Annotated in this window: 106 protein-coding genes, 1 tRNA gene and 2 pseudogenes (1 of these 109 running past the window's edge); 76 read left to right on the forward strand and 33 right to left on the reverse strand. The window is 29.4% G+C overall.

The features are described 5' to 3' along the window. The 9 genes and pseudogenes from QZ306_RS10645 to QZ306_RS02680 form a co-directional block, all read left to right on the forward strand. Nucleotides 1–162, forward strand: a pseudogene (locus QZ306_RS10645) (aerotolerance protein); the annotation flags it as partial. Next, a complete protein-coding gene (locus QZ306_RS02645) occupies nt 146–1,849 on the forward strand; it encodes a BatD family protein (RefSeq protein WP_295160676.1) in 1,704 nt (567 codons plus the stop codon). The pseudogene QZ306_RS10645 and the gene QZ306_RS02645, both read left to right, overlap by 17 nt. Before the next feature lie 24 nt (nt 1,850–1,873). After that, entirely contained in the window at nt 1,874–2,551 is a 678-nt protein-coding gene (locus QZ306_RS02650; protein ID WP_295160678.1) for an SH3 domain-containing protein, read from the forward strand. Nucleotides 2,552–2,625: 74 nt separating this feature from the next. Then, nucleotides 2,626–3,684, forward strand: a complete 1,059-nt coding sequence (gene mnmA / locus QZ306_RS02655) for a tRNA 2-thiouridine(34) synthase MnmA (RefSeq protein ID WP_295160679.1) — start codon at nt 2,626–2,628, stop codon at nt 3,682–3,684. 87 nt (nt 3,685–3,771) lie between these two features. Next, complete coding sequence (locus QZ306_RS02660) at nt 3,772–4,599, forward strand: thioredoxin fold domain-containing protein (protein WP_295160681.1); 828 nt, start codon at nt 3,772–3,774, stop codon at nt 4,597–4,599. Between the two features lie 25 nt (nt 4,600–4,624). Next, on the forward strand, nt 4,625–5,623 hold the full coding sequence (locus tag QZ306_RS02665; protein ID WP_295160683.1) for a glycosyltransferase family 2 protein: 999 nt from the start codon (nt 4,625–4,627) through the stop codon (nt 5,621–5,623). 72 nt (nt 5,624–5,695) lie between these two features. Continuing rightward, nucleotides 5,696–6,826, forward strand: a complete 1,131-nt coding sequence (locus QZ306_RS02670) for a DUF362 domain-containing protein (protein ID WP_295160686.1) — start codon at nt 5,696–5,698, stop codon at nt 6,824–6,826. Nucleotides 6,827–6,955: 129 nt separating this feature from the next. Further along, entirely contained in the window at nt 6,956–9,157 is a 2,202-nt protein-coding gene (gene fliD, locus QZ306_RS02675) for a flagellar filament capping protein FliD (RefSeq protein ID WP_295160688.1), read from the forward strand. Nucleotides 9,158–9,361: 204 nt separating this feature from the next. Continuing rightward, complete coding sequence (locus tag QZ306_RS02680) at nt 9,362–10,348, forward strand: LacI family DNA-binding transcriptional regulator (protein WP_295160691.1); 987 nt, start codon at nt 9,362–9,364, stop codon at nt 10,346–10,348. Nucleotides 10,349–10,365: 17 nt separating this feature from the next. Here QZ306_RS02680 and fucO read toward each other — a convergent pair whose 3' ends face one another. The 3 genes from fucO to QZ306_RS02695 are packed head-to-tail and all read right to left on the reverse strand — an operon-like array spanning nt 10,366 to nt 13,709. Continuing rightward, nucleotides 10,366–11,514: a lactaldehyde reductase gene (gene fucO / locus QZ306_RS02685; protein ID WP_295160694.1), complete on the reverse strand. Its 1,149-nt coding sequence runs from the start codon at nt 11,512–11,514 to the stop codon at nt 10,366–10,368. 59 nt (nt 11,515–11,573) lie between these two features. Further along, complete coding sequence (locus QZ306_RS02690) at nt 11,574–12,236, reverse strand: L-fuculose-phosphate aldolase (RefSeq protein ID WP_295160697.1); 663 nt, start codon at nt 12,234–12,236, stop codon at nt 11,574–11,576. A 60-nt stretch (nt 12,237–12,296) separates the two neighbouring features. Continuing rightward, nucleotides 12,297–13,709 (reverse strand): rhamnulokinase family protein, encoded by a 1,413-nt coding sequence (locus tag QZ306_RS02695; protein WP_295160700.1) that lies wholly within the window; start codon nt 13,707–13,709, stop codon nt 12,297–12,299. Nucleotides 13,710–13,947: 238 nt separating this feature from the next. On the opposite strand from QZ306_RS02695, the gene QZ306_RS02700 reads away from it, so the two are divergent. The 5 genes from QZ306_RS02700 (at nt 13,948) to QZ306_RS02720 (ending at nt 20,113) form a co-directional block, all read left to right on the forward strand. Further along, a complete protein-coding gene (locus tag QZ306_RS02700) occupies nt 13,948–15,444 on the forward strand; it encodes a sugar ABC transporter ATP-binding protein (protein WP_295160703.1) in 1,497 nt (498 codons plus the stop codon). Nucleotides 15,445–15,517: 73 nt separating this feature from the next. Further along, nucleotides 15,518–16,735 carry an ABC transporter permease gene (locus QZ306_RS02705; RefSeq protein ID WP_295160706.1) on the forward strand — a complete coding sequence of 406 codons (1,218 nt, stop codon included), beginning with the start codon at nt 15,518–15,520 and terminating at the stop codon, nt 16,733–16,735. 22 nt (nt 16,736–16,757) lie between these two features. Continuing rightward, on the forward strand, nt 16,758–17,780 hold the full coding sequence (locus tag QZ306_RS02710; RefSeq protein WP_295160708.1) for an ABC transporter substrate-binding protein: 1,023 nt from the start codon (nt 16,758–16,760) through the stop codon (nt 17,778–17,780). A gap of 33 nt (nt 17,781–17,813) precedes the next feature. Then, nucleotides 17,814–19,595, forward strand: coding sequence for an L-fucose isomerase (locus tag QZ306_RS02715; RefSeq protein ID WP_295160711.1), 1,782 nt, complete (start codon nt 17,814–17,816; stop codon nt 19,593–19,595). An 80-nt stretch (nt 19,596–19,675) separates the two neighbouring features. After that, nucleotides 19,676–20,113: an RbsD/FucU domain-containing protein gene (locus QZ306_RS02720; RefSeq protein WP_295160714.1), complete on the forward strand. Its 438-nt coding sequence runs from the start codon at nt 19,676–19,678 to the stop codon at nt 20,111–20,113. A gap of 30 nt (nt 20,114–20,143) precedes the next feature. On the opposite strand, the gene QZ306_RS02725 is transcribed toward QZ306_RS02720, so the two are convergent. Together QZ306_RS02725 and QZ306_RS02730 are read right to left on the reverse strand one after the other, a co-directional pair. After that, nucleotides 20,144–20,815 carry a suppressor of fused domain protein gene (locus QZ306_RS02725; protein ID WP_295160717.1) on the reverse strand — a complete coding sequence of 224 codons (672 nt, stop codon included), beginning with the start codon at nt 20,813–20,815 and terminating at the stop codon, nt 20,144–20,146. A gap of 28 nt (nt 20,816–20,843) precedes the next feature. After that, a complete protein-coding gene (locus QZ306_RS02730) occupies nt 20,844–22,094 on the reverse strand; it encodes a MiaB/RimO family radical SAM methylthiotransferase (RefSeq protein ID WP_295160720.1) in 1,251 nt (416 codons plus the stop codon). Between the two features lie 278 nt (nt 22,095–22,372). Here QZ306_RS02730 and ftsZ point away from each other — a divergent pair, with 278 nt between their 5' ends. Genes ftsZ through QZ306_RS02750 form a run of 4 tightly spaced genes read left to right on the forward strand, consistent with a single transcriptional unit; the run spans nt 22,373 to nt 27,417 of the window. Beyond that, nucleotides 22,373–24,109: a cell division protein FtsZ gene (gene ftsZ, locus QZ306_RS02735; protein ID WP_295160722.1), complete on the forward strand. Its 1,737-nt coding sequence runs from the start codon at nt 22,373–22,375 to the stop codon at nt 24,107–24,109. Between the two features lie 16 nt (nt 24,110–24,125). After that, entirely contained in the window at nt 24,126–26,045 is a 1,920-nt protein-coding gene (locus QZ306_RS02740; RefSeq protein ID WP_295160725.1) for a CDC27 family protein, read from the forward strand. Nucleotides 26,046–26,051: 6 nt separating this feature from the next. Continuing rightward, nucleotides 26,052–26,672, forward strand: a complete 621-nt coding sequence (coaE, locus tag QZ306_RS02745; protein WP_295160728.1) for a dephospho-CoA kinase — start codon at nt 26,052–26,054, stop codon at nt 26,670–26,672. Beyond that, nucleotides 26,623–27,417 (forward strand): SPOR domain-containing protein, encoded by a 795-nt coding sequence (locus QZ306_RS02750; RefSeq protein WP_295160731.1) that lies wholly within the window; start codon nt 26,623–26,625, stop codon nt 27,415–27,417. Before coaE ends, QZ306_RS02750 begins: the two co-directional genes overlap by 50 nt. A 64-nt stretch (nt 27,418–27,481) precedes the next feature. Here QZ306_RS02750 and QZ306_RS02755 read toward each other — a convergent pair whose 3' ends face one another. Next, nucleotides 27,482–28,540 carry a thiamine biosynthesis protein gene (locus QZ306_RS02755; protein ID WP_295160734.1) on the reverse strand — a complete coding sequence of 353 codons (1,059 nt, stop codon included), beginning with the start codon at nt 28,538–28,540 and terminating at the stop codon, nt 27,482–27,484. A gap of 562 nt (nt 28,541–29,102) precedes the next feature. Next, a tRNA-Leu gene (locus QZ306_RS02760) sits at nt 29,103–29,184 on the reverse strand. A 128-nt stretch (nt 29,185–29,312) separates the two neighbouring features. Here QZ306_RS02760 and QZ306_RS02765 point away from each other — a divergent pair. The 9 genes from QZ306_RS02765 to QZ306_RS02805 all read left to right on the forward strand — a co-directional run bounded on the left by QZ306_RS02765 (nt 29,313) and on the right by QZ306_RS02805 (nt 40,378). After that, entirely contained in the window at nt 29,313–30,137 is an 825-nt protein-coding gene (locus QZ306_RS02765; protein WP_366142546.1) for a histidinol-phosphatase, read from the forward strand. Between the two features lie 63 nt (nt 30,138–30,200). Then, on the forward strand, nt 30,201–31,238 hold the full coding sequence (locus tag QZ306_RS02770; protein ID WP_295160738.1) for a mechanosensitive ion channel family protein: 1,038 nt from the start codon (nt 30,201–30,203) through the stop codon (nt 31,236–31,238). Between the two features lie 253 nt (nt 31,239–31,491). Further along, on the forward strand, nt 31,492–32,466 hold the full coding sequence (gene galT / locus QZ306_RS02775; protein ID WP_295160741.1) for a galactose-1-phosphate uridylyltransferase: 975 nt from the start codon (nt 31,492–31,494) through the stop codon (nt 32,464–32,466). Then, complete coding sequence (locus QZ306_RS02780; protein WP_295160744.1) at nt 32,467–33,462, forward strand: glycosyltransferase; 996 nt, start codon at nt 32,467–32,469, stop codon at nt 33,460–33,462. A 190-nt stretch (nt 33,463–33,652) separates the two neighbouring features. Next, nucleotides 33,653–34,321 (forward strand): (d)CMP kinase, encoded by a 669-nt coding sequence (gene cmk, locus QZ306_RS02785; protein ID WP_295160747.1) that lies wholly within the window; start codon nt 33,653–33,655, stop codon nt 34,319–34,321. 54 nt (nt 34,322–34,375) lie between these two features. Next, nucleotides 34,376–36,040: a S1 RNA-binding domain-containing protein gene (locus QZ306_RS02790; protein ID WP_295160750.1), complete on the forward strand. Its 1,665-nt coding sequence runs from the start codon at nt 34,376–34,378 to the stop codon at nt 36,038–36,040. Between the two features lie 143 nt (nt 36,041–36,183). Beyond that, a complete protein-coding gene (locus QZ306_RS02795; protein ID WP_295160753.1) occupies nt 36,184–37,305 on the forward strand; it encodes a galactosyldiacylglycerol synthase in 1,122 nt (373 codons plus the stop codon). Between the two features lie 39 nt (nt 37,306–37,344). Next, nucleotides 37,345–37,815 (forward strand): hypothetical protein, encoded by a 471-nt coding sequence (locus QZ306_RS02800; protein ID WP_295160755.1) that lies wholly within the window; start codon nt 37,345–37,347, stop codon nt 37,813–37,815. Between the two features lie 304 nt (nt 37,816–38,119). Next, nucleotides 38,120–40,378 carry a methyl-accepting chemotaxis protein gene (locus tag QZ306_RS02805; RefSeq protein ID WP_295160757.1) on the forward strand — a complete coding sequence of 753 codons (2,259 nt, stop codon included), beginning with the start codon at nt 38,120–38,122 and terminating at the stop codon, nt 40,376–40,378. Between the two features lie 4 nt (nt 40,379–40,382). Here QZ306_RS02805 and QZ306_RS02810 read toward each other — a convergent pair whose 3' ends face one another. After that, nucleotides 40,383–40,937 (reverse strand): DUF4416 family protein, encoded by a 555-nt coding sequence (locus QZ306_RS02810; RefSeq protein ID WP_295160760.1) that lies wholly within the window; start codon nt 40,935–40,937, stop codon nt 40,383–40,385. Between the two features lie 103 nt (nt 40,938–41,040). Between QZ306_RS02810 and deoD the strand changes: the two genes are divergently transcribed. Then, complete coding sequence (gene deoD / locus QZ306_RS02815) at nt 41,041–41,739, forward strand: purine-nucleoside phosphorylase (protein WP_295160763.1); 699 nt, start codon at nt 41,041–41,043, stop codon at nt 41,737–41,739. A 144-nt stretch (nt 41,740–41,883) separates the two neighbouring features. Here the strand turns inward: deoD and QZ306_RS02820 are convergent, their stop codons facing one another. Beyond that, a complete protein-coding gene (locus tag QZ306_RS02820; protein ID WP_295160765.1) occupies nt 41,884–42,951 on the reverse strand; it encodes a M42 family metallopeptidase in 1,068 nt (355 codons plus the stop codon). Nucleotides 42,952–43,208: 257 nt separating this feature from the next. Here QZ306_RS02820 and QZ306_RS02825 point away from each other — a divergent pair, with 257 nt between their 5' ends. From QZ306_RS02825 to QZ306_RS02855, 7 genes are all read left to right on the forward strand, one after another. After that, nucleotides 43,209–43,688 carry a chemotaxis protein CheW gene (locus QZ306_RS02825; protein WP_295160768.1) on the forward strand — a complete coding sequence of 160 codons (480 nt, stop codon included), beginning with the start codon at nt 43,209–43,211 and terminating at the stop codon, nt 43,686–43,688. 12 nt (nt 43,689–43,700) lie between these two features. Next, nucleotides 43,701–44,069, forward strand: a complete 369-nt coding sequence (gene rbfA, locus QZ306_RS02830) for a 30S ribosome-binding factor RbfA (RefSeq protein ID WP_295160769.1) — start codon at nt 43,701–43,703, stop codon at nt 44,067–44,069. Between the two features lie 36 nt (nt 44,070–44,105). Further along, a complete protein-coding gene (locus tag QZ306_RS02835) occupies nt 44,106–45,107 on the forward strand; it encodes a bifunctional oligoribonuclease/PAP phosphatase NrnA (RefSeq protein ID WP_295160771.1) in 1,002 nt (333 codons plus the stop codon). Further along, entirely contained in the window at nt 45,104–45,595 is a 492-nt protein-coding gene (rnhA, locus tag QZ306_RS02840; protein WP_295160772.1) for a ribonuclease HI, read from the forward strand. The genes QZ306_RS02835 and rnhA overlap by 4 nt, the downstream gene beginning before the upstream one ends. A 114-nt stretch (nt 45,596–45,709) precedes the next feature. Next, nucleotides 45,710–46,750 (forward strand): ABC transporter permease, encoded by a 1,041-nt coding sequence (locus QZ306_RS02845; protein WP_295160775.1) that lies wholly within the window; start codon nt 45,710–45,712, stop codon nt 46,748–46,750. Beyond that, a complete protein-coding gene (locus tag QZ306_RS02850) occupies nt 46,750–48,165 on the forward strand; it encodes an ABC transporter permease (protein ID WP_295160778.1) in 1,416 nt (471 codons plus the stop codon). Before QZ306_RS02845 ends, QZ306_RS02850 begins: the two co-directional genes overlap by 1 nt. Nucleotides 48,166–48,167: 2 nt before the next feature. Further along, complete coding sequence (locus QZ306_RS02855; protein WP_295160781.1) at nt 48,168–48,605, forward strand: hypothetical protein; 438 nt, start codon at nt 48,168–48,170, stop codon at nt 48,603–48,605. A gap of 24 nt (nt 48,606–48,629) precedes the next feature. Here QZ306_RS02855 and QZ306_RS02860 read toward each other — a convergent pair whose 3' ends face one another. Both QZ306_RS02860 and ilvD read right to left on the reverse strand, forming a co-directional pair. Then, nucleotides 48,630–49,568, reverse strand: a complete 939-nt coding sequence (locus QZ306_RS02860; RefSeq protein ID WP_295160783.1) for a bile acid:sodium symporter family protein — start codon at nt 49,566–49,568, stop codon at nt 48,630–48,632. 223 nt (nt 49,569–49,791) lie between these two features. Beyond that, complete coding sequence (ilvD, locus tag QZ306_RS02865; RefSeq protein ID WP_295160786.1) at nt 49,792–51,474, reverse strand: dihydroxy-acid dehydratase; 1,683 nt, start codon at nt 51,472–51,474, stop codon at nt 49,792–49,794. A gap of 204 nt (nt 51,475–51,678) precedes the next feature. On the opposite strand from ilvD, the gene QZ306_RS02870 reads away from it, so the two are divergent. Both QZ306_RS02870 and lptB read left to right on the forward strand, forming a co-directional pair. Further along, a complete protein-coding gene (locus QZ306_RS02870) occupies nt 51,679–52,206 on the forward strand; it encodes a ferritin (protein ID WP_295160789.1) in 528 nt (175 codons plus the stop codon). Nucleotides 52,207–52,240: 34 nt separating this feature from the next. Then, on the forward strand, nt 52,241–53,071 hold the full coding sequence (gene lptB, locus QZ306_RS02875) for an LPS export ABC transporter ATP-binding protein (RefSeq protein ID WP_295160790.1): 831 nt from the start codon (nt 52,241–52,243) through the stop codon (nt 53,069–53,071). 32 nt (nt 53,072–53,103) lie between these two features. Here the strand turns inward: lptB and QZ306_RS02880 are convergent, their stop codons facing one another. The 4 genes from QZ306_RS02880 to QZ306_RS02895 form a co-directional block, all read right to left on the reverse strand. Beyond that, a complete protein-coding gene (locus tag QZ306_RS02880) occupies nt 53,104–54,021 on the reverse strand; it encodes a DUF4340 domain-containing protein (protein WP_295160792.1) in 918 nt (305 codons plus the stop codon). Between the two features lie 68 nt (nt 54,022–54,089). Next, entirely contained in the window at nt 54,090–54,503 is a 414-nt protein-coding gene (gene ruvX, locus QZ306_RS02885; protein ID WP_295161188.1) for a Holliday junction resolvase RuvX, read from the reverse strand. A gap of 22 nt (nt 54,504–54,525) precedes the next feature. Next, entirely contained in the window at nt 54,526–54,699 is a 174-nt protein-coding gene (locus QZ306_RS02890) for a hypothetical protein (protein ID WP_295160795.1), read from the reverse strand. 18 nt (nt 54,700–54,717) lie between these two features. Beyond that, nucleotides 54,718–55,950, reverse strand: coding sequence for a peptidase U32 family protein (locus QZ306_RS02895; RefSeq protein WP_295160797.1), 1,233 nt, complete (start codon nt 55,948–55,950; stop codon nt 54,718–54,720). Between the two features lie 124 nt (nt 55,951–56,074). Here QZ306_RS02895 and QZ306_RS02900 point away from each other — a divergent pair, with 124 nt between their 5' ends. From QZ306_RS02900 to QZ306_RS02915, 4 genes are all read left to right on the forward strand, one after another. After that, nucleotides 56,075–56,530: a hypothetical protein gene (locus QZ306_RS02900; protein WP_295160799.1), complete on the forward strand. Its 456-nt coding sequence runs from the start codon at nt 56,075–56,077 to the stop codon at nt 56,528–56,530. A 245-nt stretch (nt 56,531–56,775) separates the two neighbouring features. Continuing rightward, a complete protein-coding gene (proC, locus tag QZ306_RS02905) occupies nt 56,776–57,570 on the forward strand; it encodes a pyrroline-5-carboxylate reductase (RefSeq protein WP_295160802.1) in 795 nt (264 codons plus the stop codon). A 117-nt stretch (nt 57,571–57,687) separates the two neighbouring features. Beyond that, complete coding sequence (locus QZ306_RS02910) at nt 57,688–58,050, forward strand: response regulator (protein WP_295160804.1); 363 nt, start codon at nt 57,688–57,690, stop codon at nt 58,048–58,050. A 6-nt stretch (nt 58,051–58,056) separates the two neighbouring features. Next, a complete protein-coding gene (locus QZ306_RS02915; RefSeq protein ID WP_295160807.1) occupies nt 58,057–59,058 on the forward strand; it encodes a DUF4921 family protein in 1,002 nt (333 codons plus the stop codon). Here QZ306_RS02915 and proB read toward each other — a convergent pair. Next, on the reverse strand, nt 59,053–60,198 hold the full coding sequence (gene proB / locus QZ306_RS02920) for a glutamate 5-kinase (RefSeq protein WP_295160810.1): 1,146 nt from the start codon (nt 60,196–60,198) through the stop codon (nt 59,053–59,055). The two genes, QZ306_RS02915 and proB, sit on opposite strands and share 6 nt — an antisense overlap. A gap of 76 nt (nt 60,199–60,274) precedes the next feature. Beyond that, nucleotides 60,275–61,528 (reverse strand): hypothetical protein, encoded by a 1,254-nt coding sequence (locus QZ306_RS02925; RefSeq protein ID WP_295160813.1) that lies wholly within the window; start codon nt 61,526–61,528, stop codon nt 60,275–60,277. 209 nt (nt 61,529–61,737) lie between these two features. Here QZ306_RS02925 and QZ306_RS02930 point away from each other — a divergent pair, with 209 nt between their 5' ends. The 5 genes from QZ306_RS02930 to pyrF all read left to right on the forward strand — a co-directional run bounded on the left by QZ306_RS02930 (nt 61,738) and on the right by pyrF (nt 66,867). Beyond that, entirely contained in the window at nt 61,738–62,601 is an 864-nt protein-coding gene (locus tag QZ306_RS02930) for an ankyrin repeat domain-containing protein (protein ID WP_295160816.1), read from the forward strand. Between the two features lie 5 nt (nt 62,602–62,606). After that, a complete protein-coding gene (locus tag QZ306_RS02935; protein WP_295160818.1) occupies nt 62,607–63,437 on the forward strand; it encodes a PD-(D/E)XK nuclease family protein in 831 nt (276 codons plus the stop codon). A gap of 340 nt (nt 63,438–63,777) precedes the next feature. After that, on the forward strand, nt 63,778–64,548 hold the full coding sequence (locus QZ306_RS02940) for a dihydroorotate dehydrogenase electron transfer subunit (RefSeq protein WP_295160820.1): 771 nt from the start codon (nt 63,778–63,780) through the stop codon (nt 64,546–64,548). A gap of 11 nt (nt 64,549–64,559) precedes the next feature. Then, complete coding sequence (locus tag QZ306_RS02945; RefSeq protein ID WP_295160823.1) at nt 64,560–65,474, forward strand: dihydroorotate dehydrogenase; 915 nt, start codon at nt 64,560–64,562, stop codon at nt 65,472–65,474. A gap of 37 nt (nt 65,475–65,511) precedes the next feature. Continuing rightward, nucleotides 65,512–66,867: an orotidine-5'-phosphate decarboxylase gene (pyrF, locus tag QZ306_RS02950; protein ID WP_295160826.1), complete on the forward strand. Its 1,356-nt coding sequence runs from the start codon at nt 65,512–65,514 to the stop codon at nt 66,865–66,867. Between the two features lie 10 nt (nt 66,868–66,877). On the opposite strand, the gene QZ306_RS02955 is transcribed toward pyrF, so the two are convergent. Next, nucleotides 66,878–67,483, reverse strand: a complete 606-nt coding sequence (locus tag QZ306_RS02955) for a metal-sensing transcriptional repressor (RefSeq protein WP_295160829.1) — start codon at nt 67,481–67,483, stop codon at nt 66,878–66,880. Nucleotides 67,484–67,649: 166 nt separating this feature from the next. Here QZ306_RS02955 and QZ306_RS02960 point away from each other — a divergent pair, with 166 nt between their 5' ends. Further along, nucleotides 67,650–68,195: a hypothetical protein gene (locus tag QZ306_RS02960; protein ID WP_295160831.1), complete on the forward strand. Its 546-nt coding sequence runs from the start codon at nt 67,650–67,652 to the stop codon at nt 68,193–68,195. Nucleotides 68,196–68,258: 63 nt separating this feature from the next. Here the strand turns inward: QZ306_RS02960 and QZ306_RS02965 are convergent, their stop codons facing one another. After that, nucleotides 68,259–69,947: an FAD-dependent oxidoreductase gene (locus QZ306_RS02965; RefSeq protein WP_295160834.1), complete on the reverse strand. Its 1,689-nt coding sequence runs from the start codon at nt 69,945–69,947 to the stop codon at nt 68,259–68,261. A gap of 159 nt (nt 69,948–70,106) precedes the next feature. Here QZ306_RS02965 and QZ306_RS02970 point away from each other — a divergent pair, with 159 nt between their 5' ends. The 3 genes and pseudogenes from QZ306_RS02970 to QZ306_RS02980 all read left to right on the forward strand — a co-directional run bounded on the left by QZ306_RS02970 (nt 70,107) and on the right by QZ306_RS02980 (nt 71,243). Next, nucleotides 70,107–70,292, forward strand: a complete 186-nt coding sequence (locus QZ306_RS02970) for a hypothetical protein (RefSeq protein WP_295160836.1) — start codon at nt 70,107–70,109, stop codon at nt 70,290–70,292. A 229-nt stretch (nt 70,293–70,521) separates the two neighbouring features. Continuing rightward, nucleotides 70,522–70,698 (forward strand): putative motility protein, encoded by a 177-nt coding sequence (locus QZ306_RS02975; protein WP_295160839.1) that lies wholly within the window; start codon nt 70,522–70,524, stop codon nt 70,696–70,698. 183 nt (nt 70,699–70,881) lie between these two features. Continuing rightward, nucleotides 70,882–71,243 (forward strand): annotated as a pseudogene (locus QZ306_RS02980) (helix-turn-helix transcriptional regulator). An 11-nt stretch (nt 71,244–71,254) separates the two neighbouring features. On the opposite strand, the gene QZ306_RS02985 reads toward QZ306_RS02980, so the two are convergent. Together QZ306_RS02985 and QZ306_RS02990 are read right to left on the reverse strand one after the other, a co-directional pair. Continuing rightward, nucleotides 71,255–71,797, reverse strand: coding sequence for an epoxyqueuosine reductase QueH (locus tag QZ306_RS02985; RefSeq protein ID WP_295160841.1), 543 nt, complete (start codon nt 71,795–71,797; stop codon nt 71,255–71,257). 19 nt (nt 71,798–71,816) lie between these two features. Further along, nucleotides 71,817–73,055 (reverse strand): hypothetical protein, encoded by a 1,239-nt coding sequence (locus tag QZ306_RS02990; protein WP_295160844.1) that lies wholly within the window; start codon nt 73,053–73,055, stop codon nt 71,817–71,819. Nucleotides 73,056–73,480: 425 nt separating this feature from the next. Between QZ306_RS02990 and QZ306_RS02995 the strand changes: the two genes are divergently transcribed. From QZ306_RS02995 to QZ306_RS03015, 5 genes are all read left to right on the forward strand, one after another. Then, entirely contained in the window at nt 73,481–74,251 is a 771-nt protein-coding gene (locus QZ306_RS02995; RefSeq protein ID WP_295160847.1) for a hypothetical protein, read from the forward strand. A 179-nt stretch (nt 74,252–74,430) separates the two neighbouring features. After that, nucleotides 74,431–75,051, forward strand: a complete 621-nt coding sequence (locus QZ306_RS03000; RefSeq protein WP_295160850.1) for a MotA/TolQ/ExbB proton channel family protein — start codon at nt 74,431–74,433, stop codon at nt 75,049–75,051. 165 nt (nt 75,052–75,216) lie between these two features. After that, the gene (locus tag QZ306_RS03005; protein ID WP_295160852.1) at nt 75,217–76,158 is read left to right on the forward strand and encodes an ABC transporter substrate-binding protein; all 942 of its coding nucleotides are present in this window, start codon (nt 75,217–75,219) and stop codon (nt 76,156–76,158) included. 9 nt (nt 76,159–76,167) lie between these two features. Next, nucleotides 76,168–77,175, forward strand: a complete 1,008-nt coding sequence (locus QZ306_RS03010; protein ID WP_295160855.1) for an iron ABC transporter permease — start codon at nt 76,168–76,170, stop codon at nt 77,173–77,175. A gap of 23 nt (nt 77,176–77,198) precedes the next feature. Further along, nucleotides 77,199–77,972 (forward strand): ABC transporter ATP-binding protein, encoded by a 774-nt coding sequence (locus tag QZ306_RS03015; protein WP_295160858.1) that lies wholly within the window; start codon nt 77,199–77,201, stop codon nt 77,970–77,972. A gap of 171 nt (nt 77,973–78,143) precedes the next feature. Here QZ306_RS03015 and QZ306_RS03020 read toward each other — a convergent pair whose 3' ends face one another. Genes QZ306_RS03020 through QZ306_RS03035 form a run of 4 tightly spaced genes read right to left on the reverse strand, consistent with a single transcriptional unit; the run spans nt 78,144 to nt 81,266 of the window. Next, nucleotides 78,144–78,317 (reverse strand): ethanolamine ammonia-lyase reactivating factor EutA, encoded by a 174-nt coding sequence (locus QZ306_RS03020; RefSeq protein ID WP_295160860.1) that lies wholly within the window; start codon nt 78,315–78,317, stop codon nt 78,144–78,146. Nucleotides 78,318–78,353: 36 nt separating this feature from the next. Then, entirely contained in the window at nt 78,354–80,303 is a 1,950-nt protein-coding gene (locus QZ306_RS03025; RefSeq protein ID WP_295160863.1) for a TonB-dependent receptor plug domain-containing protein, read from the reverse strand. Between the two features lie 4 nt (nt 80,304–80,307). Next, nucleotides 80,308–80,820, reverse strand: coding sequence for a hypothetical protein (locus QZ306_RS03030; protein ID WP_295160866.1), 513 nt, complete (start codon nt 80,818–80,820; stop codon nt 80,308–80,310). 2 nt (nt 80,821–80,822) lie between these two features. Further along, a complete protein-coding gene (locus tag QZ306_RS03035) occupies nt 80,823–81,266 on the reverse strand; it encodes a hypothetical protein (RefSeq protein WP_295160869.1) in 444 nt (147 codons plus the stop codon). A 371-nt stretch (nt 81,267–81,637) separates the two neighbouring features. On the opposite strand from QZ306_RS03035, the gene QZ306_RS03040 reads away from it, so the two are divergent. From QZ306_RS03040 to QZ306_RS03050, 3 genes are read left to right on the forward strand one after another with little or no spacing between them, the layout of a single operon-like run. Then, nucleotides 81,638–82,600, forward strand: a complete 963-nt coding sequence (locus tag QZ306_RS03040) for an ABC transporter substrate-binding protein (protein WP_295160872.1) — start codon at nt 81,638–81,640, stop codon at nt 82,598–82,600. Between the two features lie 25 nt (nt 82,601–82,625). Next, nucleotides 82,626–83,537, forward strand: a complete 912-nt coding sequence (locus tag QZ306_RS03045) for an ABC transporter permease (RefSeq protein ID WP_295160875.1) — start codon at nt 82,626–82,628, stop codon at nt 83,535–83,537. A 15-nt stretch (nt 83,538–83,552) separates the two neighbouring features. Beyond that, on the forward strand, nt 83,553–84,341 hold the full coding sequence (locus QZ306_RS03050; RefSeq protein WP_295160878.1) for an ATP-binding cassette domain-containing protein: 789 nt from the start codon (nt 83,553–83,555) through the stop codon (nt 84,339–84,341). Nucleotides 84,342–84,366: 25 nt separating this feature from the next. On the opposite strand, the gene QZ306_RS03055 is transcribed toward QZ306_RS03050, so the two are convergent. Together QZ306_RS03055 and QZ306_RS03060 are read right to left on the reverse strand one after the other, a co-directional pair. Then, a complete protein-coding gene (locus QZ306_RS03055) occupies nt 84,367–86,685 on the reverse strand; it encodes a ribonucleoside-diphosphate reductase subunit alpha (protein ID WP_295160881.1) in 2,319 nt (772 codons plus the stop codon). 32 nt (nt 86,686–86,717) lie between these two features. Beyond that, on the reverse strand, nt 86,718–87,791 hold the full coding sequence (locus QZ306_RS03060; protein ID WP_295160884.1) for a ribonucleotide-diphosphate reductase subunit beta: 1,074 nt from the start codon (nt 87,789–87,791) through the stop codon (nt 86,718–86,720). A gap of 290 nt (nt 87,792–88,081) precedes the next feature. On the opposite strand from QZ306_RS03060, the gene QZ306_RS03065 reads away from it, so the two are divergent. The 10 genes from QZ306_RS03065 to QZ306_RS03110 all read left to right on the forward strand — a co-directional run bounded on the left by QZ306_RS03065 (nt 88,082) and on the right by QZ306_RS03110 (nt 99,747). Then, entirely contained in the window at nt 88,082–89,521 is a 1,440-nt protein-coding gene (locus QZ306_RS03065) for an aminoacyl-histidine dipeptidase (protein WP_295160887.1), read from the forward strand. Between the two features lie 67 nt (nt 89,522–89,588). Further along, nucleotides 89,589–90,515, forward strand: coding sequence for a PLP-dependent cysteine synthase family protein (locus tag QZ306_RS03070; RefSeq protein ID WP_295160889.1), 927 nt, complete (start codon nt 89,589–89,591; stop codon nt 90,513–90,515). Between the two features lie 12 nt (nt 90,516–90,527). Next, complete coding sequence (gene epsC, locus QZ306_RS03075; protein WP_295160892.1) at nt 90,528–91,238, forward strand: serine O-acetyltransferase EpsC; 711 nt, start codon at nt 90,528–90,530, stop codon at nt 91,236–91,238. Between the two features lie 140 nt (nt 91,239–91,378). Continuing rightward, the gene (locus QZ306_RS03080; RefSeq protein ID WP_295160895.1) at nt 91,379–92,401 is read left to right on the forward strand and encodes a sugar kinase; all 1,023 of its coding nucleotides are present in this window, start codon (nt 91,379–91,381) and stop codon (nt 92,399–92,401) included. Between the two features lie 138 nt (nt 92,402–92,539). Next, entirely contained in the window at nt 92,540–93,496 is a 957-nt protein-coding gene (locus tag QZ306_RS03085) for an ROK family protein (RefSeq protein WP_295160897.1), read from the forward strand. 128 nt (nt 93,497–93,624) lie between these two features. Continuing rightward, nucleotides 93,625–95,397 carry a SpoIIE family protein phosphatase gene (locus tag QZ306_RS03090; RefSeq protein ID WP_295160899.1) on the forward strand — a complete coding sequence of 591 codons (1,773 nt, stop codon included), beginning with the start codon at nt 93,625–93,627 and terminating at the stop codon, nt 95,395–95,397. A 46-nt stretch (nt 95,398–95,443) separates the two neighbouring features. After that, nucleotides 95,444–96,913 carry a hypothetical protein gene (locus QZ306_RS03095; protein ID WP_295160902.1) on the forward strand — a complete coding sequence of 490 codons (1,470 nt, stop codon included), beginning with the start codon at nt 95,444–95,446 and terminating at the stop codon, nt 96,911–96,913. Nucleotides 96,914–97,042: 129 nt separating this feature from the next. Further along, the gene (locus tag QZ306_RS03100) at nt 97,043–97,531 is read left to right on the forward strand and encodes a hypothetical protein (RefSeq protein ID WP_295160904.1); all 489 of its coding nucleotides are present in this window, start codon (nt 97,043–97,045) and stop codon (nt 97,529–97,531) included. Between the two features lie 216 nt (nt 97,532–97,747). Next, nucleotides 97,748–98,683: a glycoside hydrolase family 3 N-terminal domain-containing protein gene (locus tag QZ306_RS03105; protein WP_295160905.1), complete on the forward strand. Its 936-nt coding sequence runs from the start codon at nt 97,748–97,750 to the stop codon at nt 98,681–98,683. After that, nucleotides 98,647–99,747, forward strand: coding sequence for a glycoside hydrolase family 3 N-terminal domain-containing protein (locus QZ306_RS03110; RefSeq protein ID WP_295160907.1), 1,101 nt, complete (start codon nt 98,647–98,649; stop codon nt 99,745–99,747). The genes QZ306_RS03105 and QZ306_RS03110 overlap by 37 nt, the downstream gene beginning before the upstream one ends. 34 nt (nt 99,748–99,781) lie before the next feature. On the opposite strand, the gene QZ306_RS03115 is transcribed toward QZ306_RS03110, so the two are convergent. The 3 genes from QZ306_RS03115 to QZ306_RS03125 all read right to left on the reverse strand — a co-directional run bounded on the left by QZ306_RS03115 (nt 99,782) and on the right by QZ306_RS03125 (nt 102,162). Continuing rightward, the gene (locus tag QZ306_RS03115) at nt 99,782–100,129 is read right to left on the reverse strand and encodes an ankyrin repeat domain-containing protein (protein WP_295160909.1); all 348 of its coding nucleotides are present in this window, start codon (nt 100,127–100,129) and stop codon (nt 99,782–99,784) included. Nucleotides 100,130–100,143: 14 nt separating this feature from the next. Further along, nucleotides 100,144–101,427, reverse strand: coding sequence for an ankyrin repeat domain-containing protein (locus QZ306_RS03120; protein ID WP_295160912.1), 1,284 nt, complete (start codon nt 101,425–101,427; stop codon nt 100,144–100,146). Between the two features lie 90 nt (nt 101,428–101,517). Next, a complete protein-coding gene (locus QZ306_RS03125) occupies nt 101,518–102,162 on the reverse strand; it encodes a cyclodeaminase/cyclohydrolase family protein (RefSeq protein WP_295160914.1) in 645 nt (214 codons plus the stop codon). A 272-nt stretch (nt 102,163–102,434) separates the two neighbouring features. On the opposite strand from QZ306_RS03125, the gene QZ306_RS03130 reads away from it, so the two are divergent. The 6 genes from QZ306_RS03130 (at nt 102,435) to mltG (ending at nt 109,782) form a co-directional block, all read left to right on the forward strand. Beyond that, nucleotides 102,435–103,688 (forward strand): homoserine dehydrogenase, encoded by a 1,254-nt coding sequence (locus QZ306_RS03130; protein ID WP_295160917.1) that lies wholly within the window; start codon nt 102,435–102,437, stop codon nt 103,686–103,688. A 51-nt stretch (nt 103,689–103,739) separates the two neighbouring features. Next, the gene (nadD, locus tag QZ306_RS03135; RefSeq protein WP_295160919.1) at nt 103,740–104,324 is read left to right on the forward strand and encodes a nicotinate (nicotinamide) nucleotide adenylyltransferase; all 585 of its coding nucleotides are present in this window, start codon (nt 103,740–103,742) and stop codon (nt 104,322–104,324) included. A 19-nt stretch (nt 104,325–104,343) separates the two neighbouring features. Beyond that, a complete protein-coding gene (locus QZ306_RS03140) occupies nt 104,344–105,243 on the forward strand; it encodes a PhnD/SsuA/transferrin family substrate-binding protein (RefSeq protein WP_295160921.1) in 900 nt (299 codons plus the stop codon). A 135-nt stretch (nt 105,244–105,378) separates the two neighbouring features. Then, nucleotides 105,379–107,424 carry a hypothetical protein gene (locus QZ306_RS03145; protein WP_295160925.1) on the forward strand — a complete coding sequence of 682 codons (2,046 nt, stop codon included), beginning with the start codon at nt 105,379–105,381 and terminating at the stop codon, nt 107,422–107,424. A 30-nt stretch (nt 107,425–107,454) separates the two neighbouring features. Continuing rightward, nucleotides 107,455–108,708: a histidine--tRNA ligase gene (gene hisS / locus QZ306_RS03150; protein WP_295160928.1), complete on the forward strand. Its 1,254-nt coding sequence runs from the start codon at nt 107,455–107,457 to the stop codon at nt 108,706–108,708. Between the two features lie 66 nt (nt 108,709–108,774). Then, nucleotides 108,775–109,782, forward strand: coding sequence for an endolytic transglycosylase MltG (gene mltG / locus QZ306_RS03155; protein ID WP_295160931.1), 1,008 nt, complete (start codon nt 108,775–108,777; stop codon nt 109,780–109,782). Between the two features lie 31 nt (nt 109,783–109,813). On the opposite strand, the gene QZ306_RS03160 is transcribed toward mltG, so the two are convergent. The 3 genes from QZ306_RS03160 to QZ306_RS03170 all read right to left on the reverse strand — a co-directional run bounded on the left by QZ306_RS03160 (nt 109,814) and on the right by QZ306_RS03170 (nt 112,504). Next, the gene (locus tag QZ306_RS03160; protein WP_295160934.1) at nt 109,814–110,407 is read right to left on the reverse strand and encodes an HNH endonuclease family protein; all 594 of its coding nucleotides are present in this window, start codon (nt 110,405–110,407) and stop codon (nt 109,814–109,816) included. Between the two features lie 13 nt (nt 110,408–110,420). Next, on the reverse strand, nt 110,421–111,326 hold the full coding sequence (locus tag QZ306_RS03165; protein ID WP_295160937.1) for an S-adenosyl-l-methionine hydroxide adenosyltransferase family protein: 906 nt from the start codon (nt 111,324–111,326) through the stop codon (nt 110,421–110,423). Between the two features lie 215 nt (nt 111,327–111,541). Continuing rightward, nucleotides 111,542–112,504, reverse strand: coding sequence for a class II fructose-bisphosphate aldolase (locus QZ306_RS03170; RefSeq protein ID WP_295160940.1), 963 nt, complete (start codon nt 112,502–112,504; stop codon nt 111,542–111,544). A gap of 745 nt (nt 112,505–113,249) precedes the next feature. On the opposite strand from QZ306_RS03170, the gene thrS reads away from it, so the two are divergent. Both thrS and infC read left to right on the forward strand, forming a co-directional pair. Then, nucleotides 113,250–115,181, forward strand: coding sequence for a threonine--tRNA ligase (thrS, locus tag QZ306_RS03175; RefSeq protein ID WP_295160943.1), 1,932 nt, complete (start codon nt 113,250–113,252; stop codon nt 115,179–115,181). Between the two features lie 12 nt (nt 115,182–115,193). Then, on the forward strand, nt 115,194–115,343 hold the start of the coding sequence (gene infC, locus QZ306_RS03180) for a translation initiation factor IF-3 (RefSeq protein ID WP_295160946.1). It continues 429 nt past the right edge of the window; 150 of the gene's 579 nt are visible here — the first part of the coding sequence; it begins with the start codon at nt 115,194–115,196; the stop codon falls past the right edge of the window.

Here is a 115,343-nt window from a genome sequence, read left to right on the forward strand (position 1 = left end):
AATCAAAATAATCAGGATAATCAAAATAATCAGGATAATCAAAATAATCAGGATAGTAAATCCGATATAGACAGACTCTTAGAATCCTTAAGACAGATGAGAAAAGATAAGGATAACGGAGATCAATATTACGGCGGAGGCAGAATTGATAAGGATTGGTAGTATATTTATAAAGACTGTATATGTAATATTATTTATTACCTATTCATCTTTATTTCCGCAGGCAAATATTAATTCAAAAATATCGGACAGTAAAATAGGAGTAGGTGAAATATTTACTTTATCGGTAACAATAGATGATAGTTCTGCAAGTGTTTTAATAGATGATATTGACGGGCTTGTTCTTAGAGGAACATCTCAGAGTATGAATATGATGTATTCTTCAGGAACATTTAAATCTATAAAGACATATAATTTTACTTATGCAGCCAATAAAGAAGGAGTTTATAAATTTGATAATATAAAAGTTAAAGTAAATAACAGAACATATATATCAGATCCTGTGCAAATAGAAGTGACGGACTATCCTATCAGAAACAGAAATGATAATTATACTCCCAGCGGAAATAGATTTGATGATTTTCTGAATTATGCGGACGATATATATGTTGATAATAATATAAATAAAAAAGAAGTATATTTATATGAGCCAGTATATATAACACAGAAGGCATATACTCATATACCAGTTTCGGTTCTTGGATTTTCTAAAATACAGGATAGAACCGATTTTATTTCTTATTCTGATTCGTCTGAATATAATTCTTTTACCGAAATAATAGACGGAAAAAGATTAAATGTTATATCATTAAAAAAAGAAGTTTTATATCCTGTAAAAATAGGGGTAAAAACTATATTAACCACTCCTTTTATATTTGAAAAAAATGGTACTATTTATGACAGAGTGCAGTACGGAGAAGAGAGAATTGAGATAAATGTTCTGCCGCTGCCTGATAAAAAAGGTTTTGATAATTTTTCAGGAGGAGTAGGAAATTTTGTTTTTAATGTTAAGTCTGATAAAACAAATGTTTCCGTAGGAGAGAATGTTTTGATAACAATAGAGGTGTTCGGAGAAGGAAATACATCTGTAATAACAATGCCTGAAATTAATAATGATATTATAAATTATTTTTCCGTATATCAGCCTAAAATCTATGAAACAAATTGGTTTGATGATAATAAAATAATCAGTAAAAAAATAAAAGAGTATATTTTAGTCGCTAAAAATGAGGGAAGCGCTTCAATTTCAAATATTAATTTCTGTTATTTTTCCGTAAATGATAGGGCATATACTAATATATATTCTGCGTCTATTAATTTAAAAGTATTGGGAAATAAAATAGATGCTGATTCATTTGCGGATAATAACGGCGATGTAATTAATGCTGTATCAATAAGAAATAATTTAAGCGAAAATAAAAATTTTAAAATACTCAGTATTAATATAATATATTTTTACATAGCATTATTGATTATTGTATCTTTATTGATTTATAATGCTGAAAAAATTAATAATATAAAATTATTATTTTCATCAAAAAATGATAAAGATAATAATTTTAAAAGCATACTGCAGTTATATAATTTAAATGACAGAAAAGAGTATTGCAAATCTGTAGAAAATATTTTATTAACAGCAGTAAAAAATAAATTTAACTTAAAAGATGATAATGCTCTGTATGAGAGATTAAGCGGTTATATTGATAATGAAAAAACTGAAAAAATTAAAGATATAATTAATAAATGCAATTTTGAATTATATTCAGGAAAATCATTTGAAAATGAAGATTATCATACCGATGCTTTTGAGCTTGTCAAATATATAAAAGAATTAAAAATAAAAAAATAAATTAATATAGGCTTAATAAATTTAATGAAAAAAATAATTATAATATTTTTACTCTTTCAATCGTATTTTCTATACGGCTTTGAAAATACGGATTTGAATTATCTGAACACTTTATTTGAAAATGCTAATAATCTTTATAATGACGGAAAATATTTAGATGCTAATTATATGTATAGGGATATTGTATCTTCCAATTTAATTTCAAAGAGTTTATATTATAATTTAGCTTCTTCCTATGCGGCTATAGGAAGCAACGGTTATGCTGTTCTTTATTATGAAAAGGCTTTGAATATATCTCCTTTTGATAAAGAAATAAAGGCTATGATAAAATCATTAACAGGAAATAATAATTATAATTCTCAGATTATTGTTATTATGTATATTTTTTTAATATTATTTTTAGTATTTTTTACTTTGCTTATAGTTTTTATAATAAAGAATAGGAAAATCAGCAGACTTTTATTAGTATTATCTTTAATATTTTTTATTCTTTATTTTATTTTTTATAATAATTTAAACTCTGACTATGTAGTAACTGTAAATAATGTTAATCTCTATAAGGGAAGCAGTACAAAATCAGATATAATTTCTCAAATATCCGAAGGCGAGAAATTGTTAGTTGCTGAAGAATATGAAAATTGGTATTATGTTAAAGGGAATTTTAAAGGCTGGATAAATAAAAAATATGCTGAAAAAATATAGAAGAGTAAATTATTAATATTTTTATTTATCTGCAATTTTATTAAATTAAGACATTTTATTATAAGGAAAATGGTATGCAGAAAATAGCGGTTGGAATGAGTGCGGGAGTGGATTCTACTACTGCGGCAAAGCTTTTAAAAGAGCAGGGCAATAAAGTTTTCGGAGTCAGCATGCTTCTTTGGAACGGCGACAACAGAGCTCCTTTAAAAGGTTCCTGTTATAGTCCTTCTCAGTTAAATATGGCGGAAGAATGTAAAAGGTATGCTGAGGCTATAGGCATAGATTATTATGCATTTGATATAAGCGATATTTTTCAGAAAAAAGTTATAGATTATGTTTCAGAATCTTATAAAAAAGGACTTACTCCAAACCCATGTATTATGTGTAATAGTCAGATTAAGTTTATGGCTTTATTTGAAGCTATAGAAAAGCAAGGCTTGGAATTTGATAAATTTGCAACAGGGCATTATGCAGGTATTAAATATGATGAAAAAACTAAAAGATATCTTTTATTAAGAGGAAAAAATTTAATAAAAGATCAGTCATATTTTTTATACAGACTTACTCAAAATCAATTGTCAAAAATAATTTTTCCTATGTATGAAAATACAAAAGAAGATACCAGAAATATGGCAAGAAAATACAATTTAGAAGTATCTGAGAAAAGCGAAAGTCAGGATTTTTTTGCAGGCGAGTATCATAGATTGTTTGATGAGGATAAAGAAGGCTTTATAATAAATATAGATACTAATGAAATATTGGGAAAGCATAAAGGAATATGGCATTATACGGTAGGGCAGAGAAAGGGACTCGGTATAGCATATAAAGAACCGTTGTTTATAATATCATTAGACAGTGCAACAAATACAGTTTATGTCGGAAATAAGAGTCATACTTTTGTTGATGAAGTTACAATATATGATTCTAATTGGATAGCTGAGCCTGTACAAAAAGAATTTGAAGCTTTAGTAAAAACAAGAAGTGCCCATAAAGGCAGTATGGCAAGGGTAATACCTATAGAAGAAAATATAATCAGAATAAAATTTTTTGAGCCTGCTGGAATAGTTGCTAAAGGTCAGTCATGCGTATGTTATGATGAAGATATAGTCTTATGCGGAGGAATAGTTTATTAAATTTACTTTTGCATATTTTGACGGTTATATTTTTATTGTTTTATTATAAAAATATTTTATAATAGTGTATAATTAAGGAGAGCATTTATGAATAGAAATATATTAATGATTTTAATAATATTATTCGTATCTATTGTATCTTGCAGTAATGCCAATGCTGAAATAAAATGGGAAAAAGATTTATCCGCTGCAATGAAAAAAGCCAAAGATAAAAATCTGCCTATAATGATAGATGTTTATACCGATTGGTGTACTTGGTGTAAGGAATTAGATAAAAGCACTTATACAAATAAAGATGTTATAAGTATTGCAAATAAAATGGTTTGCATAAAGCTTAATCCTGAAACATCAAAAGAAGGTTCAGAGATAGCTAAAAAATATGGTGTTCAGGGTTATCCTACAATACTTTTTATAAATGCGGACGGTTTAATATTGGAAAATGTGGGAGGATATGTTGAAGCTGATAAATTTATGCCTTATATGAAAAATGCTTTAGAAAAATTAAATAAAATTAATATTGTTTTAGCAAGCAAAGGTCCTAGTTTGGAAAAATTAGATTTATATATGGAATCTGGAAATGAAGAAGAATCAAAAAAAATATATGATGCCTTGATTGAAAATAATGCGGTATCTAAAGAAAGAATGCCTAAATATCTTCTAGGATTTGGCCTAATGAGAGCTCAAAAAAATGATTATAAAAAAGCCAATGAATATTTTGATTCTATTATAAAAGACTATCCTAAATCCGAAGAAGTGTATATGGCGCATTATTATAAGGCTGTTACTATGGTGCTTGCAGGAGAGAAAGACGAGCCTAAAAAATATTTAGAAGAATTAATTGATGATGTTAAAACTCCTGACAATATGAAGGCTCAGTACGAAATTTTATTATCATATATAAATGAAAGCAATTAATTATTTTAAATGCAGTTAAAAAGATATGATTAGCATAATAATACCAGTTTATAATGTATCTGAATATTTAAGAGCCTGTTTAAATAGCGTAATCAATCAAACATATAAAGAGTTGGAAATAATATGCATCAATGACGGATCTTCAGATGATTCTCTTGATATATTAAAAGAATATGCCTGTAAAGAAAAGAGAATAATAGTAATAGATAAGAAAAATGAGGGAGTATCCGCCGCCAGAAATGACGGTATAGAAAAAGCAAGAGGCGAATATATATTTTGCATAGACAGTGATGATTATATTGATAATGATTTTATTGAGGTTTTTTATAATAATGCTGAAAAAAATAACAGCGATTTGGTAGTATTAAGCAATTTTTGGAGTTTAGATAAAAGAGTAAATAAAGATTATCATTCAGCACTTCCTACATGTTCAATGTTTATAAGAAAATCATTATTGGATAATTATAAATATCTGAGATATCCTTTAAATATTCAGCCCGGAGAAGACGGCATATTTTCTCATAAACTTTTAATGTATGCAAAAAATGTTAGTTTTGAATATAATACAAATTATCATTATGTTAAAAGAGAGAATCAGGATTCAAAACGCGCAGTAAAAGAGCCTAAAATACTATTAAATGCTATACCTAAATGGCTTGAATTATTGGAAGATTTTTACAGTAAATATGATTTTTGGGAAAGCAGATCTTTATCATTTGCAAAGTATATTGAAGGCGAGGCATTTTTAGCTTTCAGAACAAAAAATTTTAATGCGGAAGATGAGAGAAAAGTTTTTAATATTATAAAAAATACTTTAAATAAAGCTTTAAAAAATATTAATAAAGAGTATTATAAATATTTTTCTGAAGATTTTATTATTTTTATAGAATCTGAGACAATCAAAGAGTATTACAGCAAAATAAAATACAGGTATAATTATATAAGATTAAAAATATTTAATAAAGATATATCAATACGCTACAAAGAAAACAGATATAATTATTATAAAAATGATAATTTATGATAATTCTGCATATTTACAATTATATTAATTTTTTATATAATATTAATACATTTTTAATTTAAAGGTAATATTATGAGCAAAGTTGCTGTAATAAAATGCGAGAATTATAATTTTGAAGAAGTTAAAGCTTCTATAAAAAGAGCTATAAACTTGCTTGGGGGCATAGATTTATTTGTCAAAGAACATGATAAAGTATTATTAAAACCCAACTTACTTGCAGCCGAAACTGCCGACAGATCGGTTACAACTCACCCTGTAGTTTTTGAGGCGGCTGCATCGATATTTCAGGAAAAAAATACAGAGATTTTCTACGGAGATTCACCCGGCATCGGACATGGCAGCAGCGTGGCATTAAAGTCTGGCATAGATGAAGCAGCTAATAAATTAAATGTAAAATATGCTGATTTTGAAGAACCTATAGGAGTTTCTTATGAAAATGGGGTGCAGGAAAAGAGTTTTACAATATCAAAGCCTGTCAGGGAAGCCGATGTAATAATAAGCCTACCTAAATTAAAATCGCATGCCCTTACAACTATGACAGGTGCCGTAAAAAATCAATTCGGATGCATACCAGGTTTCAGAAAAGCCGAGTATCATTTAAAGCTTCCAGACTTTGAAGATTTTTCAACTATGCTTCTTGATTTGAATAAACTTGTTAATCCTAAGCTTTATATAATGGACGGAATTTTAGCTATGGAGGGAAACGGACCTAGAAACGGAAGTCCTAAAAAAGTAAATGCATTAATAGTATCTGCAGATGCTGTGGCGCTTGATTATGTTGCTTCAGAAATAATATCTTTTGATTATAATACCATACCGACTTTGAAAATGGGTTTTAAACATTGCTTTTCAAATAAAGATGATATTGAGGTATTGGGAGACGGAATAGAAAGCGTAAAGGTGCATGATTTTAAAAAGCCGCATAAAGGTATTGGAATAGGAAGAAGCTTAATGAAGTTAAGTAAATTTCCTATTATAAAAAAAATTTTTTCCTTTATTATACCGAAGCCTGTTATAGAAAAAAATAAATGCTTAAAATGCGGCGTATGCGTTAAGGTATGTCCTGTAACACCTTTAGCACTTAATTTTGAAAAAAAAGGGGCTGATTATCCTCCTAAATATTATTATAAAAACTGCATATCATGCTACTGCTGTCAGGAATTATGCCCTCATAAGGCTATAGTATTAAAAAGAAAATTTTAAAAAATATTATTAAAATTAAGATTGATTTTTTATATTCTTCCGATAATTTAAGAAAATATTTATTTTTACAAAATTATTAAAATTCTAGTTTTATATATAATATATATTATTTTAAGGGGATATATTTTTATGGCAACAAGCGAAGCTTTCCTTGATGAAGTATATAAAAATGCTGTGGAGGCTGAGGTAAATAAAAGAAGCACTACTCTTTCTAATTTGGCGGATAATGCTAGAGATTATCAGAGAGAAATTTCAGCTTATGAAGATTTAAAAGCCAGATTGGATACGCTTTCTTCGGCTTCAAAAGAGCTTTACGGATTTCGTTCTCCTTTTAAAAAATATATAGGTACTGGCGACGGAATACCAGACTATTTTACCGTTACAGCTAACAGACTTGCAAATACTACATCCTATGATATAGCCGTTAAAGATATAGCTGCAAGTCAGAAGTTTTCTTCAAAAGCTTTTAATATGTCTGATACTTTGCCTGCAGGAAAAATAGTTTTAAAAATAGGAGAGGAAGAAACATCTGTAGATTTTGCAGGCGGAAGTTTGGTAAATCTTCAAAAATCTATAGATAAGGCTTTCGGCAAAAAAATAAAGACCACAATAACTCAGAAATCTAGAAATTTACAAGTTCTTACTGTAGATTTAGTAAAAACAGGTTCTAAAAATATAGTGGAGGTTGTAAGCGATGATTCTGGAATATTGAAAGAACTTAATATGTTTACAAGAAGACCTTACAGATATTTAGGGCATATATTTAATCAGCAGTTATTGAATAAATGGGAAGATGAGTCTGATAATTTAACTACCAATTACATAGTAAAAAATGACTTTATAGTATTGCAGGGAGAAAATAAATTATCTATTCCTTTGCATAGAGAAGCAGAGGCAAATGAAAATATTGCTTTGTCAATAACTGCTAGGGTGTCAGATAATTTAGATGAAGAAGAAGTCCCTGTTATGCCTCCTACGGTTGATTTATCTATTCCAGACACGGGAGTAACTTTTAATAAGATAGACAGCGTAAAATATAAGGATGTTGAATTATACGGTGAGGGATTGTCTCCTGCTGATAGTTCAAGAACTTTTGAAGATATAAAAAAATACAAGGACGCTTTGGAGGCTGAGCGTAAAGCTAAGGAAGGAGCAGAGGCTGAAGCGCCTGAACCTATAGATGCCGCAGGATTTAATTCTGAAATAATAGGTGTTAAATATATTAATAAATCGGGAGATGAGGCTGAAAAGTTTTTTGCTTTGCCTACCGTAAGTTCATCTTGGCAGAGGCTTAATATTCCTATAGGCGGGCAGTTCGAACCTGAAGATGTTATTACGGAAATTGTGCTTATCAATAAGAATTCGGGATATAATGTATTTTATAAAGATTTATTATTGGAGGATATGGGTAAAGAGGAAGATGCTCCTAATTATTTGGTGTCTGAGGCAGCTGATGCCAGAGCTTCTATTGACGGCGTTGATGTTCTCAGTGATACTAATGAATTTAATGATGTGGTTAATGGCATAAATATAACAGCCAAAAAAGTTACTCCTAATGCATTTGCTACTACAATTCAGGTTGACAGAGAAAATGTTGTGGATGCAATAGTAAACTTTATTAGGGCATATAATGAAGTTATAGACCTTTTAAATGATACTACCCAAAGACCTTTAAGCAGAGATATAAGAGACAGTCTTGAAAACATGAACAGAACTGATTTAAATGACTTGGCTACTACTTTGGCTATAGACTTCAATTCTGATATGACAGATTCTGCATTAAGAAAGAAACTTTATTTTGTCGGAGTATTCAGCGGAAATACTTTAGTAAATAATATTTCTCAAAGAGTCAGAATGATAGTTGCCGATTCTTATGAAACGGATTATGGTGAGGAATTAGCTCTTCTTGACCAAATAGGCATAAACAGAGGTAATGCAGGCGATGAATGGGCTAAAGTAAAAAAGGGATTTCTGCAGGTTGATGAAGAAAAGTTTATGAATAAAATAGAAACCCAAATGGATGGTGTGGAAGAATTGTTTTCTAATGATATAACGGGCGATGATATCCCAGATACAGGTGTAGCTTATACTATGAGCGATTTTATTACTCCTTATTCTCAGACTCGGGGTATAGTTGAAAACAGCATAGCGGTAACAAGAAACAGATTAAATGATAATAAAAGAAGAATGGATGCCGAAAGAGATAAAATAGAAGAGTACAGACAGCAAAGACTTGCTTCATATTATAGAATGCAGTCTGAATTGCAGCAGGCGGAGATAGAGAGAAAGAGACTTGAATCTTCTCTAAATCAGAATACGGGTAACAATTAATTTTATTTATAAAAATTACTGCTATAAATTTATTTTTTAATGGTTATTATATCATCTTAAATATAATATTTCTTTATAATACTAAATTTTTTTATTGATAATTTAATTTTTTAATCTTACAATTAAGATTGATTTTTTTTATTTAATATTATAATATATTTTAAATATTAAAACATATAAATAATTTTAAGGAAATGTAAAATTGTGAAGATTAGAGAATTATCCAGAATAAGCGGAATATCTCCTGCAACTATTTCTAAAATGTTGAAAGATTCAAATTCGGTAAAAGAATCTACTAGAAATAAAATAAATAATATTTTGAAAAATAAAGGTATGGATAAATATTTTAATATAAACTTCATCAGAAAAATCATATTGATAATACCAGATTTAAGCAATACATTTTATTTAGATTTATTTAACGGCATAGTTTCTGTGGTTCAGGAACAGAATACTCCATTTGAATTATATTTAACTAATGAATCTATAGATGCGGAGGTAAAAATTTTCTCTAGAATAAAAGAGGATAAGGGTATGGGAGTTATATGGGTGCCCGCTTCTGCTAAAAGGGATAAGCTTCCTTATAGTAATGCTAATATAATATCATTGGTTGATAGGAATTTAGAATTTGAAGATATATTAATAAAAAATTTATCTAATAATTTCAGCGCCGCTAAGAAAGCAGCTGATTTACTGATAGAAGGCGGGGCTAAGAATCCTATAATAATAACAGGAAGTCTTAATCTAAGTAATGCACAAGAAAGAAAAGAAGGGTTTTTAGAGAGTATCAGAAATCATAATCTTGACAGCAATATAAATAGGGTATATTACGGAGATTTTAATAATAGTGAAAGCGGTTATGAAATTGTTAAAAAATTGGTGAAAGATAATATAAAGTTTGATTCTATTTTGGCTGCCAATCAGATATTAGCCATAGGAATATTAAAGGCATTAAAAGAATTAAAGCTGTCAATACCTGAAGATGTATCAATAATTATATTTGATAAGTTAGTTAATTTATATCATTTATCTTATGAAAATTCCAATATATCCGAAGTAGTTTTTCCTGCTTTTGATATAGGAGTGAATGCTGCATCTGTTCTTTTGGAGCAGAAAGCTTTTAATGCACCTAAACAAATATATAATTATTCGGCTCAGTTTCATTTAAGAGGAAGCGAGAAGAAGCAGTAATTACTGAATTAAAAAAATTAATAAGCTTTTTTATATAAAGATAATATATCTTCTAGTGTAACATCTCTTGGATTTCCTCCCGTACATACATCTGCCAATGCATCTTTTGCAAGTCTGGGCAAATCTTCTTCTTTTATTTTTAATTCTCTTAAATTAGCTGGTATATTAACATCTTTAGAAAGTTTTCTTACAGCTTCCACAGCCAATAATGCAGCTTCCTTACTTCCTAATCCGTCAGTTTTTTCTCCCATTGCGGCGGCTATATCGGCATATTTATCTATACATACAGGCATATTAAACTCCATTACAATAGGCAGAAGCACGGCATTAGCAACACCATGTGGTATATCAAATATAGCGCCAAGAGGGTGAGCCATAGAGTGAACAATACCAAGTCCCACATTGCTGAATCCCATACCTGCAATATATTGAGCGATACTCATCTGATCCATATCCTCAATATTCTTATCTTTAACAGCGCCTCTTAAATGCCTAGATATAAGCTGCATAGCCTTATATTCAAACATATCCGAAATAGTATGAGCACCTTTAGTTATATATCCTTCAATGGCATGAGTTAAAGCGTCCATACCTGTAGCTGCAACAAGACTGCTTGGCATAGAAACCATAAGTTCTGCATCCACTAAAGCAATTATAGGTATATCTTTAGGATCAACACATACCATTTTTCTATTTTCTTCCTCATCTATAATTACATAGTTAATAGTAACCTCAGCTGCAGTACCGCAGGTAGTAGGAAGAGCCATAATAGGGACGCTTTTATTTTTTGTAGCGGCAACGCCTTCAAGAGATTTAACATCTTGGAATTCTGGATTATTTTTAGTAATGCCTATAGCTTTAGCAACATCCATTACAGATCCGCCTCCTACAGCAATTAAGAAATCTGCGCCAGATTCATTAAATTTAGCCAAACCGTCTTTACAGTTTTTTATAGTGGGATTTTGCTTTATATCTAAAAATATTTCATAAGCTATATCAGCATTATCTAAAACATCTTTTACTTTTTTAAGAACACCGCAGGAATCTAATACTTTATCGCTGACTAAAAGAGCCTTTTTAAATCCTCTTGATTTAATTTCAGGAGCAAGCTCGTTTCTTACTCCGATTCCAAAATAACTTGTTTCATTTAAAATATATCTAGCCATAAAACCCTCCTATTATTTTTTATAATTCTTCTTATTTTTTATTTTTAAGAAGATTTAATTTACTTTTTATGTTTTACATTAAGACCGTAGTTTTTAAACTTTTCCAAAATAACTTCCATTTCGCTGTCAGATAAAACAGAATAATCTCCGATATTTCTTACCGTAATATAAAGTCTTGATAAGTTTTCAACTTCCATCATAACATGATAGGCTTTTTCCAAAGTTTCATCGGATGCAACCAAGCCATGATTTTTTAATATGCAGGCTTTATATCCTTTCATAGCTTCGGATATATTATCGCATAGCTCCTGAGTACCGTAAGTTGCATATTTTGCGCATGGAATTTTATTTCCTCCAGCAACTCCTACCATATAATGAATTGCCGGTATATAATCTATATTTAAAATAGAAACGGCGGAAGAATATACGGCATGATTATGTATTACAGCATTGAAATTAGGATTGTTCTTAAGAATTGATAAATGAAATTTCCATTCGCTTGAAGGTATTTTATCTTTTTCAAAATCTCCTTTCTCATCTACAAAAACAATATCGTCAGGAGTCATAATATCATAAGGCATTCCCGAAGGAGTAATAAGCATTCCGTTTTTAAATCTTATGCTTATATTTCCTGCCGTACCCTGATTTACTCCGTCTTTTCTCATATTCAAGCAAGCGTCTATTATTTTTTTAGATAAATCTTTTCTATTAGAACCAGACATTTTTTCTCCTTAAAAATATTATAAAATATTATAAAATATATTTTTTATTTTAAAAAAATATTATATATTTTTTATTTCAAAACTATTCATAACTAATTTCCTCATCTCTTTAGTGTCTTTCAATATACCTAAAGATTTAAATTGAGCCAATATATTTCCGATTGCGGTGCATTCCGCAGGTCCTACGGAAATATTTAAATTAGTTCTTTCTTTAGTAAGCTCGCATATAAGCTTGTCCTTAGCTCCGCCTCCGACAATGCATAAAGTATTAATATCTTTATTTAATATTTTTTTAAGACTATTAATATATTTAGAATAACTATCGGCTAGAGAATTATAAACTGAAGATATTATAATTCCTTTAGAATCTTCCGATACTTTACTCTGATTTGTATCTTTATAATAATTTAATATTTCATCTTCTATATCTTTAGGATTATAAAATCTATTATCATTAATATCTATTCTATGCCCGTCTTCTATGTTATCTCTTGCAAGTTTTTCAATGTCATTAAATGAAATTTGATATTTTTTCTGCAGCAGCTGTATAATCCAAAGCCCATTAATATTTTCTAAAAATCTTATAGTATTGCCATATCCCATTTCATTTGTGAATCTGTTTTCAAATGCTTCATTAGTTAATATAGGCTCTTTCAGTTCCGCGCCAAGAAGAGACCAAGAGCCTGAAGATAAATATGCGGTATTATCATTAAAAATCGGCGCAGATAATACGGCAGATGCAGTATCATGAGAGGCAACGGCAACAACATAAAACGGCTTTAATCCTAAATAATCCGCTATTTCCTGTTTTAATAAGCCTTTTTTACTGCCAGCTTCATTTAAAATAGGCAGTTTATTAATATCAAAATTAATTTTCTCTAAAATTTCTTCAGACCATTCTTTTTTATGTATGTCTATAAGCTGAGAGGTTGAAGCTATAGTATATTCGCTTAAAGCATTTCCTGTTAGAAAATATCCGAATAAGTCGGGTAGGAATAATAATGTTTCGGCTTTATTAACTATATCAGCTCTCTCTTCAATATCTTCATATATCTGCATAATACTGTTGAAGGGCATGCATGATATGCCTGTTATATTATAAAGTTCCTTAGCTGTCAATCCTATTTTTTCAAGTTTTTTTACCGTATTTACAGTTCTTGTATCTCTGTAATTTATCGGATTTGACAGTAGTTCTCCTCTTTTATCTATATATGCATAATCTACCCCCCATGAGTTTATTCCTACAGATGAAGGCTGAATTCCAATATCCGCCGCTTTTCTTATTCCTTTTAATAATTCGTTATACATATATAAAAAATCAGTATAATAATAATTATTAATCTTTATAGGAGCTAAAGAAAATCTATGTATTTCCTGTAATGTCATTTTATTATTTTTAAATTCCGAAAGAAAAATTTTTCCGCCTGATGAACCAAAATCACAGGCTATAGAATAAAATTTATCATTAATCATGTAATTTCACCATTTTTATTGATATAGTTATAATATAATATATTTTTGTTTGATATTCAATAAAAAAAATATCTATTTTTGTAAATAATAAAATATTTTTAAGCAAAAAATAAAAATTATAAAAAACTAGATAAAATATAAATTTTTATAAAAAAATATAAAAGTTTTTTGATTATGTTTATTTTATTTACTATAATATAAATATCTGAAAATTTTATTTTAAGGATTAAATTATTCTATGAATGATAATATAATTTTAAAAATGACAGGCATAGAAAAGAGATTCAAAGGAGTATATGCGCTAAAAAATTTTAACTTTTCTTTAATTAAAGGAGAAATAATGGCTTTAATTGGAGAAAATGGAGCTGGAAAATCTACGCTTATGAAAATTCTGTCGGGCATATATAAAAAAGATGCAGGCAGCATAGAATATTTCGGAAAACCTTTAGATGTGTCAGGTCCCAAAGAAGCTCTAGAAAACGGCATATCAATAGTGCATCAGGAATTAAATTTGATGAATCATTTAACTGTGGCTCAGAATATATTTATAGGACATGAACCTTTAAATAAGTTCGGATTAATAAATGATAAATTAATGATAAAAAGATGTGACAAAATATTTAAAGGAATGAATGTTGATATAAATCCTGCCCTTAAAATAGGATCTTTAACCGTAGGAAAGCAGCAGCTTGTGGAAATAGCAAAAGCTTTAACTCATGATTCAAAAATATTAATATTAGACGAACCTACAGCAGCTTTGACAGAATCAGAAACTAAAGAACTTTTTAGAATTATAAAAGATTTGCAGATTTCGGGCGTGTCAATAGTATATATCTCTCATAGATTAGATGAATTATTTATATTGTCAGATAGGATAACAGTTATAAGAGACGGCGAATATATAGATACCAAAATTACTAAAGATACAAATAAAGATGAAATAGTAAATCTAATGGTGGGAAGAGTTATATATGAAACACCTAAAACAGAAAGCAAAGTATCAAAAAATGCTAAAGATATTTTAAGAGTGGAAAATCTTATAGTACCGGGTATAGTTAAAGATGTAAGCTTCTCATTAAAACAGGGAGAAATTTTAGGATTTGCAGGTCTTATGGGTGCGGGAAGAACTGAAACGGCAAGAGCTATTTTCGGAGCCGATAAATTTGAAAGCGGAAAAATATTTGTTTATGATAAAGAAGTATCAATTAAATCTCCAATAGATGCGGTAAAAAGCGGAATAGGTTATCTTTCCGAAGACAGAAAGAGATACGGTCTTGCATTGGGTCTTCCAATATTTGAAAATATGATGCTTGGTAATTATGATAGATTTTCAAATATGCTTATGGTGCAGAATGCAAAAGTAACAGATATATCAGAAGAACAGGTAAAATCATTAAATATAAAAACCCCCTCTATAAATCAGTTAGTTAAAAATTTATCCGGAGGAAATCAGCAGAAAGTTGTAATAGCAAATTGGCTTATTAAAGAATGCAAAGTATTAATATTTGATGAGCCTACCAGAGGAATAGATGTGGGAGCCAGAAGCGAAATATATAATCTGATGGAGCAGCTGGTATCTATGGGAAAATCTATAATAATGATTTCTTCCGATTTGGTTGAAATACTTAGAATGAGCGACAGAATTTTAATTATGTCGGAAGGAAAAAAGACGGGAGAATTGGATATAAAAGGTGCTACACAAGATGATATTATGAAATATGCAACTATGAGATAATCTTTTGCCGATTTTGACAGAATTAATTTATTAAAATAAGTCGGCAAATAAATAATTAAATGGAGTGAATTATATGTACAATACTGAGAATAATACTTTTACAGGCAAGCTTTGTTTTAAAGCGAGAATGAGAAGAAAAGTCAGAAATACATTAATATATTTAAAAAAGAACGGGCTTCAGAAGTTCTTAACGGTAGTTGCTCTTTTAATTCTATATGTGTTTTTTTGTTTAGCTGGAAGGAATTTTTTTACATTTGATACATTTTCATTGATACTAAGAAATTCATATTTTATCGGTTTTCTGGCTATAGGAGTAACATTTGTTATAATAACGGGAGGTATTGATCTGTCTATTGGCTCTCTTGCATTATTTGCTGCAATGGTGGGAGGAGTGCTTATAAACAATTTTAAAGTTCCTATGTGGGCTGTACTTGTTATAGTAATAGCAGTTGCAACTTCAGCAGGATTTATAAACGGTTTTTTAATTTCATATTTTAATCTGCCTCCGTTTATTGCCACTTTAGGCATGCTTATGGTTACTAAAGGATTATCAGGCATAATATCAAAATCTCAAACTATATATTATCCTACAATAACGGATCCAGATTACGGCTTGTTCAGAGTATTATTTAATGCAACTAAGTCAAATTTTCCTTCAGGTTTTATAATGCTTGCAGTATTTATTATAATATCTGTAATCGTTCTGACTAAAACAATAGTCGGAAGATATATATTTGCTCTTGGAAGCAATGAAGAGGCTGCAAGACTTTCTGGCATAAAAACTAATAAATGGAAAATTATCAGCTATACAATAGCGGGATTTTTCTGCGGTATAGGCGGTTTAACATTTGCCGCCAGTTATTCAAGCATAAGCCCGGGAGCAGGGCAGGGTTATGAATTTGATGCCATAGCCGCCGTAGTTATCGGAGGCACATCTTTATCAGGGGGGGTAGGCTCCATAATAGGAACAATAATAGGGGTATATATAATGTCTGTATTAAAAGTTGGGCTTCCTTCTGTAGGCGTTGAGCAGTTCTTTCAATATTTTACTATAGGCATAGTAGTTATTATAGCTGTACTTATAGATGTTTACAGAATAAAAATGTCTAATAAAGTAAAAAAGACAGATATAAAAAAAGAAAGTATTGAGCGTTTGGAAGAGGAAATAGAATCTTTCAGAGTAAAAATAGATTATTATATATCTGATACGCATAAGGATTATTCTAAAGAGATTTCAGAAGCAAAATCAAAAATTAATAATTTAATAGAGAAAAAGAAAAAATTAAAATAATAAAAAAATTAAGGAGTATAAAATGAAAAAGATTTTATTACTAAGCTTTACTTTAATAGGATTAACAGCTTTATTGTCAAGCTGCGGGAACAAGGAGCCTTATATAGCTGTTATATCTAAAGGATTTCAGCATAAGTTTTGGGTAACTGTCAGAGAAGGTGCTGAAACTGCCGCCAAAGAAAACGGCGTCAAAATTAGTTTTGTAGGTCCTGAAACCGAATCCGATTCAAAAGCACAGCAGGATTTATTGGACAGCGAAATCAATAAAAATCCTGCAGCTATAGCTTTTGCCGCTGTAACTGGAGATTTTACTGAACAAATTAAAAGAATTAAAGAAAAAAATATTCCTTTAATTGGTTTTGACTCAGGCATACTGCCTAATCAGGCTCAGGGGGCTGTACTTGCCACAGCTTCCACCGATAACAGAGCCGCCGCTCTAGTAGTGGCTGATAAAATGTTTGAAGCTTTAAAAACAAGAATATCTGCTTTTACTCCTCAGAATAAAGCTAAAATAGCCGTACTTCAATTGGATAATTCAGATACTGGCATAGGAAGAGCCGAAGGTTTTGTAAAAAGATTTACTCAATTAGCCGATCAAGATGCTGCTACTTCAGGAAAATATATTCTGCAGGTGATAGTTCCCACCACTCAAAACGAAGCCGACATAGCCAATGAAGTTAATGCTTTAAGAGGTAAAAGCGTTTTAGGAATTTATTTATCTAATGAAGCTATGGCTAGAGGCTTCTTAGTTGTATATAAAAGCGCTGAACCAAATGCTGCAAATACAATAGTAGGCGATGCTCAGGACGGAGGAGATTTAGTAGTTATGGGATTTGATTCAGGAAAACCTCAGTTAGACGCTATAAGAAGCTCAATAATACAAGGTTCTGTTACTCAAGATCCTTATAATATCGGTTATCAGGCGGTTACTCTGGCTGTTAAAGCTTCTAAAGGCGAAGCCGTTTCAAATATAGATACAAGCGCAAAATGGTATGATAAAACAAATATAGATGATCCTGAAATAGCTAAATTGCTATATGAGTAATTATATTAAATTTACGGAGGAATTACAGTAATTATGTTTAGAATGCAAAATAATCTGCCGAAAGTAGGTATAAGACCTGTTATAGACGGCAGAAGAAACGGGGTAAGAGAATCTCTTGAAGAGACCACTATGAATATGGCTAAAATAGCAGCTAAACTTATAGAGGATAATATAAAGCATCCCAGCGGAGAAAAAGTTGAATGCATAATCTCCGATACTACTATAGGAGGAGTTGCCGAAGCTGCAAGATGTCAGAAAAAATTTGATGAAAATAATGTCGCTTTAACTCTTACCGTTACTCCTTGCTGGTGTTATGGTTCTGAAACTATTGATATGACTTCAGCCATACCTAAAGCTATATGGGGATTTAATGGTACTGAGAGACCAGGTGCTGTTTATCTGGCGGCTGCAGATGCATGTCATACTCAATTGGGGCTTCCCGTTTTCTCTATTTACGGCAAAGATGTTCAGGATGCATGCGATGAAAATATTCCTGATGATGTTAAAGAGAAGATACTTAGATTTGCAAGAGCAGGACTTGCAGCAGCTACTATGAAAGATCAGTCCTATATAAGTATGGGATATGTTGCTATGGGTATTATGGGCTCTATGGTTAATGCGGAATTTTTGCTTGATTACTTAGGAATGAGAACTGAGTTTGTGGATATGAGTGAAATTAAAAGAAGATTGGAGCTTGATATTTATGATAAAGAAGAATTTGAAAAAGCATGGCAATGGGCTAAGCAATGCAAAAAAGGAAGCGATAATAATAAAGTAAAAGCTTCAGATGAAGATAAAGAAAAAGAATGGGCTGTTTCCATTAAAATGGCTATGATTATGCGCGATTTAATGATAGGAAATCCTAAATTAGCTGAAATGGGCTATATAGAAGAGGCTCAGGGGCATAATGCTATAGCGGGAGGTTTTCAGGGACAGAGACATTGGACTGATTTTATGCCTAATGGAGATTTTGCCGAAGCTGTTCTTAATTCATCTTTTGATTGGAACGGAATAAGAGAACCTTTTGTTGTTGCTACTGAAAATGATTCTTTAAATGGTATTTCTATGCTCTTTGCTCATTTATTAACAAGCAGATCTCAGTTATTTGCCGATGTCAGAACTTACTGGAGTCCTGAGGCTGTTAAAAGAGTTACTGGAAAAGAGCTTACAGGAAAAGCTGAAAAAGGCATCATTCATTTAATTAATTCTGGTGCTGCTTCTTTAGATTGGACGGGAGAGCAAAAAATTAGTGGAAATCCTGCTTTAAAAGAATATTGGAATATTACTGAGGAAGAGGCTAAAAAATGTCTTGATGCCACAGAGTTTTCTCCCGCTAACAGAGAGTATTTCAGAGGAGGCGGATTCTCATCTACTTTTCTTACCAAAGGCGAAATGCCTATGACTATTATAAGACTCAATTTAGTTAAAGGATACGGTCCTGTGCTTCAAATAGCTGAAGGTTATGCCGTTAATATTGATGATGGTATATTCAGCATTATAAATAAAAGAACAGATTCTGCTTGGCCTAGTACTTGGTTTGCCCCTATACTTACGGGTAAAGATTCATTTAAAGATGTTTATTCTGTAATGAATGACTGGGGTGCTAATCACTGCGCAGCAGCTTACGGACATATCGGGGCTGATTTAATTACTTTAGCTTCTATGCTTCGTATTCCTGTAAGTATGCATAATGTAAGCGAAGATAAAATATTCAGACCTAAAGCTTGGAAATCTTTCGGCACTAAAGATTTAGAAGGCGCAGATTTCAGGGCATGCAGGCATTTCGGACCTTTATTTGGAAAGACAGCCGGATAAAATATAATTGTAATCCCATTTAATGCTTAGTAATATTAAATGGGATTTTTTATAAAAATTATAATTTAAGGACTTATAATATGTTAAAAGGAATAGATCCTGTAATTTCTCCCGAACTATTAAAAATATTATGCGAAATGGGACATGGAAGCGAAATACTATTTGCAGACGGTAATTTTCCTTCTCATGATTATAATGTAAAAAGAATTATCAGGCTTGACGGAATAGATATACCTGCTATTTTAAAAGCAATTATGCCTTTATTTCCTTTAGATACTTTTGTGGAAAGCCCTATTGTATTAATGCAGCCTAATAATGATTTCGGAAGAGAACCGAATGTATGGGCTGAATATAAAGATATAATATCAAAATATCAAAAAGTAGGATATGAATATTTAGAAAGATTTGCATATTATGACAGATGCGCAAATGTATATGCAATCGTTGCCACAAGCGAACTTGAAATATATGCAAATATTATACTTAAAAAAGGCGTAATTTTCCCAAATAATAGATAATATTATTTTCTGAAAGTCTGTATCTAAGTATTATATTAAGGTGTCTCTGCCGTAATCTGTTATATCGGTAGCTATTTTTTCTGCCAGTTCTTTTACAGTAATTTTTTTATTGTATAAAGCATTAAGTTCGCTGTCTGTAGCTCCTAAAAGTTCAACAAAAACAACCTTTCCGTTAGGAGTGTCTATTTCTCCAGCCTCATCTGGTATTGTTATAAATCCTGTAATTTTAGATTCTTGCTTTGAATCTATTCCTTCTTTTTGCTTTGTCCATATATATTCATACGGATTAAGTATTTCTCCGCTTTCAAATACATATTTTGCTAATTGCTGTAAAAATCCAATAACCGTTTTTATTTCATTATCTGAGGCATCATCATCTTTTGTATTATTTTTTTGCTTTTCATTCATTTTTAATTTGAAAGTAAGTTCAAATCCGAATCCGCTGTATTCTATATTTTCAGATTCTTTTTCATAAAGCTCGCTTAATCCGTAAGTAACAAAATGATAGTATCCGTTTTCTCTGTAAATGCTTATTCCGTCTAAAGGATCTTTTCCTCCAAGCTGATATGATATTATAGGGCTGTAATGCAAAGGAGATTTTTGATTTTTATATATTTTCTCAAATGCTTCAGATATGGCGTCAAATCCTGAGGTATTTGCCGTATTTTCAATATTGTTTAAACCCTCTAAATCTTTACTCATTTTTCCTCCGATTTTGTTAATTTGATTATCAGCAGATTATAATACCATTTTCGTATTTTAGCGCTTTAGCTTTAAAAATATCTTTTTTGCTTAATTGATTTTCTGTAATAAGTTTGCATTTTAGATATTCTGAGCTTGTTCCGATATATTTATTATCAGATAAAGCTTTTTCTATTATTATTTTTAAATCTCTTCCTATAGCATTTGTATAGTAAGAATCTTTTAATTTATTATTTAAATCATTCAGTATTTTTGCTCTTTTTAATTTTGTTCTGTATCCTACCTGTCCGTCCATTTTTGATGAAGGAGTATTTTCTCTGTTTGAATATCTGAATATATGAATTTTTATGAACTTTGATTTACTGCATAAATCATAAGTGCTGTTAAAATCAATATTATCCTCGTAAGGAAATCCTACCATAACATCGCTGCTTACAGACATATTTGAATTAGTTTTATATAGTTTTTCTATTATTTTAAGATAATCTTCTCTTGTATATCTTCTATTCATAAGCTTCAGTATTTTATTGCTTCCCGACTGCAAAGGTATATGGGCATGACTGCAAAGCACATCTTCATTTTTAAATAAACTTATAAGCTTATCATCAAAGTAAAACGGCTCAACAGATGAAAGCCTTATTCTGATACCGTATTTTGAGGAATGCTCCAATATTTTAGTTAATATATTGCAGAAGTTAATTTCATTATTATAATTATATGAACCCAGATTGAGTCCCGTAAGCACTATTTCTTTATATCCGCAGTCATCAGCCGTTTTTAAAGCTTCAAAAATTTTTTTCGGCTCTGCGCTTTTATGATTTCCTCTTACTCTTGACACTATGCAGTATGTGCAGAAAACCTCGCATCCGTCTTGTATTTTTAAATATGCCCTGCTTTGCTCCTGAGGAAAAAATATAGGACTGTTTATTTTACTTTCTGCATTATTATGCATAGTATTGAATATTATTTCAGATGCCTCTTCTTTTTTTTCATTCGGTATAAGAATTATATTATCTTTTAAAACATAAGAATCTTTATCTTTTTTCGATGCATAACATCCTATAAGAAATATTTTTTTCAGAGATGTCTCTTCAAGTTTTTCTAAATAGGATGCAAGTTTTTTATCGCTGTAATTTGTAACTGTACATGTATTGATTGCCACAGCATCAGCATTATTTAACTCCGTGATATTTGCTCCCATGCTTTTTAATTCATAAGATATTTTTTCGCTTTCATATTGATTTAATCTGCATCCGAAAGTATGTATATGTATATTCATAATAAATATTCTCTTTAAAATAATTTAAATAATAATGAACTGATTAGTATTAATTAAGTATATATTTAAAATAATAATAATACAAATAATGTAAAAAATAAATTAACATAATATTTTTATTAAATTAAAGAATAAAAAATCCGATTAACATAATAGCATATTTTTTTATTTTTACTACTTGCAGAATTTACTAATTATGTTAATATGATTATGTTTATTGAAATATGTTTATAATATATTTTAATTGATTTCAATATATTATAGCAAGGGGAATAGCAATGAATCCTAACTATCGCATAGAATTGGCAGATAATATAAAAGGGAGCGAAAAGATGTCATTTAACAATAATTCTTTATCATTGGATACAATAATTAAAGTAATCGGCGTGGGCAACGGCGGATGCAATGCTGTAAACAGAATGATAGAAGAAGGACTTGAGAATGTAGAGTTTATCGCTATGAATACTGATTCTCAGGCATTATCACGCTCCAATGCTTCTGTAAGACTCGTTTTAGGCGACAGAGTAACTCAGGGATTGGGAGCAGGTACGGATCCCGAAAGAGGAGCCGAAGCGGCAAGAGAGAACATTTCTGAAATAGAAGAACTTGTAAGCGGCGCTAATTTGGTATTTATTGCAAGCAGTTTCGGAGGCGGTACTGGAACTGGAGCAAGCCCTATTGTGGCTGAAGCTGCTAAAAAATCGGGTGCTTTAACTATCGGTGTTGTTACTAAACCTTTTGATTATGAAGGTAAATTAAAAATGAGCCGTGCTGAATCAGGCATAGATAAAATGCTTACAATAGTTGATTCTCTTATAATAATACCTAATGAAAATCTTTATGATATGGTGGATATGGATAATTACAGCTATGAGGAAGCTTTATCCGTTGTGGACGATATACTTCGTCAGGGAGTTCAGGGCATATCCGATATAATTACTCAGACGGGATTTATTAATGTTGATTTTGCAGATGTAAAAACTATGATATCTCTTTCAAACGGAAGGGCTCATTTAGGAATAGGAATAGGCAAAGGCGATGAAAGACTTCAAAAGGCTATTACAAATGCATTTGAAAATCCGCTTTTAGATGTTTCCAGTATTAAAAATGCAAGAGGCATACTTGCCAATATAGTTTGTCCTAAAGATTTTGCTATGAAAGAGTATAGAGAGGCTAGTAAAATTATAAATAATTATGCTAATGAAAATGCTAATATAAAAATCGGCGTCTGCCCTAAAGATGATATTAAAGATGAAATTGTTGTTACAATAGTTGCTACAGGATTTGATGCAAATTCAAAAAATGATTTTGAGAATACAAACTCAGATTTTCATACTGATGATATAATAAATAAATCAAATAAAGATAAAATTATTAATAATAATTCGGACAGTTCTGATAATGAGATTAAAAATAAATCGGATAATATTGTTTCAAAATTAGAAAATACCTACGAAACAGACAATATAAATACAATAGTAAAAGAACCTAAAAAAGAAATTGAATCTGCTATTATTAAAGAAGAGATGCTTAATAATGAAGAAATAAATATTTCAGATAATATAAAATTTGAAAATAATATAAAAAATCTTAAAAAACCTTTAATAAGCAAAATAAATAGATTTAATAATACAGATGATGCTTTACCTGAAAATACTAATGCAGGAGATATGTTCTCTTCCGTTAATAGTAATGAGGATAACAGTATAGAAGAAAAATTTAACAGAAATATAGTTAATGGTAATTATGAGAGTTTATATTCTCAAAGATATGAAACAAAAAAATCTACTATTAATAAAAGAGCGGCGGAAAAAATAGCCGAAGATATGCGTTTTGAAGAAGAAAAGCATAATAATAAAATTCCATTTGATGTTGTATCAGATGATTATATGGATAAGCATAATAAAATGGGCTCAAAAATGTCCATATTCGGAGAAACAAGTACGGCTGATAATGATTTAGAAAAACCCGCTTTCTTAAGACGCCAGATACAGGCAAGAAATACTATAAGATAAGGTGTTATATTTAATTATGAAGAAAAATATTTTTAAAAAAAGATTATTCTTAAGTCTTTTTATTTTTTATATATTTTCTTTTTCGGTTTTTTCTCAAAATACTATAGAAAATGCTTTGAAGTTATACAATGAAAGGAACTATGAAGCTTCAATAAGAGTATTAGAGGCTATGAATATAGCTCCTAGCAATTTAGAGCCTTATTTATTATTAATAGATAATTATATAAAACTTAATAATTTATCTATAGCAGAATCTTTAATAAATGATGCCGAACATTATCATTCCAGAAATTACAGATTATTAGAAAGAAAATTAATATTAGAACTTCTAAGCAATAGAAATTCAGAATCAAGAATTACTGTTAATGCTATAAAAAATTTAGACAGTAAAAATTATTTAGCTAATTATGCACAAGGAGTTCTAAGCGAAAGGGCGGGATATTATGAAACTGCTATGAATATTTATGAAAGAGCAAGACTTATAGATAAGATAAGACCTGAAGCCACAATCGGTTTAGCATATCTTTATTTTGCAGGCGGAAATAATGAAAAGGCATTAAGCTTATTTAATGAAAATATTGCAAATAATCCGAGAGAGGCTGAGTCTTATTATCATTTGGCTAATTATTATTATCTGAATAAGCAGTATAATACTGCTTTAAACGAAGTTAATAATGCTTTATTTTATTATACAAATTATAATGAAGCTGAAATATTAAAAGCTAATATATTTATCTCATTAAATAGATATGATGAGGCTATTGCTATATTAGAATATATGCCCGATTCAGGATTCAAAAATAATTCAAAATATTATTATATAGGAAATGTATATGAAGGAGCTAATAATTATGCAAGATCCAAGTCTGCATATATTAATTATCTTAGGGTAAATCCTGAAAATGAGCTTGGAAGGCTTGCCTATGAAAGAGTTTTATTATATACAAATCCTAATCCCGATTATGAAAGAGACAGAGCCGCTTTATATTACGGAAATTTAGCCTCCTACTATACAAGGCTTGCTGATAATATCAGAGCTCAGGCATATTTAAAGCATATGCTGAGATTAAATCCTGCAAACACATTTGCAAGATTAATGCTTTCCGATGTTTACAGAAGAATGGGATTAGAAGAAAAATCTTTGGAAGAATTGGAAATAGCTAAAAATATTAATCCTGAAGATAAATCTATTATATATAAATATGATAGCTATAAAAGAAGATTGGATAAGAATATAGTTTCTAAATCTTGGGGTTTAGAACAGTACAATATTGATTTTTCAGGTTTTACAGTTGCTATAACCGATACAATTACAGCCCAAAAAGACAGCCCTTTATATTTAAATACAGCTTTATATCAGACATTGTCCTATGTTCTGCCTCAGTTCGGAAGATTTAAAGTATTAGATATGTACAGCAATTATTATGATGTCAGAGATCTTTACAGAGAATTAAACAGAAGGAATGCAGATTATTATTTGAGAGGGTCTGCATTTCAAAATGATGATACATTTACTATTATGCTTGATTTGGTTGATGTAAAAAGCGAAAAAACTGTTACTAATTTTACAATTATGACCAGAGGAAAAGAAAAAATAATGGGCGCTGCTGTTATGGCTGGAAGAGCTATTAACAACAGCATACCTTTTTATTCAAAAGTGATAAAGCTTCATAATGATAATATATATATAAATGCTGGAAGAATGCAGGGAATTACTAATAATATGAATATGCTTCTTTATGACACAGCGGAGGCAAGAATAGATTTAGCTTCAAGAGGATATAACGGCGTTATAGGAATGATAAAGATTATTACAACAGATGAAAATGTTTCTTTAGCCAAACTTATAGACGGAAGGCTTTTAAATAAAGTTAACTTAAATCAAATAGTAATGCCCTATATAACAAATACGATGCAAAATACTAATGTTAACTGAATTATTATGGAAAGAAATATTATAGGTATATACGGACTTATATGTTCGGGAAAAAGTTCATTTTCTAAAATGCTTGCAAAGGAAATGAATGCTTTATATATAGATGCGGACTTAATAGGGCATGAGGCTTTGATTTATAATAAGGAAAATATAGTTAAAGAATTTTCAGATGATATTTTAGATAATGATAATAATATAGACAGAAAAAAATTAGGCGCAGTTGTATTTAATAATGCTGAAAAATTAAATAGACTTGAAGAAATTAATTATCCTTATATAGAAAATAAAGTACATGAATTAATAGACTGTTCATATAAAGATATTGTTATAGAAGCCGCACTTATTATGAGAAGCAAAATCCGTTTTATGTGCAGCAGCTTAATATATGTAAATGCAAAAACTACCGATATTATAAAGAGAATGAAAAAAACAAGAAATATTTCGGAATATGAAGCCAGAAAGCGTTTAAAAATGCAAAGAGATGTTAAAAATAATAAACTCAATGCCGATATTCTAATAAACAATATGAAGGATTATAATAATTTAATTGTAATCTCAAAGAAATTAGGAAGGTATTATGGAGTTAAATCAAAACCAAAACACAGAAGAAAAAGAATCTTCTATTAACAGTCAGATTGGCAAAAGAAAAACTCTTTATATAGTTAATTTTACACCTATAAGATTACTTGTATTTTCTATCGGCTGTACAGCTTTGATTTTATTTATATTTGTATTAGGTTTTCATTTAGGCGGCTCTAAACCTATACATGCAGGAAATAATTCGGGAGATTCAATTTCCGCTTTAATGAGAAATGCTCAGGACGAAGATAATATGTATGCAGAAATAAGCACTTCGGATATGCCTGATAATAATATCAGCGCATTAGATGAATATAATGCAAACAATAACGGCATTATAAGGGAGGGAAGCACTTCTGCGGACAGATACAGCGAATACACTCAAAATCTGGCTTTAGAATTGGATACTATCAATGAAAATATTAAAGATAGGGATACTGCAGGATTATCTCCCAACACAACTTATACTCCTCCTCAGCAGGCAGCAAATATATTTTCGGCCTCATCTTCAAGAGTGCCTTATACGAGAAGTTCATCTTCCGATTCCATATATTTTATACAGGTAGCTGTAGGATATGACAGAGATAATACTTATTCCGCAAGAGACAGCTTAAAGTCAAAATTTCCAAAAGCTTTTATAAAAGAGGAAGCTATGTCCGACGGAAAAACTATGTATAAATTAAAAATGGGAAGATATGAAACCAGAGAGGAAGCTCAAAAGGCTTTGTCTGAAATAAAAAAGATACCTGCATATAAAGACAGTTATATTTATTCGGATAAGAAAATAAGTTAAATAAATAATATCCTAAAAGTTATAGTTATGCCCTTTTAAATATTTATAAGGGCATTAATATTTTTTAAACAATCTGCTCAAACTTCATATTTTTAGCTTCTTTGCAGTTTATTTCTATAATTTCTTTTTTATATTCTTTTTCATTTTTATCATAGTATGATGCGGTTATATGAAGTTTTTCCATTTCTTCTTTTGAAAAATATCCCATTATCATAGCAGAGTTGTAAATTATATCATAGTTTTCTATACTGCCGTATATCTCCAAATATCCGAAAGGTCCTTTATTATAATTAGGCTTTAAAGTTATGCAGTTTTTTTTATTTCTTTTTTCTAAAGCGTCATTTTCTTTTTCGTTTCTGCCGAGTAAAAGCTTAATATTTTTACTCATTCTTATATGTCTGCCTATAGCCAAATACTGCATAAGTTCAATATTAAGTATTTCTTTTCCGTTATTTGATATTAAATCTGAATATCTTCTTGCATATCCTTTATCAACTATGGAACAGCCCGCTCCAGAAGGAATAGGGTAGTCAGTTATTCCGAATTCTTCCGCTAATTTCATCTGAATATGTCTTGATCTTCCGTATATATCATATAAATTTTCCCTGTTTATTAATCCTTCCTTTTCAGCTTTAGTTATCGGCAAAAGTTTTGCAGATAAAGGTCTTAATAATTTTCCTTCAAGTCCGCTTTCTTTTACAGCATTTATTAAATCCTGAGATTTCTGACTCATAGGTCTTTGTCCTTTTACTTCTCCTGTGGCTATAAAATCAAAACCTTCATCTTCCATTATTTTTTTAGCAGTTTTAAGCATTAATATATGACAGTCCAAACATGGATTAATAGCGCTTCCATATCCGTATTTAGGATTTAAAAACATATCTAAGTAGACATCTTTTAAAGATACAAATCTTATCGGTATATTAAGAAAGTCGGCGGCTTTTTTAGCAGGATCATCATTATATATATTTAAAAGTTCTTCTTTTATAACGGCATATTCCAATCCTGTAACAAATCTTAAAGCGAGCATATCAATATTTTCTCTTTTTAATACGGCTCCTGCAATTGTACTGTCTAATCCTCCGGATAATAGTAAAATAGCTTTTGCTCTTTTATTGCTCATTAATTTTTTTCCTTAAATTATTATTAATTTATTTTTATAATATACTAAAACACATTATTTTGTCAATATTTTAATATACATCTTAATACTGCAGTTGACAAATAATATCAATTTATTATAATTCAGATGGGATATAAAGATAAAAAACTCCTATATTATAATAATATAGGAGTTATGTTTATTTAATCAAGCCTGTTTAGTTAGGATAAAGTAAAGTGAAGGTTTGAAAAAATAGCATAATTAATTTTGTATATCAGCTTTAGTTGTTACTTTTATTATTTTTGAAAGATCTTTATAGCCTTTTGCTTTTCCTGTAACTGTAACTTCTTTTCTAGTCTCATCAACATCAGATAAAGTAAAGTTAACAGTTTTTTCATTGTTGTCTCCTCCATTGTTCTCAATGGGATTTGTAGGAGTATTGGCATTTTTATCTTTGCAGCTTATACCAAATAAATCGTCTGATATAATTTTTTAAATTATAATATTTGCCTGAAAATTAAAAAATCAGGTTTTGACAGCTTAAAAATTGCAGATAAGATTCTTTTATATATAAAAAATTGTTTGCTCGAGACTGGACTTGAACCAGCACGGTGTTACCCGACAGCACCTCAAGCTGTTGTGTCTACCTATTCCACCACCCGAGCTTAAATATAGACATTAATTTAAAAATATTATATATTAAATAATCATTTTGTCAAATATTTATGATGCCGTACTTAAGTTTGAAATATATAAATATAAAAATATGAAAATAATATTTAAGGAAATAAATATGAATTATATGTCGAATTTGCATACTCATACAATATACTGCGACGGTAAAAATACCGTTGAAGAGAATATAAAAAGCGCTGCTGATAAAGGCTTAATAAGCATAGGCTTTTCGGGTCATTCTCATTTTTATAAAGATAAAACTTCTATGACTGAAGAGGGCACTTTAAAATATATAGAAGATGTAAATAAAAATAAATATATATATAAAGATAAGATACAGGTATATTTGGGTATAGAGGGAGATTATTATTCAAATTTAAATAAAGACACCGATAAAGAAATGGGGCTTGATTACAGAATAGGCTCTGTACATTATATAGATGATGGTAATAATTCGTATTTTCCTATAGATATGTCAAGAGAAAGTTTTAACAATGCAGTTAAATATTTCGGAGGCATAAAAGAGGTTGTTTGCAGATATTATGATAATGTTATTAAAATGATAGAAACTCAAAAGCCTGATATTATAGGACATTTGGATTTGGTAAGAAAATATAATTTGAATAAAGAATATTTTACAGAAGAGGAAGATTGGTATATATCTAAAATAGATGAGGTTTTGAATATTATTAAAAAAAATAAATGCTTAGTTGAATTAAATACAAAACTTATGAATAAAAATAATTTAGATGCTCATTATCCTAATAAATATACTATAAAGAAATTATTAGAAATAGATGCAGATTTTATTATAAATACTGATGCGCATTGGTCGGATAATGTTGATCATTTTTATATTGAAGCGGTTAATGAATTAAAAAATATAGGGGTAAAATATATAAAAATCTTAATTGATAATACTTTTAAGAGTATAGAAATTTAATTAATTTATTTGAAAAAATATTATTATGAAATATAATGTTATATTTGCTTCTGAGAGGTATATATGAATTATTTAAAAGAGACAATAATTTGGAATAACAGTTTATTAAGATATTTAGTATCTTTATCAGTATTCTTTATCAGTTTGCTCATGATGAAGTTAATTTTATTTTTTTTGCTTAAAATACTATTGAAGCTCAATGAAAAAATTCACAATATATTTATATACGAACTTGTAAAAAGTATTAAAAAAAGAGTAAGACCTATTATATTTTTGATTTCTTTGTTTATGGGAAAATTATGCTTAATAATTCCTAAAGATGTGGGTACATATTGGATAAAAATACTTATTATTTTAATAGTGATATTTACAATGATGTTTATATGCGATATCATCGGAAATTTCAGTATTAATTATCTGTCAAATAAAAAAGATATAGTTATTTCCGACGGCATAATTACCATATTAAAAGCTTTAGTATGGATAATCGGTTTTCTTACTATACTTTCAAATTTAGGAGTTAATGTTAATACATTTATTGCAGGACTTGGAATAGGAGGCGTGGCGGTTGCTTTTGCGGCTCAAAGTATAATAGCCGATTTATTTAATTATTTTGTTATAGTGTTTGATAAGCCTTTCTTAAAGGGAGATTATATACAGATAGATAAGGACTCGGGCACAGTTGAATATATAGGCATTAAATCCACCCGTATAAGAAGAAACAGCGGAGAACAGCTTTTAATATCAAATACTAATCTGCTTTCTTCAAGAATACAAAATTACAGAATATTAGAAAAAAGAAGAAAATATATGCTGCTTGGAGTTGAATATTCAACATCTTTAGAAAAATTAAAGCTTATACCGAATATTATACAGACTGTAATAGAAAATGCTGATAATACAGAGTTTTCCAGCGCAAGATTTGTAGAGTTTGCAGATTCTTCTCTTAATTTTGAAATAATATACTATGTAAATACATCGGAATATAAAGAGTTTGTAAGGATTGTTGAAGATATAAATTATAAAATAGTAGATGAGTTTAATAAATTGAATATAAGTTTTGCATTTCCGTCAAGGACTTTGTATATAAACAAAGTATAATTAAGGATTGTTTATGGATTAGCATGGTGTATACATGGTGTATACCAATAAAAAGTTTTAGAAATAAAATGAAAAATAAGTTAAAATCTATTAAATCACATAATTATCCTGTTGATTTGTAAATTATATTTATATGTTTGATAATTTAATTTTATATTTTCAAATTATAATTATTTTATGTATTGTTTATTATTAAAAAAGGTATATAATTATAGGCGTAAATATAAAATATATATTCTAAGGAGAAATTAACATGGCGGAATTGCGTTATAATCCATTGCTTGGAGATTATGTAATGATAGCAAGTCATAGGCAATCGCGTCCTCAAATGCCTAAGGATTATTGTCCTTTTTGTCCGGGAAGCGGAAAGGTTCCTGACAGTTATGAGGTTTTTTGCTATGATAATGATTTTCCTGCTTTATCTTTTGAACCCCCGTATCCTGACGAAGTAGACAATGGCAAAATGTTTAAAACAGCTCCTTCAATAGGCAAATGCGAGGTTATTTTATATTCTCCTGATCATAATACAACTTTATCAGAACTTTCGGCAGAACATATTACTAAATTGGTAATTTTATGGCAGGAAAGAATGAGAGCAATAGCTAAGAATAAAAAAATAAAATATATAATGCCTTTTGAAAATAAAGGAGAGGTTGTTGGTGTTACAATGCCTCACCCTCATGGTCAGATATACGGATACAGTTGGATACCTTTAAGAATAAAAAGAAAAATAGAAATGGCTTCAAGTTATTATAATGCTAATTGCAGTAATCTGTTTATGGATATGATAGAACAAGAGCTTGATGATAATAGAAGGGTCATATTTGAAAATGATCATTTTATTTGTTTTCTTCCTTTTGCCTCAGAATATCCTTACGGCATAATGATAATGCCTAAAAAAATAACTCTTTCTATTGCAGATTTTAATAAAGAGGAAAGTATTTCTCTAGCTGACGCTTTAAAAAAGGCTGTTTCTTCATTGGATTTGCTTTTTGATATTAAATTTCCATATATGATGTGCATGTACAGTGCACCTGTAAATGACGGCTTTAATTACAGCAATATATGGAATTATCATATAGAGTTTTTCCCGCCTATGAGAAGCAAGGAAAAGCAGAAATTTAATGCTTCTTCCGAAACAGGAGCTTGGGCGCCTTGCAATCCTACAAGTCCTGAAGAGATGGCGGCTCAGTTAAGAACTGCATATATAAGATATATGGGAATGTAGGTGTCATTAAAATTTACAGTTATTATACCTCATAGAATTGGTGAAAATATAGAAAAAACCTTAGCAGGGGTATATCTATCAAATTACCCTATGGAAAAAATCGAAATTTTTCAGGCTGAAGGTACACATCCTACAGTTCAAAGAAATGAATGTATTAAGCAGTCTTCGGGAGATATTATATATTTTATAGATAATGATTCTATAATTAGTTCTGATAATATAAGGGAAGCAGGCATAATATTTGAAAATGACGAAAAAACCGCTGTTGTCGGAGGACCCGCTGTTCATAAAGTTAATTCAATGTCTGAAATGTATATAGATAAATGTATGAAGTCTTATTATGCTGTAGGACCTATAGCAAACAGATATAGAGCAGATGACAGAGAAATAAAGGAAGGTACTGACAGAGATGTTATACTTTGCAATTTATTTGTTAGAAGAAATGTTTTATTTGAGGCAGGACTCTTTAATGAAAGTTTATATCCTAATGAAGAAAACGCTTTGATAGACAGAATACTTTCACTTGGATATAAATTAATATATAATCCCAATATAGTAGTGGAAAGACCGCCTAGATCTAATTTAAACTCGTATATAAAAATGCTGCTTAATTACGGAAGGGGCAGATTTGAGCAATTATTCAGAGATTTTAACAGTAAAAATTTAATATTTACACTTCCTGCTTTATTTTCAGCTTATATTATTCTATGTCCTATAATGCTTATAATATTTAATACTTTTAAAGCCTGCATAATAAAATTTTATTTTATTCCGTTATTGGTTTATATAATAATAACTTTATTTGCTGGTATTTTATATTCTTTTAAGGATGACGGATTTGCTTCTAAAATTTGCGGGATATTTGTATATCCTTTTATGTTTTTTATAACTCATTTCTTTTACGGATTTGGATTTTTTTACGGCATTATAAAAGTAATAAGTAAGTTTAAGAGAATTGCAGATTTTACTATAAAGAAGTATAAATCTTTTGGATAAATCTTAATACTGTAATTTTTATATTGAAAAATTACTTTATATGTTCATAATTTTTTAATGCTGTATATTATTTATTATAAAATATAAAAAAATCTTATAAAGTCTGTTTTTTATTAAAATAAATATTTGCAAATTATAATCATTTATGATATATTGTATAAACAATTATTTTAATTAAAAAAGGTTATAGGTGTCAAATACATACAAAATAATTACTTTAGACGGTCCTTCAGGTGCAGGCAAAAGTACATTAGCTAAATTGCTTGCAGAAAAATTGTCTTTTAAATATTTAGACACCGGCGCTATGTATAGGGCGGTAGCCTTGTATATGATAAAACATCATATTGATATAAATAATAACAGCGAAGTCATATCGGCTCTTAATAATTTAAGTATTAGCTTTAGTGATGAAGGAAGAATATATTTAGATAATGAAGATGTAACGGAATCTGTAAGAAGTACGGAAGTAGTTAATCTTGTTTCTGCAGTTTCATCTATCAGCGCAGTAAGACGAAGTATGGTCTCTTTGCAGAGAAAGATAGCTGAAGGCGGTAATTATGTTATAGACGGCAGAGATATAGGCAGCGTAGTTTTTCCTTATTCTGAATATAAATTTTATATTGATGCTTCATTAAATGAAAGAGTTAAACGGAGATTTGAGGAAGAAGCATCTAAAGGAAAAACTTTAAGTTATGAAGATGTTAAAAAAAGTATAATAAAAAGAGATGAGTTTGACTCAAATAGAGAAGATAGTCCGCTTGTAGTACCTGAAAATGCTTGTATTATTGATACTACTAATATGACTATTGATGAAGTTGCAGAGAAAATCACTAATGTGATTTTTAATAAAAAAATCTAATGAATATAGTTGTATATATTTTTTGCCTGTTAATATACAGGAGGGAGAGAGACAATGGAAGATAATAAAAATCTATCAAACGATGAAATTGAATTTCGTAAGGCTTTGGAAGGAAGTGACAACACTTCTCTGAGCCGCGGAAAAATTATTAAAGGTAAAGTTGTGCAATTTGATGATACTGATGTTTTTATAGATTTTGATTCTAAATCTGAAGGTAAAATTAAAAGAAATGAATTTGATAAAGAACCTGTTATAGGTGAAGAAATAGAGGCTATTGTTTCAGGCGAAGATGATAAAGGCTATGTTATTTTATCAAAAAGCGAAATAGATAAGAGAAGATCTCATGAATTAATAGAAGATGCCGTAAAAAATAGCACTCCGATAAAAGGAGTTGTTAAAGAGGTTATTAAAGGCGGATTTAAAGTGTCCATTATGGGAAATCAGGCTTTTTGTCCTTATTCTCAAATGGATACAGCAAGAGGAATTAAAGAGACTGATTATATCGGAAACGAATATGATTTTAAAATTATAAAGAAAAATGGAAGAGACATAGTTGTATCAAGAAGGGTCCTTTTAGAAGAAGTTCAGAATGCAGGAATAGAAAGTTTCTTAAATGATTTAAAAGAGAATGATATTATAAACGGAAAAGTGAAAAATATTGAAAAATTCGGCGCTTTTGTGGAAATTACTTCAGGTTTAGACGGCTTTCTTGCCATACCTAATATGTCTTGGGATAAAGTTATTAATCCTAGATCCATTATTTCAAAGGGCGATGAGAGAATGTTTAAAGTTCTTTCCGTAGATAAGGAAAAGCGCAGAGTGGATCTAGGACTTAAACAGTTAGATGATGATCCTTGGAATAAATTTGCTGAGCAGTATAAAGTTGATGATGTTATACATGGAGAAGTTACAAATATTAAAAAATTTGGTGCTTTTGTAAAAGTTGCGGACGGCATAGAGGGGCTTGTTCATATTTCCGATTTGAGCTGGAATTCTCATGTTAATAATCCTAATGATTTTGTTAAAAAGGGCGATTTCTTAGAATGTAAAATATTGGGTATGAATGCCTCTGACAGAAAACTAACACTAGGGTTGAAACAGGTTAAAGAAAATCCTTGGGATACTGTTGAAAGGGATTTTCCCATTAAATCTATTGTAAAATGTATAGTAAAAAGAATAATAAAAAATTTTGCAGTATTTGAACTCCCTAACGGTTTGGAAGGAATATGCGATATAAGCGATTTTGATTGGAGAAATAATATCGTTAATATGAAAGACTATGTTAAAGAAGGCGAAGAAGTCAGTATGGTTATTATGTCAATAGACAGAAACAGACAGAGAATTAAATTGAGCTATAAGCATACTAAAGATAGTCCTTGGAGATTATTTGAAAAATCTCATCCTCAAGGTTCCATAGTTGATGGTACTGTAAAAGTTTTGGTTGATTCGGGAGCCATTATTTCTTTGGAAGATAATTTAGAAGGATATATGCATATTTCTCAAGTGGAAATTCCTAAAGGAGGAGCTTTAGAAGAAGTTTTAAAAGCGGGAGAAACATATCCTTTTGTAGTAAGAGAAGTTAATCAAAGCAAAAGAAGAATATCATTGTCAAGAAGAGAGTATATGGAGGCGCAAAATAAAAAAGAAACTCAAAATTATATTTCAAAAGCTGAACCTACTTCTTTAACTTATAATCCTTTTGATAGTATCAATAATTAATTAATATTATTTAAATTTGAATTCCTAATGCAGTATCTGTTATGGCATTAGGTTTTTTTTATTATCTTAAATTATATTGACAAACAAGTAAATAGAAGTATAATTTACACACTATTATTAATTTAAAAAATAGAAGGTTTATGATGAAAAGGATTCTTATTATATCATCAGAATATACAGGTCATGGTCATAAAAGTGTGCATACTTCTCTTTTGCAGGGATTTAAATCCCTTTACAGCGGAGAGATAGAATGCAAAGTTGTAAATGGTTTTACATTAGGCGGTCCAAAACTTATGGCGACAGAAAGACTTTATAACAGCTGCATAAAATATGCTCCTAAATTATGGTATAAGCTATTTAGATTTTCTTTTAAAAATAAGGATGTTATCAATAGGCAAAGCGCTTTTAATGTTAAAAGAAAGTTTTTAAAATTAATAAAGGAATATAATCCTGATATAATAGTTAATGTTCACCCTATATTTAGCGGAAGCCTTTTAAGTATTATAAAGAAAAGAAATATAAATATAAAATTTTTTATTATAATAACAGATTTAATTACAATAACTAAATTATGGTTTGATAATAGGGCAGACAAAATTATAAGTCCATCTTATGAAGCTTCGGAATATATGATAAAAAATGGTATAGATAAAGAAAAGATTATTACTTTCGGATTACCAGTAAGAGAGGGGTTTGACGCTTTGCTTAAAAGTGAGGAAGAAATAAGAGAAAAAACAAATATTAACAGCACATTAAAAATTCTTCTGCTTAATAATTCTGAAAGAACTAAAAGACTTATATATATAATAAACGGTCTCTATGGCAGATATAAATGCGAAGTTACGGTTGTATGCGGAAGAAATAAAAAAACATATACAAAACTTAAAGAATTTTTTTCTTCAAGAAGCTACAGCCCTAATATAATGGGATATACTCAGGAGCTGCCTAAATTATTTCATGAAAATGATATATTAATAACAAGATCAGGTCCTACAGCTATGATAGAGGCTATTAATTGTCTGATACCTGTTATATCTATGGGGGCTTTGCCTGGTCAGGAAGAAGAAAATCCAATATATCTGAATAGAAACGAATTTGGCTACAGTACGATCTCCACCGATGATATATTTAATAAAATAGATTTGCTTATTGAAAATAACAGAGAGAATTTAGTTAAGATAAGAGAGAATCAATTTAATTATTACGGCAGAGATGTAAGAGAAAAGATTGTTAAATATATTGCTGATAATATTGAAAATAATTAAATTCTTTTTATAATAGAGTATCTTATAAAAGAGGTTGATATGTTGATTGCTAATTCAAAGATGAAAGAATTTATTTCAGACATTGATTTATCATCTATAGAGCTTAAAAATTATTATTCCGTCTCTAAAAAAGAAAATGCAGATAGGGAAAAATATTTTATTATAAATAAAGAAATAGATTGCTCTTTATGTTCAGTTTCGGCAAGCGGTTTAGAGCTTACGCTTTATGAATATAAAGAAAATGAAATATATTTATCAAACAGCAGAAAATTAGAAGATATTTTGAATCTTTCTTTAAAAATATTCTTATCAATAAAGAAAATATTAGAAGATAATTACAGCGATACTATATTTGATATAATATTATCTATAGATTTTGAAAATGAAAAAACAGCGCCTTGTTCCTTTATAAGTTTTTATGCTGTTAGAGATAATTTCAGAATAATAGATTTAAAAGATATTGATAATTTTAAATCTGATGCTGTTTTAATAGAAACGGTTAATAAATAAATTTAATATTTTTTATTGATGCTAATAAGAATTGCTTTTATTATTGCTATGCTTCTGCAGAGTAGGCACCTCACGGTGCCCGCCTTTAAGAAGTAAACAAGTAAACTTATTAGCAGGATTACAGTCGCTTTATTATTTTTTATTTCTGTTAAAGTCTTTTATTATTATAATAATAAATTATTATTTATTTGATTTTATAATCTTAATTAATAAAAATTACTTATAAGTTTTTATTATATATTGCAATATTTTATATAATAGTTATAATTTTACTATAAAATAATTATTTTTAGGATATAAAAAAATGAAAATATATAGTTTAAGATTTAAGATTCCTGTTTTGTTTATAACAGCAATTGTATTATCGATATTTCTTAGTGTAGGAAGTATGCTGTTTTTAAATATGAAAGCAATTGATGATACGATTGAAAGCGGTTTTTCATCTACATCAATATCATATAAGAATTTAATTAATTTATGGCTTGAAGATAATAATTTTTCTATGGATAATTTTGTTTCTTCCGAAGCGTTAATAAATTTTTTGACAAATAGGGAAGATGAAACTTTAAGATTAATAGCAAAAGAAGCGTTAAAATATTTCAAAAGTTCGAAAGCATCGTTTATTAACTTTATAATATTAGATTTAAACGGGAATGCAATAATAGATTCTGAGGACGGTATTTTAAATAATGTTTCTATAGACATAAATGACGAAGGCTGGAAAAAATTTGTATCGGGAGGATATAATTCAGGCAGCGAATCAAGTATAAGCAAATCGGTAGCTACAGGCAATCCTACTTATAGAATATGGAGAGGAATAAAAGATAATGCAGGCAATGTAATAGGAATATTATCTGGAAATGTTGATTGGGGGGATTTAATAAACAGATATATTCTTAATATTAAGATAGGAGAAAGCGGAGAAATATCAATTATAGACAGTAATAAAAAGTATTTGGCTAATCAGAATAAAGATAAAATATTAACTACGGAAAGCGGACATATTCCTTATGATGAAGTTATAAAAAACGGCAGCGGAATAATGCATTATAAAGAGAATAATAAAAAATATTTAATGTCCTATTATAATATAGATAATACAAACTGGTATATTATAATAAAGATGTTGGAAGGCGAATTATATTCTTCATTGGGAAGAACTATATTATTTGCAGTATTATTATCTTTTATTATAATTGCGGCTGTCGCTGTATTGGTAGTCGGATTTACAAGAAGATTAACTTCTCCTTTGAAAGAGGCGTTAAAATTTGCAAATTTAATATCTTCAGGCGATTTAACTTTTGAAATTAAAAATAAATATTTTACAAGAAAAGATGAAATAGGAGAACTTATAAAAAGTTTTGATAACATGAAAACCTCCATAAAAGAAATTATAGATGTGGCTAATTCAAATGTTGATTTGACTAAAAGAACCGCCTATTCTTTATCATATTCAAATAAAGATTTGGCGCAGAGAACATTAAGTCAGGCATCGTATTTGGAAAAAACTTCCGAAGCTACAGAAGAAATTTCAAGTACAATAAAAAAAACAGCTGAAAATGCTTCTATAATTAATGATATGATGATAGATGCCAGAAATGCCGTTGAGGAGGCTGGAAGTATTATTTCTGAAACTGCTCATAATACCAGTCAGGCTTTTGAATATAGTCAGAAAATAAGCGGATTGGTAAAATTTATTGAAGATATAGCTTTTCAAACTAATATATTAGCCTTGAATGCTTCCGTAGAGGCGGCGCGTGCGGGAGAACAGGGTAGAGGATTTGCAGTTGTTGCTGCTGAGGTTAGAAATTTAGCTCAGACAACTCAAAGCTCTGTTAATAATATAACTTCGTTTATTTCGGAAAGTAATGATAAAGTAAAGAAAGCCACAGATTCAGCTAATATGTCAAGAACATTATTCCAAGATATTGAAAGCAAAATAGAAGAAACTACAAGAGTTATAGTTGATATGGCTAATACTACTAAAGAACAGCTTATAGGAATAGACAGCATTAATAACGCCATGTCAAATATGGATTCCCAGACTCAGGACAATAGTTTATTAGTTTCGTCTATGAATCAATCTTCAAAAGATTTGGAGCATCAAATGGAAGAATTGGCAAATGCTATGTCATTTTTTAAAGTAGGAGCTAGAAAATTAGAATGGCTTGATCAGTATTATACGCATAATAAAGTTATAGACGGTCAGCATATTCAAATTATTGATTATGTTAATAAAGTTCATTCGGCTTTGTTTAATAATGTTAAAGAAGATGTTGAAGAGGCATTTAAAGGGGCTATTAATTACACTAAATATCATTTTGCTGAGGAGCAAAAAATACAGACTGCAAATAAAGATAAATATCCTAAGATTAAGGAGCATTTTGGAGAGCATAGAAGATTTGAAAAAGCAATTGATGATAAATATAATGAATTTAAATCGGTTAATGATTGGCGCAGGGTAGCCGTTGATTTTTCCGAACTTTTAGCTAAGCTTCTGATAGAGCATATCGGAGTATGGGATAAAGATTTTGTAAGAATGGCAGGTATACAGGATTCATAAAATATTATTTCCAATTAGAACCGAACGGAGAGCTTTCTATAAGTCTGCTGTAGAATAGCTCTCTTACTTTATTTAAAAATTGTTTAGTTTCATCGCTGGAATAATCGGCATAAGTCCATATAAGTTCTGTATATCCTTTTTTTTTCTTATAGATTAGAGTTAGGTCGGCAAATACTCCGTTTTTTAAGTATATTCTATGCGTAAAATTTTTATTTGTAGCTAAAACAAAATTTTCCAATGTCAGTATGGCAGGATCTATATTAATTTTTCTTTTGTTATTATATGAATATTCTTTTTCTATATTATCAGTAATTTTTTTTACCTGACTTATATAATCTCTTTCTATCATAGTTTTAAATACTATAAATCTTTTATTTATATTCTCCCCCATCTCTTCTTTATAATATGGCGAATGAGAAAATAAATATTCATCGCTTATAATTTCTATTTCTCCGAAATTGTTAATAAGTTTATCCGATACTAAATTATATATATTAATATCATTATACATTAAAGCTGTAATAAGCACAGCTTTAGATTGTTTTAATACTTTGCTCATATTGTTAATATATTATATTATTTTTATTTATATGTCTATAACAGCTTGATATAAAAAAGATTAATATTATAATATTGAAAAACTATTTAAAGGAGTAAATAATATGGCTACGCCTCATATAGGAGCAAATAAAGGAGATATTGCAGAAACTATACTTTTACCGGGAGATCCTCTCAGGGCAAAGTTTATCGCCGAAAATTTTTTAGAAAATATTTTTCAATATAACTCAATAAGAAATATGCTGGGCTTTACTGGTACTTATAAAGGAAAAAAAATATCGGTTCAAGGCACAGGTATGGGAATGCCTTCCTGCAGTATTTATTCCTATGAGCTTATTCATTTTTATGATTGTAAGAATTTAATCCGTATAGGAACTGCGGGCGCTTTATCTGATAAGCTTAATATAGGAGACTTAGTTATAGCAATGGGAGCCTGCACCGATTCTAATTATGCAAATCAGTATGAACTTTCAGGAAATTATGCCCCTATAGCTAGTTATGAATTATTAAAAAAAGCTGTAAGCAAAGCTGATAATATGAAAATAAATTATTATGTAGGAAATATATTGTCCTCAGATATATTTTACTCTGCAAATAATGCTTCCTCCAAATGGGCTAAAATGGGCGTGCTTGCTGTTGAGATGGAGGCTGCTGCTTTATATATGAATGCCGCTTATGCCGGAGTTAATGCTCTTTGTATGGTTACTATATCGGATTCTTTGATTACAGGAGAATCTTCAAGCGCAGAACAGAGGGAAAAAACTTTTACTGATATGATTGAAACAGCATTATCTTTGGCTTAAAGTTTAAAAAACAGCAGTAATATAAACTTATGCAATCTATTTGCCTGATAATTCATAAAACTTAATAATATTGATTTTATTAATATATTTAGAACTTTTACAGTAATTGTATAATAAGCTTTATTTTTTATTGCATTACGGATATTAAAATTCTTTAATTTTTTCTTTATTCAGGTTTTTTATTAATGCCTTTGCAATTTCTATAGAAGAGGTTATATCATAGTAGGAAGCATAACAGTAATGGCTGTGGGCATATCTGGTCGGCACTCCTAAAACTACGCTTGGAGAGGCTAAATTAGTTTTATGATAAACGGCTCCGTTTGTAGAACCCTTTTCTCTTACTATAATCTGATGAGCTATATTGTATTTTCCTGCAATTTCTATAGTATATTTATTCAATCTTGGATTTGTAATCATACCGCCGTCAATAACTCTAAGCTGAGAACCTTTGCCTATAGCCCCGTAAACTCTGTCTTTATTATGAAATGTATCGTCTGCGGGAGAGCCTTCAAATACTATTACCAAATCAGGCTTTACTTTATTAGCAGCAACAGAAGCCCCTCTTGTTCCTACTTCCTCCTGTGCTGTCATAATTCCAACTAAATTAACATCTAATTTTTCATCTTTTAATGCTTTTAATGTTTCTATAACGCATAAAGCGCCTGCTCTGTTATCTATAGCTTTTGAGCATATAGTTTTAGTTCTTTCATCATATCTGAAATTCACATCGGGAGCAATCGGGTCTCCTATGCATATTCCAAATATTTCCTCCGTTTCTTTTTTGCTTCCGGTGCCTACATCTATATACATATCCGATAAATGAGGAAGTTTTCTTTTTTCTTCATCGCTCATAAAATGAGGAGGTTTTGAGCCTATTATTCCCTTTACATATTCTCCGCTTGATGATTTTATTATAACAGAATTAGATACTATATTAGGTATATGCCAGCCGCCTAAAGGTATAAATGATAAAGTACCATTATCATTTATATGCTCAGTCATAAATCCTATTTCATCTATATGGCAGTCTAATGCAACTATAGGTTTTGTACTGTCAATATTTTGAATGCCTAAATATAAATTATTGATTGAATCTCTTTCATAATCTGTGAATGCAGTATTATTTTTTATAATTTCTATAACATCATCTTCAAAACCTGAAGGTCCGAATGCATTGGCTAAATCTTTCATTAATTTTAAAGTATCGTTCATAAAATTCCTCGTATAAATAAAATATTTAATTTCTAAATATAATAAATCATTTGATTAAAATATCAATTAATAAAATAATATTATGCAATTAAATTTACAGCTTGATTATAAAAAGTTAATTAAAAAATATATATTGCTTTTTAATATTGTTGTATTTTTATTAAATATGATATAAAATACCTGCAAAGATATAACAAAATTACTTGACTTATGCACATTATGTATTATAATTTATAGTACAATTTAAAGGAGTTATCATGAATAGTGCCATATCAAATCAAATACTTGTATTTAAGATAAATAATGAATTGTATGGAATAGATATTCTTAAAGTTCAGGAAATATTAAATTTTATGCAGCCTTCTCCTATTCCAAATTGTCCTGATTATTTGAAGGGTATCATTAATTTGAGAGGTACTATAATTCTTGTTATAGATTTAAGAGCAAGGTTTCATTTTGATGAGCCTATGAACTCTGAGAATTGCGTTATAGTTGTAGTTGCTATAGGCGATAAAAAATACGGTCTTGTTGTTGATTCTGTGTCTGATGTGCTTACTATAAATAATGAAAATATTCAGGAAGATATAGATATGCATGCGGGCATAGACAGCAGATATATAATGGGTTTGGTTAAGGCTAATGAGCAAATGATTATTTTAGTTGATATAGATAAAGTATTTGTTAAAGATGAGCTTGACGATTTAACTAACACCGTTAATAATTCTATAGTAAAGTAAATAAATAATAATATGTCTTCTCATAGAATACTTAGAGTAAATGAAAATATCAAACAGACTCTCTCTATGATTATAATGAGGGAGATAGAGGATCCTAGAATAAAAAATAATCTTGTTGCTATTACAAGAGTGGATACTGCCAAAGATTTAAAAAATGCCAAAATATATTTTGTATGCCTGAATGAAGATAAACAAAATGAAGTTTTAAATGGTCTTAACAGCGCAAAAGGCGTTATATTTTCTTATCTTAAAAAACAGCTTACTATCAGATATGTACCCAATATGACATTTCATTATGATAAAAATCTGATAGAAACAAATAAAGTATTAACTGATATAAAAAAATTAAATATACAGGAAGAAATTCCTGAAAATAATTAATTTTATTCTAGAATCAAATAGATTAAGGACTTATCAATGTCTCATAATAAATTAAGCGCATCAAAAAAAGATATTATAAAAAGACTGTCAAAAGCTGATAATATTACCATTACAGGACATAGAAATCCTGACAGCGATTGTATATGTTCAGGCTTGGCTTTATCCTTAATTTTGAAAAATATATTTAATAAAGAAGCTTTTGTTGTAAATGCTGATAAAATGCAAAGAGATTTACAAAATATAATATTTGTTGATAGAGTAATTTTTGAAGTAAATAAAGATACATTGCCTGTAAAAGATGTTTTGGTTATACTCGATTCCGGAGATATAGACAGAATAGGCTGGATAGCAGATATTACAGACGAATATAATGAAGTAATATTTATAGATCATCATAAAGTAAGAAATATTAAAGGTGTTACTATGTTTTATGATGACACTTCGGCGGGAGCAACCTGCGAGATAATATGCGATATTTTTAAGGATTATTTATGTAAATTTGACAGCTATATAGCAACATTGCTTTACTGCGGCATTTGTACAGACACAGGAAGTTTTATATTCGGAAATACAACAGAAAGAACATTATTATACGGCTCTAAATTAATGAGTGCGGGTATTATACAGGAAAATCTTGGTAATGTTGTTAGAAGACGGTATACTAGAAATGATGTGTCCGCTTTGATTGAAATATACAGAAGAATGATAATAGATTATGATAAAAAAATAGGCTATATATGTCTTGAGGATAAACTGCTTGGAATTAGTATGAAGGAGCTTGCAGTCAGTGCTTCGGATACTCTTATACAGATGGATGATGTTCTTATAGGTTTTATAATCCATGAAGGAGAAGATAATTTTAGGGTAAGCATCAGAAGCAGATGCTCTAAGAATATCAGGGAAGTTGCAGAAAGTTTCGGAGGCGGAGGACATCCTAAAGCTTCGGGTTTTTCAGTTTCAAAAAATAATTATACTAAAGCTAAGCTAATAGAAGAAATAAATGATAAATTAATTAAATTATTAGATTCGAAATTATGACAGAAGATAATATAATTATATATACTGACGGAGGATGCAGAGGCAATCCCGGACTTGGAGCTTGGGCTGCTGTACTTATAAGCGAAAAATATAATTTGCGTCTTGAGATAGGCGAAAGTGAGAATAATGCTACCAATAATAAAATGGAAATGAAAGCTGCTATTAAGGCGCTTGAAAGATTAAAAAAATCACATAATATTAAGATTTACAGCGACAGCGCTTATTTAGTTAATGGAATGAATAAATGGATATATTCTTGGCAGAAAAATAATTGGATAAAAAGCGATAAAAAGCCTGTTGAAAATAAAGAGTATTGGCTAAGATTGATAGAATTATCAAGTCAACATAATATAGAGTTTTTAAAGGTAAAAGGACATTCAGATAATAAAGAAAATAACCGTGCTGATGAGATAGTTAATATTTTAATGGATAAGCATATTGAAAGCGGAAATACTGCCTCTTTTAATGAAAAAAGAGAATATTATTAATCAAATTATGCTGCTGATTTTTTATAAATTGAAAAAAATAATATAATTAAATTAATACGGCAATACTTTGCAATTTTTATTATTTTTAGTATAATCTATCGGAAGGATTATATTATGTTTACTTATTTTGTTATTAAAAGAATACTGAAAGGCATAGTCATGTTTATTATACTTATGTTTATGTCTTCAGCTATATTTAATACTGTAAGCGAAAAAACTCTGAAATCCCAAATTGAAGAAAATATAAATGCTGAAGTCAGGGGGCTTAGCGGTATTCGTACGGAAGATGCTGAAAACTTTATAAAAGAAAGAAGAGCATATTATTATAATATATACTGGCTTAACAGAAGCATAGGCGAGAGAATATTTATACGGGCTTTAAATACAATAACTTTTCAATTCGGTAAATCGTCTATTATGATGGATTCAAACGGCAGCAGAGAGGTTATAAAAATAATAGGCGAGGCGCTTCCACGTTCTGTGATACTTTTTACAACAGCTTCTGTTATACAAATGATAATAGGGCTTATCGTAGGTCTTGTAAAAGCTAGAAAAGCTGGAGGATTATTTGACAGAACTACAAGCATTATTACTATGACGGTATACGGCATGCCTGCTTGGTGGCTTTCTATGATACTTATAATGATATTTGTTTATAAGTTCAAATTGTTTCCTTCAGGCGGCATACATTCCATACCTCTGCCCGAAGGAATAATGTATTATTTAGATATTTTATGGCATATGGCTTTGCCTCTTATCACATTAACATTAATAGGATTCTGGGGTCTTTCATTTGTTGTCAGGAATATAGTATTGTCCTCTTTACAAGAAGATTATATAATGGCGGCACGTGCAAGAGGCATATCAGAAAGAAATGTTTTATTCGGTCATACATTAAGAAGTTCTGCACCTCCTATAATTACAATTACTTTATTGGGATTGCTCGGTTCTATTGCAGGCTCAATTATATTTGAAGGTATATTTTCTTGGTCAGGACTCGGCAATCTTTATTGGATATCTGTTCAGCAAAATGATATACCTGTATTGATGGGAAACTTAGCCATAACCACAGCGCTTTATCAATTCGGATTAGTAGTTCTTGATATATCTTACGGATTTTTAGATCCGAGAATAAAAGTAGGAGGCAGGCTTTAATGCATGAAATTAATATTAATAAAAAACTTGCTCCTATAGCAGAATTTTTTAATGAGTTTAAAAAAGATAAAACAGGAGTTTTAGGTTTATGCATACTTGTTTTGGCTTTGCTTGCATCATTTCTTGAGCCTTTGATTTTAACTTATAAAGAGGCTCCTAAGAGGTGGAGAGATATAACTTATTGGCAGGATAATTCCGCATCGGCGCCGCCTCAGTGGCTTAATTTTTTCCAAAAAGAAAAATCTGCCGTTACAGCCAAAATAGATATAGTAAGTTTTGAAACAAATTTCATAGATAATAAATTAAATTATAAAGCTTTATTTGAATATGATTATCAATTTGATAAAGCGCCTTTAGATTTAATTTTTCATGCAGATATTAAAGGAAATGCGGTTTTAGTGTGGAATGTTACAAGACCCGACGGAAAAATTATTACGCTTTCTGATAGCTTACATAATATAAACGGCGATTTAAGAATATCGGCTTTTAATGATTCAAGAAATAGAATATTCAGGTTTTACAGAGATTGTGTTCCAAGAATATTTGCAAGACAGATTGACACTCTTACAACTAATCCTATGAAAATACTTTTTAATACAAAAAAAGATGATATGGCTAAAAATTTTCTGACTTTGAAAGGAGTTTATAAATTTGAAGCCTATGTAGAGTTTTCAGAAAATAATTTGAATAATATTAATTTTGAGAGTCCTTATATAATATTAGTGGGTTCTATGTCGGGCATAATGGGTACGGATAATATGAAAAGAGATATATTTTCGGGGCTTATATCAGGGCTTAAATGGGCATTATTTATCGGTATAGCTACAAGTTTTATATCTGTTATAATAGGTGTTATATATGGAACAATATCTGCATATTTCGGCGGTTTTGTGGATAATATAATGCAGTTTGTTTATCAGATATTTTTAGGAATACCAGTACTTCCTGTAATGATAGTAATCAGCGCCATATTCAAGCCTACTATATGGACTATGATAATTATGATGATATTTTTTTCTTGGACAGGTTCAGTTATGACCGTCCGTTCTATGGCTATGCAGCTTAAAGAAGAAACTTATATTGAAGCGGCGCATACTTTAGGAGCAGGGCATTTCAGAATAATATTTTATCATTTAATGCCCTTATTGCTGCCTTTTTCATTTGCTTCTATGGCTTTGGCAGTTCCTTCCGCTATAGTTTATGAATCTTCTTTATCTTTATTAGGGCTTGGAGATGCATCAATAGTTACTTGGGGACAGATTCTCCATGATGCTATGAAAGGCTCAGCCGTGCTTTCAGGTCTTTGGTGGTGGATAATACCTCCCGGAATTTTAATTGCGCTTTTGGGAATGTCTTTTGCATTTTTAGGTTTTGCATTGGATAAAATACTTCATCCTAAATTAAGGAGCAGATGATTATGAATATTATAAAGACATTATTTTTTGTTATATTTATTTTATTTTCATGTTCTAATGATAAATCGGATATTATTCCTATTGATTCTCCGAAATCTTTTTCAGTATTGGGATATTGTACTCCTGCGCCTGAGGGCTCTGTTAATGCAAAATATTCAATCTTAAATAGAACTATAGCTCAAGTAAATTTTAATTATAATAATATTAATTATAATTACAGAGCTTCAAAAAAACTAGAGGATATTTTATCATTATATAATAATTTAAATAATTATAAAAACTATATTGATGAAGAAGCAAATATAAATATAATGATGCAGACCAATAATGAAGAATATATTGCCTATTGGAATATTAATAATATATATTATTGCTTATCTTCAAAATATGAAAACGGTATTTATGATTTATGTTCAATACTTATAAAAAATAAATCTTAAATTACTGTAATATTTGTCTTATAGTTAATCTTTTATTTTTGACGCCATTATATTAGCTATAATTGAACCTGATATATTATGCCATACACTGAATATAGCACCAGGTACAGCTGCAAGCGGTATTGATGTAAAATGTGTTGCTGCAAGCGATGCTGCAAGTCCTGAGTTCTGCATTCCCACTTCTATTGATACAGCTTTGCATTTTGAATTGCTTAATCTGAAAACTTTTCCTAGAATATAGCCAAGAATATATCCTAAAGAATTATGAAGTATAACAACTATTATAACTAAATATCCCACCTGTATTAATTTATGAGAGTTTACAGACACTACGGCAGCTACTATTGCCACAATTGCAGATACGGATATTAAAGGCAGAATTTCTTTAATGCTGTTTGTAAACTTATAAAAGAACTTATTTATTACAAATCCCAAAACTATCGGAAGTATTACAACCTGAACTATTGATATAAACATATTCACTGCATTTACATTAACTTTTTGTCCTGCATAAATTAAAGTAAGAAGAGGAGTTGCAAAAGGAGCAAGTATAGTGGATACGGAAGTCATGCCTACAGATAAGGCAACATCTCCGTTTGCCAAATATGTCATAACATTTGAAGAAGTACCTCCAGGGCATGTTCCTACAAGTATAACCCCTACAGCAAGTTCTGGAGGAAGCTTAAAAACAATTGAAAGCAGGAATGCAAGAAAAGGCATTATTGTAAACTGAGCTATAACTCCTATTATAATGTCTTTAGGTCTTGTAAATATTACTTTGAAGTCTTCAAGTTTTAATGTAAGTCCCATACCGAACATTACTATCATTAATAGATAATTAACATAGCTAGTTTTTAAAAAGCTCACCGTTTTTGGAAAGAATAATGATACAGCCGCCACAATTAATACTATAAAAGCCATATATTTTCCAAAGAAATTACTTATTTGTTTTAATATTTTCATTTTTATTTATCCTTTTTTTATTTATTGTTTTTGTTTTTTCTAAAATTAATTATAAATAATCATATTATATTTTTAAAAATTATTTAAAATAAATTTAGCACTAACTTATATAAGCTATGCAATTTTATACTGACTTAAAAGATATTTTAATATTAGTTTTTATATTATTGTTTTATAGATTAATAAAAAAATGAAATATAAAGCCTATTATTTATATAAAAAATTATTTTAATACAGCTCCAGTATTAGCAGACTGAACAAGCTTTCTATATCTTCCAAGCCAGCCTTTAATTTCTTCCAACGGCTTAATAGGTATATATTTTCTTCTGTTTTCCATTTCTTCATCTGAGATTTCCAAATTTATTTTATGATTGGGAATATCTATACTTATAATATCATTTTCTTTTATGAATGCTATTTCTCCGCCGCTTTGAGCCTCAGGAGAAACATGACCTATAGAGGCTCCTCTTGAAGCGCCTGAGAATCTTCCGTCGGTTATCAAAGCTACTTCTTTATCTAATTTCATACCTGCAAGCGCAGAAGTAGGGTTTAGCATTTCACGCATACCAGGTCCTCCTTTAGGTCCTTCATATCTTATTACAATAACATCGCCCTTATTTATTTTTCCTGAATATATGGAGGATATTGCATCTTCTTCGCTGTCAAATACCCTAGCAGGTCCTCTATGTACAAGCATCTCATCGGAAACTGCGGAACGCTTCACAACACAGCCGTCTTTTGCTATATTTCCCCAAAGCACCGCTATTCCTCCTGTTTTACTATATGGATTTTCTATATTTCTTAAAACATTATTATTTTTATTAACGGCATCTTTTATATTTTCGGCTATTGTTTTGCCTGTAGCTGTTAGAAGCGATGTATTTATAAATCCGCCTTTATCAAGCTCCTTCATAACGGCAGGTATTCCTCCCGCTTTATATAAATCTTCTATATAATTATGTCCTGCAGGTGCAAGATGACAAAGATTGGGAGTTCTTTCGCTTACTTCATTTATAATTTTTAAATCTATTGGTATTCCAGCTTCATTAGCTATAGCGAGCAAATGAAGTACGCTGTTAGTTGAACAGCCTAAAGCCATATCTACGGCAAGAGCATTTTTAAATGATTCTTCGGTTATTATATCCAATGGTTTTATATCATTTTTTAAAAGCTCCATAACCTGCATTCCTGCTTTTTTAGCCAGCAGAGTTCTGGCGGAGTATACGGCAGGTATAGTTCCGTTTCCCGGAAGCGCTATGCCTAAAGCCTCAGACAGACAGTTCATACTGTTTGCAGTATACATTCCCGCACATGAACCGCAGCTTGGACATGTGTTTTGCGCAAAATCCTCAAGCTCGGCATCATTTATAAGATTGGCTTTTTTAGCGCCCACAGCCTCAAATATATTAGATAAGCTGATTTTTTCGTCATTATTATCACCTGGAAGCATAGCACCGCCGCTTATAACTATTCCCGGTATATTCATTCTTAAAAGTCCCATTATCATACCTGGAACTATTTTATCGCAATTCGGTATCAGAACAGCCCCGTCTAAGCCATGTGCTATAACCATACTTTCAACAGAATCTGCTATTAATTCTCTTGAAGGAAGAGAATATTTCATTCCTAAATGTCCCATAGCTATTCCGTCGCATATTCCTATTGAAGGCATGAGTATGGGCGTGCCTCCTCCTATTAAAACTCCTGATTTTACAGCCTGAGAAAGTTTATCAAGATGAATATGCCCCGGAACAATTTCACTGTATGCAGAAATAATTCCAATCAGAGGCCTTTTTAATTCTTCATTCGTATAACCCATAGAATAAAATAAAGATCTGTTAGGCGCTCTTTCATCGCCTTTTAATACTCTGTCGCTTCTTAAAGAACTATTTTCTCTGAAACTCATATTATTTCTCCATTTACTTATTTTGCAATGTATATATTTTATTAGCAGAATAATAAAAAATCAAGCGTTTTTTATTTTTACCGTTTCATTCATTTATAAAGATATAATATTTTATGCTGTAATTAATTTTTTTAATTGATAATTTTTTTATACTATTATAAAATAAGGGGTTATAATATATATATTAAAAAAGGAGTTTATATTATGTCTATAATAAAAGATGATACAATTAAATTATTAAACGATCAGCTTAATAAGGAGTTATTTTCAGCTAGTTTTTATTTTAATATGTCCAGCTGGTGCGATAAGCATGGACTTAAAGGCTGCGGTAAATTTTTATACGGACATTATAGGGAAGAGCTTGAGCATTTTGAGAAGTTTAAAGATTTTATAAATAAAGTCGGAGGACAGGCATCTATAAGCGAAATGAAGGCTCCTCCGTCCAATTTTAAATCTGTGCAGGATCTCTTTGAAACGGTTGCAAAACATGAGGAATATGTAACTTCATGCATAAATGAGATTGTGGGATTTGCTTTTGAAAATAAAGATTATATTACTTTAAGATTCTTAGATTGGTTTATACAAGAACAGCTTGAAGAACAGGAATTATTTAATGATATTCTTGATAAGATTAAAATTTTAGGCGGTTTGGAAGGAAGAAACCTTTATACATTTGATAAGGCTATCGGTAATTTAGATTTGGAAAAACATGGAAGCGGTGTAAGTTTATAATTTAAAGAATAAAATATAAATAAAGAGAGGGTATATGATTAATAAATTTTTAAATATTTTAAAAAAAAAAGATATTAATATACCCTCAAATAATGTTAAAATAACAGCTGAAAATTTTTTTAATTATGATAAGTCAAATCCTTATGAAATACGTGCGGTTAATCTTACAAAATATTACGGCAAGAGAAAAATTATAGGAGATATTTCCTATAGTGTAAAGCAGGGGGAAATTGTAGGTCTTTTGGGACCTAACGGAGCAGGAAAAACTACCAGCTTTTATATTACAGTAGGTTTTGTCACCGCAACTTCAGGAAATGTATATTTAAATGATTTGGATATTACAAAACTTCATATGCATGAAAGAGCAATTCTTGGGATAGGATATTTGCCTCAGGAGGCTTCTATATTCCGCAAGCTTTCAGTAGAGGATAATCTGCTTGCAATATTGGAATATAATAAATCATTAACAGCAAAAGACAGAATGGATATAGCTGATATGCTTCTTGAAGAGTTTAATATTACGCATGTAAGAAAGCAGAACGGATATACTCTTTCGGGAGGAGAAAGAAGAAGATGCGAAATAGCCAGAGCTCTGACTGTTAATCCTAAGTTTATATTGCTTGATGAGCCTTTTGCAGGAGTTGACCCTATAGCCGTTATAGATATACAAAATATTATAGCCTCTTTAAAAGATAAAGGCTTAGGAATATTGATTACGGATCATAATGTGCGAGAAACTTTGAGAATTACCGACAGAGCCTATATTATGGGCAATGGGCAAATATTGGTAAAAGGCACACCTGACGAAATAGTTAATAATCCGTTAGCCCGTAAAGTTTATTTGGGAGAATCATTTACTATGTAGCTTTTATATATTCTGCTATTAAATTAATAATATTATTTTATTATATTATTAACAGATTGCATAAAATTACTGAATGATCTTTCGTCTATATAGTATCTGTTATTATCATTAGTTCTTATTATTTCATATTTGCCGCTGTCAGTATTATTTAAAACTTCATACGATATATTATCATTGCTATATGATTGTATATTAATTTTATATAGCATATTATTTTCTTTTATATTTTCATTTGTTATTACTCCGTCAGCATTTAAATTAGATAAATCAAATATGCTTGAGTAAATGTCATTTGCTTTTACTTCCGTATTATTCCAAGTTTTAAGCCAATTATTATTGTCTCTTTCTAATGCATAAGTATTATTATTATCATCTATAATTATTTTTTCTATATCATCATTTCTTATTTTTGAAATAGTTTTATTTATTAAATCATTTTCTGTTTTATCAAATATATCTTTAGGGTTTGAAGATGAGTTTCCAAGCAAATATATATTTTTATCATTATTTATTTTAGAATAAACACTGTTTCCGAATGCGGATTTCATACCGAATTTTATATTTCTTATTTCTTTTGAAGAATTATCAAATGCCTGAACAGTTAGCGCCTCGTCATCGGATAATTTATATTTTGCGGAAGAATTATCATCTCCCCTTGAAACTATTTCTATAGGCTGTATGATGCTTAATGTATTTGTCATAGATTCTATTAAAGAGTTATCTGCATTATATTTATTATTTACAGTCCATTTATTTCCGTCATATTTTATCAATATAGTTTCATTTGCGCCTCTGTTTATAATTATTTCCGATATATTTGAATTGATTTTTTTAAGAACTGGCAATGAATAACCTTTATTTTTAAAAAAACTTACAGCAGCTAATATTATTATTAAAACAGCTATTACAGAAGATAGGGTTATGTATTTTTTAGTTAAATTATTATTCATATTTTACGCCTTTTATTTTTTTAATTTATAAATATATAAAACTATTTATTTATATAAATAGTAAATAATTATATTTTATTATTTTTATTAATGTTCAAATAATTTTCCAATATTAAAGCTGCGGCAATTAAATCATTATATTTTTTTTTAACATTTTTCTTTTTTCCTCTGAGTATGAAATCCGCTTCCTTTGAAGTTCCGTATTCATCAACAAAAATTATATTAACTTTAATACTTTTTAATAGAAACTCTGAAAAACGTCTTATTTCTGCGCACCATTCGCTTTCTTCTCCTTTATCTGATAAAGGAAGTCCGAAAACAACGGTATCAATATTTTTTTCTTCTATTATGTCCATCAATGCTCTTTTTACTTTTCTTGCATTGCTCTCTTCTATAAGTCTAAAGTAAAAAGGAATTTTTATATTCATATCCATAAAAGCAGTGCCTGTTTTTTTCTTTCCGAAATCTACACCTAAAATCATAGATGCATTTTCATATATTAATTTATTCAAATTCATTCTCTTTTATTAAAGTTCTCATAAGTAATATAAATACTATCAACATCAAAACAGCAGCTGTAAATTCAGTCAGATAAGAAGCATATAGATATCTTGAAAAAACGGTAAAGTACAGCAGTATTGTAATATATGGATATTTAGGTTTTCTAAAGCCGTACATAACATTGTCCTTAAACTTTTAATCTTCCATTGTAATAATATCATATTTTTTAAAATTATGAACTCCTGATTTCATATATGCATTATCAATATTTCTTATGATCTCAGTTTCTATAAACTCATTATTTTCATTTTTTATAAACAGCTTGAATCTGCCGTCATTATATTTAAGAAAATCCCTGCCTATATATATTAAATTATCTCCGTTTTTTATAGTATTGTATACCGTAATTTTAGCATATTCTTCAGTATCATCTGCAATCATTCCCATAAGTCTTCTGCCTTTTAAATATCCTTTTAATGCAGGCTTTATATTATTCCTTCCGAAATAAAAACCTGTGTCGCTTTCTCTTCTGCTTATAGTTTCAAGTTCTTTTAAATAGCTTCTGATAGGCTCTTTTTTTATTGCTTCAGGATATGCTTCATAACCGATTCTGTTAAGCAGATCTAATAATATTCTGTAAACTCTCACAGTATTTGCCGTATAATATACGCTTTTCATTCTTCCTTCTATTTTTATAGAATCAATACCTGCTTTTTGAAGTAAATGCAGATATTCAGCCATCTGTAAATCCCTGCTGCTTAGTATTGCTGTATGGTTTTCGCCTTCTTCTATTTCTATAAACTCTCCTGGTCTTGTCTTTTCTTCAATATAGGTTTTAAAATTCCATCTGCAGACCTGAGAGCATTCTCCTCCGTTTGCATCCCTGTTATTTAAAAAGTTTGATAGAAGACATCTTCCCGAATATGACATGCATACAGCCCCATGAGCAAATGTTTCTAATTCTAAATCTGTATTTTCTCTTATTTCTTTTATTTCATCTAATGAAAGTTCCCTTGCAAGTATTATTCTGCTTGCTCCCAGAGTTTCATACATTTTGCATGAATAACTGTTTGTAACCGATGCCTGAGTGCTTATATGAATAACGGCTTCAGGTATTATTTCTTTAACTATTGCAAGCACTCCTAAATCCGAAACAATAAAAGCATCTATATGCATGTTTTGAATTTCTTTTAAATACAATTTTAAATTATTTTTATCATATTCATGCAAAAAAGCATTTAAAGTAAGATAAAGTTTTTTATTCAGTTTTTCAGCAAGTTTTGTGCATTCATAAAGCTCTTTAGCAGTTGTGTTTTTGCTCTGATGCCTTAAATTAAATAATGCTCCTCCTATATATGCCGCATCTGCTCCGTAATGATATGCCGTTTCTAGTTTTTCTTTATTTCCTGCAGGGGCTAAAAGTTCCATTTTATGTATTATCCTGTTGATTTTATATATTGTATATTATACCGAAATTAATAAAAAGTATATATTTAATTTTTATTTTGTTATAAATTAAATATAAACCAATTATAATAAGGAATGTATATTTATGCAAATACCAAAACCGTCTATTGAACAAGTTAAAAAGTATTTAAAAAAATGGAATAGTTTAGATAAAGGAAAATATTATCGTCAAGAAGAAGCTTTAAATAAATTGTTTTTTGAATTATGCCCAAACAATAAAGATATAAATAGTATATTGATAAAAGCTGCTGTCTTAAATGATTTCTATAGTACAAATATATATCATATTTATGCCGTTGCTAATCATATAGAAAAATTAGCTATAGATGAAAGATTAGATAAAGGAGATGAAAATTTGGTAGACGATTTAAAAAAAGTAAAAATAGGAAATAAAGAAATAAATTTTTATTCATTTGCTACTAAATATTGTTCTCATCATAAACCTGAATATTATCCTATATATGACAAATATGTAGGCAAAGCACTTATATATTTTAGAAATGAATATAAGTTTTGTGAATTCAAAAATGACGGCTTATAAAGAATACGGTAAATTTAAAAATATAATTTCTGAGTTTGTTCAATTTTATCAATTAGATAATTACTGTTTTAAGGAAATAGATAGGTATTTATGGCAATTAGGAAAACAATATTTTAATTAAAAAAAATAATTTTTTAAAATAATAAATATTCCATTAAAAAAATGTTTTTACAACTTTTATATTTATGGTATTATATAATATATAGAATCTGCATCAATTTTAATTATGCTAAGGAGTTTTTAATATGACAATAGGTTTTATCGGAGCAGGAGCTATGGGAGGGGCTTTAATAGAAGGCTTTATTAAATCAGGAATAGATTACGCAAACATTGTTGCAAGCGTAAAAACAGCTGAGAGAAAAAATTATCTTGAAAAGAATCTTGGAATAAAAGTTTATTCTGATAATAGAAAAGTAGCTAGTGAGGTAGATGTTTTATTTTTGGCAGTTAAGCCTTATATGATTCCTGTTATTGCAGCTGAGATATCATCATCTATTAAAGTGGGTGCTACTATTATAAGCGTTGCTGCTTCCGTATCTAAAAAGGATTTATCAAGATATTTTAATGGAAGCAGAATTGTGAGGATAATGCCTAATACTCCTGTAAAAACATGCAATGGTTTTATATCAGTTGTTGAAACCGAAAATAAGATTGTTGAAACTGCCGCCGTTGAGCTTTTAAAAAGAGTAGGAATTGTTAAAGTAATAAAAGAAGAGCAAATACATGCCTATAATGCTATGGCTGGCTGTTCTCCTGCCTTTATGTATATATTAATAGAGGCTATGAGCGATGCAGGTGTTATTATGGGTATAGACAGAAAAACATCTATAGAAATGGCGGCTCAGGTTTTTAAAGGCGCAGGTGCTATGGTATTAGAATCATGCGGCATGCATCCTGCTGAGCTTAAAGATGCAGTATGTACTCCCGGAGGCCTCACTATAAAGGGAGTTGAGGTTTTAGAAGAAAAATGTCTTAGAAGCGGACTTATAGAAAGTATTATTGCAAGTTATAATAAGTCAGTGGAAAGCGAAAAAAAATAATATTATATGTTATAAAATATGTGTTTTTTATTAAAATTATAATAATAAATTAGAAAATTCTGTTTGACTTTTTTAATTAAGCTATTATAATACTAATATAATATAACGGAGAAAAATATGCCTAAAAAAACAATTTTAGTTTTAGATGATGAAAAAAGCATTAGGACTCTTTTTGAGGAAGAGTTTAAAGATGAGGGATATGATGTTGTATCCACCGATAGCGGAGAAGAAGCTTTGGAAATGCTTGATAAAGGTACTCCTCATATTGATTTAATAACATTAGATATAAAAATGCCTAAAATGGACGGATTAGATTTTTTAGCTAAAGTAAGAGAAAAACATAGAGAACTGCCTATTATTATATGTACGGCATACAATAATTACAGACATGAATTTTCTGTTTGGAATGCGGACGGATATATACTTAAGTCTGGAAACCTTACTGAAATAAAAGACAAGATAAGAAGACTTATAGGATAATTTTTTATGTCGCATATTCGTAAAGATCCTGTAACTAAACAGTCAGTAATAATATCTTCTGAAAGAAGCGGAAGACCTAGCGATTATGTTAATTTACATAAAAAACATATTGCTAATTCCGAGCTTAGCTGTCCTTTCTGCAGAGGGCATGAGATGAAAACTCCTGATGCTCTTTATACCGTATATGCTGAACATGAAGAGATTTGGCAGGTTAGGATAGTACCAAATAAATATCCTATAATATCCGAAACTTATAATAATGAATTGCCTGAAGAAAATAATCTTTTTTATGCATGCAGTCAGAACGGTTTTCATGATGTAATTATAGAACACCCTAATCATTATTTTAATTTTTATCATGCTCATACGGAGGATTTTTTATATATATTTAAAGCCGTTATTATGCGTCTTAAGGATTTTGCTGAAAATAAAGATATGCTTTATAGTCTGCATTTCAAGAACTTCGGATCCGAAGCAGGCGCAAGTTTATCGCATTCGCATTCTCAGATAATAACAACTCCTTTTATACCGATTCAAATGTTTGATGAAATCAACGGAGCTTTGGAGTATTATAATGATAATGACAGATGCGTATACTGCGATATAATCAAAGAAGAAAAAAATATAAATGAAAGGGTAATATGCGAAAATGATTCATTTATAGCTGTTTCTCCTTTTGCTTCAAGATCGCCTTATCAAATATATATAATGCCTAAAAATCATTCGGAAAGTATTATATGCGCATCGCATTCAAATATACTTGATTTTGCATCCATATTAAAAAATATATTTGACAGATTATATAAACTTCTTGGAGAAATAAGCTTTAATTATGTTCTTCATACGCTTTCTCCTATACTCAAAAATAGATATGGACAGTCAAGTCATTGGTTTTTAGATATTATGCCTAAAATGAGCAAATTGGCAGGTTATGAGCTTGGAAGCGGCGTATTTATAAACTCCATAACTCCGGAAGATGCTACAGAACAGTTAAAAAATATATTATAATAATACTATATAATCTCTGGTAATAACGGCATCATAATTTTTATATCCTAGTATTTTTAATATATCATCGGAATGATGCCCTATTATCTTTTTTATATCATAGCTGCTGTAATTAACTATTCCTCTTGCAAATTCATTTCCTTTTTCATCTGTAATGCTTACTATATCGCCTTTTTCAAAATCATTAATTACTTTTGTTATGCCTATAGGAAGCAGGCTGGATTCTTTTTCAAGCACTGCTTTTTTAGCGCCGAAATTAACTTCTAATTTTCCTATTATGGTGGTGGCATAAGCAATCCATCTTCTTTTAGTAGAAAGTTCATGGCTTTCTTCAACAGGATAGAATATTGTTTTGTCTTCGCTTTCAAATATATTATTAAGCACATCAGGTTTTTTACCGTTTGCTATAAATAAAGCGCATCCCGATCTTGTAACTATTTCTGCAGCCTGAAGCTTTGTTTTCATGCCGCCTCTTCCTCCTTTAGATGCGTCAAGTCCCAAACTTTCTATTTCTTTTGTAACTTTAAATACCTCATGTATAAATTTAGCATTAGGATTAGTTTTAGGATTGTCGTCATAAAGTCCGTTTATATCCGATAGTATTATAAGTAAATCTGCACCGAGTCTGCTTGCCACTAATGCCGAAAGCTTATCATTATCTGAAAAACTTATCTGCGTAATATCATATAATTGTTTAAGCTCATCGCTTGATACTGCATCATTTTCATTTATTATTGGTATGACTTTATATTTAAGAAGTATGCTTAAAGTGGAATTAAGATTCAGATATCTTCTTCTGTTTGAAAAATCTTCTTTTGTAAGCAGTATCTGAGCTGTAACTATATCAAATTTTGAAAATCCGTCTTCATATATGGACATAAGCTGAGATTGTCCTATTGCGGCGCAGGCTTGTTTTAAAGCAATTTCATCTAAGTTATCAGCATTTATTTTTTTAGCGCCAAGCCCCACAGCTCCTGAAGTAACTATTAATAATTCTTTTCCCATTCTATGGTATTTGGCTATAGCCTCTATAAACGAGTATATTCTTGCTAAAGATATATAGCCTTCATCATTTCTTAAGACATTTGTACCGAATTTAAATACTATTCTCTTAATATTGCTTAAATCTATTTTTTTCATGCGGAGAATTATAAATTATATAATAAAAAAATAAAGTTATAACTTAATATATTTTTTAAAATTATCAGATATTTTTCTATTTATTTCCCCATACGCCTCCGAATTTAAAGCTTAAGCCCAAATAAAAATCATTATCTACAGTATAATGTCCTCCGTTTTCTGCTTCATAAGATATAACCCCCACTTTATGCCTGTCTTCTAGTTCATAATACTGATAATTATTCTTATATACGGGATCATAAGTAAAAGTGTCTGAAAGCATTATTTTTAAATCATCGGTTATATTAAATGTTATTTTTAAGAAGGCTCTGTACTTTAGCTTAAAAATATCCAAAGCATCAGAATATATATTATTATCATGAATACCTAAATGAGCCGTTATATCAAATTTCCATAATCTTCTTGCCTCAAAAAATATAAATCCGCTCATTCCGTAATATGGTTTTTCTCCGTCAAATGTTTGTACTGAGAAATCCGTATAGTATCCGTTATTATAATTATGGCTATTATTATTCGTATCATAGGAATATTCATTATGTCTTCTTATGCCATGTCTGAACCAGAAGCCTTCAATTCCTGCCGTAAATCTTCCGTTTTTTCCGTTTATAAAATATAAAAATGCATTAATGCTGTCTCCCCATTCTTTAATAGGTATGGAGCCTATTTCGGTGATTATGCATGAAGCGCCTATATTGATATAATCGTTGCTGTATGATATTTTAGCCATTAAGCCTTTAGAAGAATTGGCATCAAGTCCCATCTCTCCGTTAATCATACCCACACCTATAAATACGCCGAAAAAATTAGCTTCCAGCATTATGCCTGTATCGTATCTTGGTATAAATTGAGTTTCATAACCTATCGGCATATCTCTCGGACCTGATAATACTGTGGCTTTATTGCTGCTTACAGTATGATAATAAAATAATGTGGGAAAATATGATGTCATTGGTATATTTTTTGTGTATGGTTCAAGCACTCCAGCCCTTATTCCTACATATTTAAAATTTATAAATATATTCATTTTAGAAAAATCAAATATAGGAGGAGACATATCTTTATAAAATCTTGCTTTATGTGATAAAGGTTCATAAAACCTTGCATTAATTTGAGCTTCTATAGATGCATACTTATATTTTTTTATGTAATGCAAATATCCGTATAAAAGCACTCCCAATGTATCTTCGTTTCCTGTCTGCTCAATAAGATCGCTCATTCTTCCGTAAGCTGTTAATTCTAAAGATGCGGATAATTGACCATATTTTTTTATACTGTTTGTATTAGAAGCTTGAGAATATGCTTTATTATTAATAATAATAAAAATTAACATAATACAAAACAGACGGCAATAAAAAATTCTTTTTTTAAACCTTAATTTGTGTGTTGTGTGTTTCATTATTTATACTCCTTATAATATAATATTAGTTTATATAAGTCAATATATCAACTATATTATATGAAAATTATTATATTACTTGTTGTATATTTTTTTATATATATTATAATTTACATAATTATAATATAACTGAGGTATTTTTTATGAAAAAAATATTTGCTCTTGCCGTTAATTTGTTTTTACTGACTTTTATATTATATTCTCAGGACACTGAAATATCAAAAAATTTAAAAGATAAAGAATTTACAGATTCAAATAATGAATTTTTTTCTTATATAGAAAACGGAAATATAGATAAAGTCAGAGAGCTGCTGAGGCTCGGCATAGATGTTAATAGCGTTAATTCAGAAGGCTGGTCTGCTTTGCATGAGGCGGTAAGAGTTAATAACAGTGAAGTAGTGAAGGAATTATTATCCCATAAAAAAATAAATATGAACCCTGTTTTGCCTGCCGATACGATATTATTAAACGGCAATAATAAATGGTATGCTGACGGACAAACGCCTCTTTTACTTGCTTCATATTACAGATATTCAGGTATAGTAAGTATGCTTCTTAATTACGGAGCCGACATTATGGCAAGAGATTCTGTAGATGATGCTATGGCTATACATATAGCTTCTGCAAGGGGATATTCCGATGTAATATCTGTTATATTGGATTCTTCTGCGGCAAGAAATTCCGGAGCTGATATTGCCAATATTGGAGATAATTCTGGCACAACACCTTTAATGTGGGCTGCTATGAATAATCAAGTGTCCGCTATGTCTGTTTTAATTAGATATAATGCGGATATAAATATGCAAGATGATGACGGCTGGACGCCTTTGCATTTTGCGGCGGCTTCAGACAGCTACAGAGCTGCGGAGCTGCTTTTGAAAAATAATGCAGATGTTAATATTGCTGATGTAGATGGAAAAAAAGCTTCCGATGTTACAGACGATACGGATATACAAGCATTATTAAATCAATATATTACAGAAAGCGGTATGCAAGAAAATAATTAATAGTTATGGAAGCAAAAAAATTACAAAGATTCAGCGAATATAGTATGTCAACATATTTACTTTGTCCTAGAAAGTACAGATATACATATATTGAAAAGCCATTTAAAAAACAAAAAAGAAGTGTTAATGTTTATTTTATATTTGGAAATGCAATTCATTTGGCATGCAAAGAGTTTTATGAGCAGATAGCAGAGGAGAGAACCTTAAATAATTTATATAATATATTCAGAAATGTATGGAAGAGAAGCGGCATAAGGGCTTTTTTTAACAGCAGAGAAGAAGAAAAGGAATTGGGAGAGAGAGGACTCAATATGCTTTCTAATTTTTTTAATTCTTTCGGTCATAAAGTACCTTATAAAATTGAAAGTTATATGGAAAATAGGGTTAGAGATTATATTCTTTTCGGAAGAATAGACAGAATAGATTTATCTGCAGATGGTACTTTGCAGATTGTAGATTATAAAACTACTAAATATTATGATTTAGGCGAAGATAATGAGGATAGAGAAAGAAAGACTATACAGTTGAAATTATATGCCTGTATATTAGACGGGCTTAAATGCAATGTTACAAGCGGTTCTTATTATCATTTTGAAGATGATAAATTCGACACTATAGATTTTACTCCTCAGTCTATTAGTTATTTAAAAGGCTGGTTTGACGAGATTGTTGATGATATAAGGTATGACAGAGTATTTGAAAAGAAAATAGGAAAACATTGCGAATTTTGCGATTTTTTCAAGATTTGTCAGGGAAAAAATAATGACATAGGCGATTTAGTGCTTCCTTCCGACGAACTTTTTATGGCTTCTATAGAAAATTCTGATAATAATTAATAAAAACCATTTTAAATACTTTAAAAAATATAAATTATTAAAATTAACACTAGCTTTTTTTTTTGATTTGTATTATAATTACCTTTCTTAATAGGTATTCCTTTTTTTGTTTGTGTTGTTTCATTATTGAGGAATACCTTCTTTACAATAATAAAAAATATCAATATTTATGACTGCTGAACATTTAATAATATTTATATATATATTGAATTTTTATAAATATATGATATACTGAATCAGTATGAAGCATATATTTTTTGAAATTTAGAAGAATACTATTATCTCTTAATACAGAGAACAGGTATTCTTTTTTTTATTTAAAAAATTAAAAGGTGAAAAAATGTTTTTAGAAGACTGTATTATAGCGGATAATATACAAATATCGGACGGTAAATATTTACTTAGAATAAAATCTGAAGAAAGCTTTAAGTATGCAAAAGAAGGGCAGTTTTTTATGATTAAAAGCAATACTTTTTTAAGACGCCCTATAAGCCTACATTATATTGAAGATAATATTCTTGAGTTTTATTATCAGGTAAAAGGAGAAGGCACAAAATATTTATCAAAATTAAAAAAAGACGATATAGTTAATATTCAAGGTCCTTTAGGCAATGGATTCAACAGCGAAGTAAAAAATAAAAAAATATTATTAGCCGCAGGAGGAATGGGAATAGCTCCTTTTAAACTATTAATGGAAAAATTAATTGATAATAATTCCGTAACATTGATAATGGGTGCAGCCGATGAATCCTCAGTAAAAATAATGAATAGATTTGATACGAAAAATATAAGATTATATATTGCAACTGATGACGGCTCTGTAGGAGATAAATGCAGTACTCTTGATAAAGTAAAGGAATTGTTAAAACGAGAAACTTTTGATATAATATATACATGCGGACCTCTTATTATGATGAAGGCATTAATAGAACTTGCAAATAAAAAATCAATACTATGCTATGCATCTTTTGAAGAGAGAATGGCTTGCGGAGTTAATGCATGCTTAGGCTGTAATATAGAATTAAAAGATATACATTCAGAAAACGGATATATATTGAAAAAGGTTTGTTATGACGGACCTGTATTTAACGCTGAATTATTGAATATATAACGGATAATATTATGAAAAGCAGATTAAATATAAATTTTTTAGGCAGGGAATTAAAAAATAATGTTGTAACATCTTCGGGCTGTTTCGGTTTTGGAGAAGAATATAATAATTATTTTGATGTTAATAAACTTGGTGCAATCAATTTAAAAGGAATAACATTAAGCAGAAAAGACGGAAATAAAGGCATTCGTATAGCTGAAACTCCTTCAGGTATGATAAACTGCATAGGACTTGAAAATCCTGGAATAGAATATTTTAAAGAAAATATAATAAAAAATATAAAATATACGGCTCCAATAATTTTAAATATAAACGGAGCTTCCATAGAAGAGTATGTTCAATTGGCGCAGATAGCGAATGATATTGAAAGAGTGGATTTTGTGGAGCTTAATATATCATGCCCTAATGTAAAAAACGGAGGAATGGCTTTCGGAGCAACTTGCGAAAGTGCAGGAACTGTAACTAAAGCTGTAAAAAACATTCTGACTAAAAAACCTTTGATAGTAAAATTATCTCCTAATGTTTCCGATATAGCGGAAATAGCAAAAAGCGCTGAAAATGAAGGAGCCGACAGTATATCGCTTGTTAATACATTCTTATCAATGAAAATAGATACTAAAACAAGGAAGCCTCTGTTAGGAAATATTTTAGGAGGATTATCAGGCGGCTGTATAAGACCTATTGCCGTAAGAATGGTTTATCAGGTATATAAAGCTGTGAAAATTCCTATTGTAGGTATGGGAGGCATTACAAATTATAATGATGCTTTGGAATTTATAATGGCAGGCGCTTCTTTAGTTTCAATAGGCTCTGGAATATTTTCAAATCCCCTACTTCCAATAGAAGTTATTGACGGAATAGATAATTATCTTAAAGAAAATAAAATAGATAATATAACAGATTTAATAGCTGCGGCTCATTTATAATATTTTATTGCGCCAATATATATTAAAAGGATAAATTATGACAGTATTGACTGAAAACCCAAAAGAAAGATTAATTATAGCATTAGATTTTAATTCTATTGAAGAAGCTGAAAAACTTATAGATGAACTTGGAGATGAGGCTTTATTTTATAAAGTAGGACTTGAGCTTTTTCTTTATACCAAAGGAGAGATAATAGAATATTTGGATCTTAAAAATAAAAAAATATTTCTTGATTTGAAATTTCATGATATACCTAATACTACGGCTATGGCATCTCTATTTGCCGCTAAACAGAATGTGTTTATGTTTAATGTGCATACAAGCGGCGGTAAAAATATGATGAAAAAAACTGCTGAGGAAATAAGAAAACTTAATAAGGATAATCTTATAATAGGCGTAACTATACTTACAAGTCTTTCGGAAAATGATGTAAAGAATATGTTCAATTCAAATTTTGCATTGACTGATTTGGCTGTTCATTGGGCTAAATTAGGAAAAAAATCAGGTCTTGACGGAGTGGTATGCTCTCCTAAAGAAGCAGGCATAATAAAGAGAGAATGCGGCGAAAGTTTTATTACAGTATGTCCTGGAGTAAGACCTAAATGGTCGGACGCAGACGATCAGGAAAGAATTATGACTCCTAAAGAAGCAATAGAAAACGGATGTGATTATCTAGTTGTAGGAAGACCTATTACAAGAAATTCGGACAGAGTGAAAGCATGTAAAATGATAATAAAAGAAATTTCAGAAGGAATAGAAAACAATAAAAAAAAGAAATCAAGATTAATAGATAAAGCTTTGCTTGATACTAAAGCGGTTAAACTCAATGTAAAAGAGCCGTTTACATTTGTATCTGGAATAAAAAGTCCTATATACTGCGACAACAGATATATTATAGGGTTTCCTGAAGCAAGACAGATTATAGTTAATGCTTTTATAAATATTTTAAAATGTAAGGACTTTGATTGTATAGCAGGAACTGCTACGGCAGGAATACCTTGGGCTTCTTTTATAGCTTATGAACTTAATAAACCGTTATGCTATATAAGAGCAGAAAAAAAAGAACATGGAAGAGGAAGACAGATAGAGGGAGCTGAATGCTGCGGTAAGAAATTAATTTTAATAGAAGATTTAATTTCAACGGGAACAAGTTCTATAAAGGCTTTTAATGCGGCGGTTAATGAAGGCGCTATAGGTCTTGAGATTATAGCGATATTTTCTTATGAATTTGAAAAGGCTTATAAAAACTTTGAAGAGGCTAAAATAAGATTTTCATCTCTTTCTAATTTTTCATCTCTTATGGATACGGCTAAAGAAGAAAATTATATAACGGAAGATGAACTTAAAAAAGCATTGGAATGGAATAAAAATCCTGATATATGGGGAAAATAAAAAATAATTGTTATTTTATAAGCTTTCTCATGTATCTGAAAAAATCTTCTTTTTCTTTAGTAGAAATCATACAGGTATTTAAAAATACTTCCATTATTTCCTGATTAACACTTCCCATAGCAGATTTAACTGCCAGTGACTGATTTAGTATATCTCCGCAGTATTCTCCTTTTGCAAGCATTTTCTTCATACCTTTAATTTGACCTTCAATTCTGTTTAATCTGATAATAAGTTTTTTTCTTCTTTCTGAAGATTCTTCTCTGTCAAACTTAGAAACTTTATTATTATCTCCAAAATATTTGTTCCAAGCCTTTAATCCTCCTTCCAATACATATATATTGTTGAACCCATGTTCTTTCATATATTCAGCTGCTTTTATACTCAATTTTCCGATAGAGCAATATAATAAATAAGGAATATTTTTATCTAATTTTGATATTTCCCTTTTAGCTACTCTAGGCTTAAGGAAATTTATAGAAATAGAATCTTCAATCATACCCTCATAATTATGCTCCATTTCTGTTCTGACATCTAATATTACTATATTATTTGTTTTATTAATAATTTCGTCAGCCTCCGAAGGAGATAATATATTTAAACCGTTTTCTACTAGCATATTTAAGTCCTTATAAAAACATTCTTATTTGATATTTATTATATAATAAATTATAAAAAAATAAAATTGATAAAATATTTTTTTTAATTAAAAAATATTTTGATATATAAAATAAATATGTTACAATACAAAAGTAATTTATATTGTAATATTTTAGAGTTATCTTATGAAAAGAATATTTATAATTATTTATATAACTGCAATGCTTTTTTTTAGCTGCTCCAGTATTAAAACTTATAGAGATGATTTAAAAGGTGCTACAAGATATTATACAGACGATTTTGTAGAATGGGGAGTTTTTTTAGATATTGCAGTATATGATAATAAGCCTGATATGCCTATAATTGCCCTAAGAGTCAGAACCAGGGGATTATACAATTATATTAATTTAAGAGAAATATGCTTTTTTGATAAAATAAGCAGAGAAAATATCTTTTTCAAATTAGATAAGAGTGAAAATGATATAATATTTATTGACGGTCATTTTTCAGGCTCTACTTATATAAGCCCCAAAGTTTATAAAATAGCAAAAGGCATTAAAATTTTAAATAATAAAGAATTAGATTTACTATACGATTTTATGACTTCTTCTTCAAAGCCTTATATAAGATTTTACGGAAATTTTCAAGATGATAATTATCTGCCAAGCGGACAGCAAAAAAATATAATTAAGTTAATAGATAAATATAGAACAGAAATTAAAAAAAATTGAATGTTATAATTATTAAAATAAAAACAGCTTTTTAAATGCTATTTTTATTTTAATATTATATGCTTATCCGAAATATCCCGTTAATATAGGTTTTCTTCCAGTAGTTTTATCATTAAAGTATTCATATTGCGATAATCCTATAAATCCTCCTGAAACATTAATAACATTGCTGAATCCTATATTCTGAAGTATTTTGCATGCGGTATAACTAGTTAATCCCGTTTTGCAGGTAATATATACTGGTATGTCTTTCGGAATCTCATTATATCTTTTTCTTAAACTTCCAAGAGGTATATTAACTGCATTTTCCAAATGACCTAAAGCAAAATCTTCAGGCATTCTCACATCCAAAAAATAAGCATTTTTTTCAGCTAATTCTCTAACCTCACTGTAATGAACTTGTCTGTAATCTCCGTTTCTTAAATTTGAAGATACATATCCTGCAAAATTTACAACATCTTTGGCAGTACCAAATGAAGGAGCATAGCATAATTCTAAATCTTTTAAATCGTCTATAGTTCCTCCGAACTTAATAACGGCAGCTATGACATCTATTCTTTTATCAACATTTCCTCTTCCGATAGCCTGAGCTCCTAATACTTTTCCTGTAGGTACTTCATATATAAGCTTGAAATGCATTAATCTGGAAGAAGGCATAATAGATACTCCGTCAAAAGGAATAATTTCAATAGTATCATAATCTATATTCAAATTCATAGCTTTTATAAAATTTTCGGAAAGTCCTGTTGAAGCCCCGTTATATCCGAATACTTTAATAACAGATGAAGATATAAATCCTCTGCTGTCTGCATTTCTTCCGTTAATATGATCGGCAGCCCATCTAGCCTGTTTCTGAGCAGGTCCTGCCAATGGCAATCTGAAATAATCATTAAACAAAGGACTATAAACTTCTACAGCATCTCCGACTGCATAAATATCTTTATCATTAGTTCTGTAATTAGAATCCACTTTAATAGCCTTAGTTTTTCCAAGCTCTATTCCAGCTTTAACTGCAATATCAGTTTCAGGAGAAACGCCTATGGCAAGTATAACCGCATCAGCCTCAACTTTTTTTCCTGAAGCTAAAATAACCGTATTTGCATCAAAACTATCAACTTTATCATTAACAATTAAAGTTACTCCGTTGTCCATTATCTCTCTATGAAGAATTTGAACCATATCATAATCAAACGGCTTCATTATCTGCGGCAATGCCTCAATTATTGCTACATTATATCCTGCATGCTTTAGATTTTCAGCCATTTCAATACCGATAAATCCTCCGCCTATAACGGCAACCTTTGCATTATCTTTGTTTTTAAGAAAATTATGTATTTTATTTATATCAACAACATTTCTAACGGTAAATACATTAACTTTTTCCATTCCTTTTATATTAGGTACTATAGGCTTAGCTCCCATAGAAAGTATAAGCTTGTCATAACTCTCTTTATATTCTTTTCCTTCATATAAAACAGTAACTTCTTTTTTATTTCTGTCTATAGATACAACCTCGCTATTAACTCTTGCATCCACATTAAACTGCTTTAAAAATTTTTCAGGATTCATCAGAAGCAAAGCATCTTGTGAAGGTATTAAGCCTCCTGCATAATAAGGAAGCGAACAATTAGAAAAAGATACATGAGGTCCTTTTTCAAATATTATGATTTTATCTTCTTCGTTTAATCTTCTGAGTCTTGCAGCGGCGGAAGCTCCTCCAGCCACGCCTCCCACTATTAATATTTTTTTCATTTTTTTACTCCATACATATATTATATAAATATACCTAGTATATGTATAATATATAAATAAGTCAATATTTTTGCACAAAAAATAATATATTAAATAAAGCAATTAATAATTTTACGAATATATTCCGATACTATATACAAAAGTCTTTGGAGGTTTTAAATGGGAGTTTATTCTATTTATTCATCTGAAATGTTTCCATTGACTAGACATATGACTTCTGCAGGATTAAATGTTTATAATTCTTCTGCTTATGTATCTGCAAAAGCAGTAAGTATTGTTACTCCTCAGGGCTCATCTGTACCTATAAACAACAATATTGGAAAGACTTTAGATGTATACGCTTAATTATCTATTATGACCAATTAATGCATAAGATGATGAAAATCATTAAAACATAATTGGTCATAATTTTTAATAAAAAAATACATTATGTAAACCATATTGTTATCATACTATATTCTATAGTATTTATTTTTGATATTTTTTTATATTTTTCTTGATTTAATATCATATTCATTTATACTTATAAAGTAAATTAGTTATAAATTTATAAATAAAAACGGAGGATAAAAATATGGATATTTCAGTTTATAATTCTTACTCTAAACAGGATATATCTTTAAGTATAATAAGAAATACATCAGATATGCAGGCTCAGGCTGTGGATAAAATAATGACAAGCATTCAGCCTCAAGCTGTATCTGCACCTATGAGACCTGGAGTAGGCGAAAGATTAAGTACTTATGCTTGATTTAGGTAAATAATTTTTTTAAGGCCGCTAATTGTTTTATTAGCGGCTTTTTTTATTTTAAATATGCCCAATATAAGTTACTAAAAGTAACTTTTTTCTTTAATAGTCAAATTATAAATTGTTTTTTTTAATAAAATTTTATTTATCATAAATAAATATACATAAGTATAAATGGAGTTTTTTATGATGGATACAGAAGCAGTATTAAAAAATTTAGGTCAAAATATAAGAGAATTAAGAAAAAACAAAAAATGACAATATCCGAACTTGCAGAAAAATCTTTGCTGTCGGAAAAATATCTGCAGGGAGTAGAAGTGGGAAATAGGAATATATCAATTAAAAACCTGAATAAAATCTGTAAAGCTCTGGAAACATCTCCTGATATATTGCTTAATATGAGACCTTATAATTTAAAAACATCTGAAGAGAAAATATTCGCAATATCTGAAAAACTGAAAAAATTTGAAGAAAATAAATTGGATCTTATAGGAAATATGATAGATCATTTAAACGATATAATAAAAGAAGGTAAAAACAATAAATAAAATACATTCAATTAATTTCTTATACTAAACTCACAGCCGCAGTAATTCTGTCTGTAAAGTCCCGCTTCATCAGCTATTATATTAGTTTTTTTAAATCCGTCTTTTTTTTTGAAATCAAAATGAAGATATTTTATAGGAAAATATTCCTGAGCTAATGAATTGCCTATAATTTCTATAATTTTGCTGTTTTTATGAGGACTTACGGTCATAACGGTTGCAACATACTCTGCATTAATAAATGAAGCATATTCAAAAGCCTTTTTAATTCTATGCTTAAAACATATACTGCATCTGGAGCCCTTTTCAGGTTCATTCTCAAAGCCTTTTATGTCATTATACCAATCTGAAACAGAATTGTTCTCTTCAGAAATATAGGTTTTTACTCCCAAACTATGAGCATATTTTATAAACTCGTCTCTTCTTCTTTCATATTCATATATGGGGTAAATATTAGGATTATAAAAATAAAATATACTTTCATAATCTTCCAATATAGTATAAGGATAACTCATACAAACGGCGCAGCAGGTATGAACAACTAATTTAGATTTCATATAAATAATTTACTCCGTATTATCTTTTTACTGCTTTTAATGTGATAGTTTTATCATCAAATCCGCTGATTATAATTTGATATCCCATATTTTTTGCCTTAGCATTAATATCCACTGCCAAATCTCTGCTGCTGCCTATATAGGTTACAACATATCTGGACGATTCGCCTGATATTCCTTTATTGTAAATATTTTTTAATCCTCCTATATTATGCTTCAGAGCCTCTTCAAAAACTATAGAATCATTAAAATCAAGACCATTAACATATATTGTATATTCCGCACCGTTTTGTACTTCGCTTTGCCATTTTTTTACTATCTGATTTATAAAATCTTCAGATATATAATCGGCTGATTTTATCAATGCAATGGAATGCGCATCTTTATCGCTTCCTCCAATCCCTCCGACCTGATGAGCAGCTCGGGCTATTGTGGTATAGTCAGATATATTAACGGCGGTAATAGCAACATCGCTTCTGTAGCTTTTCATAGCTGTTCCCTGTATAGTTGTAAAAAAAGATGCATTTGCTTTTCCTATTACAGCTATTTGCGCTCCAGCAGCACTGCCTATTTTTTTTACGGAATCATAAGACTGCGAGCCTTTTATATCTTCATAGCTTATATTTTCTTTTCTCATAATATTATTCAAAGAAGAAGCGCTTACGAATTTAAAGCCTTTTTCACTCATATTTTTTTCTAATTCAACATTAAAAGATTCGCTTAATCCTCCCGTTTCATCGGTAACAAGCATAACTATAATAGGCATATTTTTTCTATCCATAAGTATTCCCATAGCCTGCAGATTATCCTGAATCATATCAACGCCTACAGTTGCCTCTATTTTTGAATACCATACAGAACCCGATTTGGCTATATTAATAACTTTATATCCTGATATATACCCTGTAGTATTATCATATATTTTTGAACTTATGAGTTTATTATTTTCAACTAAAGTAGTTCCATTAACTATAGATCCTACCGCCTGTTCAACTGCATTTCTTTTAGCGCTTTCAATAGATCTCTCTATAGCATCCGCCTCGCCCCTTTTGTCTGCAGAAGCATAACCTTCGGCTGTTATCTTTGTAGTTTTTCCGCCTTTAAAATCAGGGTTTTTCCAATTATTAACTATTCCTATTTCTCCCGTATCCTCTCCAACATATACTCCGTCTGATGTATTTTTTGATACTGTAGCGCAGGATATAAAAAATACGGATAAAAATATAAATAAATATAACTTATTCAAAATAAACTTCATATTATCATAAACCTCTGCTGATTACTATACGATAAATTAATACTGTCTAATAAATATTATTAACATATATTTTATAATTAAAGCAATAATTTTTCAACATTACATAGATATTATGCAATTTTTTATTTAAAAGTTAAAGAAGGTATTTCTTTATATGAAGCAAAAATAAAGAGCTTATTATCAGCAAAGCTCTTGAAATTATAAAATATATAATATTCTAAAAGATAATAAAATATACGAACTATATATTGTTTATATATATTATTATACAATATATAGTTTGTATTTTTGTTTTATATGTATAGTAATACTATACATATAATTAATTGACAGCACTAAATGACAAAAATATTAAATAAACACAGTTTACTTATATTATTTATATAATACAATTAATACAAGAATATACTGCATTTTTTAGCATTATGAAATTAAAATATTTAATTCTGATAATCATTATATCTGTATTATTTCAATCCTGCAGAAAACTTTTTAATCCAAGATATTATTATAATAATGGAAAATCAAATAACACATTAATTGAAATTAATAATAAAAAACAGATAAAATTAATATTCACATCATTGGAATTAAAAAATATAGACATTCAGTCTGCTGAAAGAAATATCGTTACTGGAAATACAGGACATTATGGGCAGCTGTTTAATTATGCTTTATTCGGTTATGATATAAAGTTAGATTTTTACAGTTCTTCAAACTCCATTCATTTTTTTAAATCATTAGCATTTTTAAATCCTAAAAATATCTCAGAAGCATTAAAGGTAAATGTTTCTGATACGGAAAATATAAACATTGATGTTAAAGAATATTTATTAGGCTATGACGATAAGATATTGATTTTAGTTAATATAACTAAATATGATCAAATAATTGGAGATTTATTAGAAGTTCATTATCCGTATGTGTACTGCGGGAATGATAAAATAAAAATAGAATTAAGACATAACAGTTCTGATAATACTTTTGAATTGTTTTTGGTAACGGACGGATACAGAGATAGAATAATATCTAAGACAGAATTTTTATCTGCAGATGCAGATAAAGAGGCTGAAATATTCATATTAATTGATGGTATGGACGGAGAGAATAATGAAAATAACTGCGGAGAAGGTCCGACAGGACTGAACAATACTATAGAGTTAAAAATAAAGTTTATATTTCAGAACATAGTATAAATATTTTTTATATAAGATTTATCATAATGGGATATTTTTTATTTTATTAAATATCTCTCTTGTAAAGAATATAATTTATAGAAAATATACCAAATTATATATATATTTAAAATATTGATTTTTTATATTCTTAAATTATAATATTAAATCATAAAAATTGCTGGCAAAGGTTTTTGTATATGGATAATATATTAAGTTCTGAGAATCTGCTTAATTCAGCTATGACGGTTTGCTGGATAGGCTTGATTATATCTTCAATATCGGCTTTAACTATAATAATAGATAGATTTATATATTTTACTAGAATAAAATCACAGGATAATTCTCTTGCGCCGAAATTAATTTCATTAGTTAAGGATAAGGAAATAAAAGCGGCTATTGCATTATGCGAATCTTCAAAATCTCCTTTATCAAATATTATAATATCAGGACTTAAGAATATTAATTCGCATAAAGAGTTTATGCAAAGCGCATCCAATAATGAACTTCCGAAACTTGAGAAATTTATCTCTGCTCTTTCCACAATTTCTACTATAGCACCTCTTTTCGGACTTTTAGGAACTATACTTGGTATGATACAGTCTTTTGCTGTTATATCGGCAGTCGGAAGCGGAAAGCCAGCCGCTTTGGCTTCAGGTATTTCAAATGCTTTGCTTACAACTGCAGCAGGACTTATTATTGCCATACCTGCAGTTATTTTTTATAATTATTTTGTAAATACCATTAATTCAAGAATACTTTTTATGGAAAACCTTTCAAATGAAATATCAGATATTATTAAATCAGATAATAAAATATAATTTTTTTATTTAAAAAGTTATCAGATTTGGAATTTAGTTTGCGTAATATTAAAAATTTTTATTATTTAATTGACAATATAAATTTTAACTTTATAATTATTTTGTTGAATGTTTATATTATTTATTGATGTAGAATTAATTTTTAAAGAAGTTTTATATTTATTTATGAAAAATATTGAATTGTATATATTGCTGATTTATATTATTTTATTTTTATTTTCCTGCAGTAACTTTAAATCTGATAAGGAAAATAATTCAATTTATGATCGAGCAGGAAATAGTATAATTTTTCCAAGCAAGATAGAAAATATAGCCTCTTTATCTCCTTCTGCTTCCGATATTATATTGGCTTTAGGGTTGGCTGATAAAATAACTGCTTTAGATTCAGTTTCCAAAGATATTCTTCAAACCAATAATATAGATGTGTCGGATAAAATAATTTTTGATATGTTAAATCCCGATTCTGAAAAGATGATGCATATTAATCCCGATATTTTATTTGTTAATAATTTCAGCGTATTTTCAGGTAAAAATTCTTTAGATTCTATAAAAGACTTTGGAATATGCATTGCCGTTATACCGAACAGCGATACAATAAAATCAATAGAAGAAGATATATATTTTATAGGATATGTTTTAAATAAAAATAATGAGGCTTCAAATATAGTAAATATGATGAATTCAAACATAGAAAAAATAAAATCTGTAGGAAATACAATAACCAATAGGAAAAAAGTATATTTTGAAATAGCAGCTTTGCCAAATTTGTATACATTCGGTGCAAATGTTTATTTAGATGACATGATTAATATTATAGGAGCAATTAATATATTTTCAAATAGAAATAATTGGATAACAGCATCTGAAGAAAATGTACTGTTTTCAAATCCAGATATTATATTTACAAGCGTTCAATATATAAATAACCCTGAAAAAGAAATATTAAGCCGTAAATATTGGAAAAATATAAATGCTTTAAAAAATAATAATGTACATTATATAGCATCAAGTTCGCTTCCTACTCATAATATTATATATGCTTTGTTTGATATGGCTAAATATGTTTATCCCGATGAATATAAAGATATTTATATGATTGGGAATTAATTATAAATAATGATAAAAAAAATAATTATAATTCTAATATTGGTTTTTATTTCAACTGTATTATCGGTATGCATAGGCAGCATATTCATATCCCCTAAAGAAATAATATATATATTTGTTTATAAAATTTTTAATATAGAACTCATAAATATAGATAAAATAAATTCAGATATTATAAGCATCAGATTTAAGCATTCTGTATTATCATTATTTGCGGGAGCTTCTCTGTCAATGACTGGAGCAGTAATACAGTCTGTATTAAGGAATCCTCTAGCTTCTGCATATAATTTAGGCATATCATCTGGTGCAGGGCTTGGAGCATCTTTATTAATAGTAATGCAGCTGTCTTTTAATAGGTATTTTTTTATAGGAATATCTATACTGTTTGCATTTATTACCATATTGCTTATACTTTTTATATCAGATAAGATAGATAAATATACAAGCAATAATTCCATAATACTTGCAGGCATAGTTATATCATTATTTTTAAGTTCTGTTATGAGTTTTTTATCTTATATGTTTCCTAAATATTCAAATCAGATAATACTTTGGCAATTAGGAAGTTTGTCTGTAAGAAATAAATTAGATATTCTTATAATTATTTTTATAACTTTAATATTTTTATTAATCCTTATGAAATATTCAAATGTTCTTGATATAATGACTTTTGGAGATGATGCAAGTTTATCGCTTGGAGTTGATGTTAAGAATATGAGAATATTTTTTATATTAATATCTTCATTTATAACGGCAGTTTTGACGGCATTTACAGGTATAATAGGCTTTGTGGATTTAGTATCTCCTCATATAGCCAGAAAAATATTCGGCGCTAAGCATACAGTGGTTTTGCCTATGTCAGCTTTGATAGGAGGACTTATCTTGAATGTTTCAGATATATTTTCAAGGATTATAGTTTCAGGTTCTAACATACCTATAGGAATAGTTACCGCTGTTATAGGTGCTCCGTTCTTCTTATATTTATTTATGTCAGGCGGCAGTGTAAAAAGAATATAATTTTCTAAGGAATATAATTTTTTATGAATAATGCGTATAAAATGATTGAAGTTAAAGGGCTTTCTATTGATTATTATAATGAAAAATATGTATTAAAAGATATATCTTTTGAAGTATTAAAAAATGAAAGCTTATGCATCATAGGACCGAACGGATGCGGTAAGAGTACTTTGCTTAAATCTTTATGCAGAATAGTAGATTTTAAGGGCGATATACTTATTAACAATGAAAATATAAGAAAAATTGACGCTTATAAAACTATAGCCTTAATGAGTCAAATGTCGGCAATATATTTCGGTTACAGCGTTTATGATACTGTAATGATGGGCAGATATTTTAATTATAAGGATAAATTATTATCTATGCCGAGCAGAGAGGATAAAGATTTTGTAATTTATTATATGGATAAGCTTAAAATAATGCATCTTAAAGATAAAATTATAACAGAACTTTCAGGAGGGGAGCTTCAAAGAGTTTTTTTGGCAAGAACTTTAGTACAGAATCCGAGCATTATATTAATGGATGAGCCTACTAATCATTTAGATTTGAATAGTCAGATAGAGTTGATTTATAATTTAAAAGATTGGGTTCAAAACGGAAGCAGATGCATAATTTCCGTACTGCATGATATAAATTCGGTATTCAATTTTGCAGATAAGCTTCTTATATTAAAGAACGGAAGTTTAGAATATTTTGGCTCTATTAAAAATTTTGATATTTCTTTATTGAACAGAGTATATGATATAGATGTTGCAGGGTATATGAGCAAATCATTTCAGAAATGGAGTATTTTTTAAAATTATAAAATACTGATTTATATTTTTATAATAAATCATTAATTTTTATTATAATTTATCTATACATGCTGTAATTATTAGAGTTCCAGTCTGCACAGATTTTTTATCTGTTTGTACATAATTATATACATTTTCTATTATTTTCATTAAAGATTATACATCTATATCGCTTTATGATAATATAGGGGGTGAAAATACCTTGCTTCTGTATATTATATTTTTATCTATAACTTTTATTATAGGCGCCCTTGATATGCCTGATAGGTTTTGAATTGTTAGTTTGCTGAATATTATATTTGTTGTGGTTGTACCTATATCTATTCCAACGCTTAATATATTATACATAATTTTTATATGTTTTATTAATGTTTTTTTAATAAATTAAAAATTATATCCAAGTTCAAACTCCCATGTAAAAGGTTTGGCAACGGAATATTCTGAAAGTATCGGGGTTTTATTAAAAATATTTTTAAAATGCATTGAAAATATCAAATGACTGAACCATACTGAGTAAAATGATATATTAAAATCATGAAATATTTGTGAGTATATTATCGGTCTGTAATCAGATAGAGGTCTTTTAGAAGAATAAGTATAATAAATATTTAATGATAATGAAGTTAATATTTTATTTTTTGCAATAAAGTCATATCCTAATAATGTGGCCGCAGTATGTTCAGGCAGTCCTATTTTAGGTAATTTGTCTTTTCCCATAAATCCGAGCTGATATGAATAGCCTAATTTAATTTTTATTTTATGATACTCGGCAAAGGATATATCATATCCTATACTTGAATTAAATATATGAGAAAAGGCTGTGTCTACATTTTTAGGTATTTCAGAATAATAAACTATTTTATTTGTGTATGCTGTATATGCATAGGAGGCTTCTATTATTAAATTTGACAAAGGCTTTAATATTAATTTTGTAAGTAATTGATTATAGCTTTCAGGCAGCAGTTTAGGATTGCTTAATTTTCCGTAATATAAATCATTAAAAGTGGGAGATGTATAATCGCTTATATAGCATACATACAATCCGTAGCCTTTATAAAAATTTAAATTAAATCCTGCATTATAAGACAAATAATTATTATTTTTCTCATTTGTAAATTTTTCATTTTGGTATTCATATTTTATGCTTGGAAGAATTGAAAATATAGGGGAGGAATCGTCCCAATATCCGAATGATAACTGCATATCGTATTTAAGCGAAAGAGAATGTCTTTGAGGATAATAATAAAAATTAGTTTCTACTGCATTGGTGTCTTCTGTCAGAATATTGTATCTGTATTCAGGCATTAATTTATTATACAGTGTTACAGTGTCAGGTAAAAGCTCGTCCATTCTTGAAAGAGTTGTATTTAAGCTTACCGCATGCGATTTATAATCGGATACAAATTTCCCGTCTTTATAATATGGTCTGTCTGTAAAAGAATCAAATAAATATGATAAATTAATATTATAATCCATTATATCGGAAAATCCGTTATATGATACGGAAGATAGAAGAGTGGTAAAAGCAAACCAAGAATCCGTTTTGCTTATGGGCGGAATGTCTTTTTGCGACGATGAGCTTGAATACGATATATCTGCAAATGCATTAATATAATTTTTATTATCAAATGTATATTTATAATTAGCCGATGAATTAACTATAAACTGCCTATTATCCGTTATATATCCTTCTATATTGTTTCCAGACATATTGTTAAAGTTATAATAATAGTTTCCGCTGCTGTAATAAGAATCCGCAGTAAAGGTAAATATTTGATGTTTGTCTATATTTTTTGAAAATAATATTGAAGGTCTTACTGTATTATAAGCTCCGTAGCCTAAAGATATTAAAAGTATATCCTGAAGAGGAGTTTTTGTGGTAATATAAATACTGTTTCCTATAATTTCAATTTTTTCTATTAAATTTGCAGGTATTCTTCTTAAATCTACGCCCGCATCGGCATTTCCTTTTGCAGTATTCATAAGAATGCCGTTAATATATATTCTTATATTGTCTCCGTTCGCTCCTGCAGGATCAATAACTTCATTGCCCATGTATGTTCCTTTATTTACAAACCCAGGCTGATTTGCAAGAACTTCCTGAGCATTTTTATAGCCCATTCTTTCTATCTCTTCAGAGTCTATTATTTTGTTATTTATGCTGACGGGTGTTTTTTTAGATGATGCATTATTATTTGCTTGCTTGATTTTATCTTTATTGGTTATTTCAGTCTGAGAAGTAATCCATATACCGCCTTTCAGCTCTTTTATAAGGTAAGTCTGAGAATATAATAAACCGCTTAATAGTATTAGTATTATAATATATTTTTTCATATATTTAATTTAATTTTAAATATCCGAATATAAAATCATATTTAATCCATTCTGAGCCTCCTCCGTAAAAAGCCAATTCCCTTCCTTCTTCATCTATTATTATGAGTCTGTAGCGTGCATACATTCCTGTTCCCGCTTTATTATCCCAATATATACCCGCCAAATATTTTTTATTATTATATTCATATATTCCGCAATCAGTAATTGTAGTTCTTGGATTTGCAGTATCATTATTATCGAAATAGTTTCCGTTTGTATCAAAAAATCCTATTTTGCTATAGCAATTTTTGTATTCATAAACATCTTTTAAAGATATAAAATTAGTCCATTTACTTTTTAGAATGTCTTTATCTGCAGCATTTAGTTCTTCTTTTTTATTTCCGTATAGACAATTATGTTTTCCAAAAGTTACGGCTCTTACAGATGAAATATTTTGATTATTGCCGCTTGGATTCATCAAAGGATTAGAACAAGCAAAAACAGAAAATATTAAAATTAATAGGTATAATTTTTTCATAATTATTCTACGGCTTTACAAGATGAATATATGCTGAAATAACCGTTTGCTATAGTAAATTCTTCTTTTGCTTTTACTAATGTATCGGCAGAAGATACCCCCCCCTTATAAGCGCCTGAAATAGATATGCTTTCTTTAGTTAAATCTTTAAATGAAACCGCATAGTATTTTCCGACATCTGTATTTGTATGAGCTTTTGTATATTGTCCGTATATTATTCCTTCAGCATCATTAATCCAATAAATATCTTTTATATTAAAAGAATATGATGTATTTCCCTTATAAATAGATTCAAATTTATAGTCTGTAATAAGATAGTAATTAGTGCCGTACTGAGTATCTTTATCCTGCCATTTTTTCATTAGATTTTGTATAGGACTATTATTACATGATGATAAAAAGACTGATAGTATTAACAGAGTTAGAAAAGAAAATTTGATTTGCATAAATAATGCTCCTTTATTTAAATAAACTAAAAACTGTTTTAACAAAGGAGCGCATATTAAAAAAATATTTTAGTGCGCTCGACTTTTTATGGTATCCGACTTCGTTAATAATTATAAAAAAATTAAGCTTTACGGTTGCGTGCCAGCGAAGGATTTGCACCTTCATTCCCATGCTGATTATTTAATAATCAGCCTATATATAGTATTATTGTTATATGCTTATGTCAAGTATATAAAGCTATTTTATAAGCAAAATATTATAATATTATATATTTTTATAAATTAAATTATTAATTGACATTATTATTATATAGTAGTATAATTACTGTATATAGTTTTTATGATTTTTATCATCAATTAGGAGTTTATTTATGAAGTATTTTTATTATATATTTTTTATAATGTCGGCGGTATTTCTTTCCTGTTCTTCAGGTTCTTCAAATGCATCGGAAGATAAAGTATTTAAAATAGGAATTATTCAATTAATAGAGCATGATGCTTTAGATGCTTCATACAGAGGTTTTGTTGATGGTCTTAAAGAAGCTGGCTATGAAGACGGAAAAAATATTATTATAGATTATCAGAATGCTCAGGGAGAGCAGGCTAACTGCGTTACGATAGGACAAAAGTTTATTAATGATAAAAGCGATTTGATACTTGCAATAGCAACTCCTGCGGCGCAGGCGGTAGCTAATATGACAAAAGATATACCTATACTTGTTACCGCTGTTACAGATCCTGCCGCAGCTAAGCTAGTTGCAGATAATAATGCGCCCGGCGGAAATGTTACAGGTACTTCGGATTTAACTCCTGTAGAGGCTCAGATAGAATTATTAAATGAGATTACTCCGAACCTAAAAACGGTCGGACTTTTATACTGTTCAAGCGAGCAGAACTCAATATTTCAAATGGATATAGCTAAGAAGAAATTAAATTCTATGGGATTAAAATATATAGATGCTGCGGTTGCATCCGCTAATGAAATACAGCAGGTAGTTCAGAGTCTGATAGGGAAAGCTGAGGCTATTTATACGCCTACTGATAATATGATTGCCGCAGGTATGGCTGCCGTTGCTTTAGCCGCCGAACCTGCAAAACTTCCGGTAGTTTGCGGCGAAGGAGGTATGACTATGCTTGGAGGTACTGCTACCTATGCTATAAGTTATTATGAACTTGGTAAATTAACAGCTTCTCAGGCAGCTTTTATATTAAAAGGCGAAAAAAAACCTGCCGATATGCCTATAGAAACTTTAAAAACTTTTGATTTGGTTGTAAATACTAATATGATTAATAGCATAGGCATAAACATACCTGAATCATTATATAATAAATAAACTGATATATTTAAAAGGATTTATAATGTTTCATGGAATTTTTCTGGCTATAGAGGGAGCTGCATCTCAAGGCATAATCTGGGGTATAATGACGCTCGGCGTTTATATTACCTTTAAGGTTTTAGATTTTGCTGATTTGACTGTTGACGGAAGTTTTGCATTAGGCGGTGCCGTAAGCGCTGTACTTATATCTAATGGTATGAATCCTTTTATTACATTATTCTTTGCTTTTATAGCGGGATCTTCGGCCGGATTTATAACAGGATTTTTAAATACAAAACTGCATATACCCGGAATATTAGCGGGCATTCTTACAATGATAGCTTTGTATTCTATTAATATAAGAGTAATGGGAAACAGACCTAATATACCGCTTTTGGGAATGTCCACATCTTTAACTGTAATTCAAAATGTGCTGTCTTTGAATAAAATATTGTCGGATTTGCTTATGGGCTTCATATTTTCTGTAATTATTATTCTTATGATGTATTGGTTTTTCGGCACGGAAATGGGGTGTGCTATAAGAGCTGCTGGAAATAATGAAAATATGATCAGAGCTTTAGGGGTTGATACTAATATTATGAAAATAATAGGACTTATGATATCAAATGCTTTAGTTGCCTTATCAGGAGCTTTGGTTACTCAAAGTCAGGGATATGCCGATGTGGGTATGGGTACAGGAACTATAGTTATAGGGCTTGCTTCCGTTATAATAGGAGAGGTTATATTTGGAAACAGATTCTCATTTTTGTATAAACTTGCTTCCGTTGTAATGGGCTCTATAATATACAGAATAATAATTGCCATTGTTCTTCAATTAGGACTTAAAGCCACAGATTTAAAGCTTCTTACAGCTGTGATAGTTGCTGTTGCTCTTTCAGTGCCCGTATTAAATAGAAAGGTTGCAAAAGCTGTAGGCGGTAAAAGAAAAGGTTAATATTGGAGATGCATTATGCTGGAATTAAAAGAAGTTTATAAAACATTTAATAAAGGCTCTATTACCGAGAAAAAGGCTATTAAAGGCGTTAATCTTAAGCTAAATGATGGAGATTTTGTTACGGTTATAGGAGGGAACGGAGCCGGAAAATCTACGCTTCTTAATTTAATTGCGGGAGTTTATGAAGTTGATTACGGTACTATATCGGTTGACGGAAATGATATTACGGATAAAAAAGAATATGCCAGAGCGGTACTTTTCGGAAGAGTATTTCAGGATCCGATGATAGGCACTGCTTCAAATATGGGTATAGATGAGAATCTGGCTCTTGCAAAAAGAAAAGGAAAGCCTAGAACTTTAAGATGGGGTATAACCCATGACGAAAGAGAAGAATATGTTGAAAAATTAAAAAGGCTTGATTTAGGTCTCGAAAACAGACTTCATTCTAAAGTAGGGCTTTTATCAGGAGGACAAAGACAGGCACTTACTCTTCTTATGGCTACTCTTAAAAAGCCGAGACTTTTATTATTAGATGAACATACTGCAGCGCTTGACCCCAAAACAGCCAAAAAAGTATTGGAGCTTACAGAAGAGATTATAAGAGAGGATAAACTTACCGCATTTATGGTTACTCATAATATTAAAGACGCTATTCATTACGGAAACAGACTTATAATGATGAATGACGGCAATATTATATATGATGTTTCAGACAGTGAAAAAAAATCTTTGGAGATATCGGATCTGCTTAAAAAATTTGAAACTGCAGACGGGGCTTTAAGCGATAAACTGCTGTTGTCTTGATAAATTATTTAATATTATAAAATAGTTAAGTGCATGATTCGCATACTTCTTCAAGTTCAAAATTAGATTTAGGTGTTTTCATATAGTATAAAGTTTTAATACCTAAATCCATAGCATATTGAATATCATTCCAAAGCTCTTTTGCAGATTCAGGTTTAATATAATACAAATTTAAAGACTGAGATTGATCAATATACCTTTGTCTTACCGCTGCAAGCTCTATTATTGTTTTTGCAGGTATTGCCCAGCATCTTTCATAGTACTGCCTGTTTTCTTTAATATTAGGTGCTAAACTAGGCAGGGTCTGTATTCCTTCCTCTACAAAAAATAAATCCACTATAGGTTCTATGCTTTCCGTTGCAGATACGCTTTTTCCTGAAGTGGCTGTTGGAGCTATAGCACCATGAAATGAAAACCTAACTCCGTTGTTTTTTATGTTTTCAGAAAGCTTATCCCATTTTTCTTTATCTAGGCTTACATTTAAATTATTTTTTTTGCTATTTAATAATGATAAATGAAAAGGAGTAAGCCCGTCTTTCCATTTTGATTCATTAAATGTTTTATAAGGTCCTCTTTCCATAGCCAATATATTGGAAGCCTCATATATATGATAATATAAATCGTCAAATACTTTATTTGTAAACTCCAAAGCTTCATTATCAGTATATTTTAATTTATTTGATGCAAGAAGATTGGCATAATTTATAACGCCTATTCCTATCGGTCTGTTTTTTTTGTTTGCAATTTCTCCTTCTTTTACAGGATAAAATTGCGTATCTATTATATTATCGCATCCTCTCAAAAGGGTATAGCAAAATGATTTTTTATTTTCTAAACTGAAATCTACCCATGACATTAAATTAATTGACACTAAATTGCATATTCCTATCTCGCCGCTTTTTTTTGTTTGTATAATCTCATATTCTCCGTCTTCATTTATTATGTATTTTTCTTTTACAAGTTTTGATGGATAAGAAGGTATTACTATTTCCTGACAGAGATTTGAGGCTCCGACAAATTTATTGACCATATTCTGTTCGTTTATATTGTCTACAAATGTAAGATATAAATTTCCAGTCTCCTGCCTTACCTTTAATATTTGAAATAACAGATCTTTAGCCTTTATTCTTTTTTTTCTAATGGAAGATTTGCTTTCATAATACATATAAGCTACATCAAATTTTTCTCCGTATTCCTCATTGAGCAGAGGAGTTTCTTTAGGGTCAAACAGAGTTACATATTCATCTTTATTAACGCGTTCTCTGAATATATTGCTTATTCTAATAGAATATACCAATTTTCTGGCTCTGGTATCTTCGGTTCCGCCTGCATCTTTAAGCATAATAAGATCCAGCACATCTAAATGCCACCATGGAAATGTTACAACGCATGCTCCCTTTCTCACACCTCCCTGATTGAATGAAGATATAGTTTGCTCAACTCTTTTTATAAAAGGTATAGGTCCGTCGGAGCGTCCTCTGTTGGTTTGAATAGTAGAGCCTGATGCCCTTATATAAGAAGCGTCATAGGCTATGCCGCCTGAAAATTTTGAATAAAGCGCCATATTTCCGTCAGTCTGATTAAGACTCCAAGTATCATCATCAGGAGTATTTAATATACAGCTTGCAAGCTGAGCTTTTATTGTCATACTGTTTGCTATTCTAGGCGTTGCAAATGTTATTTCATGTTTTGAAAGCATATCATAAGTTCTTTTTATATATTTTAATCTGTCCGCCTTGCTTATCTCCAATTTGTCTTTATTATTGCCTTTATAGTAATCATTATAGAATGAGAACATAGCTGCGACCATGTATGTTATCTGAGGCAGCTCAAGTTTTTTATTGCCTATATTTTTGCAGTATTTTTTATAGAATATAGCAAGTCCTTTATATGTAAAAAGAAGATCTCTATTCGGATCTATCATAGAATTGATTTTATCCAATTCTTTATCAGTAAAAAGCTTTATGATATTTTTATCATATATTTTATATTTTACGCCTTTTTTAAAGAATTTTTTTATATGCGGATATGAACCTATCTTTTTAAGTCCATATGTTTCTTTATATATTTTCATTAAATAGAGTTTTTCTGCTATAGTATCATATATGGGATATAAAGGACTTATCATATTAACAGCTGTATTAATAAGTTCATCATATAATACTTCTATTTTCATTTTATCATTAATTTTTATATTTAAGCCTTCTAAAAGCTTGTTTGTAAAAATCTCTTTTTCTTCCGTAGCCCAATTGATTACCTTTCTTAATTTTTCTTCATTAAAAGGCTCTTCTCTTCCGTCTCTTTTTATAATAATATGTTTTTTATCTTTTGTAAGTTCTATCATAAATTTTCCCCGTTAATTTTTTATATTAATAATTATAAATCATTTTTTAATGCACCTTTCTGATATGAAGTATTGGTTGTTTCCTGCAAAGCAGCATTTTGCTTATTTATATCTCTGTAGCTGTTAAACCAATCTATTATATCCGATTTTTTCTCAGATAAATATTCTGTTTCCACTCCTATATCCTTTAATCTTATTCCAGCCCAATATTTTATGAAATTCTCGCTTACAGAAGAGTTAATGCCTAGAACCTCTTTACCATCAAATAGATATTTAGACCATTTTATTTCTTCATTTACGGTAAATTCAACCATATTCCTAGCCGTATTATTAAACCATCCGTTTTTAAATAAATGAGAAAAACCTTGATTATCATCTTTTCTTAATATGGATATAACATTTTTCCCAGTAGGAACATGTACATTAAGTTCATCATGCGCTATTAATTTAATAGTTTTTGCAAATCCTGCTATTGCATTATCATAGCTATTATTTATTATGAAAGTTACAAGAAAAGAGAATGGAAATTTTATGCTTTCAAGCAAATATATTCCCGTTAATAATCTGAGCAACGCTTGTTTTTTTTCATCTGGCGAGGTATTTAAATTTTCTAAATTACATAATTCATCAACTTTTCCGAAAAGCTCCACCTCTTTTTCCATTCTGTGTTTTACAAAATCATCATTATAAACTAAATCTAAAGTTTCAGTAGCCTGATGTCCAAAAACTTCGGAAAGCCCGTAAGAATAGCTCTCTGCATGTATATTTTCTTCTATAGCTATTCTGGCATACAGAATAGACCATATTGAGCTTGTTACTATTCTGTTTAATATTGATGAAAATCCGCTTGCAACTCCGCTGTCCATCAATGTCTGATATGCTATATTAAGCTTAAAAGCTCTCTGTGCATCTTCAGGCAGCGATGAGAATCTGGTTTTATCCGATTTATAATCAACTTCTTTAGAGAACCAAGTATTGCCTTCGCTTGCCTCTTTTAATTTTTTTGCTATCTCATGGCTTATAGAGTCAATTCTTATATAATGTCCGAAATTTCCAAAAAATATTTTTTCATTTTTAGGCTTTTTATCTATATCAACTACTTTCATTTTTTCTCCAAGATTTTTTGTATATCTAATAATATTGCTTATTAATTCTAATATTATTTTTATATTTGTCAATTAATTTTTATAAACAGTATTCAGTAATTTATGTATATTTTTTATACATTTTTTACTTAAAAAATAAAATATGTTAAGTATTATTGACTATAGTATTATAATGCTGTAAAATAGAACAATTATCATGTTTGGATATATTTTTTTATATGAATAAGTTTTATTGTATTTTAATTAAATTCATAATAATTTTGAATATAAAAATTGTTTAGGAGTTTTATATGTATTTAAGTAATTTTGAAGGACTTGCATCTGAGGAAGTTTTCAGATGGTTTGCAGAGATAAGTAAAATTCCAAGAAAATCTAAACATGAAAAGCAAATCAGCGATTTTTTAATGCTGTTTGCAAAAGACAGAAACTTAGAAGCATATCAAGATGAAGTTTACAATGTAATTATAAAGAAAAAAGCATCAAAAGGATATGAGAATACAGTTCCCGTTATAATACAGGGGCATATGGATATGGTTTGCGAAAAAACAGATGAATCCGAACATAATTTTTATAAAGATTCTATAAAATTAATAGCGGAGGGTGATATTTTAAGAGCTGATAATACAACTTTGGGTGCGGATAACGGAATTGCCGTTGCCTATGCACTTGCTTTGCTTGATTCTGAAGATATATCGCATCCCGCATTGGAGATATTGATTACTTCTAATGAGGAAACGGATATGAAGGGCGCTTTTTCAGTTACCAATGAATATTTAAATGGAAAAACGCTTATAAATCTTGATGCTGAAGAAGAAGGAGTATTTCTTACAGGCTGTGCAGGCGGATATAATATAGCAGTTGAATTTAATATTGAAAGAGAAAATAATAAAAACAGCTCTTTAAAAATAGATATATCGGGATTAAAAGGCGGACATTCTGGAATGGAAATTAATAGACAGAGAGCTAATGCCTTAAAAATTTTGGGAAGAATTTTATATGCTGTAAAAGATTATATCAGCATTGCCAGTATTAATGGCGGGAGCGTTCATAATGCTATAGCTAAAAATGCTTATGCCGTAATAACTGCTGAAAATACCGATAAAATAAAAACTGTTATTGGAGATATTTCTAAAAAAATAAAATATGAATACAGAATTGAAGATCCTGACATAAAAATATCGGTTTCAGATGCTTATAATGTCAAAGAATGCTATACAAAAAAGTTAACGAATGATGTTATAAACTTCATGATGCTTTCTCCTGACGGTGTTTTATATATGAGCAGAGATATTAAAAATTTAGTTATGACAAGCGCCAATAACGGAGTGGCTGAAGAAAAAAATAATAAATTATATTTTGATATATTTATAAGAAGTTCATTAGAAAGCTCATCAGATGAAATAGGCTGCAGGGTTAAAGCTTTAGCATCGGCTGTAAACGGTGTTTTATTCAGCGAAGATTCATACCCTGCTTGGGAATATAATCCAAACTCAAAAATAAGGAATATAGCCGTTGAAACATATAAAAAAGTTACTGGCAGAGATGCGGTATTAAAAGCTTTGCATGTAGGTTTGGAATGCGGAATATTAAAAAAAGCTTTGCATGATATTGATATAATCAGTATGGGGCCTAATATTTATGATGTTCATACTCCGAAAGAATATCTGAGTATATCATCTGTTGATAGAGTATGGATAATTTTAAAAGAAATCTTAGCAAATATAAAATAATTATAGAAATTAAATTGTATTTATTAAAATTTAGTGTATATTATGTTTTATTTAAGGAGTTTATATAATGATATACAGCAGCATACTTGATTTAATAGGAAATACGCCTATTTTAAGACTTAAAAATATAGAATCTAAATTCAATTTGCATAAAAATATAGAACTGTATGGAAAAGTGGAAAAAAATAATCCCTCAGGTTCCGTAAAAGACAGAGCTGCAAAACAAATAATATTGGATTTATTTAAAGAAGGAAAATTAAAAGAAGGCTCTACAATAATAGAACCTACATCTGGAAATACAGGCATTGCTATGGCATCTATAGGAAGATATTTACATCTTAATGTTATAATAGTTATGCCCAGTTCTATGTCTTATGAGAGAAGAAAGCTTATAAAGTATTACGGAGCAGAACTTGAATTAGTAGATGGAGGAATGGACGCTGCTGTTGAAAGGGCTTATCAATTAAGCAGAGAAATAAAAGATTCTGTTATACCTGGTCAGTTTGTTAATCAGTCTAATGTTGCTGTTCATTATACATCAACAGCTTTTGAAATATTTAATGATATTGATGATCTTGATTATTTATTTGCAGGTATAGGTACAGGCGGAACTATAACAGGAATAGGACGCTATATAATAGACAATGGTAAAAATACAAAAGTTATAGGTGTTGAGCCAGAAGATTCTCCTCTTCTTACTAAAGGTTATGCCTCTCCTCATAAAATACAGGGAATAGGGGCTAATTTTATACCTGAAATTTTAGATTTAAGCGTTATAAATAAAATAATAGATGTATCTAATGATAATGCAATAAATACGGCAAGAGAGATATGTTTTAATGAGGGTCTTTTTGTCGGAATATCTTCAGGAGCCAGCGTTTATGCGGCAATAGATTTTTCTAAGGATATTGAAAATGATATTAAAAAAATGGATAAAAAAGTAACTATGCTTTGTATTTTGCCTGATACGGGAGAGAGGTATGATTGGAGCTAATAGGAACAGTATATGAAATTAAAAACTTTTAATGAACTGCCTAATAAAAAGGATATTAAAGATATTGTTAAGTTTATCAGAGATTATGCTTTTCCTAATTTTTTTAGAGAAACTCCGAATACGGATATAATAAAAAAAAATATAGAAAAAATTTATATGAATATAGCCGTTAATAATTCCAATCTTCTTGATTTTATGGAATGTCTTGATAATATTATATTAAGTTTAAAAAAAGACTTAGAGTTCTTTTTTCAATCGGATCCAGCTTCAAAATCTTATGATGAAATAATATTTGCATATCCCGGATTTAGGGCTATTTTTTATTACAGAATAGCTCATATATTTTATAATCAAGGGGAATATTTAATAGCAAGAACCATATCAGAATTTGCCCATTCAAAAACAGGCATAGATATTCATCCGGGCGCAAGTATAGGGGATTATTTCTTTATAGATCATGGCACAGGAATAGTTATCGGTGAAACTACGGTAATAGGTCATCATGTAAAAATATATCAGGGCGTTACTTTAGGTGCTTTATCTTTAACTGATGGAAGAAGTTTGGAAGGCATAAAAAGGCATCCTACGGTTTCAAATTATGTTACTATATATGCCAATGCATCTATATTTGGAGGAAATACCGTTATAGGAGATAATGCCGTTATAGGAGCTAATTGTATAGTTTTAGAATCCGTTGAAGATAATAAAAAAGTAACATTATAGTTTTTTAATTATATGCAATAAAAATTGTTTTTGCGTTACTTTTCTTTTTTATTTAATTTACTTAAGTCATATTAATATAATTGCAATATTTATTAACATAACATATTATTATACTGCATTATGAATTAAAGGATTTATATATGGCTTCAGTTATTACTTTCGGCGAGATAATGTTGAGACTTTCGCCTCCTTCAAATTTAAGATTCGTACAGACAAATTCTTATGATGCTAGATTCGGAGGTGCGGAGGCTAATGTTTCATTCGCTCTGTCAAATTTAGGAGTTGATACATCTTTTGTTACTAAATTGCCTAAAAACGATATAGGACAGGCATGTATTAATGAATTAAGAAGATACGGTATAGATGTTTCAAATATAGTATTAGGAGGAGACAGAATAGGGATATACTTTTTAGAGAAGGGTGCCAGTCAAAGGGGATCTAAAGTAATATATGACAGGGCTAATTCTTCAATATCTCAATGCAGCAGAGAAGATTTTAATTGGGATAAAATTTTTAATAATTCAAAATGGTTTCATTTTACAGGCATAATGCCAGCTCTTGGAATAAATGCAGCTGAGATATGCATAGATGCTTGCAGAAAGGCAAAGGAGAAAGGACTTATTATAAGTTTGGATTTGAATTTCAGAAAGAAGCTATGGACTTCAAAAGATGCCAATGAAACTATGAGTAAATTAATGCCTTATGTTGATATATGCATAGCAAATGAAGAAGATGCAGATAATATTTTTGGAATACATGCAAAAGACAGCAATATAATAGAAGGCAGATTATCTTATCAGGGCTATAAAGAAGTTGCTAAGGAAATAGCCGACAGATTCAATATAAAAAAAGTAGGCATAACATTAAGGGGTTCTATTTCTGCAAGCGACAATTTATGGTCATGCATGCTTTATAATGGAAGCGAATATTTTTTCTCAAAAGAGTATTTGATAAAAATAGCCGATAGGGTAGGTGCAGGAGACAGTTTTTCTGCGGGGCTTATATATTCATTTTTAAACGGAAAAGATGACAGAGAGGCTTTGGAATTTGCGGCTGCATCAAGCTGTCTAAAGCATTCCATAGAAGGAGATTTCAATATTGTATCTGTGGACGAAGTTATGACTTTGTATAACGGAGATGCATCAGGAAGAATACAAAGATAATTAAAAACTGATTTAATTTTTTTATAAACGGTATAATTTTATTTTTATGCTTAATGTATATTTTAATTTATTCTTGACAATTTATATTCTTGTACTAAAATATAAAAAATATGTATATTATAATATTAGGAGTATTAAATGAAGGATGCAGTAATAGCTATAGATATAGGCGGAACTTCTATGAAGGGTGCCGTTATAGAGGAAAGCGGCAATATTTTATATAAAGAAAACTTTAATATTAATTCCAAGCATACAGCGGAAGAACATAAAAAAGTTATTACCGAGTTTATAGAAAAATTGAAAAGTAATATTTCTAATGATTATAAGTTTATAGGTTTAGGCATAGATTGTCCAGGAGTTATGAACAGAGATACTATTCATATGGGAGGAGCTGAAAATATACCGGGACTTAAAGGATTAAAATTTTCAGATATCGGAGATAAATTCAATTTAATTACAAAAACGGCTAATGATGCCAGTATGGCGGCTTTAGGCGAAACAAAATACGGAAGCGGCAAGGAAAAAGATTATCAGTCTGTAATGTTTATAACTCTTGGTACGGGAGTAGGAGGCGGATTTGTATTTAACGGAAAGTTATTTACAGGATCTTTAGGAGGAGCAGGTGAAATCGGACATGTATTTGTTGTTCCTGACGGAGATAAATGCAATTGCGGTTCAAGCGGATGCATCGAACGTTATGCTTCCGCTACGGGATTTATTGATGCGGCAAAACAGAAAATTCATAAAGCAGTTATTCCGACATCTCTGACTTATGAGGAGCTTGAAAAAAATAAGGCTAAAGCCTTGTTTGATGCCGCTAAAAAAGGAGATGAGCTTGCCAAAGAGACTATATCCGAATGTTCTTATTATTTAGGTATGTCCATAGCTCAGGCTTTAAATATGCTTGATTTAGATTTAGTTCTTATAGGAGGAGGACTTTGCAAAGATTTTGATATGATGATAGATCATATTAACAGAGGTGTGAGAAATTACGGTCTTAGAATGATGGTTAATAATGTTGAGATAAAACCTGCCTCTTTAGGAAATGATGCGGGAGTTTTGGGCTGCGCTGCTTTATTCTTTAAAAATAATTAATTTTTATTATAAACGGTTATATATTTTTATATTATTATTTGAATAACAAAAATATTAAATATATGTTGACTATAAAATACACTATGCTATAATAAAATAGAGCATATTAATTAATATAGAGGTAGTTTGTGGATATATACGATATAGTTGATGATCCAGAAAAGCAGCTAGAAGTGTTTTCAGGTATCATTAAAAAAATGAATGCCGGCAGCGATCATGATGAAACTTTAATTAATATTATATCCGAAATAAAGTCCATAATGCATACGGATTCTATACTTCTGTATTTGATGGATCAGGAATTATATAATCTGCATTATGAGATGTCTATAGGACCTCTAGGAAGTAAATTCTACGGAAATATCATAGACAGCGAAAAACCGCTTGCTGTAAGAGCCTATGCCACTTCATGTTCTTTATACTCTAATGATCCTAAGGAAGATTCGGTATTTATTCCTATGATGGAAATGCTGGGCGAAGAATTAAAAAATATATTATTTGTGCCTCTGAAAGTCAGAAAAAAAAATATAGGTTCTCTTTTTTTAATCAATAAAAAAAACGGTAAATTTATAGAAAAAGATACGGTTGTAATGTCTTTATTTGCAAATATAGTATCTTTGGCATTAGTTAATAAAATGGTTTATGACAGAGCGCAGTCAAGAGCTTATGAAGTCGGTGCTTTATATCAGATGTCCGTTTCAATTAATAAATGCGAAACTATAGAAGAAATACTTAATGATAATATAAGTATTGTCTGCGAGGCATTTGAGGCGCATAGAGTATCTGTAATATTAAAAGAAAACGGAGTTTTTAAGTTTAAAGCAGGAATCGGCATTGATGAAGATATACTTAAATACGGAGTTGTTACTGTAGATGACAATGTGCTTTCAGAAATTCTTCATACTGGAAGACCTGTTTATTCTTTCAATGTTGATAAAGATATAAGATTCAGACCGAATAAAAGCCTCAGATATACTAGAAATAGTTTTATGGCTGCCCCTATAATGGGAAAAGATGATATAATAGGATTTCTTTGCGCCACAGAGAGAAATATTGATAAAGCCTTTAATCTGAGTAATTTATCTCTTTTGGAAATGCTTGCCCAGCAGATAGGAGAAAATTATATGCATATACTTCTGTCTGAAGAATCTAAAATAAAAGAATCTTTAACTGAAGAAATTAATTTTACAGAACAGCTTCAAAAAAGCGTTCTTCCGAAAGAGTTTCCAAGCGGAGGATTATTTGATATTTCGGCGGTAAGCATACCGAGCAAGAATGTGGGCGGGGATTTTTATGATTATATAAATATAGGCGGTAATAAATATGCATTAATTATAGCCGATGTATCAGGCAAAGGATTAGGAGCGGGATTTTTTATGACTATGACACGTTCCATACTTAGGGTTTATTTTTCTGAAATGGATGATCCCTCTAAAATATTAGAAGCTGCAAATAAGCATATATATAAAGATTCTAATAATGGTATGTTTGTTACCTGCTTTCTTATTGTTATTAATACGGAAAATAAAACTATAACATACTCTAATGCAGGACATCTGCCGCAGTATTTGGTAAAAAAATATAATATAAGCGCTTTAGATTCCATATATGAAATGCATACGCATGGCAAGCCTTTGGGTTTTATTGAAAATGCATCTTATCAAAATAAGCAGATTTCTTATTCAAGCTCCGATACCATAGTTTTATTTACGGACGGAATTACCGAAACATTCAACAAAGATGAAGAAGAATACGGAGAAGACAGATTAAAAGCCCTTCTTAAAAACGATTATGATAATTCTAAAGAACTGGTTGATGATATAGTTAATGAAACAGTATCATTTAGAGGAAAAACTCCTCAGTTTGATGATATTACTCTTTTAATTGCAAGGCTTTTATAATATATATTATATAATTGCTTTTTATTAATAATATTAGGATTAAATTATGAAAAAAATATTTTTATTATTTATAATTATATCTTTAATGATAATTCAATGCGGTAATAAAAAAACATCAGATTCAAAGATAAGCGGTACTTATGATACTGACAAAGCATCAGAAGTAATACCTGAATCAAAAATATTATCTCAGGAAGATATCCGTTTTTTAGAAAAGGTAAAAAATAAAATAGTTATAAATGGTAATTTTAAATATATTTTTAAAGATAACGGAGATATAGAATATTTATATAATTTTGGAGATTATAGAGAAAATAAAAATTACATCTTTGAATCTTCAAAAGATGGTACTAATTCGTACTATTATGAGCTTTATAATATACAAGATAGATATGAAAAAGGACCAAGCAATATTGCCGCAAATTACAGAGGCTTTTCTGTAAAAAACGGAATTCTTTATGAGGATAATTACAGAGGCTATGAGGGAGATCCTAATGAAACTATAATAACCAAATGGGAAAGAGAAAATTATTATTCTAATTACTATTACGGAGAAGTAAAAGAAAATCCTAATTTTGATAATTTTCCTTATGAGAATAAAGCTGATGTATCTTTTAATAAATATAATGAAATACAGAAAGGCATATTAATATCGCAATCGGATTATAAGCCTGAAGAAATAGGGGATATTCAAAACTATGATTTTGACGGCAAATATACAGATCTTTATAATTCATCTGTTGAATTAAAGAAAAATGATGACGGTTATTTTTATTTGTATGCCATTAATAAACTTAAAGATGAAAACGGCAGAATTATAACAAATATTCAAAGTACCGATACTAATAAAATGATTTTAGAAGAAAATGAGTATATTGATCCTATATGCGGTATAGAAGATTATAATTTGTATTATGAAAAAGCTTCAGGTATGGATTTGGGTTATACAATGTATATACAGCCTATAAATGCAGATACTATTATTATAACAGAGCCAAACGGAAGCTATGGATTTACAGGCATATATAAAAAAGTTTATGAAATAGCAGCTGATGACAAAAGCACAAAAGAAAAAGCATATTATAATGCTTTAAGATGGTATGCAGAGAACTATACAGAAATTAATGAGGCTTTTAATAAAATAGCAGATTTTGATTTTGAGGGCGGCGGATATTATAAATTTAATATGGAAAATGCTTATATTTATATGTCAAAGTTTGAGAACTCGGGTTATTTTTCAGAAAATTATATTAAAAGTTTGGAAGATAGGATTGAAACGGTAAAAAATGATTTGGAAAAAAATAAGCAAAATGACGGTGTTGTTGAGGGCATGGATGCAGATTGGTTTTTACGCACTCAGGAAATAGACTATATACTTGATATGATTGATAAGATGGAGCTTAAAGATATAAAAAGCTATACAAATGACAGAAATGAAGAGTACTGCGAATATTACGGTATAAGTTTGCAGTTAAAAAAATACGGCGATGAATGGCTTATAGAGTTTTTGCCGTAGCGTTAAAATGGAGGTATTAGAATTAATAAAATAATAGCAATAGCTGGAAGTTTTATAGTAGTAATTACGGTATTATTATTTTCCGTCTTTATGATGATTGATTTTAACTTCGGAAGCTATTTTGTGTGCATGCTGCTTGCAATTGGTTATATAATGATGTCTTCGGGTTTTTTCAATGAAATAGATGAAAAACGCATATCAGCTTTCATTGTAGGAATGGTATTTGCCTCTGTTTATGCTGTTTTAATATTCATTGTATATTTTGCGCAGACGACTTCCATACGATTGGATTACCTTGACGATAAAGCTATGGCTATACTTGACTATTCTAAAATGGGATTGTTTTTTAATTATGATTTGCTTGGATACTCAATGATGTCCCTTTCAGCATTTTTTATCGGACTTGCAATAGATGCAAATAAAAAAATGGATAAATTATTAAAATATATGATGATGCTTCATGGGTTATTCTTTTTCTCTTGCTTTGTTACACCTATGACAGGAATACTTAATAATTCTATATCAAAAAATGGAGGAGTTATAGCGCTTGAGTGTTGGTGCGTATATTTTATTTTAATTGGTATTTTATCATTGATACATTTTATAAAAAAAGATTAGCATAAATTTTTTAATTGATAAATAAAATATTTATATATATTTAATGCATTACAAGTTTTAATGTTATAGTAATATTATGCTTTATAATATAAATAATAGGAGTATATTGTGTTAGAATTGGCAAAGTATAATAATTTTATAAAAAATATTCTGATGATAAGTAAATATTATAAAATAAAATTTGATTAATTTTAATAGAATTTTTTATTTAAATAAATGCTCTGTATTATTTGTATATTATTAGTTTTTTTATTTATTTTTATCCGTCTTTATGATATTTCTTATAATTCAGTAAATAATAATACTGAAAATAAAAAAGAACTGCTATGCATAATATCTGTAAAAAATTATGATGATAATTTGATAAATATAATAAATAAAAGCACTATATTAGGAATAATAATAAATATAGACAATTTAGATATTAATAGTCTTTCAGTTATTATAAAAAATATTAAAATTAAAACTAAAAGAAAAATATTAATAGGGATAGATCAGGATTATAAATCTACTTACGGCATATACTATAATAAAAATTTTAAAGTTTATGCAAGCTATATAGGCGAGAGAAAAAGCGAAGAATATGCATACAAAATAGCATATGAAAGAGCATTAAAATTAAAATCTATAGGAATTAATATGATTTTATCTCCTATATGTAATATTTATTGCAATGAAAAATCTCATCTTAAAGAACATATATTTTCAAATGATAAAATATTAGCTTCGGCTCTTATATATCAAACTGTAAAAGCTTATAAGGATGCAGGCATCATAGCCGCATTAAAATATTTTCCTAAATATTATGATGATGAGTTATATATAGCAGATGAAAATATAAAAAATACGGAAAGTATTATTGATAATACAGAAACTTTTTCAGCTGGCATAAAAGCCGATGCCGATATTATTGTAATGTCTCATATAAAAAATCATAATATTTATAGAGATTTTCTTATTAAAAATATGAAGTTTAAAGGCATTATAATGACTGATTATATTAATAATGATAAAAATATAATTAATTATGCGGTTAATATGCTTTCAGGCAGTTATTATAAAGATTTAAATAATTTAAAAAAAATTATAGAAAATAAAAAAACGGATGCGGAAGTATGTTCAAAAGTACTGAAATTAATAAAAAAATTATAAAATATGTATTATATTTATTTATAATATTATTATTTTTATGTTCATTCAGAATCAATTCAAATATATTCATAGAAAAAGAATATATAAGAAAATTAAAAAAAGACTATCCTCAATTATCTTATTATATAGATAAAGCCGCTAAAATGAATAAAAAAGAAAGAAAAGGTGTTCTTTTAATGGTTGGAATAAAAGATAAAGTTCTGTCTAAGAAAACTATTAAAACTCTTAAAGATAATAATATAATGGGAGTGATACTTTTTGATTATAATATAGAAAATGAAAGTCAATTAAAAAAATTAACTTCCGACTTAAGAAAATATGTTAACTCAAATATGCTTATTTCTATAGATCAGGAGGGAGGAGAAGTTGTAAGAATAAAATTTGATCCTTTGAAAGATATTTCGCCTAAAATCATAGGAGATAAGGCAAGCAAAGAGTATGCTTATAATATAGCGTACAAAAAATCGAAGTTCTTATTAGATTTAGGAATTAATATGATATTAGGTCCTTTATGTGATATACCCAGCAATACTAATTCTTATCTTTATAATAGAAGTTTTTCTGATAATATAAATATTGTTTCGGATATGGCTGAGTACACTGTAAAAGCTCAGAAGGATGCAGGAATAATAAGCGTATTAAAGCATTTTCCGGGACATGGTGATACTATAGTAAACTCTCATAATAATTTTCCTGTTATTAATAAAACTACTAATGAACTTATGATGAAAGAGTTTATTCCATTTAAAAAAGCAATAGATGCAGGCGCTGAAATGGTTTTGATGGCGCATATAAAAAATAAGTATATAGACAGTAAAATGCCTGCAAGTATGTCGCAAGAATATGCCTATATATTAGAAAAATATTTAGGTTTTAACGGGGTTGTTATTACAGATGATTTAGCTATGACAGGGAGTATTAACTTCGGTATAAACTTCGGTATAAACTTAATCAGTAATTTGTATGAAAATACAGAATATATGTTTGAAGATATGGATGCCGATATTTTATCATGTGCAAAAGTTTTAAAGATCGCTTCAGAAAATATATTATCTGGCACATAGAATTATAATTCATTTATTAAAATTATGACAGCTGTTATTTTTTCATTTTTTTCTTAAAAGAACGCAAAAGCTTTGCAATTTCATTATATCCATTTCCTTCCGCATAATCTAAAGCAGTTTTGCCTTCATTATCTTTAATATTAAGATTTGCACCTGCTTTTATTAATTCCTTTACTGTTTCAGTATGACCTGCCCATGCAGCATATATTAAAGCAGTCCAGCTGTTATCATCTTGAATATTAATGTCAGCTCCTAAAGCCAAGAGCTCTTTTACTTTTTTAATATCTCCGTTTTCTGCAGCTTCTATAAAGCTTGCTTCATTTTCAGTTAGAGAATATAAATTAAAAGATATTAAAATTAAAACAGCTAATATTTTTTTCATTGTTTTATTCCTTTTTATTTTTTATTAAAAGAACTCAAAAGCTTTATAGTCTTATTATATCCTTTTTCTTCCGCATAATCTAAAGCAGTTTTGCCTTCATTATCTTTAATATTAATATCTGCCCCAGCTTTTATTAGTTCTTCTACTATTCCAATATAACCTTCCGATGCAGTATATATTAAAGCAGTTTTGCCTTCATTATCTTTAATATTAATATCCGCCCCAGTTTTTATTAGTTCTTCTACTGTTCTAATACGACCATTCTCTGCAGCTACTATTAAAGCAGTTTTGCCTTCATTATCTTTAATATTAATATCCGCATCAGCTTTTATTAATTCTTCTATTGTTTCAGTATAACCATACATGGCAGCATGTATTAAAGCAGTTTTGCCTTCATTATCTTTAATATTAATATCCGCCCCAGCTTTTATTAATTCTTCTGTTGTTTCAGTACTATATATGATGGCAGCATATCTTGCAGCATACATTAAAGCAGTCTCGCCGTATTTATTTTGAATATTAATATCCGCCCCAGTTTTTATTAGTTCTTCTACTGTTCTAATACGACCATTCTCTGCAGCTTCAATTAAAGCGGTATTGCCGTTATTATCTTGAATATTGATATTGGCTCCAGCTTCTATTAATTCTTTCGCTATTTTCGTATTCCCCATTTCTGCAGCTTCAATTAAAGCGGTATTGCCGTATTTATCTCGAATATTAATATCCGCACCTGCTTTTATTAATTCCTTCACTATTTCAGTATAATCATAATATGCAGCATACATTAAAGCAGTCTCGCCGTATCTATTTTGAATATTAATATCCGCACCTGCTCTTATTAATTCTTTAGCTGTTTCAATATGATCTACCTTCGTCGCATATATTAAAGCAGTCCAGCCCTTATTATCTTTAATATTAAGATTTGCTTTTGCTTTTATTAATTCTTTTGTTATTTCTGTATAACCTTTCCATGCAGCGTACATTAAAGCCGTCATGCCTTTTTTATTTTTAATATTAACATTTGCTCCTATTTCTATTAATTTTATTGCTACTTCAGTATTCTTATAATATACGGCATGCATTAGAGCAGTCCAGCCGTTATCTCTGTCTTTAATATTAATATTCACCCCATTTTTATGTATTAATTTATTTAATTCTTCAACTTCTATATATTCTGCTGCCTCTAAAAATTCTTTTTTTATTTTATTATTCCTTTTTATTAAAAATGCATTAATTAATAAAATTAAATATATAGTTGATATCAAAATTATAATTATAATTAATTTCTGTTTTTTCATTATTTTTTATTCCTTAATTTTGTATGTTAAAATTTTATATGAACTATTATAACTTAAATTAAATATATTGCTTATATTTGTAAAATATCATTATATTTTAAATAATGATTCTGTTTTTTCTATACAGCTGAATTTATTTTCTATTGCCTTTATATATTCGTAGGAATTGTTTTTTATATTTTCTGTAAATGTATTATCTTTTATTATAGGTATATTTATATTAATATTAAGTAATGATCCTTTAGCGCATGCATATATTAAAATGTATGAACTAATAATGTCGCTTATAACGCCGCTGCTGCCATACTTTAATACCATATCAAAGAGAGGCATTAATTCATAGCAGTATTTTAAAGCATTAAAAGGAGCATCTATTGCTTTTTTAGCCGCTTCGGACATAGCATTTTTTCTTTCTTCTTTTTCTTTATCAGTATCTTTAGGCATTTTCATAGCTTCCATAAATAAATTGAAGCTTTCTGCATCTTTATCTATTATATCCGTCAGATATTGTTTTATTGTTTTTATTTTTTCTATTGCTTTTTTAAAATTATCCTGTTCTTCTTGTTTTAACTCTGAAAACTTTTTCTTGTTTATAGTTAGATGTCCTACCATTCCAGCCAATGCGCATGCTAAACTTCCTATTACTCCCATTACGCTTCCGCCTCCGGGAGCAGGCAATGAACTATCAACATCATTTATATAATCAATTAATTTTTTATCTATTAGTTTTGACATAAACTAGATCCTCAAGATGTTTTATATATTAAAAATTAAAAAATATATCCTAATATATTATTTAATAAATATCAATATAGATTATATATTTTACAGTTTCTTAAATTATTAATATATATTGTGAAATTTATTAATAGATGTTATTATATAACCAAATGCAGTAATATCATTTTTAGAAATCATAAAAATACAATACTGATAATTTTTGCAATAATTTTAAGGTTAATTTATTAAAGCAAATTTATATTTAATTAAATTTCAAGGAGCTGAAAATGTATAATAAAAAAGAGTTTAAAGTTGCAGTTGCAGGATACGGACATGTAGGCAAGGATACTGTAAAAACTATTATAGAAAATAATTCTATAATAGAAAAAAGAACAGGAATAAAATTAACCGTAAAAACCATTTTCAGCAGAAATATTGATAAAGTAAAAGATGATAAGTTTTTAGATAAAATTAAAATAAAAACTAAAGATTTGAATGATATATTAAATGATGAGGATATTGATATAATTATAGAAGTGTTAGGCGGAATGGACACAGCTAAAGAACTTCTTATGAAAACAAAAAAGCCCGCAGTTACCGCAAATAAAGCTCTGCTTGCAGGCTGTTTTGATGAACTTATAAAAAATAGGAAAGCGGATATTGCTTTTGAGGCTTCTGTTGCAGGCGCCATACCAATAATAAAGGCTATGAAAGAGAGTTTAGTTTCAGACAGAATGGAGAATGTTTACGGTATATTAAACGGCACATGCAATTATATATTAACTAATATGACAAAGAATAATTTAGATTTTAATATTGTTCTTAAAGATGCGCAGGAAAAAGGATATGCCGAGTCTGATCCTACATTTGATATTGACGGAATAGACACTGCACATAAATTATGCATATTATCTTCTATAGCTTTCTGCAATGTTATAAGTTTTGATAAAATATTTATAAGAGGCATAAGAAATATTATATTAGATGATATTATTTTTGCTTCTGAGCTCGGACTTACCATTAAATTAATAGCTGAGGCGTCTTTAGATGAAAATGATAATGCATATATATATGTTATACCAACACTGCTTAATTCCGATAATATGCTTTCAAATGTGGATTATGCTTTTAATGCAATAACAGTTGTAGGAGATCGTTCAGGCGATACAATATTTTACGGTTTGGGAGCAGGCGGAAGACCTACAAGCAGCGCTATAGTTTCAGATGCGGTTAATCTTGCAAGAAACAGCCTTATTACTAATGAACCTAGAATACCTATATTAGGATTTCTTAATAAGAATGATAATATAAAAGTTAAAGATTTTAAGGAAAAAAATGAAGCTTTTTATGTAAGATTTAAATCAAATAATAATAATCTGCCCGCTTTTAATGAAGCTTTTTATGATATTAATATTGAAAAAAGCTTGGAAAGAAACGGAAACTTTATGTTTGTGCTTAGAGATGTTAATATTAATTCAATTATTGAAGCTGTAGAAAAAGTTGAGAATATAGACAATATATTTATAGCTAAAATAAAATAATTAATTATATTTTAGTTAATAATAATAAAATAAAGAATCAGTAAATAATTTATGAAAATATCTATATTAGGCGGTACTTTTGATCCCCCTCATTTGGGACATTTAATATTGGCTGATACAGTTATAACTAATTGCGGTTATGACAGAGTAATATTTATTCCTGCAAAAATACCTCCCCATAAAAATATAAGCGGTAAGGTATCTAATGAAGACAGATTAAATATGCTTAAGCTTTCTATAGAATATGATGAAAGATTTTCACTTGAAGAATATGAATTAAATAACAATGGTATTTCATATACAATAAATACTATCAGTTATTTATATGATAATTATAAAAATAATATAGATGGTAAAATAGGGCTTATAATAGGAGCAGATTTAATAAAAGATTTTCATAAATGGAAGTATCCTGAAAAAATTTCTGAGATATCAAATATAATAGCGGTGAATAGAGAGAATAATGATTTATATAATGATAATGTAAAAAAATATAATATGAAAGTGATAACAGCTCCACGCATAGATATATCTTCAAGCATAATTAGAAATAGAATAAAAGAAAAAAAATCTTTTAGATACTTTATGGCAAAAAAAGCGTATGACTATATATTGAAAAAAAAATTATATTTATAAGTATTAAAAAGGCTATATAATGAAAAAAAGTATAATAACAATATTTATATTAGCATCTGTTTTTATAAATAATCTGCATCCGTATCAAATGTATTTGCTGAATGGTCCCACAGGCATAGGCGGTTTAAAAATGATGAGAGATTATAAAAAAATATATATAAAAATTATAAACTCTCCGGAGAATATGATATCATCTATAATAAAAGGCGAGACTGATATTGCAGCTGTTCCTGCCAATATGGCTGCAATAATATTTAATAGAAATATTCGCTATAAAGCCGCCGCTGTGATATCCGAAGCCAAAGTTTTTATAGCATCTTCGGATAATAAAATTCAAACTATAAACGATTTAAGAAATAAAACTATTTACTGCGGCGCAAAATTAGCTGCTTCCGATTTAATGCTTCGCTATCTGATTTCAAAAGAAAAAATTAGAAATGTTAATATAAATTATTCCTTCAGCAATCCTGATTTGGCAAAAGCAGTTTTTTCTAAAAATGCCGTCATAGCTGTGCTTCCAGAGCCTTTTTTATCGTCTGCAATGCTTGAAAATGAAGATGTGCATATAGTTGCAGATATTTCTAAGTATACTGAGAATTATCCTGTTGCGGTTCTTATAGTTAAAGATACTTTTGTTGATAATAATAGAGCTTTATTAAAAGAGGTATTGGAAGAGTATAAAAAATCTACAGAGTATGTTCTGAATAATAAAAATGAAATTGAAAATCTTTTGGAAAAAAGTTCTATGATTGTTAATCCTAAAGCCGTAGTATACGGATTAAGCAGAATGGGGCTTACTTTTTACGGCGGAGTAAAAATGAAATTTGCTTTAAATAGTTATTATAATTTTCTTTATAACTTTGATAAAAAAATCATAGGAGGAAAAATACCTGCAGACGATTTTTATTATACGGATTAATATAAATTATATATAATAAGCTATTAAAGAATATGACCTTAATATATACTTGATATTATATTTATTTATATTAAAATATGTTAAGTTTTTTAACAGATGCCGATATTTTAAAGAATAGTTAAAACGGAGATAACAATGAATAAACTTATTTCTTTTATATTGCTGTTATTATATTTACCGTTATTTTCTCAAAACGGCATAACATTCCCTGAATATATGGAAGATTTGCAGGAAAAGAATCCTAAAAAATCTATAGAATGGTTCAAAAAAAATGCGTATTCCGACGAATACGGAGTTAATATACATGTTTTTGATTTTTACAGAGGTGTAAGCAGATATTTATCATTTGTAAAATACAGATCTGCAAGAACAGAGGTAAACAGAGCGGCAAGCGATTTCATACAGGCTTTAGAGCTTCCTAATGATCCCGTATATTCTTATAATGACAGAGCTTTTTTATTTATAGGCGGCATACTTACCATTTTGCCGGGCGATAAAGAACTGCCTGCAAGAATATTCAAGTATTATGCTGATAACTGCAGAACTTCCAATCCTAATTATGCCACTTCTGTATATTGGAGTATGTATTTAAGCTATATTACTCCTATGGTCTATGAAAGCTATTATGAAACTTTAAACATACTTTCAAGGAATCCGAATAACACCATATACGATTATTTTTCAGGTGAAAACAGGAGCATCAGCGAAATGATAAAAAAATTGAAAACTCCTGACAGTATGACGCAGAAAGTGTATGAATGGACTACTTCAGATATGGATGTCTATATTTTAATTAAAAATTCAATTCCGATACTTCCCGAAGAATCAGGGCTTTCTTCATTTACGGCGCAGAAATTTGATTCTTTTGACAGATATTCTTCTTCTAAGGAGATTGAAGAGATAGAAAAAGAAATTCAAGAAAATGAAGAGATTGATAATATATTATCAGATTCAAAAATACCGCCTGAAGATAAAATAGAATTAGATGAGCTTCAAAATATAGCAAAAAAAGAAAAAACTCCTGAGCATGCTTCTAACAGGAGGATATCATCTATAGAAAAAGAAATAGTAGATGAGATAGTTATAGATGATCCTGAAACTGTGGATTATGAAACTAATATATTAAGAGGAGAAGCGGTTAATAAAGAAGATGAAATTTATACTGAAAAAATTAATGATGTTAATTCTTCAAATATATTATATCCATTAACAATATTAATAGATAAGAATCCTAATAATGGGTTTATAGGAGTGGATATAGAAGATTATTCTTTTAGTACGGATATTTCCACTAATTTTATAATTGAAGTTTCTGAAGGTATGTATGAGGCATATATATCTTTCGGAGATAAATTATACACTAATAATGTAAAAGTGGAAAAAGACAAATATAATTTATTTTCTATAATAATAGAAGACCGTATTTCATCTTTAAATAATAATACGGAAGATAACAGCATAAAAGAAAAACTAACAGATAATGAAGATTTAAAAGATGATATATCTTTAACTGTGGGAAAGGAGAATACGCCTGTAAATAAGTATGATGTAAATGCTGAAAATACCAGAGAAATAATAAGGGAAGTATTGAAAAGACCGTCAAAAGTCGCTGCAGAATGGTTCAGTACAAATCCTTATAACGAATATATGGGCATATCTGTGGAAGAGTATGCTTATTACAGAGGAGTTGCATATTACTGCCGATTTTTAAATGAAGGAAGAAGATCCGCAGAATTTGCGGCTCAGGCTAAATCGGATTTAAATTTTGCATATAATAAAAAAGATAATTTTAATCTTCTGATGAGAACAAGACTGTATTTGGGAGCTGTTAATTTATTTGCCTATAATAATTTATATGAAGCGGATAAAATGTTTGCAGAAGTAGTATCATCTCTTTCCGAAGATCATAGATACTATCCTACAGTTATTTATTGGAGAAACAGAATAGGCATTATTGATGATAATCAGAGAAATGAGTTCTTAAAAATACTTGAATCAAAGCCTGCAAATACTCAGATATTAGATTACTCTTCTACCGTGTTTAAGGATTTATCTGCTATGCCTTCTTATGAAGATAAAATAACAGGTATTAAAGCGGTTAGAAATTCTAAGCCTATTTATGAACCTCCTAAAAATTCTTCTAAAGCTGGAAGCAGTAAAACTCAGGAGATTTTAAATTAAATAAAAAATTAAATATTAGGATATGGCTGTATGCTGAATATAAAGAAACCTAGAGGAACTAATGATTTTTTTTATGCCTCTTCAGAAATATTGGAGTTTATAGAAAATAAAATAAAAAATATAGCAAAGCTTTACGGATACGGAAGAATAAGAACTCCTATATTTGAGTACACAGATCTTTTTACAAGAGGAATAGGAGAGGGAACTGATATCGTAGGAAAAGAAATGTTTACTTTTGAGGATAGAGGGGGAAGATCTCTTACATTAAGACCCGAAGGAACAGCTTCCGTTGCAAGAGCTTATGTTGAAAATTCTATGCAAAATGAGTTTGCTTTAAATAAATTATTTTATTTAGGCACTATGTACAGAGCCGAGCGTCCTCAGAAAGGAAGATACAGAGAGTTTAATCAATTCGGAATCGAATGCATAGGGGGAGATTCTCCGTTAATAGATGCTGAGATAATTCTTCTTAATATAAATGTATTAAAAGAGTTCGGAATTGATAATATAAATCTTTTAATAAATACTGTAGGGTGTTCTGAATGCAAAGGAGTTTATAATAATGTACTTAAGGAAGCTATAGGAAGCAGAAAGGAAGAACTTTGCGAAACCTGCAAAAAAAGATATGAAGGAAATATATTAAGAATATTAGACTGCAAAAATGAAAAATGCAAAGAAGCTACAAAAGATATACCTAAGTTTTATGATTATGTATGCAGCGAATGTAGGGAACATTTTGATAAATTATGCGGAGAACTTACAAGGATAGGGCAGAAATTTACGGTTGATTATATGCTTGTAAGGGGGTTGGATTATTATACGAAAACTGCTTTTGAAGTTCAGACAAATGCATTGGGATCTCAAAGCGCTATACTTGGAGGCGGAAGATATGATAATTTGATAGGTCTTTTCAATAATGGAAAAGATATTCCTGCTGTAGGAAGCGCTATGGGTATTGAGAGACTTTTGCTTGTATTGGAAAGTAAAAATAGCATTATAACTGACAGATTAGATGCTTTTATTGTGGCTTTTAAAGAAACTGAAAGTCATGTTTTAAAAGTTATGCAGACATTAAGAGCAAATAATATAAGCTGCGGTTATGATTTTTCAGGCAAATCCGTTAAAAGTCAGTTTAAATCTGCAAATAAGAGAAATGCAAAATATGCTGTTGTTCTCGGAGAAGATGAATTGAAAAGGGGAATGTGCAAATTAAAAAATATGGATAGTATGGAAGAGATTGAAGTAACTTTAAATGATATACATAATAATATAAAAAAATTATAACACCAAAAATTATGCATACAGATTTATTTTATATGCTTAATCAAAAATAATTTACAGAGAACAATTATGAAAAAGATATTTATTATATTAATAATACTTACCGCCGTAATTTCTGCTTCATCTGCAGCATTTATACAGTATATGATAAGCCCTATGGGAGGAGATAATAAGAAAGTTTATTTTGAAATAAAACAGGGCGAAGGAGCTTCAAGCATAGCAAATAAATTAGAGCTTCAGGGACTAATCAGAAGTTCAAAAATATTTCTTGTTTTTTCTAAATATTTAAAATATGACAGAAAACTTTTAAGCGGATATTATGAATTAGACAGAAATATGAGTATGATAGATATTATGAAGCGTCTGAACAGCGGCAGACAAGCTATGATAAGATTAACTATTGCCGAAGGAAAAAATATTTATGAGATAGGGCATTATTTAGAATCTCAGGGTTTTACCACTAAAAAAGAATTTTTAGAAGTTTGCCATGATAAAGATATATTAAAAAAATATAATATTCCTTCAGGCAGTGCTGAAGGTTATATATTTCCTTCCACATACTATATAGTGAAAGGCAACAGCGCAAAGGTATTAGTTACATATATGATAGATTCTTTATTTGACAGGTTTCCAGATTTGAATGAGAGAGCTGAAAAAATAGGGCGGAATGTTCATGAAGTATTAACTATGGCTTCAATAATTGAAAAAGAAATGGGACCTTTGGATGATCCTAAGTTTATATCTTCAGTATACTATAACAGGTTAAATATTAATAAAAGACTTGAGGCAGATCCTACAACAATATATGCTATGACATTGATAAAAGGCGATTATATAGAAAAGCCTAATATTAAATATGCAGATCTTCGTATGGAGCATCCTTATAATACATATAAAAATATGGGACTCCCTCCGGGACCTATATGTTCATCGGGAGCTAAGGCTATAGAGGCTGCTTTGAATCCTGCCGATACAGATTATATTTTCTTTGTAGCCGACGGTACTGGAAAGCATGCTTTTTCAGTTACCTATGAAGAGCATGTTGAAAATATTAACAGATATATTTTGAAAAAATAGCTGTATTTTATAATAAATTATTTTTTATTAATTATTTGTCTTTGCATACTCTGTTTGAAACCTCTTCAAAACCTTCTTCTATTGTAAGCCCCCAATCATTTTTTATTTTATACCATTTGCGTATATATTCGCATTGATATTCTTTATTTGGAGGAAGCCATTCTACTGGAGATTTATCGCCTTTAGAACGGTTTGCACCTTTGGACACAGCTATCAGATGACTGCCGTTTTTCATATAATTATAATATTCATTTTTCTTTTTTTCGCTCCAATTACTTGCGCCGCTTAAATGGGCATTTTTTAAAGGAACTAAATGATCTATATCTAAATCTTTTGCATTTGTGAAATATTTTCCTGTAAACTTATCATACCATACACCCAATATAACTCTTTTATTTGATATGACAGGTTTTGTTAACGATTCCCTTGCAAGAACATCATGCCTTGTATTAAGTCCGTTATTGTCTTCATCCGTCCAAGTGCCCCAATCATTTCTATTGTATCTTGTTACAGAATTAACTGAAGCTTTTTTATTGTATATATTGTCATAATAATAATAGCCTAGTACAATTATGATAAATATTATAAATAAATATGATGATTTTTTCTTTTTTCTTTTATGCATATTCTATATATATTTATTTTGATATTTTTTCTATTTCTATGCTCCAATTAGGACCGCTGTATACTTTATATTTATCTGAAAAATTGCCCATATTAATAGCAACAGAAAAATTAAGTTCTGAATTAAAGTATGACATGTTATCGCCTTCGGATGCATCTGCGAAGGTATTTACTAATTTAACATCTCCTCTCCATATTAAATTTCTTTCGTTATATATGCTTATATTTAAAATATCCCCTATTTCTATTCCATTATCAAACATTAACTTACGGGGAAGCGATGTCCATACATTTCCATATTGTATATCAAGTATAGGTATATTGGCGAAGAATTTTCCATTTTCAAATCTTGGTTTCTGATAATCTATTTTTGTTATATTTTTACCTAAAGATTTTCCTACTTGTTCAAAAGTTATTTGCTTTGAAGCCAATCTTGCCCCTGTATATGCATAGACATCTCTTCCATGAAAAGTGTAGGATTCTTCTGAATTAGTCAGTCTGTTTACAGCTTCATCAATTTCTCTTACCTCTTCCACTCCCAAGCTTTCAGCAACAAAAGTTAAAGATCCGTTATCAGGAGTTACAAAATAATAATTGCCTGCGGTTTTCATAACAACAGATTTTCTGTCAGTTCCGACTCCCGGATCAACAACATTGACAAATACGGTTCCATCAGGCCAATATCTTGCAGTTTGATTTAATCTCAAAGCGGCTTCCCATATATTAAAAGCAGGTATTTCATGCGTAAGATCATATACTTTTAAATCCTTATCAACGCTTAAAGCAACTCCGTACATACTTGCAACAGCATTATCATATCTTCCGAAATCTGTTTGAAATGCTAGCGGTGATTTATCAATCTGCTTTTCACATGATGCAGTAATAATAAATAATAATGCAGTTAATACATAATTTTTCATTTTTATTTCCTTTGCTTAATTATATATTTAATATTGTTAAAAAATTAAGGGCATAAGAATAACTCATGCCCTTAAATATTTTTTTTTAATAATTATTTAGTTTTGGCATTAAGAGCATCTTTTTTTCTTCTGATTCTTCTTAAAGCTCTTTTGCGTTTTACTATTTTTCTATGCTGTTTTCCCACAATATCTCCTTTAAATATTAATTTTTTTTATTATATTTTTCCATTGGAACCTAATACATTATTGATTTTATGCATATAAAGTTTTTTCATTTCGTCGCGTGCTGGTCCTAAATATTTTCTAGGATCAAATTCTTTAGGATCATCATGGAATACCTTTCTGATAGCCGCAGTCATAGCTAGTCTTGAATCGCTGTCAATATTAATTTTACAAACCGCACTTTTTGAAGCTTCTCTTAATTGTTCTTCAGGAATACCTATAGCATCATCTAACTTGCCGCCGTTTTCATTAATCATCTTTACATATTCTTGAGGCACGCTTGAAGATCCATGTAAAACTATAGGAAATCCAGGAATTTTTCTTTCAATTTCTTTAAGTATATCTAATCTTATCTGAGGATTTTGACCTGGTTTAAATTTATAGGCTCCATGACTGGTTCCTATAGAAATAGCAAGAGAATCAACGCCTGTTTTTTTAACGAAATCTTCCACCTCTTCAGGCTGAGTATATGTATGATGTTCGGCTACAACATCGTCTTCAACGCCTGCAAGAACTCCTAATTCTCCTTCAACGGTAACATCATATTTATGCGCATATTCTACAACGCTTTTAGTAAGCTCAACATTTTTTTCATAATCATGATGGCTTCCGTCTATCATAACTGATGAAAATCCGTATTCAATGCAGTTTTTGCAAAGCTCTAAACTGTCTCCATGGTCTAAATGCAGAACTATAGGTACATTAATACCCAATTCTTTAGCGTACTCAACAGCTCCCTGAGCCATATATCTTAAAAGAGTCTGATTAGCATATTTTCTAGCGCCTGAAGATACTTGAAGTATAACTGGGCTTTTAGTTTCCACGCAAGCCTGAACTATAGCTTGAAGTTGTTCCATATTATTGAAGTTAAATGCAGGTATGGCATAACCGCCGCTTACAGCTTTTTTAAAAAGATCTCTGCTATTAACAAGACCTAAATCTGAGAATTTAACCATATTGTTTCTCCTTATTTCTCTATATTAGAAATTATAAAAATACTTATTTATAATATAGTAAAAATAATAATTTTTCAATAAAAACGGCAACTTTTTATAAACATAAATTAAATTAAAAAACTGATTATTAATTTAATTTTTTAAACTATTTAAGTTTTTATGCTTGGTATTTATAGCAGGTATATTTTGCTGAAATAATTTATTTTTTATTATTCTGTATTGCTGGTATTGTATTTTATTATTTAATATATTTATAATGATCTTTTTTTGTTTTGTCTGCTGAAGGCACGCAGAGCGAAAAAAAGAAGAAAAAAAACAACTACTCTAATATTTAAAAGTTTATCATTAATAAGAAATCATGAAAATATAACAAATCAGGCATGAATATAGAAATAATAAAAACAGATTTTTTGGTTCTTTTTTATCTGTATAAAAAAGAAATAAAATAAATAAAAGATAATAATTAGAAATAATATAAAACTATAATATAAATATGATATAATAAAAAAAACCTTAGCCCTTGACCTAATTTATTTAAGTCAAGTCATAAAGACTGAAGCGTGCATAATAACAAAACAATTTTATCATAAACAATAAAAAATAATACTTCTATTTTTAATATAAAAAGTGTGCAGTATATAGGCTATTAAATAATAAAAATTATATAATCTGATTGACTATAATATATAAATATGTTAATATAGTTAAATTATTTTTTATAAGTATCAATTCAAGAGGTATGATAATGTCAAAAATTAATTATTTAGGACTGTCTTATGATTTGTCTGAGGGCGAATCCTTATTAGACTTTCTTAAGCAAAACGCTAAAAAGGATTCCAAAGATGCTGTAGCAGCTAAGTTTAACGGAATGCAAGTTGACCTTACATATACTCCTGAAACAGACGGAAATTTAGAATTGATACCTGCCTCCTCAGATGAAGGACTTGAAATATTAAGACACTCTGCAAGTCATTTAATGGCTCAGGCTGTCAGAAGACTATATCCAGATACTCAGGTTACTATAGGTCCTGCTATTAAAGACGGTTTTTATTATGATTTTGATGCAAAAAAACCTTTTACGGAAGAGGATCTGCCTAAAATTGAAGATGAGATGAAAAAAATCATAAAAGAAAATATACCTATAGTAAGAAAAGTAATAAATAAAAATGAAGCTGCTGAATATTTTAAAAAATCAAATGAGCCTTATAAAGCTGAAATTATAGAAAGTATAGATGCAGATACATTATCTTTATATGAGCAGGGAGATTTTACAGATCTCTGCAGAGGTCCTCATGTGCCTTCCACAGGATATATAAAGTCGTATAAGCTTATGTCGGTTGCTGGAAGCTATTGGAGAGGAGATTCTAATAATAAAATGCTTTCCCGCATATACGGCACAGCTTTTGACAGTAAGGAATCTTTAGATAAATATCTTAAAAAACTTAAAGAAGCTAAAGAAAGAGATCATAGAAAATTAGGAAAAGAATTAAATTTATTCAGCTTTCATGATGAAGGTCCCGGTTTTCCTTTCTGGCATCCCAGAGGAATGATTATTTATAAGGCTGTTGAATCATATATAAGAAATGAAAATGATAAAAGAGGATATGTTGAAATAAAAACTCCCGCTATACTTAATGAAGAGTTATGGCATAGAAGCGGACATTGGGATAATTATAAAGAAAATATGTATTTTACGGATATAGATAATACTAAATACGCTGTAAAGCCTATGAATTGCCCGGGCGGACTTATTGTCTATAATTCCAGCATACATAGTTACAGAGATTTACCTTTGAGAGTTGCCGAGCTCGGATTTGTTCATAGACATGAACTTTCAGGTGCTTTGCATGGATTATTCAGAGTAAGAGCTTTTACTCAGGACGATGCGCATATATTTTGTACGGAAGAGCAGCTCGGCGATGAAATCATTAATACTATTGAATACTATTTATCTGTATATAGAGATTTCGGTTTTGATAATTTTGAAATATTTGTTTCTACAAGACCTGCTAAATCAATAGGAAGCAATGAGATTTGGGAGCTTGCCACCAAGTCTTTGATTAATGCATTGGATAAGCTTGGCATAAGCTATAAAGTTAATGAAGGAGACGGCGCTTTTTACGGTCCTAAGATAGATTTCAATATTAAAGATGTTCTTGACAGAAATTGGCAATGCGGAACCTTGCAGGTAGATTTTTCTCTTCCTATGAGATTTGAAATTAGCTATGAAGGAAGGGATGGTAAAAAACATACTCCTGTAATGCTTCACAGAGCAATACTCGGTTCTATGGAGCGTTTTATAGGAATATTAGTTGAGCATTATAACGGTAAATTTCCTTTATGGTTATCACCTTTGCAGATTGCCGTTGTTAATGTGCTTAATGAACAGTCTCAGATTGACAGAGCTAATGAAGCGTGTAAAATTTTAAAGGATGCAGGATTCAGAGTTGAAATTGATACAGGAAATGAAAATTTAGGCAGTAAGATTAAAAAATACCGCTTGCAAAGAACTCCGTATACAGTTATAATAGGAGGGGAAGAGGTTTCTAGCGGAAAATTATCCATTAGAACCCGTTCTTCGCAAGAAATTAAAGATATGGATTTAAATGAGTTTATAGAAAAACTCAGTAAAGAATCTAAGGAGAGAATGAATGATTCTATATTTACTGCTAAATGAGGTAGGTAAATAATGGCAACGGTAAAAAAAGAAGGAGAGAGAATTAATCAATTTATTACTGCACCTGAAGTCAGAGTTGTGCATGATGAGAGAGGAAGCCTCGGTGTAATGAGTATTAAAGATGCTTTAGCTCTGGCTAAAGAGGAAGGTTCTGATTTAGTG

This window comes from uncultured Brachyspira sp. (assembly GCF_910588665.1).
Taxonomy (GTDB): Bacteria; Spirochaetota; Brachyspiria; order Brachyspirales; family Brachyspiraceae; genus Brachyspira.

Excerpts from the sequence above, each read along its gene's own strand:
- QZ306_RS03165 (WP_295160937.1), bottom strand. The coding sequence starts at position 111,326 with ATGAAAAATTATGTATTAACTGCATTATTATTTATTATTACTGCATCA.
- QZ306_RS03095 (WP_295160902.1), top strand. The coding sequence starts at position 95,444 with ATGAAAAAAATATTTTTATTATTTATAATTATATCTTTAATGATAATT.
- QZ306_RS02670 (WP_295160686.1), top strand. The coding sequence starts at position 5,696 with ATGAGCAAAGTTGCTGTAATAAAATGCGAGAATTATAATTTTGAAGAA.
- nadD (WP_295160919.1), top strand. The coding sequence starts at position 103,740 with ATGAAAATATCTATATTAGGCGGTACTTTTGATCCCCCTCATTTGGGA.
- QZ306_RS03015 (WP_295160858.1), top strand. The coding sequence starts at position 77,199 with ATGAATAATGCGTATAAAATGATTGAAGTTAAAGGGCTTTCTATTGAT.
- QZ306_RS02825 (WP_295160768.1), top strand. The coding sequence starts at position 43,209 with ATGAATAGTGCCATATCAAATCAAATACTTGTATTTAAGATAAATAAT.
- rbfA (WP_295160769.1), top strand. The coding sequence starts at position 43,701 with ATGTCTTCTCATAGAATACTTAGAGTAAATGAAAATATCAAACAGACT.
- QZ306_RS02725 (WP_295160717.1), bottom strand. The coding sequence starts at position 20,815 with ATGAGTAAAGATTTAGAGGGTTTAAACAATATTGAAAATACGGCAAAT.
- QZ306_RS02860 (WP_295160783.1), bottom strand. The coding sequence starts at position 49,568 with ATGAAAATATTAAAACAAATAAGTAATTTCTTTGGAAAATATATGGCT.
- QZ306_RS03065 (WP_295160887.1), top strand. The coding sequence starts at position 88,082 with ATGTATTTAAGTAATTTTGAAGGACTTGCATCTGAGGAAGTTTTCAGA.
- QZ306_RS03080 (WP_295160895.1), top strand. The coding sequence starts at position 91,379 with ATGGCTTCAGTTATTACTTTCGGCGAGATAATGTTGAGACTTTCGCCT.
- QZ306_RS02660 (WP_295160681.1), top strand. The coding sequence starts at position 3,772 with ATGAATAGAAATATATTAATGATTTTAATAATATTATTCGTATCTATT.
- QZ306_RS03010 (WP_295160855.1), top strand. The coding sequence starts at position 76,168 with ATGATAAAAAAAATAATTATAATTCTAATATTGGTTTTTATTTCAACT.
- QZ306_RS02930 (WP_295160816.1), top strand. The coding sequence starts at position 61,738 with ATGAAAAAAATATTTGCTCTTGCCGTTAATTTGTTTTTACTGACTTTT.
- QZ306_RS02755 (WP_295160734.1), bottom strand. The coding sequence starts at position 28,540 with ATGAGCAATAAAAGAGCAAAAGCTATTTTACTATTATCCGGAGGATTA.
- deoD (WP_295160763.1), top strand. The coding sequence starts at position 41,041 with ATGGCTACGCCTCATATAGGAGCAAATAAAGGAGATATTGCAGAAACT.
- QZ306_RS02715 (WP_295160711.1), top strand. The coding sequence starts at position 17,814 with ATGTTTAGAATGCAAAATAATCTGCCGAAAGTAGGTATAAGACCTGTT.
- QZ306_RS02890 (WP_295160795.1), bottom strand. The coding sequence starts at position 54,699 with ATGTACGGCTTTAGAAAACCTAAATATCCATATATTACAATACTGCTG.
- proB (WP_295160810.1), bottom strand. The coding sequence starts at position 60,198 with ATGAAAAAAATAGATTTAAGCAATATTAAGAGAATAGTATTTAAATTC.
- QZ306_RS03170 (WP_295160940.1), bottom strand. The coding sequence starts at position 112,504 with ATGGTTAAATTCTCAGATTTAGGTCTTGTTAATAGCAGAGATCTTTTT.
- QZ306_RS02850 (WP_295160778.1), top strand. The coding sequence starts at position 46,750 with ATGCATGAAATTAATATTAATAAAAAACTTGCTCCTATAGCAGAATTT.
- ruvX (WP_295161188.1), bottom strand. The coding sequence starts at position 54,503 with ATGATTTTAGGTGTAGATTTCGGAAAGAAAAAAACAGGCACTGCTTTT.
- QZ306_RS03050 (WP_295160878.1), top strand. The coding sequence starts at position 83,553 with ATGCTGGAATTAAAAGAAGTTTATAAAACATTTAATAAAGGCTCTATT.
- QZ306_RS02880 (WP_295160792.1), bottom strand. The coding sequence starts at position 54,021 with ATGAATAATAATTTAACTAAAAAATACATAACCCTATCTTCTGTAATA.
- QZ306_RS02960 (WP_295160831.1), top strand. The coding sequence starts at position 67,650 with ATGAAAAGAATATTTATAATTATTTATATAACTGCAATGCTTTTTTTT.
- QZ306_RS02990 (WP_295160844.1), bottom strand. The coding sequence starts at position 73,055 with ATGAAGTTTATTTTGAATAAGTTATATTTATTTATATTTTTATCCGTA.
- epsC (WP_295160892.1), top strand. The coding sequence starts at position 90,528 with ATGAAATTAAAAACTTTTAATGAACTGCCTAATAAAAAGGATATTAAA.
- QZ306_RS02690 (WP_295160697.1), bottom strand. The coding sequence starts at position 12,236 with ATGTCTGGTTCTAATAGAAAAGATTTATCTAAAAAAATAATAGACGCT.
- QZ306_RS02925 (WP_295160813.1), bottom strand. The coding sequence starts at position 61,528 with ATGTTAATTTTTATTATTATTAATAATAAAGCATATTCTCAAGCTTCT.
- QZ306_RS02750 (WP_295160731.1), top strand. The coding sequence starts at position 26,623 with ATGGAGTTAAATCAAAACCAAAACACAGAAGAAAAAGAATCTTCTATT.
- QZ306_RS02665 (WP_295160683.1), top strand. The coding sequence starts at position 4,625 with ATGATTAGCATAATAATACCAGTTTATAATGTATCTGAATATTTAAGA.
- QZ306_RS03130 (WP_295160917.1), top strand. The coding sequence starts at position 102,435 with ATGTATAATAAAAAAGAGTTTAAAGTTGCAGTTGCAGGATACGGACAT.
- QZ306_RS03030 (WP_295160866.1), bottom strand. The coding sequence starts at position 80,820 with ATGAAAAAATTATACCTATTAATTTTAATATTTTCTGTTTTTGCTTGT.
- QZ306_RS03085 (WP_295160897.1), top strand. The coding sequence starts at position 92,540 with ATGAAGGATGCAGTAATAGCTATAGATATAGGCGGAACTTCTATGAAG.
- QZ306_RS02705 (WP_295160706.1), top strand. The coding sequence starts at position 15,518 with ATGTACAATACTGAGAATAATACTTTTACAGGCAAGCTTTGTTTTAAA.
- pyrF (WP_295160826.1), top strand. The coding sequence starts at position 65,512 with ATGACAGTATTGACTGAAAACCCAAAAGAAAGATTAATTATAGCATTA.
- QZ306_RS02985 (WP_295160841.1), bottom strand. The coding sequence starts at position 71,797 with ATGAAATCTAAATTAGTTGTTCATACCTGCTGCGCCGTTTGTATGAGT.
- QZ306_RS02835 (WP_295160771.1), top strand. The coding sequence starts at position 44,106 with ATGTCTCATAATAAATTAAGCGCATCAAAAAAAGATATTATAAAAAGA.
- QZ306_RS02975 (WP_295160839.1), top strand. The coding sequence starts at position 70,522 with ATGGATATTTCAGTTTATAATTCTTACTCTAAACAGGATATATCTTTA.
- QZ306_RS03040 (WP_295160872.1), top strand. The coding sequence starts at position 81,638 with ATGAAGTATTTTTATTATATATTTTTTATAATGTCGGCGGTATTTCTT.
- QZ306_RS02810 (WP_295160760.1), bottom strand. The coding sequence starts at position 40,937 with ATGAGCAAAGTATTAAAACAATCTAAAGCTGTGCTTATTACAGCTTTA.
- rnhA (WP_295160772.1), top strand. The coding sequence starts at position 45,104 with ATGACAGAAGATAATATAATTATATATACTGACGGAGGATGCAGAGGC.
- thrS (WP_295160943.1), top strand. The coding sequence starts at position 113,250 with ATGTCAAAAATTAATTATTTAGGACTGTCTTATGATTTGTCTGAGGGC.
- QZ306_RS02820 (WP_295160765.1), bottom strand. The coding sequence starts at position 42,951 with ATGAACGATACTTTAAAATTAATGAAAGATTTAGCCAATGCATTCGGA.
- QZ306_RS02805 (WP_295160757.1), top strand. The coding sequence starts at position 38,120 with ATGAAAATATATAGTTTAAGATTTAAGATTCCTGTTTTGTTTATAACA.
- QZ306_RS02965 (WP_295160834.1), bottom strand. The coding sequence starts at position 69,947 with ATGAAAAAAATATTAATAGTGGGAGGCGTGGCTGGAGGAGCTTCCGCC.
- QZ306_RS02800 (WP_295160755.1), top strand. The coding sequence starts at position 37,345 with ATGTTGATTGCTAATTCAAAGATGAAAGAATTTATTTCAGACATTGAT.
- QZ306_RS02935 (WP_295160818.1), top strand. The coding sequence starts at position 62,607 with ATGGAAGCAAAAAAATTACAAAGATTCAGCGAATATAGTATGTCAACA.
- QZ306_RS02720 (WP_295160714.1), top strand. The coding sequence starts at position 19,676 with ATGTTAAAAGGAATAGATCCTGTAATTTCTCCCGAACTATTAAAAATA.
- QZ306_RS02970 (WP_295160836.1), top strand. The coding sequence starts at position 70,107 with ATGGGAGTTTATTCTATTTATTCATCTGAAATGTTTCCATTGACTAGA.
- QZ306_RS03110 (WP_295160907.1), top strand. The coding sequence starts at position 98,647 with ATGTTCAAAAGTACTGAAATTAATAAAAAAATTATAAAATATGTATTA.
- fucO (WP_295160694.1), bottom strand. The coding sequence starts at position 11,514 with ATGGCTAGATATATTTTAAATGAAACAAGTTATTTTGGAATCGGAGTA.
- mnmA (WP_295160679.1), top strand. The coding sequence starts at position 2,626 with ATGCAGAAAATAGCGGTTGGAATGAGTGCGGGAGTGGATTCTACTACT.
- QZ306_RS02730 (WP_295160720.1), bottom strand. The coding sequence starts at position 22,094 with ATGAATATACATATACATACTTTCGGATGCAGATTAAATCAATATGAA.
- proC (WP_295160802.1), top strand. The coding sequence starts at position 56,776 with ATGACAATAGGTTTTATCGGAGCAGGAGCTATGGGAGGGGCTTTAATA.
- QZ306_RS03145 (WP_295160925.1), top strand. The coding sequence starts at position 105,379 with ATGAATAAACTTATTTCTTTTATATTGCTGTTATTATATTTACCGTTA.
- QZ306_RS03140 (WP_295160921.1), top strand. The coding sequence starts at position 104,344 with ATGAAAAAAAGTATAATAACAATATTTATATTAGCATCTGTTTTTATA.
- ilvD (WP_295160786.1), bottom strand. The coding sequence starts at position 51,474 with ATGAGTTTCAGAGAAAATAGTTCTTTAAGAAGCGACAGAGTATTAAAA.
- QZ306_RS02710 (WP_295160708.1), top strand. The coding sequence starts at position 16,758 with ATGAAAAAGATTTTATTACTAAGCTTTACTTTAATAGGATTAACAGCT.
- QZ306_RS02740 (WP_295160725.1), top strand. The coding sequence starts at position 24,126 with ATGAAGAAAAATATTTTTAAAAAAAGATTATTCTTAAGTCTTTTTATT.
- QZ306_RS02650 (WP_295160678.1), top strand. The coding sequence starts at position 1,874 with ATGAAAAAAATAATTATAATATTTTTACTCTTTCAATCGTATTTTCTA.
- ftsZ (WP_295160722.1), top strand. The coding sequence starts at position 22,373 with ATGAATCCTAACTATCGCATAGAATTGGCAGATAATATAAAAGGGAGC.
- QZ306_RS02945 (WP_295160823.1), top strand. The coding sequence starts at position 64,560 with ATGAAAAGCAGATTAAATATAAATTTTTTAGGCAGGGAATTAAAAAAT.
- QZ306_RS02795 (WP_295160753.1), top strand. The coding sequence starts at position 36,184 with ATGAAAAGGATTCTTATTATATCATCAGAATATACAGGTCATGGTCAT.
- QZ306_RS02770 (WP_295160738.1), top strand. The coding sequence starts at position 30,201 with ATGAATTATTTAAAAGAGACAATAATTTGGAATAACAGTTTATTAAGA.
- hisS (WP_295160928.1), top strand. The coding sequence starts at position 107,455 with ATGCTGAATATAAAGAAACCTAGAGGAACTAATGATTTTTTTTATGCC.
- galT (WP_295160741.1), top strand. The coding sequence starts at position 31,492 with ATGGCGGAATTGCGTTATAATCCATTGCTTGGAGATTATGTAATGATA.
- QZ306_RS03160 (WP_295160934.1), bottom strand. The coding sequence starts at position 110,407 with ATGCATAAAAGAAAAAAGAAAAAATCATCATATTTATTTATAATATTT.
- QZ306_RS03025 (WP_295160863.1), bottom strand. The coding sequence starts at position 80,303 with ATGAAAAAATATATTATAATACTAATACTATTAAGCGGTTTATTATAT.
- QZ306_RS03045 (WP_295160875.1), top strand. The coding sequence starts at position 82,626 with ATGTTTCATGGAATTTTTCTGGCTATAGAGGGAGCTGCATCTCAAGGC.
- mltG (WP_295160931.1), top strand. The coding sequence starts at position 108,775 with ATGAAAAAGATATTTATTATATTAATAATACTTACCGCCGTAATTTCT.
- QZ306_RS02900 (WP_295160799.1), top strand. The coding sequence starts at position 56,075 with ATGCAAATACCAAAACCGTCTATTGAACAAGTTAAAAAGTATTTAAAA.
- QZ306_RS03005 (WP_295160852.1), top strand. The coding sequence starts at position 75,217 with ATGAAAAATATTGAATTGTATATATTGCTGATTTATATTATTTTATTT.
- QZ306_RS03055 (WP_295160881.1), bottom strand. The coding sequence starts at position 86,685 with ATGATAGAACTTACAAAAGATAAAAAACATATTATTATAAAAAGAGAC.
- QZ306_RS03000 (WP_295160850.1), top strand. The coding sequence starts at position 74,431 with ATGGATAATATATTAAGTTCTGAGAATCTGCTTAATTCAGCTATGACG.
- QZ306_RS03120 (WP_295160912.1), bottom strand. The coding sequence starts at position 101,427 with ATGAAAAAACAGAAATTAATTATAATTATAATTTTGATATCAACTATA.
- QZ306_RS02940 (WP_295160820.1), top strand. The coding sequence starts at position 63,778 with ATGTTTTTAGAAGACTGTATTATAGCGGATAATATACAAATATCGGAC.
- lptB (WP_295160790.1), top strand. The coding sequence starts at position 52,241 with ATGATTAATAAATTTTTAAATATTTTAAAAAAAAAAGATATTAATATA.
- QZ306_RS02995 (WP_295160847.1), top strand. The coding sequence starts at position 73,481 with ATGAAATTAAAATATTTAATTCTGATAATCATTATATCTGTATTATTT.
- QZ306_RS02915 (WP_295160807.1), top strand. The coding sequence starts at position 58,057 with ATGTCGCATATTCGTAAAGATCCTGTAACTAAACAGTCAGTAATAATA.
- QZ306_RS03125 (WP_295160914.1), bottom strand. The coding sequence starts at position 102,162 with ATGTCAAAACTAATAGATAAAAAATTAATTGATTATATAAATGATGTT.
- QZ306_RS02895 (WP_295160797.1), bottom strand. The coding sequence starts at position 55,950 with ATGGAACTTTTAGCCCCTGCAGGAAATAAAGAAAAACTAGAAACGGCA.
- coaE (WP_295160728.1), top strand. The coding sequence starts at position 26,052 with ATGGAAAGAAATATTATAGGTATATACGGACTTATATGTTCGGGAAAA.
- QZ306_RS02765 (WP_366142546.1), top strand. The coding sequence starts at position 29,313 with ATGAATTATATGTCGAATTTGCATACTCATACAATATACTGCGACGGT.
- QZ306_RS02790 (WP_295160750.1), top strand. The coding sequence starts at position 34,376 with ATGGAAGATAATAAAAATCTATCAAACGATGAAATTGAATTTCGTAAG.
- QZ306_RS02855 (WP_295160781.1), top strand. The coding sequence starts at position 48,168 with ATGAATATTATAAAGACATTATTTTTTGTTATATTTATTTTATTTTCA.
- QZ306_RS02910 (WP_295160804.1), top strand. The coding sequence starts at position 57,688 with ATGCCTAAAAAAACAATTTTAGTTTTAGATGATGAAAAAAGCATTAGG.
- QZ306_RS03115 (WP_295160909.1), bottom strand. The coding sequence starts at position 100,129 with ATGAAAAAAATATTAGCTGTTTTAATTTTAATATCTTTTAATTTATAT.
- QZ306_RS03035 (WP_295160869.1), bottom strand. The coding sequence starts at position 81,266 with ATGCAAATCAAATTTTCTTTTCTAACTCTGTTAATACTATCAGTCTTT.
- QZ306_RS03070 (WP_295160889.1), top strand. The coding sequence starts at position 89,589 with ATGATATACAGCAGCATACTTGATTTAATAGGAAATACGCCTATTTTA.
- QZ306_RS03105 (WP_295160905.1), top strand. The coding sequence starts at position 97,748 with ATGCTCTGTATTATTTGTATATTATTAGTTTTTTTATTTATTTTTATC.
- QZ306_RS03060 (WP_295160884.1), bottom strand. The coding sequence starts at position 87,791 with ATGAAAGTAGTTGATATAGATAAAAAGCCTAAAAATGAAAAAATATTT.
- QZ306_RS02695 (WP_295160700.1), bottom strand. The coding sequence starts at position 13,709 with ATGATTAATGATAAATTTTATTCTATAGCCTGTGATTTTGGTTCATCA.
- QZ306_RS02955 (WP_295160829.1), bottom strand. The coding sequence starts at position 67,483 with ATGCTAGTAGAAAACGGTTTAAATATATTATCTCCTTCGGAGGCTGAC.
- QZ306_RS02700 (WP_295160703.1), top strand. The coding sequence starts at position 13,948 with ATGAATGATAATATAATTTTAAAAATGACAGGCATAGAAAAGAGATTC.
- QZ306_RS02845 (WP_295160775.1), top strand. The coding sequence starts at position 45,710 with ATGTTTACTTATTTTGTTATTAAAAGAATACTGAAAGGCATAGTCATG.
- QZ306_RS02870 (WP_295160789.1), top strand. The coding sequence starts at position 51,679 with ATGTCTATAATAAAAGATGATACAATTAAATTATTAAACGATCAGCTT.
- QZ306_RS03020 (WP_295160860.1), bottom strand. The coding sequence starts at position 78,317 with ATGTATAATATATTAAGCGTTGGAATAGATATAGGTACAACCACAACA.
- QZ306_RS03100 (WP_295160904.1), top strand. The coding sequence starts at position 97,043 with ATGCTGCTTGCAATTGGTTATATAATGATGTCTTCGGGTTTTTTCAAT.
- fliD (WP_295160688.1), top strand. The coding sequence starts at position 6,956 with ATGGCAACAAGCGAAGCTTTCCTTGATGAAGTATATAAAAATGCTGTG.